Annotated in this window: 99 protein-coding genes, 5 tRNA genes and 1 pseudogene (1 of these 105 running past the window's edge); 33 read left to right on the top strand and 72 right to left on the bottom strand. The window is 71.6% G+C overall.

Features of this window, described 5'->3' with window-relative positions:
* Positions 1-85, bottom strand: partial view of a bifunctional hydroxymethylpyrimidine kinase/phosphomethylpyrimidine kinase gene (thiD, locus tag IE311_RS08150; protein WP_189830897.1) — the 5' end (the start) only. The gene continues 716 nt to the left of window position 1, outside the view; only the first 85 of its 801 coding nucleotides appear in the window; it begins with the start codon at positions 83-85; its stop codon lies beyond the left edge, outside the window.
* Complete coding sequence (locus IE311_RS08145; RefSeq protein ID WP_053644559.1) at positions 82-1,044, bottom strand: thiamine-phosphate kinase; 963 nt, start codon at positions 1,042-1,044, stop codon at positions 82-84. Before IE311_RS08145 ends, thiD begins: the two co-directional genes overlap by 4 nt.
* A 233-nt stretch (positions 1,045-1,277) precedes the next feature.
* On the opposite strand from IE311_RS08145, the gene IE311_RS08140 reads away from it, so the two are divergent.
* Positions 1,278-1,511, top strand: a complete 234-nt coding sequence (locus tag IE311_RS08140; RefSeq protein WP_073819077.1) for an Lrp/AsnC family transcriptional regulator — start codon at positions 1,278-1,280, stop codon at positions 1,509-1,511.
* 20 nt (positions 1,512-1,531) lie between these two features.
* Positions 1,532-2,014 (top strand): DUF3515 domain-containing protein, encoded by a 483-nt coding sequence (locus tag IE311_RS08135; protein ID WP_189830896.1) that lies wholly within the window; start codon positions 1,532-1,534, stop codon positions 2,012-2,014.
* 45 nt (positions 2,015-2,059) lie between these two features.
* Here IE311_RS08135 and IE311_RS08130 read toward each other — a convergent pair whose 3' ends face one another.
* From IE311_RS08130 to IE311_RS08120, 3 genes are all read right to left on the bottom strand, one after another.
* Positions 2,060-3,199, bottom strand: a complete 1,140-nt coding sequence (locus IE311_RS08130) for a D-alanine--D-alanine ligase family protein (RefSeq protein ID WP_189830895.1) — start codon at positions 3,197-3,199, stop codon at positions 2,060-2,062.
* Between the two features lie 100 nt (positions 3,200-3,299).
* Positions 3,300-4,301 (bottom strand): NAD(P)H-dependent glycerol-3-phosphate dehydrogenase, encoded by a 1,002-nt coding sequence (locus IE311_RS08125; RefSeq protein ID WP_189830894.1) that lies wholly within the window; start codon positions 4,299-4,301, stop codon positions 3,300-3,302.
* Positions 4,298-5,050, bottom strand: a complete 753-nt coding sequence (locus IE311_RS08120) for a lysophospholipid acyltransferase family protein (RefSeq protein ID WP_189830893.1) — start codon at positions 5,048-5,050, stop codon at positions 4,298-4,300. Before IE311_RS08120 ends, IE311_RS08125 begins: the two co-directional genes overlap by 4 nt.
* 127 nt (positions 5,051-5,177) lie before the next feature.
* On the opposite strand from IE311_RS08120, the gene cofC reads away from it, so the two are divergent.
* Both cofC and IE311_RS08110 read left to right on the top strand, forming a co-directional pair.
* Complete coding sequence (cofC, locus tag IE311_RS08115) at positions 5,178-5,843, top strand: 2-phospho-L-lactate guanylyltransferase (RefSeq protein WP_189830892.1); 666 nt, start codon at positions 5,178-5,180, stop codon at positions 5,841-5,843.
* A gap of 10 nt (positions 5,844-5,853) precedes the next feature.
* Positions 5,854-6,063 (top strand): hypothetical protein, encoded by a 210-nt coding sequence (locus IE311_RS08110; RefSeq protein WP_187623067.1) that lies wholly within the window; start codon positions 5,854-5,856, stop codon positions 6,061-6,063.
* A 136-nt stretch (positions 6,064-6,199) separates the two neighbouring features.
* Here the strand turns inward: IE311_RS08110 and IE311_RS08105 are convergent, their stop codons facing one another.
* From IE311_RS08105 to leuC, 4 genes are all read right to left on the bottom strand, one after another.
* The gene (locus IE311_RS08105) at positions 6,200-6,904 is read right to left on the bottom strand and encodes an HU family DNA-binding protein (protein WP_189830891.1); all 705 of its coding nucleotides are present in this window, start codon (positions 6,902-6,904) and stop codon (positions 6,200-6,202) included.
* A gap of 143 nt (positions 6,905-7,047) precedes the next feature.
* Complete coding sequence (locus IE311_RS08100) at positions 7,048-7,275, bottom strand: SCO5555 family protein (protein WP_030325570.1); 228 nt, start codon at positions 7,273-7,275, stop codon at positions 7,048-7,050.
* Between the two features lie 104 nt (positions 7,276-7,379).
* Positions 7,380-7,973 carry a 3-isopropylmalate dehydratase small subunit gene (gene leuD / locus IE311_RS08095; RefSeq protein ID WP_030206236.1) on the bottom strand — a complete coding sequence of 198 codons (594 nt, stop codon included), beginning with the start codon at positions 7,971-7,973 and terminating at the stop codon, positions 7,380-7,382.
* 6 nt (positions 7,974-7,979) lie between these two features.
* Positions 7,980-9,404, bottom strand: a complete 1,425-nt coding sequence (gene leuC / locus IE311_RS08090) for a 3-isopropylmalate dehydratase large subunit (RefSeq protein WP_189830890.1) — start codon at positions 9,402-9,404, stop codon at positions 7,980-7,982.
* A 140-nt stretch (positions 9,405-9,544) separates the two neighbouring features.
* Between leuC and ndgR the strand changes: the two genes are divergently transcribed.
* Positions 9,545-10,261 carry an IclR family transcriptional regulator NdgR gene (gene ndgR, locus IE311_RS08085; protein ID WP_015036427.1) on the top strand — a complete coding sequence of 239 codons (717 nt, stop codon included), beginning with the start codon at positions 9,545-9,547 and terminating at the stop codon, positions 10,259-10,261.
* Between the two features lie 125 nt (positions 10,262-10,386).
* Here ndgR and IE311_RS08080 read toward each other — a convergent pair.
* From IE311_RS08080 to IE311_RS08040, 9 genes are all read right to left on the bottom strand, one after another.
* A tRNA-Glu gene (locus tag IE311_RS08080) sits at positions 10,387-10,459 on the bottom strand.
* 40 nt (positions 10,460-10,499) lie between these two features.
* Positions 10,500-10,571: transfer RNA gene (locus IE311_RS08075), tRNA-Gln, on the bottom strand.
* 14 nt (positions 10,572-10,585) lie between these two features.
* A tRNA-Glu gene (locus tag IE311_RS08070) sits at positions 10,586-10,658 on the bottom strand.
* An 84-nt stretch (positions 10,659-10,742) separates the two neighbouring features.
* Positions 10,743-10,815 (bottom strand) — tRNA-Glu (locus IE311_RS08065).
* Between the two features lie 41 nt (positions 10,816-10,856).
* Positions 10,857-10,928: transfer RNA gene (locus tag IE311_RS08060), tRNA-Gln, on the bottom strand.
* Between the two features lie 93 nt (positions 10,929-11,021).
* A complete protein-coding gene (locus tag IE311_RS08055; protein ID WP_189830889.1) occupies positions 11,022-11,744 on the bottom strand; it encodes an HAD family hydrolase in 723 nt (240 codons plus the stop codon).
* A gap of 26 nt (positions 11,745-11,770) precedes the next feature.
* Entirely contained in the window at positions 11,771-13,285 is a 1,515-nt protein-coding gene (gene gltX / locus IE311_RS08050) for a glutamate--tRNA ligase (RefSeq protein WP_189830888.1), read from the bottom strand.
* Positions 13,278-14,072 carry a fumarylacetoacetate hydrolase family protein gene (locus IE311_RS08045; RefSeq protein ID WP_189830887.1) on the bottom strand — a complete coding sequence of 265 codons (795 nt, stop codon included), beginning with the start codon at positions 14,070-14,072 and terminating at the stop codon, positions 13,278-13,280. The genes gltX and IE311_RS08045 overlap by 8 nt, the downstream gene beginning before the upstream one ends.
* Before the next feature lie 129 nt (positions 14,073-14,201).
* Entirely contained in the window at positions 14,202-14,405 is a 204-nt protein-coding gene (locus IE311_RS08040) for a hypothetical protein (RefSeq protein ID WP_189830886.1), read from the bottom strand.
* A 571-nt stretch (positions 14,406-14,976) separates the two neighbouring features.
* Between IE311_RS08040 and IE311_RS08035 the strand changes: the two genes are divergently transcribed.
* The 14 genes from IE311_RS08035 to IE311_RS07970 all read left to right on the top strand — a co-directional run bounded on the left by IE311_RS08035 (position 14,977) and on the right by IE311_RS07970 (position 31,890).
* A complete protein-coding gene (locus IE311_RS08035; protein ID WP_189830885.1) occupies positions 14,977-18,819 on the top strand; it encodes a sensor histidine kinase in 3,843 nt (1,280 codons plus the stop codon).
* 9 nt (positions 18,820-18,828) lie between these two features.
* Complete coding sequence (locus IE311_RS08030) at positions 18,829-19,242, top strand: roadblock/LC7 domain-containing protein (RefSeq protein ID WP_015036421.1); 414 nt, start codon at positions 18,829-18,831, stop codon at positions 19,240-19,242.
* A 156-nt stretch (positions 19,243-19,398) separates the two neighbouring features.
* A complete protein-coding gene (locus tag IE311_RS08025) occupies positions 19,399-19,803 on the top strand; it encodes a DUF742 domain-containing protein (protein WP_030206207.1) in 405 nt (134 codons plus the stop codon).
* Positions 19,784-20,365 (top strand): GTP-binding protein, encoded by a 582-nt coding sequence (locus IE311_RS08020; protein WP_189830884.1) that lies wholly within the window; start codon positions 19,784-19,786, stop codon positions 20,363-20,365. Before IE311_RS08025 ends, IE311_RS08020 begins: the two co-directional genes overlap by 20 nt.
* A 441-nt stretch (positions 20,366-20,806) precedes the next feature.
* A complete protein-coding gene (locus tag IE311_RS08015; protein ID WP_373313783.1) occupies positions 20,807-24,019 on the top strand; it encodes a sensor histidine kinase in 3,213 nt (1,070 codons plus the stop codon).
* 7 nt (positions 24,020-24,026) lie between these two features.
* Positions 24,027-24,440 carry a roadblock/LC7 domain-containing protein gene (locus IE311_RS08010; RefSeq protein WP_056644956.1) on the top strand — a complete coding sequence of 138 codons (414 nt, stop codon included), beginning with the start codon at positions 24,027-24,029 and terminating at the stop codon, positions 24,438-24,440.
* Between the two features lie 92 nt (positions 24,441-24,532).
* Complete coding sequence (locus IE311_RS08005) at positions 24,533-25,084, top strand: DUF742 domain-containing protein (RefSeq protein WP_189830882.1); 552 nt, start codon at positions 24,533-24,535, stop codon at positions 25,082-25,084.
* Positions 25,065-25,646 (top strand): GTP-binding protein, encoded by a 582-nt coding sequence (locus IE311_RS08000; RefSeq protein WP_187623077.1) that lies wholly within the window; start codon positions 25,065-25,067, stop codon positions 25,644-25,646. Before IE311_RS08005 ends, IE311_RS08000 begins: the two co-directional genes overlap by 20 nt.
* Before the next feature lie 194 nt (positions 25,647-25,840).
* Positions 25,841-26,860 (top strand): serine/threonine-protein kinase, encoded by a 1,020-nt coding sequence (locus IE311_RS07995; RefSeq protein WP_189830881.1) that lies wholly within the window; start codon positions 25,841-25,843, stop codon positions 26,858-26,860.
* Entirely contained in the window at positions 26,850-27,407 is a 558-nt protein-coding gene (locus IE311_RS07990) for a YbjN domain-containing protein (RefSeq protein WP_229901784.1), read from the top strand. Before IE311_RS07995 ends, IE311_RS07990 begins: the two co-directional genes overlap by 11 nt.
* A gap of 595 nt (positions 27,408-28,002) precedes the next feature.
* On the top strand, positions 28,003-28,611 hold the full coding sequence (locus IE311_RS07985; RefSeq protein WP_189830880.1) for a hypothetical protein: 609 nt from the start codon (positions 28,003-28,005) through the stop codon (positions 28,609-28,611).
* Positions 28,612-28,691: 80 nt separating this feature from the next.
* The gene (locus IE311_RS07980; RefSeq protein ID WP_229901783.1) at positions 28,692-29,480 is read left to right on the top strand and encodes a vWA domain-containing protein; all 789 of its coding nucleotides are present in this window, start codon (positions 28,692-28,694) and stop codon (positions 29,478-29,480) included.
* A gap of 32 nt (positions 29,481-29,512) precedes the next feature.
* Positions 29,513-30,319, top strand: a complete 807-nt coding sequence (locus IE311_RS07975; RefSeq protein WP_229901782.1) for a PP2C family serine/threonine-protein phosphatase — start codon at positions 29,513-29,515, stop codon at positions 30,317-30,319.
* Entirely contained in the window at positions 30,316-31,890 is a 1,575-nt protein-coding gene (locus IE311_RS07970) for a hypothetical protein (protein WP_189830878.1), read from the top strand. Before IE311_RS07975 ends, IE311_RS07970 begins: the two co-directional genes overlap by 4 nt.
* Positions 31,891-31,960: 70 nt before the next feature.
* Here IE311_RS07970 and IE311_RS07965 read toward each other — a convergent pair whose 3' ends face one another.
* From IE311_RS07965 to IE311_RS07945, 5 genes are all read right to left on the bottom strand, one after another.
* Positions 31,961-32,164, bottom strand: a complete 204-nt coding sequence (locus IE311_RS07965; protein ID WP_189830877.1) for an acyl-CoA carboxylase subunit epsilon — start codon at positions 32,162-32,164, stop codon at positions 31,961-31,963.
* 14 nt (positions 32,165-32,178) lie between these two features.
* Positions 32,179-33,762 carry an acyl-CoA carboxylase subunit beta gene (locus tag IE311_RS07960; RefSeq protein ID WP_189830876.1) on the bottom strand — a complete coding sequence of 528 codons (1,584 nt, stop codon included), beginning with the start codon at positions 33,760-33,762 and terminating at the stop codon, positions 32,179-32,181.
* Positions 33,763-33,925: 163 nt separating this feature from the next.
* Positions 33,926-36,247, bottom strand: coding sequence for a polysaccharide lyase 8 family protein (locus IE311_RS07955; protein ID WP_189830875.1), 2,322 nt, complete (start codon positions 36,245-36,247; stop codon positions 33,926-33,928).
* 121 nt (positions 36,248-36,368) lie between these two features.
* The gene (locus IE311_RS07950; protein WP_189830874.1) at positions 36,369-40,256 is read right to left on the bottom strand and encodes an endo-alpha-N-acetylgalactosaminidase family protein; all 3,888 of its coding nucleotides are present in this window, start codon (positions 40,254-40,256) and stop codon (positions 36,369-36,371) included.
* A gap of 133 nt (positions 40,257-40,389) precedes the next feature.
* Positions 40,390-40,899, bottom strand: a complete 510-nt coding sequence (locus tag IE311_RS07945) for a hypothetical protein (protein ID WP_189830873.1) — start codon at positions 40,897-40,899, stop codon at positions 40,390-40,392.
* A 346-nt stretch (positions 40,900-41,245) separates the two neighbouring features.
* On the opposite strand from IE311_RS07945, the gene IE311_RS07940 reads away from it, so the two are divergent.
* Positions 41,246-41,857 carry a YceI family protein gene (locus tag IE311_RS07940; protein WP_189830872.1) on the top strand — a complete coding sequence of 204 codons (612 nt, stop codon included), beginning with the start codon at positions 41,246-41,248 and terminating at the stop codon, positions 41,855-41,857.
* Positions 41,858-41,985: 128 nt separating this feature from the next.
* Here IE311_RS07940 and IE311_RS07935 read toward each other — a convergent pair whose 3' ends face one another.
* Positions 41,986-43,149: a serine hydrolase domain-containing protein gene (locus tag IE311_RS07935; RefSeq protein WP_189830871.1), complete on the bottom strand. Its 1,164-nt coding sequence runs from the start codon at positions 43,147-43,149 to the stop codon at positions 41,986-41,988.
* Positions 43,150-43,402: 253 nt separating this feature from the next.
* Here IE311_RS07935 and dnaN point away from each other — a divergent pair, with 253 nt between their 5' ends.
* On the top strand, positions 43,403-44,503 hold the full coding sequence (gene dnaN / locus IE311_RS07930) for a DNA polymerase III subunit beta (RefSeq protein ID WP_189830870.1): 1,101 nt from the start codon (positions 43,403-43,405) through the stop codon (positions 44,501-44,503).
* Between the two features lie 95 nt (positions 44,504-44,598).
* On the opposite strand, the gene IE311_RS07925 is transcribed toward dnaN, so the two are convergent.
* From IE311_RS07925 to IE311_RS07895, 7 genes and pseudogenes are all read right to left on the bottom strand, one after another.
* On the bottom strand, positions 44,599-45,954 hold the full coding sequence (locus IE311_RS07925) for a hypothetical protein (RefSeq protein ID WP_189830869.1): 1,356 nt from the start codon (positions 45,952-45,954) through the stop codon (positions 44,599-44,601).
* A 42-nt stretch (positions 45,955-45,996) separates the two neighbouring features.
* Positions 45,997-47,613, bottom strand: a complete 1,617-nt coding sequence (gene cimA, locus IE311_RS07920) for a citramalate synthase (protein WP_189830868.1) — start codon at positions 47,611-47,613, stop codon at positions 45,997-45,999.
* A 282-nt stretch (positions 47,614-47,895) separates the two neighbouring features.
* On the bottom strand, positions 47,896-49,245 hold the full coding sequence (locus IE311_RS07915) for an MFS transporter (RefSeq protein ID WP_189830867.1): 1,350 nt from the start codon (positions 49,243-49,245) through the stop codon (positions 47,896-47,898).
* Between the two features lie 109 nt (positions 49,246-49,354).
* Positions 49,355-49,900 (bottom strand): TetR/AcrR family transcriptional regulator, encoded by a 546-nt coding sequence (locus IE311_RS07910; protein ID WP_229901796.1) that lies wholly within the window; start codon positions 49,898-49,900, stop codon positions 49,355-49,357.
* A gap of 93 nt (positions 49,901-49,993) precedes the next feature.
* A complete protein-coding gene (locus IE311_RS07905) occupies positions 49,994-50,527 on the bottom strand; it encodes a hypothetical protein (RefSeq protein WP_189830865.1) in 534 nt (177 codons plus the stop codon).
* Between the two features lie 106 nt (positions 50,528-50,633).
* Positions 50,634-51,650 (bottom strand): agmatine deiminase family protein, encoded by a 1,017-nt coding sequence (locus IE311_RS07900; protein ID WP_189830864.1) that lies wholly within the window; start codon positions 51,648-51,650, stop codon positions 50,634-50,636.
* A gap of 44 nt (positions 51,651-51,694) precedes the next feature.
* Positions 51,695-51,967, bottom strand: a pseudogene (locus IE311_RS07895) (urease subunit gamma); the annotation flags it as partial.
* A 137-nt stretch (positions 51,968-52,104) separates the two neighbouring features.
* Here IE311_RS07895 and IE311_RS07890 point away from each other — a divergent pair.
* A complete protein-coding gene (locus tag IE311_RS07890) occupies positions 52,105-53,526 on the top strand; it encodes a cytosine permease (protein ID WP_189830863.1) in 1,422 nt (473 codons plus the stop codon).
* 56 nt (positions 53,527-53,582) lie between these two features.
* Here the strand turns inward: IE311_RS07890 and IE311_RS07885 are convergent, their stop codons facing one another.
* From IE311_RS07885 to IE311_RS37060, 3 genes are all read right to left on the bottom strand, one after another.
* Entirely contained in the window at positions 53,583-54,671 is a 1,089-nt protein-coding gene (locus tag IE311_RS07885) for a branched-chain amino acid aminotransferase (RefSeq protein ID WP_189830862.1), read from the bottom strand.
* 258 nt (positions 54,672-54,929) lie between these two features.
* A complete protein-coding gene (locus IE311_RS07880) occupies positions 54,930-55,970 on the bottom strand; it encodes a 3-isopropylmalate dehydrogenase (RefSeq protein WP_189830861.1) in 1,041 nt (346 codons plus the stop codon).
* 80 nt (positions 55,971-56,050) lie between these two features.
* Positions 56,051-56,182, bottom strand: coding sequence for a hypothetical protein (locus IE311_RS37060; RefSeq protein WP_266897031.1), 132 nt, complete (start codon positions 56,180-56,182; stop codon positions 56,051-56,053).
* Positions 56,183-56,492: 310 nt separating this feature from the next.
* On the opposite strand from IE311_RS37060, the gene IE311_RS07875 reads away from it, so the two are divergent.
* Positions 56,493-56,831 carry a PadR family transcriptional regulator gene (locus tag IE311_RS07875; protein WP_189830860.1) on the top strand — a complete coding sequence of 113 codons (339 nt, stop codon included), beginning with the start codon at positions 56,493-56,495 and terminating at the stop codon, positions 56,829-56,831.
* On the top strand, positions 56,828-57,562 hold the full coding sequence (locus IE311_RS07870) for a hypothetical protein (protein WP_189830859.1): 735 nt from the start codon (positions 56,828-56,830) through the stop codon (positions 57,560-57,562). The genes IE311_RS07875 and IE311_RS07870 overlap by 4 nt, the downstream gene beginning before the upstream one ends.
* Positions 57,563-57,569: 7 nt before the next feature.
* Here the strand turns inward: IE311_RS07870 and IE311_RS07865 are convergent, their stop codons facing one another.
* Positions 57,570-58,106: a GNAT family N-acetyltransferase gene (locus IE311_RS07865; protein WP_189830858.1), complete on the bottom strand. Its 537-nt coding sequence runs from the start codon at positions 58,104-58,106 to the stop codon at positions 57,570-57,572.
* Positions 58,107-58,216: 110 nt separating this feature from the next.
* Between IE311_RS07865 and IE311_RS07860 the strand changes: the two genes are divergently transcribed.
* Positions 58,217-59,110, top strand: a complete 894-nt coding sequence (locus IE311_RS07860) for an alpha/beta fold hydrolase (RefSeq protein ID WP_189830857.1) — start codon at positions 58,217-58,219, stop codon at positions 59,108-59,110.
* Here the strand turns inward: IE311_RS07860 and IE311_RS07855 are convergent.
* From IE311_RS07855 to IE311_RS07845, 3 genes are all read right to left on the bottom strand, one after another.
* Complete coding sequence (locus IE311_RS07855; protein ID WP_189830856.1) at positions 59,100-59,336, bottom strand: hypothetical protein; 237 nt, start codon at positions 59,334-59,336, stop codon at positions 59,100-59,102. The genes IE311_RS07860 and IE311_RS07855 overlap by 11 nt on opposite strands.
* 143 nt (positions 59,337-59,479) lie before the next feature.
* Entirely contained in the window at positions 59,480-61,111 is a 1,632-nt protein-coding gene (pruA, locus tag IE311_RS07850; RefSeq protein ID WP_189830855.1) for an L-glutamate gamma-semialdehyde dehydrogenase, read from the bottom strand.
* Between the two features lie 30 nt (positions 61,112-61,141).
* Entirely contained in the window at positions 61,142-62,068 is a 927-nt protein-coding gene (locus IE311_RS07845) for a proline dehydrogenase family protein (protein WP_189830854.1), read from the bottom strand.
* 183 nt (positions 62,069-62,251) lie between these two features.
* Between IE311_RS07845 and IE311_RS07840 the strand changes: the two genes are divergently transcribed.
* From IE311_RS07840 to IE311_RS07830, 3 genes are all read left to right on the top strand, one after another.
* Positions 62,252-63,364: a PucR family transcriptional regulator gene (locus IE311_RS07840; protein ID WP_189830853.1), complete on the top strand. Its 1,113-nt coding sequence runs from the start codon at positions 62,252-62,254 to the stop codon at positions 63,362-63,364.
* A gap of 135 nt (positions 63,365-63,499) precedes the next feature.
* Complete coding sequence (locus IE311_RS07835) at positions 63,500-64,648, top strand: DUF1266 domain-containing protein (protein ID WP_189830852.1); 1,149 nt, start codon at positions 63,500-63,502, stop codon at positions 64,646-64,648.
* Entirely contained in the window at positions 64,645-65,817 is a 1,173-nt protein-coding gene (locus IE311_RS07830) for a DUF1266 domain-containing protein (RefSeq protein ID WP_189830851.1), read from the top strand. The genes IE311_RS07835 and IE311_RS07830 overlap by 4 nt, the downstream gene beginning before the upstream one ends.
* 104 nt (positions 65,818-65,921) lie before the next feature.
* On the opposite strand, the gene IE311_RS07825 is transcribed toward IE311_RS07830, so the two are convergent.
* From IE311_RS07825 to IE311_RS07795, 7 genes are all read right to left on the bottom strand, one after another.
* On the bottom strand, positions 65,922-66,500 hold the full coding sequence (locus IE311_RS07825) for a TetR/AcrR family transcriptional regulator (RefSeq protein WP_189830850.1): 579 nt from the start codon (positions 66,498-66,500) through the stop codon (positions 65,922-65,924).
* Between the two features lie 81 nt (positions 66,501-66,581).
* Complete coding sequence (gene serA / locus IE311_RS07820; protein ID WP_189830849.1) at positions 66,582-68,171, bottom strand: phosphoglycerate dehydrogenase; 1,590 nt, start codon at positions 68,169-68,171, stop codon at positions 66,582-66,584.
* Between the two features lie 238 nt (positions 68,172-68,409).
* A complete protein-coding gene (ilvC, locus tag IE311_RS07815; RefSeq protein ID WP_189830848.1) occupies positions 68,410-69,411 on the bottom strand; it encodes a ketol-acid reductoisomerase in 1,002 nt (333 codons plus the stop codon).
* A 133-nt stretch (positions 69,412-69,544) separates the two neighbouring features.
* Positions 69,545-70,072 (bottom strand): acetolactate synthase small subunit, encoded by a 528-nt coding sequence (gene ilvN, locus IE311_RS07810; protein ID WP_024756291.1) that lies wholly within the window; start codon positions 70,070-70,072, stop codon positions 69,545-69,547.
* Positions 70,073-70,113: 41 nt separating this feature from the next.
* Complete coding sequence (locus IE311_RS07805; RefSeq protein ID WP_189830847.1) at positions 70,114-71,964, bottom strand: acetolactate synthase large subunit; 1,851 nt, start codon at positions 71,962-71,964, stop codon at positions 70,114-70,116.
* Between the two features lie 228 nt (positions 71,965-72,192).
* Positions 72,193-75,042: a putative bifunctional diguanylate cyclase/phosphodiesterase gene (locus IE311_RS07800; RefSeq protein WP_373313782.1), complete on the bottom strand. Its 2,850-nt coding sequence runs from the start codon at positions 75,040-75,042 to the stop codon at positions 72,193-72,195.
* A gap of 796 nt (positions 75,043-75,838) precedes the next feature.
* Complete coding sequence (locus IE311_RS07795; RefSeq protein ID WP_189830846.1) at positions 75,839-76,804, bottom strand: 2-hydroxyacid dehydrogenase; 966 nt, start codon at positions 76,802-76,804, stop codon at positions 75,839-75,841.
* 75 nt (positions 76,805-76,879) lie between these two features.
* On the opposite strand from IE311_RS07795, the gene IE311_RS07790 reads away from it, so the two are divergent.
* From IE311_RS07790 to IE311_RS36590, 3 genes are all read left to right on the top strand, one after another.
* A complete protein-coding gene (locus tag IE311_RS07790; RefSeq protein WP_189830845.1) occupies positions 76,880-77,902 on the top strand; it encodes an aldo/keto reductase in 1,023 nt (340 codons plus the stop codon).
* A gap of 113 nt (positions 77,903-78,015) precedes the next feature.
* On the top strand, positions 78,016-79,170 hold the full coding sequence (locus IE311_RS07785; RefSeq protein WP_189830844.1) for a PQQ-dependent sugar dehydrogenase: 1,155 nt from the start codon (positions 78,016-78,018) through the stop codon (positions 79,168-79,170).
* 8 nt (positions 79,171-79,178) lie between these two features.
* Positions 79,179-79,493, top strand: a complete 315-nt coding sequence (locus IE311_RS36590) for a DUF6191 domain-containing protein (RefSeq protein WP_308439800.1) — start codon at positions 79,179-79,181, stop codon at positions 79,491-79,493.
* Here IE311_RS36590 and IE311_RS07780 read toward each other — a convergent pair.
* From IE311_RS07780 to IE311_RS07695, 18 genes are all read right to left on the bottom strand, one after another.
* Positions 79,377-82,433: a helix-turn-helix transcriptional regulator gene (locus tag IE311_RS07780; RefSeq protein WP_373313773.1), complete on the bottom strand. Its 3,057-nt coding sequence runs from the start codon at positions 82,431-82,433 to the stop codon at positions 79,377-79,379. The genes IE311_RS36590 and IE311_RS07780 overlap by 117 nt on opposite strands.
* A gap of 7 nt (positions 82,434-82,440) precedes the next feature.
* A complete protein-coding gene (locus IE311_RS07775) occupies positions 82,441-82,638 on the bottom strand; it encodes a hypothetical protein (protein WP_189830843.1) in 198 nt (65 codons plus the stop codon).
* A gap of 148 nt (positions 82,639-82,786) precedes the next feature.
* Positions 82,787-83,380: a hypothetical protein gene (locus IE311_RS07770; protein ID WP_373313772.1), complete on the bottom strand. Its 594-nt coding sequence runs from the start codon at positions 83,378-83,380 to the stop codon at positions 82,787-82,789.
* Between the two features lie 48 nt (positions 83,381-83,428).
* Entirely contained in the window at positions 83,429-83,986 is a 558-nt protein-coding gene (locus IE311_RS07765) for a GNAT family N-acetyltransferase (protein ID WP_189830841.1), read from the bottom strand.
* Positions 83,964-86,228 carry an MMPL family transporter gene (locus IE311_RS07760; protein ID WP_189830840.1) on the bottom strand — a complete coding sequence of 755 codons (2,265 nt, stop codon included), beginning with the start codon at positions 86,226-86,228 and terminating at the stop codon, positions 83,964-83,966. Before IE311_RS07760 ends, IE311_RS07765 begins: the two co-directional genes overlap by 23 nt.
* A 189-nt stretch (positions 86,229-86,417) precedes the next feature.
* Positions 86,418-88,508, bottom strand: coding sequence for a phosphocholine-specific phospholipase C (locus IE311_RS07755; RefSeq protein WP_189830839.1), 2,091 nt, complete (start codon positions 88,506-88,508; stop codon positions 86,418-86,420).
* A gap of 347 nt (positions 88,509-88,855) precedes the next feature.
* Positions 88,856-90,367, bottom strand: a complete 1,512-nt coding sequence (gene gatB / locus IE311_RS07750) for an Asp-tRNA(Asn)/Glu-tRNA(Gln) amidotransferase subunit GatB (protein ID WP_189830838.1) — start codon at positions 90,365-90,367, stop codon at positions 88,856-88,858.
* 26 nt (positions 90,368-90,393) lie between these two features.
* Positions 90,394-90,639, bottom strand: a complete 246-nt coding sequence (locus IE311_RS07745; RefSeq protein WP_189830837.1) for a hypothetical protein — start codon at positions 90,637-90,639, stop codon at positions 90,394-90,396.
* On the bottom strand, positions 90,636-92,135 hold the full coding sequence (gene gatA, locus IE311_RS07740; protein ID WP_189830836.1) for an Asp-tRNA(Asn)/Glu-tRNA(Gln) amidotransferase subunit GatA: 1,500 nt from the start codon (positions 92,133-92,135) through the stop codon (positions 90,636-90,638). The genes IE311_RS07745 and gatA overlap by 4 nt, the downstream gene beginning before the upstream one ends.
* Positions 92,136-92,140: 5 nt before the next feature.
* Positions 92,141-92,437 carry an Asp-tRNA(Asn)/Glu-tRNA(Gln) amidotransferase subunit GatC gene (gatC, locus tag IE311_RS07735; protein WP_015036350.1) on the bottom strand — a complete coding sequence of 99 codons (297 nt, stop codon included), beginning with the start codon at positions 92,435-92,437 and terminating at the stop codon, positions 92,141-92,143.
* Positions 92,438-92,543: 106 nt separating this feature from the next.
* A complete protein-coding gene (locus tag IE311_RS07730) occupies positions 92,544-94,658 on the bottom strand; it encodes a putative bifunctional diguanylate cyclase/phosphodiesterase (protein ID WP_189830835.1) in 2,115 nt (704 codons plus the stop codon).
* 307 nt (positions 94,659-94,965) lie between these two features.
* Positions 94,966-97,146 (bottom strand): NAD-dependent DNA ligase LigA, encoded by a 2,181-nt coding sequence (gene ligA, locus IE311_RS07725; protein WP_189830834.1) that lies wholly within the window; start codon positions 97,144-97,146, stop codon positions 94,966-94,968.
* 32 nt (positions 97,147-97,178) lie between these two features.
* On the bottom strand, positions 97,179-98,195 hold the full coding sequence (locus IE311_RS07720) for a methionine synthase (RefSeq protein ID WP_189830833.1): 1,017 nt from the start codon (positions 98,193-98,195) through the stop codon (positions 97,179-97,181).
* Positions 98,192-98,896, bottom strand: a complete 705-nt coding sequence (locus tag IE311_RS07715) for an SDR family oxidoreductase (RefSeq protein ID WP_189830832.1) — start codon at positions 98,894-98,896, stop codon at positions 98,192-98,194. The genes IE311_RS07720 and IE311_RS07715 overlap by 4 nt, the downstream gene beginning before the upstream one ends.
* 14 nt (positions 98,897-98,910) lie before the next feature.
* Positions 98,911-99,381 (bottom strand): hypothetical protein, encoded by a 471-nt coding sequence (locus IE311_RS07710; protein WP_189830831.1) that lies wholly within the window; start codon positions 99,379-99,381, stop codon positions 98,911-98,913.
* 101 nt (positions 99,382-99,482) lie between these two features.
* Positions 99,483-101,321 (bottom strand): alpha/beta hydrolase, encoded by a 1,839-nt coding sequence (locus IE311_RS07705; protein ID WP_189830830.1) that lies wholly within the window; start codon positions 101,319-101,321, stop codon positions 99,483-99,485.
* On the bottom strand, positions 101,318-101,749 hold the full coding sequence (locus tag IE311_RS07700) for a hypothetical protein (protein WP_189830829.1): 432 nt from the start codon (positions 101,747-101,749) through the stop codon (positions 101,318-101,320). The genes IE311_RS07705 and IE311_RS07700 overlap by 4 nt, the downstream gene beginning before the upstream one ends.
* A 183-nt stretch (positions 101,750-101,932) precedes the next feature.
* On the bottom strand, positions 101,933-102,466 hold the full coding sequence (locus IE311_RS07695; RefSeq protein WP_189830828.1) for an LOG family protein: 534 nt from the start codon (positions 102,464-102,466) through the stop codon (positions 101,933-101,935).
* Positions 102,467-102,574: 108 nt separating this feature from the next.
* Between IE311_RS07695 and IE311_RS07690 the strand changes: the two genes are divergently transcribed.
* On the top strand, positions 102,575-103,384 hold the full coding sequence (locus tag IE311_RS07690) for an alpha/beta fold hydrolase (RefSeq protein ID WP_189830827.1): 810 nt from the start codon (positions 102,575-102,577) through the stop codon (positions 103,382-103,384).
* Positions 103,385-103,435: 51 nt separating this feature from the next.
* Here the strand turns inward: IE311_RS07690 and mnmA are convergent, their stop codons facing one another.
* Positions 103,436-104,575 carry a tRNA 2-thiouridine(34) synthase MnmA gene (mnmA, locus tag IE311_RS07685; protein ID WP_189830826.1) on the bottom strand — a complete coding sequence of 380 codons (1,140 nt, stop codon included), beginning with the start codon at positions 104,573-104,575 and terminating at the stop codon, positions 103,436-103,438.
* A 61-nt stretch (positions 104,576-104,636) separates the two neighbouring features.
* Between mnmA and IE311_RS07680 the strand changes: the two genes are divergently transcribed.
* Positions 104,637-105,296, top strand: a complete 660-nt coding sequence (locus tag IE311_RS07680; protein WP_189830825.1) for an N-acetylmuramoyl-L-alanine amidase — start codon at positions 104,637-104,639, stop codon at positions 105,294-105,296.
* A 24-nt stretch (positions 105,297-105,320) separates the two neighbouring features.
* Here IE311_RS07680 and IE311_RS07675 read toward each other — a convergent pair whose 3' ends face one another.
* The 8 genes from IE311_RS07675 to IE311_RS07640 all read right to left on the bottom strand — a co-directional run bounded on the left by IE311_RS07675 (position 105,321) and on the right by IE311_RS07640 (position 114,763).
* Positions 105,321-106,484 (bottom strand): cysteine desulfurase family protein, encoded by a 1,164-nt coding sequence (locus IE311_RS07675; RefSeq protein WP_189830824.1) that lies wholly within the window; start codon positions 106,482-106,484, stop codon positions 105,321-105,323.
* Between the two features lie 336 nt (positions 106,485-106,820).
* Entirely contained in the window at positions 106,821-107,669 is an 849-nt protein-coding gene (locus IE311_RS07670; RefSeq protein WP_189830823.1) for a thioesterase family protein, read from the bottom strand.
* 23 nt (positions 107,670-107,692) lie between these two features.
* Positions 107,693-108,370 carry a trimeric intracellular cation channel family protein gene (locus IE311_RS07665; protein ID WP_189830822.1) on the bottom strand — a complete coding sequence of 226 codons (678 nt, stop codon included), beginning with the start codon at positions 108,368-108,370 and terminating at the stop codon, positions 107,693-107,695.
* A gap of 93 nt (positions 108,371-108,463) precedes the next feature.
* Positions 108,464-109,630 (bottom strand): ABC transporter ATP-binding protein, encoded by a 1,167-nt coding sequence (locus tag IE311_RS07660; RefSeq protein ID WP_189831030.1) that lies wholly within the window; start codon positions 109,628-109,630, stop codon positions 108,464-108,466.
* 8 nt (positions 109,631-109,638) lie between these two features.
* Positions 109,639-110,745, bottom strand: coding sequence for an ABC transporter ATP-binding protein (locus tag IE311_RS07655; RefSeq protein ID WP_189830821.1), 1,107 nt, complete (start codon positions 110,743-110,745; stop codon positions 109,639-109,641).
* Positions 110,742-111,740 carry an ABC transporter permease gene (locus IE311_RS07650; protein WP_189830820.1) on the bottom strand — a complete coding sequence of 333 codons (999 nt, stop codon included), beginning with the start codon at positions 111,738-111,740 and terminating at the stop codon, positions 110,742-110,744. The genes IE311_RS07655 and IE311_RS07650 overlap by 4 nt, the downstream gene beginning before the upstream one ends.
* Before the next feature lie 114 nt (positions 111,741-111,854).
* Positions 111,855-113,624: an ABC transporter substrate-binding protein gene (locus IE311_RS07645; RefSeq protein ID WP_189830819.1), complete on the bottom strand. Its 1,770-nt coding sequence runs from the start codon at positions 113,622-113,624 to the stop codon at positions 111,855-111,857.
* A 110-nt stretch (positions 113,625-113,734) separates the two neighbouring features.
* On the bottom strand, positions 113,735-114,763 hold the full coding sequence (locus tag IE311_RS07640) for an ABC transporter permease (protein ID WP_189830818.1): 1,029 nt from the start codon (positions 114,761-114,763) through the stop codon (positions 113,735-113,737).
* Positions 114,764-114,896: the final 133 nt, after the last annotated feature.

The following is a 114,896-nucleotide window of genomic DNA, read 5'->3' as shown; positions in this document are numbered from 1 at the left end:
TCGCCTTCAGGTCGGCCTGGATGCCGGCGCCGCCGCCGGAGTCCGATCCGGCGACGGTCAGCACCAGCGGGGGCCGGGAGGTCACTCGGTCTCCCCGAAGTGGTCCCAGCCGCCCACGGCGTGCCAGGGCGCCCCGTCCACGGTGACCTGCGGCAGCGCGGAGGGGTTGAGGACCTCGCCGATGACCTTCCAGCGGGCGGGGAGCTTCACGTCCGGCGGGAAGGTGGCCACGATGGCGTGGTCCTCTCCCCCGGTGAGCACCCACTGCATGGGGTCGACGCCGACGGCCTGACCGATGTCGTTCATCTGGGTCGGGATGTCGATGAGCCCGGAGCGCAGGTCGATGCGGACCTTGCTGGCCTCGGCGATGTGCCCGAGGTCGGCGATGAGGCCGTCGCTGACGTCGCACATGGCGGTGGCGCCGAGACCGGCGGCGGCGGGTCCCGCGTGGTACGGCGGTTCGGGCCTGCGGTGGGCCTCGACGAAGGCCCGGGGGGAGCGGAAGCCCCGGGAGAGGACCGCGTATCCGGCGGCGGACCAGCCGAGCCAGCCGGTGTAGGCGACGACGTCGCCGGGCTGGGCGCCGCCCCGGGTGACCGGGTCGTGGTTGCGGAGGTCGCCGAGGGCGGTGATGGAGACCATGATCGTGTCGCCGCGGACGACGTCGCCGCCGACCACCGCCGCGCCCGCGACCTGACATTCGTCGCGCAGGCCGTCCATGAGTTCGGTGGGCCAGGTGACGGGGAGTTCGGCGGGGACGACGAGGCCGAGGAGGAGCGCGGTGGGGACCGCGCCCATGGCGGCGATGTCGGCGAGGTTCTGTGCCGCGGCCTTGCGGCCGACGTCGTACGCCGTCGACCAGTCGCGGCGGAAGTGACGTCCTTCGAGGAGGATGTCCGTGCTGGCCACCACGCGCCGGTCGGGGGCGGAGACGACCGCGGCGTCGTCGCCCGGCCCGATCCGTACCGCCGGGGTGGAGGTGAGCCGGGACGTGAGCTCCCTGATGAGCCCGAACTCGCCGAGCTCTCCGACTGTGCCCTTCACCGCGCCTCACCTCGTGTCTTCGTGCCGGCCGGCGGGCGGGTGCGCGTCTGTGCGCGCCGCGGGTCGCGGGCCGTCACCGTGCTGGGTACCGTCAAGTAGACCGTCAACTTCTGTCCTGCGTACGCCACCCCGCGAGCGCCTCGGGACACGCAGGTCTCCCCGCGGCCCGCGGCGACGCGGTACCGTGGCGTCCCTTTCTCCCACAAGATCCTCGTGGTCGCCCTGGAGGTTCCGTGGTTCAGGCGTACATCCTCATTCAGACCGAGGTGGGCAAGGCGTCGATCGTCGCCGACACCATCTCCAAGATCCCGGGGGTGCTCCAGGCGGAAGACGTGACCGGCCCGTACGACGTCATCGTGCGCGCGCAGGCGGACACGGTCGACGAGCTCGGCCGCATGGTGGTCGCCAAGGTCCAGCAAGTGGACGGCATCACGCGCACCCTCACCTGCCCGGTCGTTCATCTGTAGCCCCCGTCTACGCTTGGCCGGTGAAGTCATCCCACCGGCCCTTCGGCCTGCCCGCCGCCGTGACGGCAGCCGTGTCGCTGCTGGCCGTCGCCGGCTGCTCCTCGCCGGACGCCGCGGCGTCCGTCGTGGTACCCAGCCCCCCGGCGGCGGAGGCCGCCTTCTGCCAGGCCCTGGCGAAGGAGCTTCCCGACACCGTGGCGGGGCTGGAGCGGAGTGACCCTGAGCCCGGCTCCGAGCTGACCGCCGGTTGGGGTGACGGTGCGATCGTACTGCGCTGCGGGGTGCCCCGGCCCGAAAAGATGAGCGATCCCAAAGCGCAGGGCATCGGGGCGAACGGCGTCGACTGGATGCTGGAGCGCCCCGAGGGCGGCGGGCCCCGTTTCACCACGACGTACCGGAAGACGTACGTCGAGGTCACGCTCGGCGAGCAGTACACGCACGACATGACGCCGCTCGCGGATCTCGCCGATCCCGTACGGAAGACCGTGCCGTCCAGCCTCTGAGGGCGGCGGCACGGTCTTCCGGGGTGCGGGGACGGGCCCCAGGGGTCAGCGCAGGCCCGTGGAGCGGGTCAGCGCGGCCTGGATGAGGCGGTCGACGAGCTCGGAGTAGTCGACGCCGCTCGCCTGCCACATGCGCGGGTACATGGAGATCGGGGTGAAGCCCGGCATGGTGTTGATCTCGTTGATCACGAACTCGCCGTCCTCGGTCAGGAAGAAGTCGGCGCGGACCAGGCCCTCGCAGGAGACGGCCTCGTAGGCGGCGACGGCGAGACGCTGGATCTCGGCGGTGGCCTCGTCCCCGATCGGGGCGGGCACGATGCCGGAGGCCGAGTCGATGTACTTGGCCTCGAAGTCGTAGAAGTCGTGGTCGGTGACCGGCGGGATCTCGGCCGGAACGCTGGCGCGCGGGCCGTCCTCGAACTCCAGGACGCCGCACTCGATCTCGCGGCCGCGCAGCAGCGACTCGACGAGGATCTTGGGGTCGTGGCGACGGGCCTCCTCGATGGCCTCGTCGAGGCCGGAGAGGTCGTCGACCTTGGTGATGCCCATGGAGGAGCCGCCGCGGGCCGGCTTCACGAAGAGCGGCCAGCCGTGGTCGGCGGCGAACTCGACGATCTTCTTGCGGGCGGCGGCCGGGTTCTGCTCCCACTCGCGGGGGCGGATGACCTCGTACGGTCCGACGGGCAGGCCGAAGGAGACGAAGACCCGCTTCATGTACTCCTTGTCCTGGCCGACGGCGGAGGCGAGGACGCCCGCGCCGACGTAGGGGACGCCGGAGAGTTCCAGGAGGCCCTGGAGGGTGCCGTCCTCGCCGTACGGGCCGTGGAGCATCGGGAAGACCACGTCGACCTCGCCGAGGGCCTTCGGCACGGCGCCGGGCTCGGTGAGCACGACCTCGCGGTTGGCGGGGTCGACGGAGAGGACGACGCCGCCCTCGCCGGACTCGGCCAGGTCGGCGACGTTCGGCAGGGCGCGGTCGGCGATGGCCATGCGCTCGGGGGCGTCGGCGGTGAGCGCCCAGCGCCCGTCCGTCGTGATGCCGATGGGCAGCACGTCGTACTTGTCCCGGTCGATGGCGCTCAGGACGGCGCCCGCCGTGACGACGGAGATGGCGTGCTCGGAGCTGCGTCCGCCGAAGACGACGGCCACGCGGGGCTTGCGGGGGCTCTGGGTGTTCTCGCTCATATCGCGATGAGCGTACCTTGCGACTCCCGAACGGCCTTGCGCCCCGCTCCCCCGCGCGTCCGGGTCGGCGGGGCGAGGGGGCGCGGGGCGGCTCCGGCGCTCAGCGGCGTTCGGCCTTGGCGCTGCGCGACATCAGTTCCTTCAGGGCGACGATCGGCGGCTTCCCGTCGTGGACGATGGAGACGACGGTCTCGGTGATGGGCATGTCGACGCCGTGGCGGCGGCCCAGATCGAGCACGGACTCGCAGGACTTGACGCCCTCGGCGGTCTGCTTGGTGGCCGCGATGGTCTCCTGGAGGGTCATCCCGCGGCCGAGGTTGGTGCCGAAGGTGTTGTTCCGGGAGAGCGGCGAGGAGCAGGTGGCGACGAGGTCGCCGAGGCCCGCGAGACCGGAGAAGGTCAGCGGGTCGGCGCCCATGGCGAGGCCGAGGCGGGTGGTCTCCGCGAGGCCGCGGGTGATGAGCGTGGCCTTGGAGTTGTCGCCGAGGCCCATGCCGTTGGCGATGCCGACGGCGAGGCCGATGACGTTCTTGACCGCGCCGCCGAGCTCGCAGCCCACCACGTCGGTGTTGGTGTACGGGCGGAAGTACGGGGTCATGCAGGCGGTCTGGATCCGCTGGGCGACCGTCTCGTCGACGCAGGCGACGACGGCGGCGGCGGGCTGCCGGGTGGCGATCTCCTTGGCCAGGTTGGGGCCGGTGAGGACGGCGACGCGCTCGGCGGGCACGTCGGCGACCTCGGTGATCACCTCGCTCATCCGCTTGGCGGTGCCGAGTTCGACGCCCTTCATGAGGGAGACGAGGACGGTGTCGGGCGCGAGCACCGGCGCCCAGGCGGCGAGGTTGCCGCGCAGGGTCTGGGAGGGCACGACGAGGACGGTGAAGTCGGCGTCGTGGGCGGCCTCCGCGGGGTCGGCGGTGGCCGTGATCGCCGCGGGGAGTTCGACGCCGGGCAGATAGTCGGGGTTGACCCGGGTGGCGTTGATCTCCTTGGCGAGTTCGGCGCGGCGGCCCCAGAGGCTCACCTCGCAGCCCGCGTCGGCGAGCACCATCGCGAACGCGGTGCCCCAGGATCCGTTGCCGAAGACGGCTGCCTTGGTCACTTGGTGCCCCCTTCTGCGGCCTTGCGCCGCTGCTCCAGGCGCGCCCTGCGGTGGTCGTACGGTTCGGCGGGCGCCTGCTCGCCGCGGATCTGCTCCAGGAGGGCGGTGACGGCGGCCATGATGACCTCGGTGGCCTCGCGGAGCACCTCGGGCGTGGGCTCGAGTCCGTAGAAGCGGGAGAGGTCGACGGGCGGACCCGCCTGCACGGTCAGCGTCTTGCGGGGGAACAGGCTGAGCTTGTTCTCCTTGGCGTACGGCGGCATCGCCAGGTTGGCGCCCCACTGGGCCACCGGGACGACGGGGGCACGGGTGAGCAGCGCGACGCGCGCGGCACCGGTCTTGCCCGCCATGGGCCACTGGTCGGGGTCCCGGGTCAGGGTGCCCTCGGGGTAGAAGGCGACGCACTCGCCGCGCTCGATGGCGTCGACGGCGGCGCGGAACGCGTCGAGCGCGTTGGTCGTCTCCCGGTAGACGGGGATCTGTCCGGTGCCGCGCAGCATCATGCCGACGAAGGGGGTCTTGAAGAGACCCGCCTTGGCGAGAAGGCGCGGGACCCGGCCGGTGTTGTACTGGTAGTGCGCGTAGGACAGCGGGTCCAGGTAGGAGTTGTGGTTGACCGCGGTGATGAATCCGCCGTCGGCCGGAATGTGCTCCATACCGCGCCAGTCCCGCTTGAACAGAACCACCAGGGGGGGTTTGGCGATGACCGCCGCGAGGCGGTACCAGAAGCCGATTCTGCGGCGGGGCACTCGGACACCTTTCTCCGGGGCTGGCTGGCAGGGGGTCAAGTGTCGCCCCATGCTCCTGCTCTGTCGAGTGACACCGTACGCCCCGGGCCCTTCGGCGGGGCTCGTGGGCGGGACAGAATGGGCCCCGATGAAGACACTGCACCCGATGCGCGCGGCTGCGGACGAGGGCTGGTCCCTGGTCGTCCCCCTGAAGCCCCTTGCCCTGGCGAAGAGCAGGCTGGCCGCGGCGGCCGGGCCCCGGCTGCGCCCCAGGCTCGCGCTGGCGTTCGCCGAGGACACCGTCGGGGCGGTGCTGAACTGCGCGCGGGTACGGGATGTGGCGGTCGTCACGGACGATCCCACCGCCTCGGAGGCGCTCGCCGCCCTGGGCGCGCGCATCGTGCCGGACACCCCGGCGGCGGGGCTCAACGCGGCGCTCGCGCACGGGGTCCGTGCCGTGCGGTCGCTGCGGCCGTGGGCGCGGGTGGCCGCGCTCAACGCGGATCTGCCGGCACTGCGTCCGGAGGAGCTGACCCGGGTCCTGGACACGGCCGGGAAATTTCCGAGGGCTTTTCTCGCGGATGCCGCCGAAATAGGTACGACATTCCTCTCGGCGGGTCCCGGGGTGGAATTGGAACCGGCATTCGGAGGTGCGTCGCGCCTCCGGCATTTGTCTTCCGGAGCGGTGGAAATCCGGCTGGCCGGAGTGGATTCCGTACGCCGGGACGTGGACACCGGTGAGGATCTGGCGGCGGCCCGGGAGCTGGGGCTCGGCCCCCGGACGGCCGCCCGTTGGCTGCCGGCGGCCGGATAGGCTGCGGTCCATGCAGGCGACCGCGTTCACGTACGACTCCGAGACCCGCAGCGGCAGTGTGCTGCTCGACGACGGCACCCCCGTGGAGTTCGGGGCGGAGGCCTTCGAGGCGGGTGGGCTGCGGCTGCTGCGGCCGGGGCAGCGGGTACGGATCGAGGCCGAGCCGGGCACGTCCGGGGCCGGCCTGCGGATCACCCTGGTGACGCTCCAGACCTTCTGATCCCCGGGCTCGCGGCCGGGATTTCCGGCCGTACCCGGCCGGTGTCCGGTCCGGCGCCGCCGCCTCGGGGTCCCGGACGCGCCGCGGGCCGGGCTCCCTGGGGGAAGCCCGGCCCGGCGGGTGTCTACCGCTCGTCCTACTTCTTGGCGGCGGTCTTCTTGGCGGTCGTCTTGCGCGCCGTCGTCTTCTTGGCGGGCGCCTTCGTCGCCGTGGCCTTCTTCGCGGCCGGCGCGGTCTTCTTGGCCGTGACCTTGGTCGCCTTCTTCGCGGCGGCCGTGGTGGTCTTCTTGGCGGCGGCGGAGGTCTTCTTCGCCGCGGCGGTGGTGGTCTTCTTGGCGGGGGTCGCCTTCTTCGCGGCCGCCGTGGTGGTCTTCTTGGCGGGGGTCGCCTTCTTCGCGGCCGCCGTGGTGACCTTCTTCGCCGGGGTCGCCTTCTTCGCGGCGGCCTTCTTGGCGGTGCTGGCCTTCTTGGCGGCGGCCTTCTTCACGGTCGCCGAGGCGGCGCCGCCGGTCAGGCTGCCCTTGGGCGCCTTCTTGACGGAGACCTCGCCTCCCTTGGGGAGCTTCTTCGAGCCGCTGACCAGGTCCTTGAAGCCCTGACCGGCACGGAAGCGCGGGACCGAGGTCTTCTTGACCCGCACCCGCTCACCCGTCTGCGGGTTGCGGGCGTAGCGGGCCGGACGGTCGACCTTCTCGAACGAGCCGAAACCCGTCACCGAGACCCGGTCGCCGGCGACCACGGCACGCACGATGGCGTCGAGCACGTGGTCGACGGCTTCGGCGGCCTGCTGACGACCGCCCATCTTGTCGGCAATCGCTTCTACGAGCTGCGCCTTGTTCACGTCTTCCCCTTCGGAGACATTGCCAGAACGAAAGTGTTCAAGCTTTTTCGCACGTTAGGCATGTATATACCGCAAATCAAACACGAAACGGGCTAATCACCCTAGTGCCGCAACGCGGAAGATCCGATGCGGAGTTCTTGGTGTCAGTCGTCCTCTGGGAATCGGCCCTCGTCGAGGTCCTTCATCAACCGGTCCAGACGCGTTGCCGCGTCCTTGAGATCGTGCTTCGCCGCGGCCGTCACGACCAGCAGCTTCCGGGACAGCGCCATCCTTACGCCCTCCGGGACTTGCAGTGAGCGCACTCTTGTGTGCGCTTCCTTCAATCGGGCGGCGACTGACTCGTAGAGCTCGAGTTGGCTGTCGCGTTCCATGCACCGATTGTGCCATCTAGGGCGAGTTGTCGCCCGACAGGGTCTCAACAAGCGACTGCGCCCCCCACCGGGCGGTGGGGGGCGCAGTCTGGGAAAAGCGCTGCTCAGACCGTAATTGTACGGGGCTTGTGGGCCGGTCGTGCCGCCTCGTAGGCCGCGATGTCGGCTTCGTTCTGAAGGGTGAGGCTGATGTCGTCGAGTCCGTTCAGGAGACGCCAGCGGGCGTTCTCGTCGAGCTCGAAGTCGGCGTCGATCCCGGCGGCCAGGACCTTCCGCTGCTCCAGGTCGACGGTGATCTCGGCGGTCGGGTCGGCCTCGGTCAGCTCCCAGAGCGCGTCGACCGTCTCCTGCGGCAGGACCACGGTGAGCAGGCCGTTCTTCAGCGAGTTGCCGCGGAAGATGTCGGCGAAGCGGGCGGAGATCACGGTCTGGAAGCCGTAGTTCTGGAGCGCCCAGACGGCGTGCTCACGGGAGGAGCCGGTGCCGAAGTCGGGGCCGGCCACCAGGACCGAGGCGCCCTGCCGCTCGGGGCGGTTGAGGATGAACTCGGAGTCCTTGCGCCAGGCCTCGAAGAGGCCGTCCTCGAAGCCGTCGCGGGTGACCTTCTTCAGCCAGTGCGCGGGGATGATCTGGTCGGTGTCGACGTTGCTGCGGCGCAGCGGGACGGCCCGGCCGGTGTGCGTGGTGAAAGCTTCCATGGTTCCTCAGACCCCCGCGGTGGTGGCGACGTCGGACAGATCGGCCGGGGAGGCCAGATGGCCCAGAACGGCGGTGGCGGCGGCGACCTGGGGGGAGACCAGGTGGGTCCGGCCGCCCTTGCCCTGCCGGCCCTCGAAGTTGCGGTTGGAGGTGGACGCGGAGCGCTCACCGGGAGCCAGTTGGTCGGGGTTCATGCCCAGGCACATCGAGCAGCCCGCGTGCCGCCATTCGGCGCCGGACTCCTTGAAGACCTTGTCCAGACCCTCCTCGACGGCCTGCAGGGCGACGCGCACCGAGCCGGGGACGACCAGCATGCGGACGCCGTCGGCGACCTTGCGGCCCTCCAGCAGGGCGGCGGCGTTGCGCAGGTCCTCGATGCGGCCGTTGGTGCAGGAGCCTACGAAGACGGTGTCGACCTTGATGTCGCGCAGCGGCTGCCCGGCGGTCAACCCCATGTACTCCAGGGCCTTTTCGGCGGCCAGGCGCTCCGAAGCGTCTTCGTACGAAGCCGGGTCGGGGACGTTCGCCGAAAGCGGCGCGCCCTGGCCGGGGTTGGTGCCCCAGGTGACGAACGGCGCGAGCGAGGCGGCGTCGATGACGACCTCGGCGTCGAAGACCGCGTCCTCGTCGGACTTGAGGGTCTTCCAGTACGCGACGGCCGCGTCCCAGTCCTCGCCCTCGGGGGCGTGGGCACGACCCTTCAGATAGGCGAAGGTGGTCTCGTCGGGGGCGATCATGCCCGCGCGGGCGCCGGCCTCGATCGACATGTTGCAGATGGTCATCCGGGACTCCATCGAGAGCTTCTCGATGGCGGAGCCGCGGTATTCCAGGATGTAGCCCTGGCCGCCGCCGGTGCCGATCTTGGTGATGATCGCCAGGATCAGGTCCTTGGCGGTGACGTCCTCGGGCAGCTCGCCGTCGATCGTGATGGCCATGGTCCTGGGGCGGGCCAGCGGCAGCGTCTGGGTGGCGAGCACGTGCTCGACCTGGCTGGTGCCGATGCCGAACGCCAGCGCGCCGAAGGCGCCGTGCGTGGAGGTGTGCGAGTCGCCGCAGACGACGGTGGTGCCGGGCTGGGTCAGGCCCAGCTGCGGTCCCACGACGTGGACGACGCCCTGCTCGACGTCGCCCAGCGGGTGCAGCCGGACGCCGAACTCGGCACAGTTCTTCCGGAGGGTCTCCAGCTGTGCGCGGGAGACCGGGTCGGCGATCGGCTTGTCGATGTCGAGGGTCGGGGTGTTGTGGTCCTCGGTGGCGATGGTGAGGTCGAGGCGCCGCACCTGCCGGCCGTTCTGGCGCAGGCCGTCGAAGGCCTGGGGGCTGGTCACCTCGTGCAGCAGGTGCAGATCGATGAAGAGGAGGTCGGGCTCGCCCTCGGCGCGCCGGACGACATGGTCGTCCCAGACCTTCTCCGCGAGTGTCCTACCCATCGCTTTCCCTCCGGCCGACGTCTACGCCGGCACAACTAGAGACCCGTTTCGCGGGCCGTTGTGCGGCCGCCTCACCAGAGTGACAAGTTCCGCAGGAAATTGAACTTGCGTTTCACAGAGTGAGACGCGAATATCGTTGCATGGACAACTCTAGCGGCGTAGGCGTTCTCGACAAGGCAGCCCTTGTCCTGAGCGCCCTGGAGTCCGGTCCGGCCACCCTCGCAGGACTGGTCGCGGCGACGGGACTCGCACGACCCACGGCACACCGACTGGCCGTGGCACTGGAACACCACCGGATGGTGGCGCGTGACATGCAGGGCCGGTTCATCCTCGGACCGCGCCTCGCGGAGCTCGCCGCCGCGGCCGGCGAGGACCGTCTGCTCGCGACCGCCGGCCCGGTGCTCACGCATCTGCGCGACGTCACCGGCGAGAGCGCCCAGCTCTACCGGCGCCAGGGCGACATGCGCATCTGCGTGGCGGCGGCCGAGCGTCTCTCGGGCCTCCGGGACACCGTCCCGGTCGGCTCGACGCTGACGATGAAGGCCGGCTCGTCGGCGCAGATCCTGATGGCCTGGGAGGAGCCCGAGCGGCTCCACCGCGGCCTCCAGGGCGCCCGTTTCACGGCGACGGCCCTGTCGGGCGTACGGCGCCGCGGCTGGGCCCAGTCGATCGGTGAGCGGGAGCCGGGCGTCGCGTCCGTCTCCGCGCCCGTACGCGGCCCGTCGAACCGCGTGGTGGCCGCCGTCTCGGTCTCCGGGCCGATCGAGCGTCTGACGCGCCACCCGGGCCGTATGCACGCCCAGGCGGTCATCGACGCCGCCGCCCGTCTCTCCGAGGCGCTCCGCCGCACCGGCTGACGCTCTCCCTGTCTTCTGTTCGTCCCGGCCCACCGCTTCAACGCCGCAGCGGTGGGCCGGACTTGTGCCCCCGGCACGGAACAGCGAAGAAGCCCTCCCCCGAAGGGAAGGGCTTCTTCGTCTTGTACCCCCGACCGGATTCGAACCGGCGCTACCGCCTTGAGAGGGCGGCGTGCTAGGCCGCTACACAACGGGGGCCTTGCGGATCAGATCCGCGGTGCAGATAAAGCTCTGCGAGCTGGCCTACCTGGACTCGAACCAAGAATGACGGTACCAGAAACCGTAGTGTTGCCAATTACACCATAGGCCATGGTGGTTACACCGTACCCCCGACCGGATTCGAACCGGCGCTACCGCCTTGAGAGGGCGGCGTGCTAGGCCGCTACACAACGGGGGCCCTAGCGATCCCACCCGGTCGAAACCGGGTGATGTCACCGTAGATCCACTGGGAGCTACCCAAGTGACCTACAGGATGGATCAGTACCCCCGACCGGATTCGAACCGGCGCTACCGCCTTGAGAGGGCGGCGTGCTAGGCCGCTACACAACGGGGGCTTGTGGATGCCATCCACGATTTGCAGATAAAGCTCTGCGAGCTGGCCTACCTGGACTCGAACCAAGACTAACGGAACCAGAAACCGTCGTGCTGCCAATTACACCATAGGCCACCGGGGCAATGTCCCCACCAGGGAGGATCTTGCTCGGCTTGCGCTTTCCGGGTTCTTGCCTTTCGGCTTGTTCCCCTCGGCGCAGGAAGAACATTACCCGAAGGTGGACGGTGCTCCAAAACGGGTATGCCCGCCGAGCAGGGCCGGGAGCTGGCGGAGGTCCGTGATGCGGTGCAGTTCGGGCCTGCCGCCGGTGTCCGCGCGGTCCAGCCAGATGCCCCGCAGCCCGGCCTCCACCGCGCCCCTGGCGTCGATGTCGGGCTGGTCCCCCACGTAGGCCACCTCGCCCGGACGCAGGTCAAGGGCGGTACAGGCCGCGTGGAAGGCCTCGGGGGCCGGTTTGGCCACCCCGAGCTCCGCGGCGCAGAGAACGGCCTCGAAGCGGTCGCGTACGCCGAGGACCCGGAGCTTGCGCTCCTGGTTGTGGAGGCTGGAGTTCGACAGGATCCCGTGGCGGTAGTCGTCGGCCAGCAGGTCCAGGACGGGGACGGTGTCGGGGAAGAGCTCCCAGGCCGCCTCGTAGTGGGAGACGTACCGCTCGAACCAGTCGTCGGCCTCGGCGGCGGTGAGGCCCGGCCGCGCCAGGAAGTCCCGGACGCGCTCCCGGCGCTGCTCCTGGAAGTCGACCCCGCCGGCCTCGAAGATGCGCCAGTGGATCGCCGTGAGCTCCCGCCAACGACGAAGGGCCTGGTCGACGGAGTCGAATCCGTCCACCAGGCCCTCGGCCGTCAGGTGCGCGCTCATGCCGACGTGGTCGGCGCGGGCGTAGTCGAAGATCGTGTCGTCGACGTCCCACAGCACCGCGCGGATGGTCATGGCTCGACCGTACCGCGCGGGAGGGGTCAGGAGGTGAGCTTCGCCAGAGCCGCGTCGACGCGGCTCAGGGTCTTCTCCTTGCCCAGGATCTCCAGGGACTCGAAGAGGGGCAGGCCGACCGTGCGGCCGGTGACGGCGACACGGACCGGGGCCTGGGCCTTGCCGAGCTTGAGGCCGTGGGCCTCGCCGGCGGCCAGCACCGCGTTCTTGAGGGACTCGGGGTCGCTCCAGTCGGCGGCCTCGAGCTTCTCGCGGGCGGTGGTGAGGAGGGCCGCGGGCTCGCCCTTCATCGCCTTGTCCCACGAGGGCTGGTCGAAGACCGGCTCGGACAGGAAGAGGAAGTCCACGTTGGCCGTGATGTCCGAGAGGACGGTCACCCGGGTCTGGGCGTGCGGCGCGATGGCCTCCCAGGCGGCGCGGTCGAAGTCCTCGGGCGCCCAGTTGGCGAACGGGGCCCGCAGCCAGGGCTCGCAGGCCGCGGCGAAGGCCTTCACGTCCAGCATCCGGATGTGGTCGGCGTTGATCGACTCGGCCTTCTTGAGGTCGAAGCGCGCCGGGTTGGCGTTGACCTCGGCGATGTCGAACTTCGCCACCATCTCGGGGATGGTGAAGATGTCCTGGTCGGCCGAGAAGGACCAGCCGAGGAGCGAGAGGTAGTTCAGCAGGCCCTCGGGGAGGAAGCCGCGCTCCCTGTAGAGGTTGAGGGAGGCCTCGGGGTCACGCTTGGAGAGCTTCTTGTTGCCCTCGCCCATGACGTACGGCAGGTGGCCGAAGGACGGGATCTCCTTGGCGACGCCCAGCTCGATCAGTGCCTTGTAGAGCGCGACCTGGCGGGGGGTGGAGGAGAGCAGGTCCTCGCCGCGCAGGACGTGGGTGATCTCCATCAGGGCGTCGTCGACCGGGTTGACCAGGGTGTACAGCGGGGCGCCGTTGGCCCGGAGGATGCCGTAGTCCGGCACGTTCTCCGGGGTGAAGGTGAGCTCGCCGCGGACCAGGTCGGTGAAGGTGATCGGCTCGTCGGGCATCCGGAAGCGGACGATCGACGCGCGGCCCTCGGCCTCGTACGCCGCCTTCTGCTCGGCGGTCAGGTCGCGGCAGTGGCCGTCGTAGCCGGAGGGGCGGCCGGCGGCGCGGGCGGCGGCGCGGCGCTCGTCGAGCTCCTCGGTGGTGCAGTAGCAGGGGTACGCGTATCCGCCCGCGAGCAGCTTGTCGGCGACGTCCTTGTAGATGTCCATCCGCTGCGACTGGCGGTAGGGCGCGTGCGGGCCGCCCACCTCCGGGCCCTCGTCCCAGTCGAGGCCGAGCCACTTCAGGGAGTCGAGCAGCTGGTCGTACGACTCCTCGGAGTCGCGCGCAGCGTCGGTGTCCTCGATGCGGAAGACCATGGTGCCCTCGTTGTGCCGGGCGAAGGCCCAGTTGAAGAGAGCGGTGCGGACCAGACCCACGTGGGGGTTGCCGGTCGGCGAGGGACAGAAACGGACGCGGGGGGGTGCCCCCTGCTCGAGCGAAGTCGAGAGCTTGGGGGAGTTCGCGTTAGCCACGCTTGATCACCTTATTGGTGAGAGTGCCGATGCCTTCGATGGTGACGGCGACCTCGTCGCCGACGTTGAGGGGGCCGACCCCGGCGGGTGTGCCGGTGAGGATGACGTCGCCGGGGAGCAGCGTCATGGCCTCGGTGATGTGGACGACCAGGTCCTCGATGGAGCGGATCATGTCGCTCGTCCGACCCAGCTGGCGCTGTTCGCCGTTGACCGTGGCCTGGATGGTCAGGTCGCTCGCGGCAGCGATGCTCATGCCCGTCTCCACCCAGGGCCCCAGGGGGCAGGAGGTGTCGAAGCCCTTGGCGCGGGCCCACTGCTTCTCGCGCTGCTGGGCGTCGCGGGCGGTGACGTCATTGGCGCAGGTGTAGCCGAAGACGACGTCCTTGACGCGCTCGCGGGGCACCTCTCGGCACATCCGGCCGATGACCACGGCCAGTTCGGCCTCGTGGTGCAGTTCGTTGGAGAAGGAGGGGTACTCGATGGCGTCGCCGGAGCCGATCACCGAGGTGGTGGGCTTGAAGAAGGCGACGGGGACGTCGGGGACCTCGTTGCCGAGTTCGGCGGCGTGCTCCGCGTAGTTGCGGCCGATGGCCACGACCTTGTTGGGGAGCACGGGCGGCAGGAGCCGTACCTTGCTCAGCGGGACCTTGGTGCCGCTGAGCTCGAAGTCGGTGTACGGGATGCCCTTGATGATGTCGAGGACGAGGCCGCCGGACTCGACGGTTCCCTCGCCCTCGACGGCGCCGAAGGCCACATTGCCGTCGATGGAGAATCTGGCGATGCGCACGAGTGCTGTCGCCCCTCACTTGGTGCTGGCTGGAGTCTGACGCTCCAGGCTAACGCGGCGCGGGGGCGGCCGACCGGCGATGTCACCGCGTCCGGCGACACGGATCACGCGGGTGGGGTCGGCGGTGGGTCAGCGGGTCGCGGAGGCGTACGGCTCGGGCTGGTACGGGGCCGGCGGCTGCATGAGGACGGTGCGGCGCGGGTTGGCCGTCTTCGCGGGCAGCTCGAGCGCGTACTCGGGCAGCGCGGGCCGGCCGAGGTCTGCGGCGTCCGTGAGGTGGACGAGGGTGGAACGGCGGGGGTTGGCCGTGGTGCCGGGCGTCGTCGTCTTCATCGCGGTGATCTGACCTTGTTCCGGAACGGGCGCCGCGTTCGGGCGCGAGGGGGTGTAAAGCGTCAGGCTAAACATGCGATTCCCTTCGAATGCATGGCTAAGACATCAATCGCCGTGTGAGTTTGCTCACCACTGGCGCCGCATTTCAGGCATTACGGACTGCCATCCGTGGTCACGGAAAGGGACATTCCGCCACTGAATGCTCTATTCCGCTCCTGATCATCGCGACTGGGACACACGGGTACGCGGGGCCATTGGAGGAGAAACGCCCGAATCCTCCCTGATCATCTTCTACATGCGGTGACGCTCTGCGCACGGGTTGTCATGACCCTCGCGGTGCGACACGAGGCCCTTGTTGGAGGTCCGGCACTGTGCTGGAATTCCACGCACCGCCGCGGGTTTCAAGCCGGCGCGCAGGGGGCGCAACGCAGCGCCGGCCTAGTGGCGGGGAAGGGGGAACTGCGCCGGTCACCGACGACCACCTGGAGTGCTCTCCACGCACTCCGATTGACACCGACACCGTCCTCTCCGTTCATCCGGAAGGACGCCTGGTCCAGAGGTTGCGACGCTAGTGCAGGGACGTTTCAAGAGGGATGGCTCGGGGTCTCCCCAGCCCCGCCAGGGCCGCGCGGATGCTCCGGCGGAGCAGGAACCGCGCGCCGGGACCGACCGCGGTCCCTCGGCCTCGCACACCCCGAACCAGGGTCAGGGTCCGTCCGGCGACGGCGGTGACGGCAGCAGGCGCACCAGCGCCTCGGCCGCGACCGCCGAGCCGTCCGACGCACCCCCCAAGGCCCGGGCCGAGAACGAGGTCGGGCCGCGAATAGCCCTGCGCAACTGGCGCATCTCCACGCGCCTGGTCGCGCTGCTCACCCTCCCCGTGGTGGCCGCGACCACCCTGGGCGGCATCCGCATCAGCGAGTCGCTCCAGGACATGGAGCAGCTCGACCACATGCAGCTGCTCACCAAGCTGACGCGAGAGGCGACCGACCTCGCGCAGGCCCTCCAGTCCGAGCGCGACCTGTCCGCGGGTCCGCTCGCCAACGGCCGCCCGGTCAGCGACTACCAGGTCGCCAACCCGCGCCGTAAGACGGACCGCGAGTACAAGGCCTTCCTCGAGGCGACGGAGGCCATCCCGGCCACCGAGGGCGACGAGGCGCTGCGCAGCATCCGGCAGAACGTCAGCCAGATCGCCTCGCAGGTCATCCAGCTCAACACGATCCGCGGCAACGCCTACGAGAAGGGCGTCTCCAACTCGGTGACGGTCGAGGCGTACAGCCGCCTCATCCGCTCGCTGCTCAGCCTGTCCCAGGACATGGCCCAGGCGACCAGCAACCCCGAGATGATCAAGCGGACCCGGGCGCTCGCCGCCTTCTCGTCCGCCAAGGAGTACGCCTCCATCCAGCAGGCGATCATCGCGGCGGCGCTGCCCGCGAGCGACAAGACCTCGGGCAAGGTCCAGCAGGGTGACCGCCTCTACGGCGAGGCCGCGCTCAACTCCGAGGGCGTCGAGCTCAAGTCCTTCCAGGCGATCTACGAGTCGACCGGTGGTGACGCCACCGACCGCACCGCCTCGCTCAACAACGGCAACCCGTCGATCACCGCCGCCGAGAAGTACGCCGAGCGCGTCCTCAACTCGGACGACGCCATGCAGAGCGGCCCCAAGCGCGGCCACCTGAACTTCACCGACGAGTACGGCACCAAGATCGCCGCCATGAACCGCATCGAGCGCGGTCTGCTCGGCGACATGGAGACGATGGCCCGTGAGCTGCGGCAGGAGTCGCAGCGCGAGGCCATCATCAACGGTGCGCTGATCCTCCTCGTCCTCGGCGTCTCGCTCATCGGCGCCTTCGTCGTGGCCCGGTCCATGATCCGCTCGCTGCGCCGGCTCCAGGACACCGCGACCAAGGTCGCCCAGGAACGTCTGCCCGAGCTCGTCAAGCAGCTCTCCGAGTCCGACCCGCAGGACGTCGACACCTCCGTCGAGTCCGTCGGTGTGCACTCCCGGGACGAGATCGGCCAGGTGGCCGCGGCCTTCGACGACGTGCACCGCGAGGCCGTCCGTCTCGCCGCCGAGCAGGCCCTCCTCCGGGGCAACGTCAACGCGATGTTCACCAACCTCTCGCGCCGTTCCCAGGGCCTCATCCAGCGTCAGCTCTCGCTCATCTCCGAGCTGGAGTCGCGCGAGGCCGACCCGGACCAGCTGTCCTCGCTCTTCAAGCTCGACCACCTCGCGACGCGTATGCGCCGTAACGGTGAGAACCTCCTCGTCCTCGCGGGTGAGGAGCCCGGCCGCCGCTGGACCCGCCCGGTCCCGCTGGTCGACGTGCTCCGTGCCGCCGCCTCCGAGGTGGAGCAGTACGAGCGCATCGAACTGGCCGCGGTCCCGGCGACCGAGGTCGCCGGCCGGGTCGTCAACGACCTCGTGCACCTCCTCGCCGAGCTGCTGGAGAACGCCACCTCGTTCTCCTCGCCGCAGACCAAGGTCCGGGTGACCGGTCACGCGCTGCCCGACGGCCGCGTCCTCGTCGAGATCCACGACACCGGCATCGGCCTCTCCCCCGAGGACCTCGCCGCGATCAACGAGCGGCTCGCCTCGCCGCCCACCGTGGACGTCTCCGTCTCCCGCCGCATGGGTCTGTTCGTGGTCGGCCGCCTGTCCCTGCGACACGGCATCCGCATCCAGCTGCGTCCCTCCGACTCGGGCGGCACCACCGCGCTCGTCATGCTCCCGGTCGACGTCGCCCAGGGCGGCAAGAAGCCTCCGATGCCCAAGCCGGGTGCCGGTGGCCAGGGCGCGATGCCGCAGGGTGCCTCCGCCCCCGGCGGCCGGCTCCCCGGCGGTCCCGGTGCGGCCGGTGGCCCCGGTGGACGTCCGGGCCAGGGCGGTGCGCCCTCGGGCGGCCTGCTCGGCGGCGGTGCTCCGCGCGGCCAGGTCGGAACGAGTGGTCCCCGGGCCGCGCTGCCCGCCCGCGACGGCGGCCCGCAGGGCGCCCCGCAGTCCCGCACCCCGCAGCCGCAGAACGCGCAGCTCGACCGGACCGGTCAGCTGCCGCAGGTCCCCCAGAACCCGCAGGCCCCGCAGGCCCCGCAGGCCCCGCAGGCCCCGCAGAGCAACGACCCGCTGCGCCCGGGTGGCGGCCTCATCGGCGGCGCCGCGAGCGCCATCCCGTCCCGTACGGACGTGTGGGGCAGCCAGGGCGCCCAGCAGACCGGATCCGGCACGCCGCAGCAGGGCCGGCAGGGCCAGGCCCCGGCGGCCGGCCAGACCGGCGGGTACGAGCTGCCGGGGGGCAACCCCCAGGCGCAGCGCCCGCAGGCCGCGAGCTGGGGCAACGACCAGGCGCAGCAGCCGGTCCGGCGTCCGCAGCAGGAGATGTCCCCGCTGGACGCTCCGCGCGGGCACGAGGACTCGGAGTCGACGGGCCGGTTCCCGGCTCAGGCGGCCCCGCAGGGCCCCGGTTCCACGGGCCAGTTCCCGCGTCCCGACTTCGGTGCCCCGCAGCAGCCGCAGCAGCCGCAGGTGTACCAGGGCGGATCGCAGGACCCGGCGTCCACGGCGCAGTTCCCGCGCCCGGACTTCGGTGCCCCCCAGGGTCCCGGTTCCACGGGCCAGTTCCCGCGGCCGGACCTCGGTGCCCCGCAGGGTCCCGGCTCCACCGGCCAGTTCCCGCGTCCCGACTTCGGTGCCCCGCAGCAGCCGCAGGGCCGTGCCCCGCAGCACGCCCCGCAGCCGCAGGCTCCCGCCCCGCAGGGGTACCAGGGCGGCCAGCAGCAGTACGGCCAGCAGCCCTTCGTGCCGCAGGCCCAGCAGCAGGCGCAGGCTCCGCAGCAGCAGGCCCCGCGTCAGCGCACCGGCGGCGACTTCGGCGCCCAGCGTCCGGGCGGCGAGCCGGGCCGGCAGCAGCCGCAGCTTCAGCAGCCCCGCCGTCCGGAGGCTCTGCCGCCGGCCGGTACGGGTGACGGTCGTACCCCGCTGTACGACAACCTGGAGACCAACTGGTTCCACCAGGAGCAGGCGCAGCAGCAGGCGCAGCAGCAGGCTCCGGCCGCGCAGCCGTCCGCTCCGGCGCCCCGTCCGGCCGCCGACCCGGCCGACGGCCGCCAGAACGGCGGGGCCGCCTGGCGGACCTCGCCCAACGACGAGCTGGTGCGCCAGGCCGAGCGGGTGCGCAAGCCCGCGGCCGGCGGTGTCACCACCTCAGGCCTCCCCCGGCGTGTGCCGAAGGCCAACCTCGTACCCGGGACCGCACAGGAGCAGGCCCACACGGCCGGCCCCCAGGTCTCGCGTGCACCCGACGACGTCCGCGGCCGGCTGACCAATCTGCGCCGCGGCATCCAGCAGGGCCGACAGGCGGGCAACTCGACCACGGGTAGCATCCACCTCGGTCCGAACCATCAGCAGGAGCGTTAGTTGAACGCGATGAGCCAGGCGGCGCAGAATCTGAACTGGTTGATCACCAACTTCGTGGACAACACCCCTGGGGTGTCGCACACGGTGGTGGTCTCCGCCGACGGACTCCTGCTGGCCATGTCCGAAGGATTCCCCCGCGACCGTGCCGACCAGCTGGCGGCGGTCGCGTCCGGACTGACCTCGCTGACCGCGGGTGCGTCCCGGATCTTCGAGGGGGGCCCCGTCGCGCAGACCGTGGTGGAGATGGAGCGCGGCTTCCTCTTCCTCATGCAGGTCTCCGACGGCTCCTCGCTGGCCGTGCTCGCCCACCCCGAGTGCGACATCGGCCTCGTGGGCTACGAGATGGCGCTGCTGGTCGACCGGGCCGGCAGCGTCCTCACCCCGGATCTCCGCGCGGAGCTCCAGGGCAGCCTGCTGCACTAGCCGGATCACCTTCCGGACAACCCCACGTACGACCGATCGACAGGGCGGTACGCCCCTCCGTACCGCCCTGGCACTGTTATCCGTCCGGCCGCCCCACCCGGCCCCCCACCGGCCCCATCAGACGGCAGAAGGTTTGCCGTCACGCCCGGAGGATTCATGACCCCGCCCCCCGCCTCTCACGATCCGTACGGCAATTCAGTCGACGAGTACGGACACGAGGGCGACCAGCCGCTGGTGCGTCCGTACGCGATGACCGGCGGCCGGACCCGGCCGCGCTACCAGCTCGCCATCGAGGCGCTGGTCAGCACCACGGCCGACCCGGCGCACCTCGCCACGCTCCTCCCGGAGCACCAGCGGATCTGCCACCTGTGCCGCGAGGTCAAGTCGGTTGCCGAGGTGTCGGCGCTGCTGTCGATGCCGCTCGGTGTCGCCCGGATCCTCGTCGCCGACCTGGCGGAGGCCGGCATGGTGGCGATCCACCAGCCGGGCAATGGAGAGACCGGCGGCACGCCGGACGTGACTCTGCTCGAAAGGGTGCTCAGTGGACTTCGCAAGCTCTGACGGTGGTGCGGCTCGTTCGACCACCAGCGCGAAGATCGTGGTGGCGGGTGGCTTCGGCGTGGGCAAGACCACGTTCGTCGGCGCCGTCTCCGAGATCAACCCGCTGCGCACAGAGGCCGTGATGACCTCCGCCTCGGCGGGGATCGACGACCTCACGCACACCGGTGGCAAGACGACGACGACCGTGGCCATGGACTTCGGCCGCATCACGCTGGACCAGGACCTGATCCTGTACCTGTTCGGTACGCCGGGCCAGGACCGCTTCTGGTTCATGTGGGACGACCTCGTCCGCGGCGCCATCGGTGCCGTCGTGCTGGTCGACACCCGCCGTCTCGCCGACTGTTTCCCCGCCGTCGACTATTTCGAGAACAGCGGCCTCCCCTTCGTCATCGCCCTCAACGGCTTCGACGGAAGCCAGCCGTACCAGCCGGAGGAAGTGCGGGAGGCCCTGCAGATCGGCCCCGACACCCCCATCATCACCACCGACGCCCGCCACCGCGCCGACGCCAAGAGCGCCCTCATCACGCTCGTCGAGCACGCGCTGATGGCCCGGCTGAAGTAGCCGGAACGCCAGGGCGCTTGTCATATGCCGTTGCCAGGGGCGGTCTGTGTCGTTCGACACGGCCGCCCGTGCGTTCATAACGTTTCGACAGAGAATTGGGGCGCCTCGGACACCCGATGCATCCGATCGGTGTCACTGCGCTCACATGAGCCCCGCCATTTGGCGGGGCTCGCTCTTTATGCCCGTTTTATGCGAGGCCTGGACCACTGAAAGAGGTCGTGTCCCACTGTTTGGAAGGGACACCCTTCACGTGCTGCAATTCATGAACTCCCGAGTAGTACGGCCCTGAACGAAACACCGGCACAACGTAGGTGCCGACGCCGAGAGGTTGTTGGTCGAGTGCGAAGCAAGGAACGCTCCGCGGAGCAGGAGACGCGGGGCAACTTCACGCCGCCGTCGCGCACAGTCGTGTCACCCGCGGACGTGCCCGTCACGCCGCCCGTGGCGCCGGCGGCGAGCAAGGGAAGCTCCAGCAAGCTGTCGCCCCGCAACTGGCGGGTGCCCACCCGTCTGAACGCGATCCTCCTCATACCCGTGCTGGTCGGCCTCGTCATGGGCGGCTTCCAGGTGAAGGGCGCGATCGACACCTGGCAGGAGGCGCAGGACGCCGAGAAGACGGCGCTCATCGTGCGCGCCGCCTCGGAGTACAGCACCGCCCTCCTCAACGAGCGCGACCTCACCGCGGGCCCCCTGCTCGCGGCCAAGACCGCCGAGGACCGCAAGAGCGACGAGGTCACGCGGGCGTACGCCGCGACCGACGCCGCCCGGATCAAGTTCGACGAGGCCGCCAAGAACCTGCCCTCGGGCCAGGGTCTCGAGCGTCGTCTCCGTCTCTTCCGGGACGAGGAGCCGAAGCTCGACGCGCTCCGCAAGGCCGCGTACACGCGCTCCCTCGACCCGGTGAACACCCAGCTCGGGTACACCGGCGTCCAGCACTACCTCACCGAGTTCTCCAACGAGCTCGGCCTCGGCACCGGCAACGTCACCGCCTACGGCCGTAGCGTCTACGCCGTCCAGCTGGCCAAGGGCGCCGAGTCCCTCCAGCGCTCCATCGGCACCCAGCTCCTCGTCCGGCCCAGCCGCACCGAGGCCGTCTTCGCCCAGCAGTCCGTGGCGTTCAACTCGTACAACTACCTGGAGCAGATCGCCCTCGGCGAGTTCGCCTCCGGTGGTATGCCAGAGGACGTCGAACTGCTGAAGAAGGTCATGGCCGGCAAGGCCACCGAGGGCGCCAAGCAGATGCAGGCCGCCGGCGTCGAGCTGCCCAAGGGCAAGGACGGCTCCGTCTACTCCGGCTCCGCCTCCGCGATCGGCACCGCCAAGAACCCCGAGGCGCTCGCGGCGCTCAAGTCCAAGGGCGTCACCGCCGAGACCTGGATGGCCGTGGCCACCGCCAAGTTCGACGGCTACTCCCAGGTCGAGAAGGCGCTCGTCGACAAGGCCGTGGCCGAGGCCGCGAAGATCTCGGACGAGGCCAAGACGGACGCCTGGGTCATCGGCGGCATCGTCGTCATCGCCCTGCTCGCCGCCTTCATCCTCGCCGGGGTGATGGCCCGCCAGATGAGCCGCTCGATGCAGCAGCTGCGCACCGCCGCCTTCGGCATCGCCGAGCAGCGCCTGCCCATGCTGGTCGACCAGCTGTCCCGTACCGAGCCGGGCCGTGTCGACACCCGCGTCCAGCCGATCCCGATCGACACGCAGGACGAGATCGGCGAGGTCGCCCGCGCCTTCGACCAGGTCCACCGCGAGGCCGTCCGGCTCGCCGCCGAGCAGGCCATGCTCCGGGGCAACGTCAACGCGATCTTCACCAACCTCTCGCGCCGCAACCAGTCGCTGATCGAGGGCCAGCTGACCCTCATCACCGACCTGGAGAACAACGAGGCCGACCCGGACCAGCTGGAGAACCTCTTCCGTCTGGACCACCTGGCGACCCGTATGCGCCGCAACGGCGAGAACCTCCTGGTCCTCGCCGGCGAGGAGCCCGGCCGCCGCTGGGACCAGCCGGTCCCGCTGGTCGACGTCATGCGCGCCGCCTCCTCCGAGGTGGAGCAGTACGAGCGCATCGAGCTCGCTGGCGTCCCGGAGGCCGAGATCCACGGCCAGGCCGTGACCGACCTCGTACACCTGCTCGCCGAGCTCCTGGAGAACGCCACCACGTTCTCCTCCCCGCAGACCAAGGTCCGTGTCACCGCGACCCGTCTCCCCGACGGCCGCGTGATGGTCGAGATCCACGACAAGGGCATCGGCCTCACCGCCGAGGACTTCGCGGACATCAACCACAAGCTGGCGAACCCGCCGACCGTGGACGCCGCCGTCTCGCAGCGCATGGGCCTGTTCGTGGTCGGCCGGCTCGCCGACCGCCACGGCATCCGGGTCCAGCTGCGCCCCTCGGGCGAGCAGGCCGGCACGACCTCCCTGGTCATGCTGCCGGACGCGATCACGCACGGTGGTGGCGGCGAGCAGCCGCTCCAGGACGACTTCACGGTCTCCCAGATCATTCCGCAGCAGCAGCAACAGCAGAGCGCCTTCGAGAGCGCACCGCCGCAGCAGCAGCCCATGCTGACCGCCGCCGACCTCGGCTTCGACGACTCGCGCTACGAGCAGCCGGCCGAGGAGGAGCGTCCGCTCGACCCGGTCGACCGCTCGCTGAAGCGCGACGGGCGGCGTGCCGCCCTGGAGGCCCAGACGACCGGCGACCGGCCGCTCTTCCGCGACGAGGCGGAGCAGTCGGAGGAGTACGGGCAGGGCCAGGAGTACGACCCGCAGGGCCAGGGCCAGGAGTACGCCCCGGCTCAGGAGTACGGGCAGCAGCAGGCCCAGGAGTACCCGGCGGAGCAGTACGCACCGGCTCAGGAGTACGGACAGCAGCAGCCCCAGCAGCCCCAGCAGGCGCAGGGATACGGCCAGGAGTACGGGGCCGGCTACCCGCAGCAGCAGGACGGTTACGCGTACCCGCAGCAGGGCTACGAGGCGTACCCCCAGCAGGGCTATGCGGAAGCTTCGTACGAGACCCCGGAAGTCGAACACCAGCAGTACGGCAACACGTTCGATCCCCAGTCCCACCAGGGCGAGTGGCAGGATCAGAGCGCGTACCAGGGCGGCTACCAGCAGCAGTACGGAGCTGAATCGGAATCTGCTCCGGGCGCTCCCGAACAGGCCGCCGACCGCGTAGGCTTCGACCGTCCGGGTCCGACCCCGAGTGCCGCCCCGGACGCCGGTCACGCGCTGACCGACGCCGGTCTGCCGCGCCGCGGCAGCGTCGCCCCGCCGAACCAGCAGGCGCCGCAGCAGCAGGCACCGCAGCAGGCGAAGCCCGCGCAGCCGGCGCAGGAGCAGCAGCAGAACGAAGCCGACGGTCCCGACGAATGGCGCTCGACCAACGACGAGCGCTGGCAGCGGGCCGGCAAGCTCAAGGACCCGAAGGCGGGCGGAGTCACCTCGTCCGGTCTCCCCCGCCGGGTCCCGAAGGCCAACCTGGTCGAGGGCACGGCTGAGCAGACCCCGCAGGGCGGCCCCCAGGTCTCCCGCGCACCCGAGGACGTACGGGGCAGGTTGAGCAACCTGCGCCGGGGCGTCCAGCAGGGGCGCAGCGCGGGAACGGACACGAACGGATCGGGCCTCGGCCCGGGCAGTACCTACAACCAGGAGCGTTAGTGTGAGCATGAGCCAGGCGGCGCAGAATCTGAACTGGTTGATCACCAACTTCGTGGACAACACCCCTGGGGTGTCGCACACGGTGGTGGTCTCCGCCGACGGACTCCTGCTGGCGATGTCCGAGGGATTCCCTCGCGACCGCGCCGACCAGCTGGCGGCCGTCGCCTCCGGACTGACCTCGCTGACCGCGGGCGCGTCCCGGATCTTCGAGGGTGGTGCGGTCAATCAGACCGTGGTGGAGATGGAGCGCGGCTTCCTCTTCATCATGTCGGTCTCCGACGGCTCCTCGCTGGCCGTGCTCGCGCACCCCGAGGCCGACATCGGTCTCGTGGGCTACGAGATGGCACTTCTCGTGGACCGCGCGGGCACCGTACTGACTCCTGACCTCCGGGCGGAGCTTCAGGGAAGTCTTCTCAACTAACAGACAGACAGTGCGTTTCGCGCCACCGCCCCGTAAGGTGCGGTGGCGCGGTTCCAAGGGACATGGACCGCGAGGCAGTCGGAGGAGGAGACGTGGGTACACCACCGGGCGCAAGCCCTTATCACGGTTATGACGCGCACCAGGCGCCGCTGGGCGACCCCGCGCAGAACCGGTACAACTTTCCCTCCACCCCGAGCAGACACGGTGCTTCGCAGCCGTATCGGCAGCCTCAGGCCCCGTCCGCGGGCGGGCACGGCACCTCGCGCGCCCAGTCCGCCGCCGGCTCCAGCAGCTCCGGCGGGCACAATCCGCTGGTGCGTCCGTACGCCATGACCGGCGGCCGGACCCGGCCGCGCTACCAGCTCGCCATCGAGGCACTGGTCAGCACTACGGCCGACCCCGCGCGACTGCAGGGTCAGTTGCCCGAGCACCAGCGGATCTGCCGGCTGTGCTTCGAGATCAAGTCGGTCGCGGAGATCTCGGCCCTTCTCTCCATTCCCCTCGGCGTCGCCCGAATCCTCGTCGCCGACCTGGCCGAGGCCGGACTTGTCGCCATCCACCAGCCGGGCGGCGACGAAGCCGCCGGCGGTCAGCCAGACGTGACACTGCTCGAAAGGGTGCTCAGTGGACTTCGCAAGCTCTAGCGGCGGCGCGGCCCGTTCAACCACCAGCGCGAAGATCGTGGTGGCGGGTGGCTTCGGCGTGGGCAAGACCACGTTCGTCGGCGCCGTCTCTGAGATCAACCCGCTGCGTACCGAAGCCGTCATGACCTCCGCCTCCGCGGGCATCGACGACCTCACGCACACCGGCGACAAGACGACGACGACCGTCGCCATGGACTTCGGCCGCATCACCCTGGACCAGGACCTGATCCTGTACCTGTTCGGTACGCCGGGCCAGGACCGCTTCTGGTTCATGTGGGACGACCTCGTCCGCGGCGCCATCGGCGCCGTGGTCCTCGTCGACACCCGCCGTCTCGCCGACTGCTTCCCCGCCGTCGACTACTTCGAGAACAGCGGCCTCCCCTTCGTCATCGCCCTCAACGGCTTCGACGGAAGCCAGCCGTACCAGCCCGAAGAAGTACGCGAGGCCCTGCAGATCGGCCCCGACACCCCCATCATCACCACCGACGCCCGCCACCGCGCCGACGCCAAGAGCGCCCTCATCACGCTCGTCGAGCACGCCCTCATGGCCCGACTGCGGTAGCTGTCCCCGGCGTTGCGTACCGAAGGCCGCGTTCCCTCCCCGGGAACGCGGCCTTCGGCGTACGGCGGACGCGGCGCTCCGCGTACGGACGTCGCGGCCCCCGGCGTACCCGGACGAACACTCTTCGCGACGAAACCGCCACCGGGACCGCGTGCGTCCACTACGTTGTCGGGGGGACCTCGGGGGAGGGAAGCATGAACTCGTACGACGGTGTGGACCGGATCGGTCCCTTCGACGTGGTGCGTGTCCTCGGCAACGGCGGGATGGGCAAGGTCTACCTCTGCCGGACACGCGCCGGGCAGCAGGTCGCGGTCAAGGTGATCCGCGGGGAGCTCGCCGGAATCCACGAGATCAGGGAGCGGTTCGCCCGCGAGGTGAACGCCCTGCGCGACGTCCACAGCCCCTACACCGTCCCGGTCTACTCCGCGGAGACGCTGACCCCGCCCCTCTGGCTCGCCACCCGCTACCTCGCGGGACCCACCCTGGACGTCCGGGTGGTCACGTCGGGCCCCCTGCCCGGGCGACAGGTGGCGGAGCTCGGCGCCATGCTCGCGGAGGCGCTCGCCGAGGTGCACGCGCGCGGGGTGATCCACCGTGACGTCAAGCCGAGCAACATCATCCTGGAGGGCGGCGAGCCCCGTCTCATCGACTTCGGGATCGCCCGCACGGCCGCGGGGACGAAGGGGCTCACCCTCCCCGGCACCGCGCTCGGTACCCACGGCTACATGGCGCCCGAACAGCTCCTGGGGCGCGAACCGTCCCCCGCCGTCGACATCTTCGCGCTCGGCGCCGTCCTCGCCTACGCGGCGACCGGCCGGCCGCCGTTCGGCACCGGGCAGCCCGCGAGCGTACGCATCCTCCGGGGCAGGTCGCCCCGGCTCGGCGGTGTACCGGCGCCGCTCGCCGAACTGATCACCGCGTGTCTGGCCACCGCTCCCACCGACCGGCCCCTGCCCTCCCAGCTCCTGGCGGCGCTCGGCGCCCGGCTCGGGAGCGCGTCCGCGTCCGGTGCCTCCGCCGCCGAGCAGCCCCGCCGGCCCCGCCGGCCCCGCCAGCCCACGGTGCCGGTCGCCGCTCCCCCGCACCGCTGCCATGTGCCGGCGGCGTCGGGAGCCGGTGACCCGTGTGCGTTACGCCCGTTCGCCGCCCGGCTCCTCGATGCGGGGCTGACTCGTTCCCTGGTCCGGAAGGCGGTTCTGCACGATGCCCACTGAGCCCACTGAGCCCCTCGCGCCCACCGCACACATCCCGTCCGCCCAGTCGGCCCAGTCGGCCCAGCGGATCGAGCACGCCGAGCGTGTCGTCGAACTGCGGAACGGCTGGGAGTCGCTGGTACGGGACTGGGCGCGGCGGCGCGGCGAACCCGTCGCCCGCGAGGACGGCGCCCTGTACCTGGAGACCACGGTGGGCGGCCCCACCGGCCCCCGGCTCACCGTGGACGTCAGCCGCGCGGCCGGTTCGCTCGTGGTGGCCGTCACCGACGGGACCCTGGTCTCCCCGGACCGGCTCGCGCCGACCGCGGCGGCCGCGACCGCCTGGAACTCCCGCGAGGTGACGCCCACCGCGATCCTCGGGGACGAGCGCAGCGAGACGCCGCTGTTGTCGGCCGTCCTCGCCCTGCCGCTGGCCGCCCATCTGTCGGCCGACGGCTTCGCCGCGACCCTGGACACACTGCTCGACGCGGCGCTGCGGCTGCTGCGCGAGTGCCACGATCTCGGATTCGTCCTGCGGAGCACCGATGACCTCACGACGCGGGAGTGACCGGATGGAATGGGCCGCCGTCCTGCTGACGGTCACGGTGATACCCATGGCGGCGGCACTCGCCATCATGTGGGGCAGTACGGGGTCCTGGCGGCCCGGCGGGGGCCGCGGGCCCGATCCTGAGCGGGCACGTGAGTCGGAACGCAAGCCCGAAGGGCCAAGCGCACCGGAGCCGGGCCGTGGAACCGACCGGGACTCCGACCGGGGCCGTGGGGCCGACCGGGGTCGCGGGTCCGGCCAGGGACGCGGCCCCGAGCAGGGACGCAGGCCCGAGCAGGGCCGTGTGCCCGAGCAGGGCCGCGGGACCGGCCAAGGGCGCGGTCCCGACCGGAACCGCGGGATCGACCAGGGGCGCGGGATCGACCAGAACCGCGGACCCGAGCAAGGACGTGTGCCCGACCAGGGCCGCGGAACCGGCCAACGCCGCGGGTCCGGCTCTCGGCGGGACCGGGACAGGGATCGGGACCGGGATTCCGGGCGTACGGCTCCGGGCACGGTGCACCCGGAGCACCACCACCGGTCCGGCGGCCGGGACGGCGAGCCGGGGCCGCAGCTCCCTCCGCCTCCGCAGCCCCCGACTCTGCGGGACCACCTGGTGCGGCTGACCGACACCGGGCGGGCGATCCTGGGCAGCGCCGCCTTCCTGCTGCCGCACGGCACCGGGAGGGAGCCCGGCGAGGCGGACCCGTCCGCGCCCGGCCCCACGGAGACGGCGCACCCCGCCCGCGGGTCCGACGGCTCCGTGGCTCCCTCCGTTCCGTCCTCGGAGCCCCCTCACCCGCGGCATGCCCTCCCGCCGCACGGCGAGCCGCCGCGCTCCGAACCCCACCACACGCTCCCCGCCGGACCCACCGGGAGCACCGGCACCGGGGGCGGGCCCGACGAGGTGCCGCACCGCGCCGTACCCCTCCCCCGGCCCCACGAGAAACCCTCCGCCGCACCTCCGGCCGGCGAGCTCCCTCGGCACGCTCTCCCCGCCACCGCACCGGATCTCGACACCGTGGCGATCGGCGGGCGGCAGCGCTTCGTCGTGCCCGCCGCGACCTGGCTCCGCCCCGACGGCTACGTCGAGTGGGAGGGCGCCCTGTGCCGCGCCCACTGGCAGGGCCCGGCGTCGGCGTACCCGCGCCCCGGTGACCTGGTCCGCGTGACGGTGACACCGGACTCGGAACCCCCGCTGCTCCAGGCCCGCCCGCTCCACTGAACCTCCCTCACACCCGTAGCGCTCGCGCCACCCCTCCCCCCACGCCTGCCCATCCGTCCCCGTCGTTCCACGGAGTAGCCGTGTCTCCCACGCCTCAGCCCGACGAAGCCCCGCTCCCCGTGCCGTACATGGGCTTCGAGTTCGACAGCGCCCAGCGGCTGCCGCTCCTGCTCTGCCTCGACACCTCCAGCTCCCTGAGCCAGCACAACGCCATCGGATCGCTCAACTCCGCCCTCACCGGCTGGGCGACGAGCCTCGCCGACGACATGGCGCTCAGCGCCGCCGTCGACGTCGCCGTCATCACCTTCGGCGGGAAGGAGGGCATCACCGTCTGGCAGGGGAACACCCCGCTCGGCGCCACCGCGCCCGAGTGGCCGCACAGTCCGTTCGTCCCGGCCCACGAGTTCCGGCCGCCGGTGCTGCGCGCGGAGGGGGTGACCCTGCTCGACCGGGCGCTGCGCCTGGCGATGGACGTCGTCGCCGACTACAAGGCGGGGCTCCGCGCCGAGGGTCTCACCTACTACCGCCCGCAGATCTGCGTGGTCACGGACGGGGTGCCCAGCGACGAGAAGGGCCGCTTCTCGTACGCGTACCGCGATCTCCTGCCCGACCTGCGCAAGGCGGAGGAGGAGCGTCGCTTCCGGCTGTTCACGGTGGGGGTCGGCGAGCGGCACGCGGGCGCGGAGGGGGTGCTCCAGGAGCTGGCGCCGCACTACCACGCCTGGCTCGACGGATTCCCTTTCGCGGAGCTGCTCACGGCGATGTCGCACAGTGCCAAGGCCACGCAGGGCGGTGCGGCGGAGGCCGAGTTCCAGGAGATCTTCGCCCGGCTGAAGCGCCGGCGCGGAGGCGGGCAGGTGCCGGCATGAGGGCGCCGGACGGGCCTCCCACGGGATGGCGGGTGCACGGTACGAGTGCGACGGGCTACCGGCATCTGCGGGAGCGGACGCTCTGTCAGGACGCGTACGCGTACGAGGAGACCGCCTCGGGGCTCGTCCTCGCGGTGGCGGACGGCGCCGGGAGCGCGCCGGACTCCCGGGAGGGGGCCCGCCAGGCCGTCCGGCTCGCGATGGCTGCCTTCCTGCCGACGGTCACCGCGTGGGAGCGGCTGCCGGACGCCCGGGCGCGCAAGGAGCAACTGACCGAGGCGTTCCGTGACGTACGGGCCGAGTTCCTGCGGTGGTGCCAGGGCCCACCGGGCCGGTACGCCACCACGCTGACCGTGGTGGTCCTCGCCCGGGGCTGGCTCGGGCAGCTGTCGATCGGCGACGGTCTCGTCCTCGTCCGTGCCGAGACGGGCGGGGGAGCGGGCGGGAACGCGGGTGCGGGCGGGAGCGGCGGCGCCGGAGCGGCCACCTCCTACCATCTGCTGCCCCGCGCGCACACCGGAAGCGAGTACGCGAACGAGACCGTGTTCGTGGGCTCGCCCAGCGCCCTCGCCCACCTCCGGGTCGACTGTGTCCGTGACGAGGGCATCGACGGGGTCCTGCTGTCCACGGACGGTCTGACGCACGCCCTGCTCCGGCGGGCCCCCGCCGGGCCCCCGCTGCCGCACGACGCCTTCCTCGGACATCTCTTCGACCGGCTCGCCCGGCCCGACTACGACCCCGCCGAGGAGGACCGGCGGCTCAAGGACTTCCTCGGATCCGACCAGATCACCCGGGTGACCGGGGACGACAAGACTCTCCTGTGGGCGATACGGACATGACTGAGGCTGACTCGAACGACGGCACCGGCGGCGCCGGTCACGCGCACGACCCCGTCCTCACACTCGGGGACGGCACCCGCGTCACCCGTGGGCCCAAGCCCCTGGGGACCGGCGGGCAGGGCAGTGTGTGGGCGCTCGACGAACGCGCCGACCTCGCCGCCAAGATCTACAACAGCGCTCCCGACGCCGCCCAGGTGCGCCGGCTCGCGGCCATGCTCCGGGCCGACCCGCTCGCCGGGGAGCCGCTCGCGCCCGGCCAGCCCCCGATGCTGGTGTGGCCGGTCGACGTGGTCGAGGCCGGCGGGCGGCCGGTGGGCTACGGGATGCCGTTCCTGGACCCGGCGGAGCACACCCCGCTGAACGGACTGTTCCAGAAACGTGTGCGGCTGGACAGGTTCGAGGGCCGGGCGCACTGGAAGTTCCTCCTCGGGGTGGCCTCGAACCTCGCGTACATGACGGCGGAGCTGCATCAGCAGCGCTTCGTCGTGGGCGACCTGTCGAGTTCCAACGCGGTCGTGGACACCAACGGGTACGTCACCTTCCTGGACTGCGACTCGTTCGCCTTCACCGACGCGCTGACCGGGGAGTCCTTCGGCAGCGAGGTGTTCATCGACGACTACGCGGGCCCCGAGCGGCACACCGGGGAGCCGCCGACCCGGCATTCGGACGACTTCGCCCTGGCCGTACTCGTCTACCAGCTGCTCACGGCCGGGAACCATCCGTTCGACGGGGCTCCGCTGCACGGCCCCGTCGAGGCGACCCGCAAGGACAACATCCAGGCCGGTACGTCCTTCCTCGTCCACCCGAACCGGGTGCGGACACCGGCGCAGCTGCTCCCCAGCGAGGTGCTGCCGCCCCGGGTGGTGGAGCTCGCGCGGCGGGCGTTCGGCCCGGGGATCCGTGATCCCCGGCGGCGGCCCTCGTCGGCGGCCTGGCTGGAGGCGCTGGACGAGGCACGGTCGACCGCCGTGCAGTGCGCCGAGGTGGCGAACCACCACCACAGCGGCCATCTGAGCTCCTGCCCGTGGTGCGGGCGCCGGGCGGCCGGACAGGCGGACCCGTTCGTCGCGGGTCCGGGGCGGCAGTCGGCGACCGGCCGGGCGGCCGGGGCGTCGGCGGGTGCGAGCAGGTCGAGCACGCGTGCGTCGACGGGCGCCGGGGGTACGGCGAGCGCGTCGGCGCCCCGGTCCGGAGCGTCCGGCCCGTCGTCGCGGTCCGGTCCCGCCGCGTCGGCCCCGCCGTCCGGCTCGTCCGGACCGGCCTCCTCCACAGGCGCGACTGTCCCGCCGCCGAAGCCCGCCACTCCCCCGCCGAGCAAGCCCCCCACGTGGACGCCGACCGGCACCCCGGGCACGACGGGCACCACGGGCACGACCGGCACCACCGGCACCACGGGCACGACCGGCACGTCGGGTCCGGCCAAGCCCGACGACAAGGCGGCCCCCACCCCACCGGCCCCCCTCACCAAGGGCGAGATCGCGCTCGGCTGCACGGCCGTCCTGATCCTCGTCGGCATCGTGGGCGCCGTGGTCTGGGGCATCGTCGTGCTCGTCCAGGCGATCCTGGCCTAGGGCGCACGGCGGGCCAGGACATGAAGGAGGGCCGGAACCCGTGTCACGGGTTCCGGCCCTCCTCCGGAGCTCAGCGCCAGCTGTGCGGGGCGCGGAAGCCGTGCTCGCGCTCCAGGCGGCGCCAGCCGGCGGCGGTGCGGCCGGTGTGGCCCGTCGCCGGGTCCTCGTCGGACCGGGAGGCGGCGCGGGCGAGGAGCACCGCGGTGATGGCGGCGAGTTCCTCGGGGTCGGCGAGGCCCTTCTCGACACGGAGAAGATTGGCAGGCGTGGTCACGTGGATGACTCCTCTTACTGAGGCGGGTTGCCGTGCTTGCGGGACGGCAGGTCGGCGTGCTTGGTGCGGAGCATCGCGAGGGACCGGATGAGCACCTGGCGGGTGTCGGCGGGGTCGATGACGTCGTCGACCAGGCCACGCTCCGCGGCGTAGTACGGGTGCATCAGCTCGGCCTTGTACTCCTTGACCATGCGGGCCCGCATGGCCTCCGAGTCCTCTGCCTCCGCGATCTGCTTGCGGAAGATCACGTTGGCGGCGCCTTCGGCGCCCATGACCGCGATTTCGTTGGTGGGCCAGGCGTACGTCAGGTCGGCGCCGATGGACTGGGAGTCCATGACGATGTACGCGCCGCCGTAGGCCTTGCGCAGGATCAGGGAGATCCGGGGCACGGTCGCGTTGCAGTACGCGTAGAGCAGCTTCGCGCCGTGCCGAATGATTCCACCGTGCTCCTGGTCGACGCCCGGGAGGAAGCCGGGTACGTCCAGAAGAGTGATGATCGGGATGTTGAAGGCGTCGCACATCTGCACGAAGCGGGCGGCCTTCTCGGAGGCCTCGATGTCGAGGACACCGGCCAGCGTCTGGGGCTGGTTGGCGACGATGCCGACGACCTGGCCGTCGAGACGGGCGAGGGCGCAGATGATGTTGCGGGCCCAGCGCTCGTGGATCTCCAGGTAGTCGCCGTCGTCGACGAGCTCCTCGATGACCTTGTGCATGTCGTACGGGCGGTTGCCGTCGGCCGGCACCAGGTCGAGCAGGACCTCGGAGCGGCGGTCGGCCGGGTCCTCGGACGCGACGGTCGGCGGGTTCTCGCGGTTGTTCTGCGGGAGCATCGAGAGGAGGTACCGGACCTCCGCGATGCAGGTCTCCTCGTCGTCGTACGCGAAGTGGGAGACACCGGAGACACCCGCGTGGACGTCGGCGCCGCCCAGGCCGTTCTGGGTGATCTCCTCGCCGGTGACCGCCTTGACGACGTCCGGGCCGGTGATGAACATCTGCGAGGTCTCGCGGACCATGAACACGAAGTCGGTGAGGGCCGGCGAGTAGGCCGCGCCACCGGCGCACGGGCCGAGCATCACCGAGATCTGCGGGATGACGCCCGAGGCGCGGGTGTTGCGCTGGAAGATGCCGCCGTAGCCGGCGAGCGCCGAGACGCCCTCCTGGATGCGGGCGCCCGCGCCGTCGTTCAGGGAGACCAGCGGAGCACCGGCCGCGATGGCCATGTCCATGATCTTGTGGATCTTCGTCGCGTGCGCCTCGCCGAGGGCGCCGCCGAAGATCCGGAAGTCGTGTGCGTAGACGAAGACGGTCCGGCCCTCGACCGTGCCCCATCCGGTGATCACACCGTCGGTGTACGGCTTCTTCGCCTCGAGGCCGAAGCCCTGGGCGCGGTGCCGGCGCAGCTGCTCGACCTCACTGAAGGAACCAGGGTCGAGCAGCAGCTCGATGCGCTCGCGTGCCGTCAGCTTGCCCTTGGCGTGCTGGGCCTCGGTCGCGCGCTCACTCGGGCCACGGAGCGCCTGCTCGCGCAGGACGTGCAGCTCGGCCACTCGGCCACGGGCGTCAGCGGGCTCGCTCGGGATCTGGTCCACAACGGTCATGTACCGACCCTACGAAGTCGGACAAGAAAACCCCGCCGTCGACTCCGTACAGTCTCGCGTGTCGATTCCTGGTGGGGCCGGACAGAACTCCTCCCTGCCCGGCCCGAGTCAACAGCCAGACACCCCTCGTGTTTGTAGGGGTTCGACATAGACCTGGATGGATCTAGACGAGGACCTCACAACGGTGGGTCGCGCCCGCCGTTCCGGGCGTGATCCGCAGGCGCAGCGAACGGCCGGTGGCGAGGACCTCCACCGAGGGGTCGTGGGAGAGCACCCGGCGGACCGGGCCGTCCCAGACCAGCTCCAGGGGCTGCCCCGTGCGGGGCGGTTCGGAGACCCTCAGGTCGAGGACGGAGCGGCGGCGCCGGACGAGGACGCTCGCGGGGGCGGTGGTGGTGAGGCGTCCCACCGTACCGGCCTGCCAGAGGTTCGCGGCGGTCAGCCCGAGGGACGGGACGGCGATGCCCTGCCGCTCGGCCGTGTTGTCGAGAACGCGCAGCCGGCCGGGGTCGGCGGCGCGCGCGGCGAGCGTCCGCGGGGAGGCACCGGGCATGAGGAGGTACACGTACGCGGCGGCGACCGGGTCCGTGCCGTGGTCCAGCAGGAGGGTCTGGTAGCGGCGGCTGCGGCGCTCGGTGGAGCTGGTGGTGTTGATGTCGCTCCAGGCCCCGGTGCGGTCCTCGCGCAGGGTGCGGAGGTTCCCGGCGCCCTGGGGGAAGACCCAGCCGCCGTGTCCCTCGAGGTGCGCCCAGCGGGCCCCGGTGGTGAGCGCCTGGGTGCCGGCCTCGCCGAGGAGGCGGTTGTCCACGACCGTCTCGACGGGCACGCCGTCGGTCGCGGTGATCCCGGCGCCGAGACAGATGACCGCGTCCGCCGCGCAGAACCAGGACTTGCGGGCCTCCAGGGTGGAGCCGAGGCCCTTCAGGTGCTGGCCGACGGCCGCGTACTCGCCGTCGGTGGCACCGCCGACCCAGCGCACGGCGGGCTTGGGGGCGCCCCACTCGCCGCCCGCCCGGTCGGCGAGGCGCTTGGTGGAGACGGTGGTGCCGGGCAGGCGGTAGGGGTCGACGGTGGGCCAGAACCAGTCGGTGTACTGGTCGCCGAGGTCCGGGGTCCACCAGGAGAGCATTCCGGCGCCGGTGTGCCAGCCGCGCGGGTTCTCGCCGTTGCCGCACTCGTAGTACGAGATCCGGTCCGAGGCCATGGCGATGTTGGCGGCCCAGCCGGGGCGGCGGTGGACGGCCCGGTCCATGGCGGTGAAGAGGCGGTGCCCGGTGGGTTCGGGGGCGGCCGGGACGGGGGCCGCGGCCACGGCGTGCAGCCGGGCGAGGTCGGCGACGCCGAACTGGCGGGCGGCCAGGATCGGGGAGACGGTGTCGCGCCGGATCCACCCCTTCAGGCGCGCGTGCCAGCGGTCGCGCTCGGCGGCGGAGGCTCCTCCGGCGAGGAGGGCCATGGCCGCGATGACGCCCTGGCCGTGGAAGTGGTCGGAGCGCATGACCTTGCGGTCGTCGTTCTTGAGGTGGCCGCGGCTGATGGCCCGCCCGTTGACGCTGTCCATCATCAGGCCGTCGTAGATGAGCGGCGCGTAGGCCTTCTCGACGCTGTCGAGGACGATCTGCCGGTTGGGGTCGGTGACGGCCCAGCTGGATCCGGCGAGGAGGGTGAAGAGCCGGCCGAGGCCGTCGAGCATGACCTGTCCGTAGGTGCCGGAGTAGGCGACCCAGGTGTGCTGGACGAAGGAGCCGTCGGCGTAGAGGCCGTCGCCCCGGGTGACGTACGGGAAGACGGGTGAGAGGGCGTCGCGGGCGAGGGCGATCTTGGCGGGGTCGGCGCCGAGGACTCCGCGCAGGGCGACCGACCGGCACAGGTCGACGCGGTTGGCGCCGGTGGAGGTGCCGGTGTAGTCCCCGAGCACCGAGTCGGGGACGAAGTGGTCGACGGCGGCGCAGGCGGCGGCGATCCGTTCGGCGCCGAGGTGCGGGTGGAGGGCGGCCACGATGTCCATGAGGAGGCGGGGGCTGCCGATCTGCCATTCCCACCAGTTGCCGTAGCGGGGTGCGCCCGCCCGGTAGACGGTGGCGGAGAGGTGGTCGAGGCCGCGCAGGACGTCGGCGAGCAGCGTCCGGTCGCCGGTGAGGCCGGTGCCGGGCTGGGCGTACGCCTGGGTCATGGTCCACAGGCGGCTGTAGCTCTGGGTGATGCCGGCCGGCGGGTCGAAGGGGGCGTCGGGCCAGAGGGAGGTGGGGGTGGGGGCCAGGGCGGCGCGGAAGGCGCGCGCGAGCGTGCCCGTCTCGGCGAGGCGGGAGGCGTAGGGCTCGGTCGCGGCGTCGAAGCCGGTGCCGAGCTGGAGGTCGAGCCAGCGGAGCCGCAGCGTCTCGAACTCCCCCTCCGCCGCGTGGGCGGCGGAGGGGAGCGCGAGGGCCGCGGCCGCGGCGGAGGTGGTGATCAGAAAGGTGCGGCGGGACCAGGCGGGGACGGGCACGGGAGCCTCCCGGGGGAAGTGGTGGAGACCGTTCGGCGCCTGGTCTAGCACCGGGTTTCCGACGCAATCAATGAGCACCGCACGGGCCCGGCGAAAGCGCTTTCCGCCGGGCCCGGCGCGATCAGCCTCCGCAGTGGAAGCGGGCGCCGCCCCAGTCCGCGTGATCGTTGCCGTTGCCGTCGCCGCCGTCGTCGACCACCAGGTCGACGTAGGAGGCGCCGGTGACGTCGGCGGCGAGGGACCAGGCCGCGTCCGTGGCCCCGAGGACCGGGGACTTCACCTTCTCGGCGCCGTCCGCGAGAACGCTGAACCGGACACTGCCCCGGCTGGTCTGGACGTCGTCCACACCGACCTCGGCGGTGAGGGAGGTGCAGCGGCCGCCCAGGTAGTAGCGGACCTTCGCGGGTGCGTGGCTGCCCAGGCCCTTGGCGTAGGTCACTCCGCCGATCCGCAGCGGGGAGCCGTCGCCGGTACCGGTCTCGCCGTTGGAGAGGTCGCGCTCGACGGGTCCCCAGCCGTTGGTGGCCGAGGTCCAGTCCAGGTCGCTGGCCCAGCTGTCGGCGGTGGGCGGCGGGGGCAGGGTCCGGACGGTGGTGGCGGCGGTGAGCTTCCGCTCCCCTCCCCCGAGGGTGTAGGTGACGGAGGCGTCGAGGGTGTACGGCCGGTAGGCCGCGTCCACCGGGGGTGTCACCTGCCAGGTGGCGGTGGTCCTCCCGCCCGCCGCGACCGTGCCGAGGGCGACGGGCGCGGCCGGTTCGGCGGTCCACCCCGCGGGGAGGGCGAGGGCGGCCAGGGCGCCGGTGACGTCACCGGCCTCGTCGTTGCCGAAGGTGGCCGTGACCCGGTTCGGGCGGCCGGGCTCCAGGGTCTCGGGCGCGGTGAGCGTCAGCGTGCCGCAGGCGGCGCGTTCGGCGGCCGGGCCGAGGTCGGTGACGGTGAAGGCGTCGAGGACGAAGTCGGCGCCGTCCGGGGCGTCGCCGCGCTTGCGCAGGCCCGTCCAGGTGTCGCCGCAGCCGGCGGTGACGGTCTCCGAGAAGTGTCCGTCGGTCCGCTGCTGCCCGATCGGGGTGCGACGGGTCTCCACGGACGTCCCGTCCGTGCGGTCGTAGCCGGTGATCCACTCGTACGCGCCCGCGTGGCTGGACCGGTAGTCGTACTCGACGCGGTAGCTGTGGCCGTCCTTCATCGGGACGGTCCAGGGAGCGGTCCGGTAGACGAGTCCGCTGTTCTCGTCGTGGGACTTGAGGGACTCGGCGCCGCCGATGACGTCGTCGATCGGCTTCCCGTTCCAGCCGGCCTGCGTGTAGGGGGCGTGGAGCTGGGCGATGTGGGTGCGCGGGTCGGTCGTGCCGCCCGCGTCGCCCTTGAGGAAGGGGCCCCAGCCCTGGTCGACGGCCTCGAAGTCCTCGTACACCACGGTCCCGGCCTTGGTGGCGGGGGCGTTGGCGACGATCCGGACGTCGTCGATCCGGACGGTGGCGGTGCTGCCGGCGGCGGCCTCGATCTTCAGGGTCGTGCCGTCGCGCGGCGCGGTGAAGGTGACCTTGGCGCGCTGGAAGCGGGTGCCGTTCCAGTCGGAGGCGGCGACCCGGTCCTGGAGGGAGGACCGCTCGACGGTGACGGCCCGCCCGCCGACGGAGAGGGTGGTGGGGCGGGTGGCGCCGGGCTCGACCTCGATCAGGGCGGAGGCGGTGTACCGCTCTCCGGGGGTGAGCCCGGTGATCCGCTGGCGGACCGAGGCGGTGGCGGTGCCGGAGAGCTTCGCGCTGTTGCGGCCCCGGGCGTCGGTGTCACGGGCGACGGTGCCGGTCCTGGTCCAGCCGGAGAGCCCCGTGTCGTTGAAGCCGGGGTCCTTGACCGGAGTGCCCTGGCCCCATCGGGGGGCGGGGCTTTCGGGCGCGCGGTCGGGGTACAGCACGTAGGGCTGTCCGGCGACGGCGTCGAGGGTGATCCTCCCGCCGGTGGGCCGGACGGTGCCGGTCTTCACCCGCCCGCTGTCGGTGAGCCTGTACACGGAGTACGAGCGGACACCGGCCGGCACGGCCCAAGCGGTCGTCCCACCGGCCTTGTTGTAGTGATAGAGCTTCTTGCCGCCGTCCCACGGAAGCAGGTACGTCTCGCCGTCGAGGACCTTGCGGCCGTCGTCGTAGAAGGTGCGCGCGCCGTTCTCGACGGTGCCGCGGACCCCGCCGGTGAAGGTGAGGTCGTTGCCGTCCCAGCGGGTGATGCTCTCCTGCTGGAGGAACTTGGCGGGCAGGTTCCGCTGCCAGATGTTGGCGGTGAAGTCGTTCCAGTCGGTCTCGCCGGTCCAGCCCTCGAAGTCGACGAGGGCGGTCTGGCCGAGGACCGGGTGGTTGTTCCAGACGTCCTTCTCGCCGTTGCGGATGAAGCGGACGATCTGCGAGTTGAGGCCCTTGTTGGTGGCGCCGCCGTAGTCGAGGTCGTTGGCCCAGTGGGACCAGAGGGAGGCCCGCTCGAACTTCTCGGACCACTCGGTGGCGACGTTCCAGCCCTGCTTCTGGACGGCCCTCATCGTCTCGTCGGCGATCCAGCCGTGGGTGTAGTAGACGTCGATGTAGAGGGTGGAGAGGTTGCGGTCGGTCTCGTCGCGGAGCTGCTGGAAGCGGCGGGCGAGGTCACCGCTGTTGATGTCCCGGCGCTGGTCGATGTAGTAGCTCTGGTTCAGCCAGTTCCAGCCGGGCTTGGTCTTGTCGACCAGGGTCTCGCTGAAGTTCTTCGCCTCGGGGTACGACTCGGTGGCGTTGACGTGGACGCCGAAGTCCGCGCCCCACTTCCGGCCCTCCTTCAGCAGGACGTTGAGGTCGGCGAGGCCGCCGGCCCGCTTGTTGTAGTTGCCGCCGTAGTCGGGGTGGGCGGAGTCGTGGCCCTCGGAGCCGTATCCCTTGAGCAGCGCGAACTGGCCGAGTCCGTCGGTGGAGAGCGAGATCCGCTTGACGTCGTCGAGGGTGCGCAGGAAGGGGTGGGTGGCCTGGGAGGCGAAGTTGAACGGGATGTGGGCGACGACCCGGTCGGGGGTGTCCTCGGCGCCCGGGGCCTTGATCCCGATCGTACGGAAGGCGACGGCGCCGTCCTGCCAGTCGGTGGCCCCGTCGGCGTTGGCGTCGGGGGTGACGACGACCTTGGCCCAGGGCAGGCCGTCGCCGCTCGCGGGCTCGGGGGCGCCCTCGCCGCGGTAGGTCCACTGGCCGGACCAGACACCGACCCGGGTCTCGGTGCCGGTGCCGGTGGCCTGCTTGCGGGCCTGGTGCCAGAAGCGGGCGCCGTCGCGGGCCGACGCCCCGGAGGGTTTGTCGTAGCTGGAGTTGGACTCGACGGCGGCGGCGAGCTGCCCGGTGTTGACGAGGGCGTAGCTCGCGCCCACCGGGTTCGCCTCGGCGGCGGTCGCGTCGGTGACGTGGGCGAAGACGTCGGCGGTACGGGTGGAGTCCGGGTCGAGCCGGGTGAAGGCGGTCGCGGCACCGGTGTCCGAGGACCCCACGGAGACCAGGTCGTGGCCGGGTATGTCGAGGGTTCCGACCCGGAAGGCCTCGGTGTCGCGGACGGCGGTCACCTTGAAGGTGGTGGTCCGTCCGTCGACGCTCAGGCGCGCGTCGATCTCGACGCCGGGCAGCTCGGGGAAGGCGAGGGTGTACGCGGCGGTGGAGGCGGTCAGGACGGGGGCGCCCTTGGCCCGGACGGTACGGGCGGTTCCGTTGAGGACGACCTGGGTGACCGGGGCCGTACTGCCGAGGAGACGGGCGCCGGTCGTGCGGTCGGTGTACGAGAGGACGCGGGGGAAGTCCTCGGCGACGGCGACCGAGAGCCGGGCGGAGGTGAGGACGGGGGAGGCGGCGGTCGCGGCTCCGGCTCCGGCAAGAGGGGCTCCGGTGGCGGGGGTCCGACTCTCGGCGCCCTCGGCCAGGGCGGGCCCGGCCAGGGCGAACACGGCGGAGGAAGCGACGGCGAGCGCACAGGCCGCACGGACTCTTCGCGAAGGGGGGAGGGACATGCGCACTAGTTGGCCCCCGCCCCGGTGGCACCGTCAACGAGATCGCGCCGTGCGGGCCCCTCCAGTCCAAGAACCCCCTTCGGTTAGTCCAAGTGACCACCGAAGAGGGCTCCCGGGGACGGGAATTGCCGGGTCAGCAGCCGCCGCAGTTGTAGAAGGTCACGTCCCAGTGGTTGCCCTCGTCGGCGTAGACGTTGCCCGCGCCGGACTTCCACTGCGGGGCTCCGTCACCGCGTACCCCGATGTAGGTGAAGGTGTTCTTCACGTAGTTGGTGACACAGGTGGCCTTGCCGAAGTCGAGCTTGTAGCCGTTCCAGTGCGAGTACGTGCCGCTCGCGTGGCCCGTCTCGGTGCCGCCGGTGATGTTGAGGGCACAGCCGCTGGCGCTCTTGAGGGTCTGGGCGCCCTGGGCGGTGGCCAGGTTGAGCTGGTCGAAGGACGTGCAGGTGGAGACGTTGCGGTTGGAGCAGCCTCCGGAGGAGGACCAGGTGATCCCGGAGGACCGGAACATCGAGGTCGCGGTGGCATGGCTGATCTTGGTGACCGCGTGGGCCTCGCCCGCGGCGGTGAGGACGCCGACGCCGGGCGCGAAGAGCGCGCCGAGGACGAGGGCGAGGGCGGTGAGGACGGAGCGGAGCTTCATCGGGAGTGCCTCCTGCTGGTGACCGTGACGGTTGGGGACGGCGGTGCAGGTGGTGCCGGTGGTGCGACCCGGCTCGCATGGAACCGGTGGAGCCCGTGGAATCGCCGGGAGCCATGGAACCCCTGGAACCGGTGGGAGCCATGGAACCCGTGGAACCGGTGGTTCAGGGAGATGGTGCCGTAGTTCTACGCGCGTCCGGAAGAGGGCCTCGGTGCCGGAGTGGCGCCGTCCGGGTGAACATCTTCCATAGATGTTGAAAGTTGAACGGAATACGTCTACAGTCGTTCTCGTTGAAGGTTCAACAAGTACCGATCAACACCACACCCCGATCAAGGAGCTGTCAGTCATGGGTCTCTTCAACCGCAAGAACAACGAGTCCGCCGTCGCCGTCGCCACCCTGCCCGTGGACCCGGCCCTGGCTGCCCTGACCGGCGACTACGCCATCGACCCCGCCCACAGCAGCATCGGCTTCACCGTCCGTCACGCCATGGTCACCAACGTCCGCGGCACCTTCGGCGAGCACGAGGGCGCGCTGAAGCTGGACGGCGCGAACCCCGGCGCCTCCTCCGCCTCGATCGACGTGAAGATCGCCTCCATCGACACGGGCATCGGCGACCGCGACGGTCACCTGCGCAGCGGCGACTTCTTCGACGCCGAGCAGTTCCCGCTGATGAGCTTCCGCTCGACGGCGGCCGAGCAGCTGGGCGGCGACAAGTACCGGATCACCGGCGAACTGACCATCAAGGACGTCACCAAGCCGCTCGCCATCGACCTGGAGTTCAACGGCGCCGCGACGGACGTCTACGGCAACGAGCGCGTCGGCTTCGAGGGCTCCGCCGAGATCCTGCGCTCCGCGTGGGGCCTGACCTGGAACGCGGCCCTGGAGACGGGCGGCGTGATGGTCAGCGACAAGGTCAAGCTGAACTTCGACATCTCCGCGATCAAGAACGCCGCCTGACCCGACACCCGGCCCGACAACCGGACCGGCCCCCTCCGGACACACGAGCGCGCCCGCCCTCCGCAGCAGCGGAAGGCGGGCGCTCGGCGTCTCGGCGTCTCGGCGTCTCGGCGTCTCGGCCGGGAGCGCTAGCTCCGACGCGCGGCCGCCGCGACCACCGCCGGGATCAGGCGGTCGTTCTCGGCGGCGCCCGGGCCACCGCCGAAGGCGAAGCGGCGGCGGGTGTAGCTGTAGGCGAGGCCGGTCGCCGGATCGGCGAAGGCCTGGGAGCCGGGGGCGCCGCTGTGGCCGACGGCGGCCGGCGTGAGGGCCGGGTAGCGGGCGGCCGACAGGACGAAGCCGAGGCCGAACGCGTTCTCCTCACCCGTCACGAGGTCCGTGCCCGAGGAGTGGACGCGGGCGACCTCGGCCAGGGTGTCCGGCTTCAGGAGCGGGGCCCTGCCGTCGAGCTCACCGGCGATCGCCGCGTACATCCGGGAGAGGCCGCGCGCGGAGCCGATGCCGCCGCCGGAGAGCGGTGCCCGCTCCCGTACCGCCCGGGAGTTGGCGTACCCGGCGATGTCGAACGGCGGGTCCGCGTGGAAGTTGAACGCGACCGCCATCAGGCTGTCCGGAGCGATCGGGTTCTCCGCGAGGATCGCCTGCTCGGCGGGGGTGGGCAGCATCGGCAGCGCCGTACGGAAGCGGGGCTCCAGCTCCTCGGGCAGACCCAGGTAGTAGTCGAGCGCGTACGGGGCGCGGACCCGCTCCTCGAACAGCTCCCGGATCGTCCGGCCGGTGGCCCGCAGGACCACCTCGCCGACGAGGGCGCCGATCACGAGGGCGTGGTAGCCGTGGGTGGTGTTCGGCTCCCAGAAGGGGCGCTGCCCGGCGAGCCGCGCGGCGATCGCCCGGTCGTCGGTGAGCTCTTCGGGGCTCAGGCCGCCGTCGGCGCCGATCACGCCGGAGCGGTGGGCGAGGAGCTGGCGCAGGGTGAGCTCCCCCTTGCCCTCGGCGGCGAACTCGGGCCACCAGAAGGCGACTTCGCGATCCAGGTCGAGCACACCGTCCTGGACGAGGAGGGCGGTGACCAGCGCCATGGCGCCCTTGGAGGAGGAGTAGAGCCCGAGGAGCGAGTCCCCGTCGACGCCGTCACCTCCCCAGAGATCGACGACGAGGCTGCCGCGGTGGTGGACGGCGAGCTGGGCTCCGCCGTCGCGCGCCTCGTTCGCCACGACGGTGGCGAACTCCTCCCGCACGGACTCGAATCCGGGCTCCACCGTGCCGTGGACGTGCCCGTGGTCGTCGTTCATCGCGCTACTCCCCCTGAAAGTCCTCGACTTGTTCCGAGACTGGAACGCGCGAGGGGGCGGTTCCCTTCCCGGGCGGCATCCTCCGGGCTCGTCGTGGAGACGAGCCCGGCGACAAGACGGACCACTTCGCCGGTCTCGGCAACGGCCGTATCTCGCCTGGCGAGAGTGCGGCCGGCTCCGGAGGATCTCGCCGAAAGGCCGGCGAACCCGCTGGTCGACGGCATTGTCAGTGGCGGTCGCTAGCTTCGGCGGCATGGAATTCCGTATCGACAGCACCGTGTTGACCGATGCCGTGGCCTGGGCCGCCCGCGTCCTGCCGGCCCGCTCCCCGCTGCCCGTCCTCGGCGGCCTGCTCCTGGAGGCCGCCGACGGCCGGCTGCGGGTCTCCGGACTCGACCACGAGGCCTCGGCCCGGGTCGAGGTGGAGGCCGACACGGACGTCGAAGGACGGGCCCTGGTCCTGGGGCGGCGCCTGCTCGACATCTGCAAGGTGCTCCCCCGCGGACACACGGACATCGCCGTGGAGGGCGCCCGTCTCTCGGTGACCTCGGGCGACGCCCGGTTCGGCCTCTCCCTGCTGCCGCTGGACGACTACCCCGCCCCGCCCGAGCTGCCCGAGGTCCGCGGCCTGGTGGACGGGGACGCCTTCGCGGCGGCGGTCGGCCAGGTGGCGGTGGCGGCGGGCCGCGACGACTCCCTGCCGGTGCTGACCGGGATACGGCTCGCGCTGGACGGCACGACCATGACGCTCGCGGCCACCGACCGCTACCGCTACGCGGTCCGCACCCTGGAGTGGAAGCCCGGTGGCGACGCCGAGGAACCCGCCGACGTGGTCGTCCCGGCCCGGCGCCTCACCGAGATAGCCCGCTCCCTCGCGGGCACCGGCCCGGCCCTGCTCGCCCTGGACGGCGGCTCGATCGGTTTCGAGAGCGGCGGTCTGCGCACCACCACCCGACTGCTCGACGGTCGCCTCCCCCGCCACGACAAGCTCTTCGCACTCGGCGACCACGCCCGGGCGGCCACCGACCGGGCCTCGCTGACCGAGGCCGTGAAGCGGGTCGCGGTCGTCGCCGAGGGCGACAGCCCGGTCCAGCTGTCCTTCACCCCCACCGCGATCCAGCTCCAGGCGGGATACGAGGACGACATCGCCTCCCAGCGACTCCCGGCCGTCCTCACGGGCCCGGACACCCTGACGGTCGCCTTCAACCCCGGCTACCTCCTGGACGCCCTGACCACCCTGGACACCCGGGAGGTCCACTTCCACCTCCTGGGCCCCGGCCAGCGAGCCCTCCTCACCGACGGCCCCGAAGGAACCCACCGCCATCTCCTGATGTCGGTGAAGCCGCTGGTCTGAGAGAAGGAGCCGGTCCGGGAGAAGCAGCTGGTCCGAGACGGCGAAAGGCGCTCGCCCGAGGGCCGGTGCGAGCCCGCCGCCGTGCTCGGGGCGGGTCAGAACCCGCCGCCGCCGAAGTCGCCGCCGCCCCCGAAGTCACCGCCTCCGAAGCCGCCTCCGTCGCCTCCGCCGAAGCCTCCGCCGCCGAAGTCGCCGGAGTCGAAGTCGGCGCCGGAGAAGTCGCCGCCCTGGAAGTCGCCGCCGCCGTATTCGGCCGCGTAGGCCGGGGTGGCGAGCATCGAGCCGAGGACGGTGCCCATCAGGAGACCGGGGAGCATGCCGCCGCCGAAGTAGCCGCCCGCCCACGGGCCGTAGGCGGGGCCCGCCTCCCAGTAGGGGCGGCGGACACCGTCCGCGTCGACCGTGCGGGCCATCGGGTCGAGGCCGTCGTCGAGGCGGGACGCGTCGGCGGCGCAGACCGGGACCTGGCGGGCGGTGCCGCCTCCCGGGGTCCAGGTGCGGTCCTCGACGGAGGGGCCGTGGCGCGGGTCGAAGAAGCAGGGGGCGCGGCGTTCGGGGAGCGGGCGGGACTCGCGGCGGGCGGCGAGGACGGCGAGCGCGTAGCGGCCGTCCTCCAGGGCCTCGGTGACCGGGCGGACGTCGTGGGGCCGGCCGGCGGAGGCCATCCGGGACTTGGCCGTGTCGTACGAGTCGAGGGCGCGTTCGTAGTCGCCGCGCATGGCGTCGTCCGCGCCGGCCTCGGCGGGGTGGAAGTCGAGGCGTTCGAGTTCTTCGCCGAAGGCGGTGATGTCCTCGTCGACGACGACCCTGAGCTTGTCGAGGGCGGCGCGTTCCTCGGCCTCCTTGCGGAGCCGGTTGCGGCGGACGACCGCGTAGGCGCCCGCACCTCCGGCGACGACGACGGCACCGAGGGTCACGAGTCCGGCGACGGGGACGCCGGAGTCGGAGCCGACGGAGCCCCAGCTCGCGGGGGCGGAGCCGCGGAGGGTGGGCAGGGCCTGGTCGACGAAGTTGTTGAGTTCGGTGGCCGCGTCGACGCCCGGCTGGCGTACGGAGGTGACGAGGTTCTGGACGGCCCGCTCGGACATCACGGAGGCGTCCGCCTTGGCGTCGAAGCCGTTGCCGAGACGGATCGCGTACAGGCCGGTGATCCCGGTCTGGGTGCGCAGGTTCGGGAAGAGGTCCTCCGGCGGGAACTGCGCGTTCGCGGGCAGGACGGCCACGAAGAGCGGCTTGTCCGCGTCCTTGATCTTCTGGGCGAGGGCGTCGGCGTCGGCCTGGGAGAGCTGGCCGGCGGCGCCGGGGTCGACGTAGACCGGGCCCTGCTTCAGGGCGGCGGCCGCGTCGGGGATCCCCGTGGCCCTGGCGCCCGCGGAGGGGGCCAGGACCAGGAGCAGCAGCAGTATCAGCCCGCCGAGGGCCGACAGAAGGGTGAGCGGCCTGGTCCTCATGATTCGACGCTACCCGAACCAGGCCGAACAAGACATAGAGGATTATTCTGCGGGTTCGATCCCGGCCCGCAGCACCCCGTAGGTGAAGGCGTCCTCGAGGGCCTGCCAGGAGGCGGCGATGACGTTCTCGCCGACGCCGACGGTGGACCATTCGCCGTTGCCGTCGCTGGTGGTGATCAGGACGCGGGTGGTGGACTCGGTGCCGTGGCGTCCTTCCAGGATGCGGACCTTGTAGTCGACGAGCTCGAACTTGGCGAGCTGGGGGTAGATCCGTTCCAGGGCGAGGCGCATGGCGCGGTCGAGGGCGTTGACGGGGCCGTTGCCCTCGGCGGTGGCGACGATCCGCTCGCCCTTGGCCCACAGTTTGACGGTGGCCTCGTTGGCGTGGGTGCCGTCGGGGCGGTCCTCGACGATCGCCCGCCAGGACTCGGTGCGGAAGTAGCGGCGGGCCCGGCCCTCGGCCTCCTCCCGCAGCAGCAGCTCGAAGGAGGCGTCGGCGGCCTCGTAGGTGTAGCCCCGCAGCTCACGCTCCTTGACCCGTTCCACGACCCGGGCCACCAGCTCCCGGTCCCCGCCCAGGTCGACGCCGAGCTCCTTGCCCTTCAGCTCGATCGAGGCGCGGCCGGCCATGTCGGAGACCAGCATCCGCATGGTGTTGCCGACCAGCTCGGGGTCGATGTGCTGGTAGAGGTCGGGGTCGACCTTGATCGCCGAGGCGTGCAGCCCGGCCTTGTGCGCGAAGGCGGAGACGCCGACGTAGGGCTGGTGGGTGGAGGGGGTGAGGTTGACGACCTCGGCGATGGCGTGCGAGATCCGGGTCATCTCGGCGAGGGCGCCGTCGGGCAGCACCTTCTTGCCGTACTTCAGCTCCAGGGCCGCGACGACGGGGAAGAGGTTGGCGTTGCCGACCCGCTCGCCGTAGCCGTTGGCGGTGCACTGGACGTGGGTGGCGCCGGCGTCGACGGCGGCCAGCGTGTTGGCGACGGCGCAGCCGGTGTCGTCCTGCGCGTGGATGCCGAGGCGGGCGCCGGTGTCGGCGAGGACGGTGGCGACGACGGCCTGGATCTGGGCGGGAAGCATGCCGCCGTTGGTGTCGCAGAGGATGACGACATCGGCGCCGGCCCCGTGCGCGGCACGCACCACGGCCTTGGCGTAGTCGGGGTTGGCCTTGTAGCCGTCGAAGAAGTGCTCGCAGTCGACGAAGACGCGGCGGCCCCGGGAGACCAGGTGGGAGACGGTGTCGCGGACCATCTCCAGGTTCTCGTCGAGGGTGGTGCGCAGGGCGAGCTCGACGTGCCGGTCGTGCGACTTGGCGACGAGCGTGATGACCGGGGCGCCGGAGTCGAGGAGGGCCTTGACCTGCGGGTCGGCGGCGGCGTCGCCGCCCGGTCTGCGGGTGGCGCCGAAGGCGACGAGCTCCGCGTTCTTGAACTCGATCTCCTGGCGGGCCCGGGCGAAGAACTCCGTGTCCCGCGGATTCGCCCCCGGCCAGCCACCCTCGATGAAACCCACACCGAACTCGTCCAGATGCCGCGCGATCGTCAGCTTGTCCGCGACGGTGAGGTTGATGCCTTCACGCTGCGCACCGTCGCGCAGCGTCGTGTCGAAGACATGGAAGCTGTCGTCGAGGCGCTGGCTCTCGGCGTTCTCCGTGGTCATGACTGTGATGGCTCCTGTCGGATGTGGCTCCGGAAGGTCTGGATCCACTTGCCCCCATTCTCACGCGACGTCCGCTTCCGGCGTGGGTGGGGCCGGAAAACGAAAAAACCCCTCGCGGGTGCGAGAGGTCTGCGCGCGGGTCTGAGGCACGGTGTCCACTGCCGCGGGGGTCGTGCCGCGATTCAGTGGCCACTGCGGACCGGCGCGCTGCTGCCGATAATCATCGTGGTAGCAAGCACGCCGGAAGTCTGACACAGGTGGCGGCCCCGCGGGACGGGGGTCTCACGATACGGGCAGCCGCTCCGGAGACCCGCCCGCCTGCCCGCGCTTCTGCCCAAGGAGCGCGGCGCCGTCCGTCCCGACCCGGGCCAGGTCGATGTCGCGGGTCTCGCGCATCGTGAGGTAGACGACCAGGGAGACGGCCGCGCAGCCCGCCACGTACCAGTAGAAGCCCGACTCGATCCCGGCGTCCTTGAACCAGAGGGCCACGTACTCGGCGGTGCCGCCGAAGAGGGCGTTGGCGACGGCGTACGGCAGGGCGACACCGAGGGCGCGGATACCGGTGGGGAAGAGCTCGGCCTTCACACAGGCGTTGATGGAGGTGTAGCCGGTGACGACCAGGAGCGCGAGCAGGGAGAGCCCGAGAGCCGGCCAGAAGGAGCCCGCGTGCTTGAGCATCGTCAGGATCGGGACGGTGAGGAGCGTGGAGCCCACCGCGAAGGTGATGAGCAGCGGGCGGCGGCCGATCCGGTCGGAGAGGCGGCCGGCGAGCGGCTGGAGGCAGGCGAAGACGATGAGGGCGCAGAAGGAGACCAGGGTCGCGGTCCGCTTGGGCAGGCCCGCGGAGTTGGAGAGGTACTTGGTGAGGTAGGTCGTGTACGTGTAGTAGGCCACCGTCCCGCCCATGGTGAGGGCGACGACGAGGAAGGCCTCTCGGCGGTGCGCCCACAGGGCCTTGAGGGTGCCCTTCTGCTCGCTCGCGACTCCGTCGTCCGCGGTGGTCTCGTACACCTCCGTCTCCAGCATGGTGCGGCGCAGATAGAAGACGACCGCCGCGCCGAGGGCGCCGATGACGAACGGGACGCGCCAGCCCCAGCTGTGCAGGGCCTCGCTGGACAGGGTGGACTGCAGGACGAGCAGCAGGCCGAGGCCCAGGACCTGGCCGGCGGTCATCGAGACGTACTGGAAGCTGGAGGCGAACCCTCGGTGCTCCGGGGCGGACGCCTCGGTGAGGTAGGTGGCGCTGGCGGCGTACTCGCCGCCGACCGACAGCCCCTGGAGGAGACGGGCGACCAGGAGGACGGCGGCGCCGCCGTACCCGGCGACGGAGTAGGTGGGCGCGACCGCGATGAGCAGGGCGGAGGCGGACATCAGGGTGACGGTGAGGGTGAGGGCGGCCTTGCGTCCCTTGCGGTCGCCCACCCGGCCGAGGAGCCAGCCGCCGACGGGCCGCATGAAGAAGCCGACGGCGAAGATGCCGGCGGTGTTCATGAGCTTGGCGGTGTCGTTGCCCTCGGGGAAGAAGGCCCCCGCGAAGTAGGTGGCGAAGCTCGCGTACACGAACCAGTCGAACCACTCGACCATGTTGCCCGCGGAGCCGACCCAGATCTTCTTCCAGTGCTCTCGTCCCATGGGCAGGAACCGTGCCGGACGCGGCCCGCGGGCAACAAGGCCGCAGCGGGCAACGATCCCGTGTACTTACGTGCGTTGTGGTCGCGGCGGCGGGTTCCCGCCGGTGCCTTCACGGTCGCGGCAGCAGGTCCTGCTCGATGAACTCGCTTACGTGCCGCAGGACTTGCTCCCGGTCCGTGCCGGGCACGCCTACGGCGACGTGCACGCTGAAGCCGTCCAGAAGAGCCCTCGTCCGGGTGGCGAAGCGGTCCGGGTCGACCGTCCGGAACTCGCCACGCGAGACTCCTTCGGCCAGGATCGCGACGAGGTCCCGGTGCCAGGCGCCCTCGATGGCGGCCTGACGGGCGCGGGCCTCGGCGTCGGCGTTCTGGGACCGGTTCCAGACCTCCAGCCACAGGATCCAGTGCGGATCGCGGGGTCCGTCGGGCACGTACACGTCGACATAGCCGTCGAGCCGCTCGCGCGCGGTCCCCGGCCGGGACAGCAGCGCGCTCCGCTCGGCGCCGAGGCGCCCCTCGCTCCACTCCAGGGTCTGGAGCAGCAGCTCGTCCTTGGTGCGGAAGTAGTAGAGCAGGTGCCCGCTGCTCATCCCGACCTGGCGCCCGAGCCCGGCCATGGTGAGCCCGTCGAGCCCGCGCTCGGCGATCGTGTCCATGGCCGCGGCGAGGACGTCCTCGCGCGGCGGGGCGGCCTGGTTGCGCCGGCGGGGGTGGGGCGATGGGCTGTTGCTCTGACTCACTCGTACGTTCTACAGGACGTGGCCGTCGGGCCCTCCACCGAAGGCCTCCCCGACCGGTACGACACGGACGGCGGCGGGCGGGGAGAGGGTCTCGTACGGCGTGACGCAGTCGGCGTAGGCGGTGGCGACCTCTGCGCCGCAGGCGCAGACCCGGTTCGCGCCGTCGTCTCCCCCGGGGCCGCAGCAGCCGTGGCTCCGCTCGAGTTCCGGGTGGAGGGCGAGCGGCAGGACGTCCCCCGGGTGCAGTACGTACTGGTTCCGGGGGCCGCCCGCGAGGAGCCACCCCCGCTCGTCGGACCGCCAGGGCCCGTCCGGGTACATCCCGTCGTACACGGCCTGCTCCTCCGCCGTGCAGACGACCAGGGGCCCGCCCCTGCGGTGCGGCTCGACCGCGTACCGCCCGCGCGGCATCGTCGCCGCCGCGCGCCGCCGCCCGTCGGGGTCGGGCAGTCCGTCGTGGCCGGGCCTCTCGGGCACGGCGTCCATGAGCCCCACAGGCTCGGTGAGGCGTCGCGCGCACACGGCGCAGATCAGGATGTCCACCGGAGCGATCCTGCTACGGACACCCCCGGGTGGACACCGGTTTTCCGGGGCACGCCCCGGCGCCCCGGAAACCGTAGGACCGGAGCGCCGGAGCAGGTACCCGTGATCAGACCTTCGGCTGCTGCTGCGTGATGCAGTGGATGCCGCCGCCGCCCGCGAAGATCGTGCGCGCGTCGACCAGGACGACCTCGCGGTCCGGGAAGAGACGGCGGAAGATCTCGGCGGCGAGTTCGTCGTGCGGGTCGTCGAAGGCGCAGAGGACCACGCCGCCGTTGCACAGGTAGTGGTTGATGTACGAGTAGTCGACCCACTCCCCCTCCTCGTCCTTGAGGACGGTCGGGGCGGGGATCTCGACGACCTCCAGGGGGCGGCCCTGGGCGTCGGTCTGGCCGCGCAGGATGTTCACGTACATCCGGGAGCGCTCGTAGTCGGGGTGGGCCGGGTCCTGCTGGCTGTGGACGAGGACCGTGCCGGGCCGGGCGAAGGCGGCGACGATGTCGACGTGGCCCTGGGTGCCGTAGAGGCCGTAGTCACCGGCGAGGCCGTTGGGGAGCCAGATCGCCTTCGTCGTGCCGAGCCTGGCGTGGATCTCGCTCTCGACCTGCTCGCGGGTCCACCCGGGGTTGCGGCCGGCGCCGAGCTGGACGGTGTCGGTCAGCAGGACGGTGCCCTCGCCGTCGACATGGATCGCACCGCCCTCGTTCACGAGGGGGGAGGACAGGACGGGGACGTCCGCCGCGTCCGCGACATGGCGGGCGATCTTCGAGTCGTGCTCCCAGCGGGCCCAGTCCTGGCCGCCCCAGCCGTTGAACACCCAGTCCACGGCGGCGAGTTCGGTCCCGTTGGTGACGAAGGTCGGGCCGATGTCCCGCATCCAGGCGTCGTCGAGGTCACGCTCGACCAGGTCGACGTCGGTGCCGACGAGGGCGCGGGCGGACTCGGCGTCGCCGGGCGCGACGACCATCGTGACCGGCTCGAAGCGGCGTACGGCGCGGGCCACCGACGCCCAGGCCTCGCGGGCCTCGGCGAGCTCGGCCTCGTTGGTGAAGGTGGGGTTGGGGCTCGGCCAGGCCATCCAGGTGCGCTCGTGCGGCATCCACTCGGCGGGCATGCGGTAGCTCATGGGGAAGTCCTAGGAGGGTTCGGAGGAAGTAGAGGCGGTTGAGGGTGCGAGGTGACGCCGACGGGGACTGTCGCCGTGTTCCGTACGGGGAGGCGGCGACGCCGAGGGGGGACGCCGTCGGGGCCGAGGACCGGACGGGCGGCCTCGATCGCCTCGGCGAGTCGCTTGCCATCGCGGGCCGCCTCGCAGACCGTGTCCGCGATGAGCGCGGTCGCCTCGGGGACATGGAGCCGCACGCCCCGGGCCCGGCGGGCGCGGGCGAGGTCGGCGGCGCCGAAGAGCAGCCGCCGGTCGCGTTCCGCGGGGGTCAGTCGCACGTCCGAAACACCTCCTGTTTGAGCGACACTCTAAATGTTGAGACCCTGCGTTCCAAGCATTGACGTGGGGTATCGACAGGGGTCACATTGAGCGCCACTCTAAATGTGCCCGCCGCTCCCGTCCCCCAGGAGTTCCCATGCCGATAGAACAACGCGGAGTCGACACCGTCCCGGAGGCCGAACGCACCAGCGGCCCCCGGGACCTCGTCGCGATCCTGCTCGGGTCCAACCTCTGCCTGGGGGTGATCGTCTTCGGCTGGCTCCCCGTCTCGTTCGGCCTCGGCCTCTGGGCCTCGGTGACCTCCGTCGTCACCGGCACGCTCGTCGGCGTCGCCGTCACCGCGCCCCTGGCGCTCGTGTCGCTGCGCACCGCGACCAACCTCTCCACCTCCTCCGGCGCCTTCTTCGGCGTACGGGGCCGGCTCGTCGGCTCGGTGGTCGGTCTGCTGCTCTCGCTCGGCTACACCGCGCTGACCCTCTGGATCGGCGGCGACGTGATGGTGGGGACGCTCGCCAGGCTGACCGGCCTGCCGACCGGCGGCGCCTCGCACGCCGTCGTCTACGCGGTGCTCGCCGCCTGCACGGCGGTCGCCGCGGTGTACGGCTACCGGCTGCTCCTCAGACTGAGCAAGGCCCTCGCCGTCGGCATGACCCTGCTCCTGGCCCTCGGACTCGTCGCCTACTCGGGGGACTTCACGACGGCGGCGGTGCCGGACACCCCGTACCTCCTCGGCTCCTTCTGGCCGACCTGGCTGTTCTCGGCCGTGGCCGCCGGCCTCAGCGGACCGGTCGCCTTCATCACCCTGCTCGGCGACTACACCCGGTACGTATCCCCCGAGCGGCACAGCTCCCGGACCGTCTGGCGGGCCACCTGTCTCGGCCTGGTGGTCGGACTGCTGGTCCCCCAGCTCTTCGGCACGTTCACGGCGCTCGCCGCCCGCGGGGGACTCGACTACGCGGGGCCGCTCGTCGCCGCCTCGCCCGCCTGGTACCTGGTCCCGCTGCTGATCGCGGCCACCGCCGGCTCCGCGGGCAACGCCGGACTGATGCTGTACTCGATGGGGCTGGACCTCGACGCGATCCTGCCCAGGGCCACCCGGGCGCGCGCCACTCTGGTGGTCGCGGCGGTGGCGACGGCCTTCGTCTTCCTCGGTCACTTCGCCTCGGACGCGCAGTCGGCGATGACCTCGTTCGTCCTGCTGCTCACCGCGATCGGCACACCCTGGGCGGTGATCACCCTGATCGGCCATGTGCGCTGCGGAGGTTCGTACGACCCGGAGGCGCTCCAGGTCTACAACCGGCGCTCGCGCGGCGGGATCTACTGGTTCTCGGCGGGCTGGCACCCGCGCGCCACCGCCTCCTGGGCGATCGGCGCGGTGGTCGGCCTGGCCTCGGTGTCGACGCCGCTCTACGAGGGGCCGCTGCTCGCGCTGACGGGCGGGATCGACTGCAGCTTCGTGCTGTCGGGGATCGTGGGCGGGACGCTGTACGCCGTCCTGACGCCGAAAAGGGCTCCCGGGACCGTGGTGGTCCCGGAAGCCCTGGCGCAGGCGGAGTAGGTACTGGGTCGTCTCTTTCGGATCTTGCGGGCCAGGCAAGATCCGGAAGAGACGGCCTAGCCCAGCTCGTGCATCCAGCCGTGGACGTCCTCGGCCTTGCCGGTCTGGACGGCCAGCAGCGCGTCGCGCAGCTTCATCGTGGTCTCACCGGGCTCGCCGCCCGACTGCTTCCACTCGCCCCGCTCGGACTTGACCGTGCCGACCGGGGTGATGACGGCGGCGGTGCCGCAGGCGAAGACCTCGGTGAGGGTGCCGTTCGCGCTGTCGGCCTGCCACTGGTCGATGGAGACGCGGCCCTCCTCGGGCTCGAGGCCGAGGTCGGCGGCGAGCTTGAGCAGGGAGTCACGGGTGATGCCGGCGAGCAGCGAACCGGTGAGGGTGGGGGTGATCAGCTTGTTCCCGTACACGAAGTACAGGTTCATGCCGCCGAGCTCCTCGACCCACTTGTGCTCCACGGCGTCGAGGTAGGCGACCTGGTCGCAGCCCTTGGCGGCGGCCTCGGCCTGCGCGAGCAGGGAGGCCGCGTAGTTGCCGCCGGTCTTGGCGTCGCCGACGCCGCCGGGGACGGCGCGGACGCGGTTCTCCGAGAGCCAGATGGAGACGGGCTTCACGCCACCGGGGAAGTACGGGCCGGCCGGGGAGGCGATGACGACGAAGAGGTACTCGTTCGCCGGGCGGACGCCCAGACCGACCTCGGTCGCGATCATGAACGGGCGCAGGTAGAGCGAGGCCTCGCCGCCGTGCTCGGGGACCCACGCCTTGTCGTGCTGGACCAGGACGTCGCAGGCCTCGACGAAGGTCTCGACGGGCAGCTCGGGCATGGCGAGCCGACGGGCCGAGGCCTGGAAACGGCGCGCGTTGGCGTCCGGGCGGAAGCTGGCGACCGAGCCGTCGGGACGGCGGTAGGCCTTCAGGCCCTCGAAGATCTCCTGCGCGTAGTGCAGGACGTTGGTGGCCGGGTCGAGCGCGAGCGGGCCGTACGGCACCAGCTGGGCGTCGTGCCACCCGCGTCCCTCGGTCCACCGGATGGTGACCATGTGGTCGGTGAAGTGGCGGCCGAATCCGGGGTTGGCCAGGATCGCCTCGCGCTCCGCGGCGGACAGCGGGCTGGAGGAGGGCTTGAGCTCGATCGTGGGCGTCGTCATGAGTGCGTGTCCTTCACCGGTTGTGTGGGCAGGACCGCGCGCGCACGTCGCCGTCGGAGACTGCTGTCCCCGAAGAGGCGGACGTCCGAGCATGCCCGCATGCCGCGGCCCCACGTTCGATTATCGCTCGCGGGGACCGGTGCGGGAAACGGGTGGGCGCGGTCCAGGGTTCGATGGGGCGCACCCGGGGCCGCGCAGCAGACAGCCGCCGGGCGCTGTGCGACCCGGCGGCTGCTGTCGAATGTCAGTCGGCGCGGGTCAGCTCGCTACTCGCGCGGCGAGCGCGTCGCCGATCTCGTCCGTGGTACGGACGCTGTCGCCGCGCTCGACGAGGTCGGCGGCGACGGCCTCCTCGACCCGCACGGCCTCGGCCTCGTGGCCGAGGTGGCGGAGCAGGAGGGCGACGGAGAGGACGGTGGCCGACGGGTCGGCCTTGCCCTGGCCCGCGATGTCCGGCGCGGAGCCGTGGACCGGCTCGAACATGGACGGGAACTCGCCGCTCGGGTTGATGTTGCCGGAGGCGGCGACGCCGATGCCGCCGGAGACGGCCGCGGCGAGGTCGGTGATGATGTCGCCGAAGAGGTTGTCGGTGACGATCACGTCGAAGCGGGCCGGGTCGGTGACGAGGAAGATCGTCGCGGCGTCGACGTGCAGGTAGTCGGTGGTGACCTCGGGGTACTCCGCGGCGACCTTGGCGAAGATGTTCGTCCACAGGTGGCCGGCGAAGGTCAGCACGTTGTTCTTGTGGACCAGCGTGAGCTTCTTGCGCGGGCGGGCCTGGGCGCGGGCGAAGGCGTCCCGGACGACTCGCTCGACGCCGAAGGCGGTGTTGACCGAGACCTCGGTGGCGACCTCGTGCGGGGTGCCCTTGCGGATGGTGCCGCCGTTGCCCGTGTAGGGGCCCTCGGTGCCCTCGCGGACCACGACGAAGTCGATCTCGGGCTGCCCGGCGAGCGGGGTGGCCACGCCGGGGAGCAGCTTCGAGGGACGCAGGTTCACGTGGTGGTCGAAGGCGAAGCGGAGCTTCAGCAGGAAGCCGCGCTCCAGGACGCCGGACGGCACCGACGGGTCGCCGATGGCGCCGAGCAGGATGGCGTCGTGCTTCTTGAGGGAGTCGAGGTCGGCGTCGGTGAGGGTCTCACCGGTGGCGTGGTAGCGCTTGGCGCCGAAGTCGTACTCCTCGGTCTCCAGCTTCACGTCCTGGGGAAGGACGGCCGCGAGGATCTTGAGGCCTTGGGCCACGACCTCCTGGCCGATGCCGTCGCCGGGAATGACTGCGAGATTGATGCTGTGAGACATGTCGGCACCCTACTCTTCGTCCCACCGTCTGACACGTCTCGTCCATCATGTGGACGAAGCGCCATTCGGGTGAAGGTGTGTCAGTGGCCGGTGGACCCGCCGTTGTCACGGCGGTCGAGGGCGCGCTGGAGGGCTGCGGCGGCGTTCTGCCGGGCCTCGTCGCTGGGACGGTTGGCGGAGTGGCGGACGCGGGGGGCGGTCTGAGTGGCCATGAGGGATCGACTCCTTGAGATCAGTGGTGATCCGAAGTGCGGAGATCAGTGGTGATCGAAGGTGCCGGCAGGGGCGGGGAGCGTCGCCGCAGGGGTTGCCTGCACAGGGGCGTCGCGCTCTCGACCGCCATTCGCTGATGAAGCGAGACGTTCGGCTTCTACAAAGCTAGGGCAGGCCACCGCATCTGTCTCCACAATTACTCGGACTTCCTACTATCTGAGACGGCCCGGAACCGCGCGTCACCCCGCGGCGACCTTCGACTCCCCTATCTAGTTTGCATTCCTACCTAGCTGGTGATCCAATGCACCCATGGCAGACCGCAGATCCAGCTGGCTCAAGGGAGTCCTCGACCTGCTCGTCCTCTCCCGCCTGACCGACGGCGAGAGCTACGGGTACGAGATCGCCAAGGCGCTCGCCGAGGCGGGACTCGGCGAGATCAAGGGCGGGACGCTCTATCCCGTACTGAACCGCCTGGAGGAAGCCGGTCTGGTGGAGGCCGAGTTCCGTGCCGCCGAGCGCGGCCCGGGCCGCCGCTACTACCGGCTCACCGGGCCCGGCCGCGAGCTGCTGGCCGCCGAGAGCGACGCCTGGCTGGACTTCCACCACGCCGTACGGACCATGCTCAGCCCAGGGGGGACGACACCATGACCACCGACACCTACTTCAGCGAGCTCTCCGGCGCACTGCGCGCCGCCGGCGTACCGGACGAGCAGATCGCCGCCACCGTCGAGGACCTGCGCGGGCATCTCGCGGAGACCGGGGCGGCCCCCGAGGAGGAGTTCGGACCCGCCGCCGGGTTCGCCGCACGGCTCGGCGGGCTCGCCCCGGTGCCCGGGGAGCCGGACGGACGGGCGGAGTCCTGGACCTGGACGGCCGACCTCTTCAACGACCGCCGGATGCTCACCCTCCACGGCGACCAGGGCTGGGAGGTGGAGTCCCTGGACTCCCTCGGCCGGTTCGTCTGCCGCCGCTCCACGACGGCGACGCTGCGCTGGGAGTACCGCCGCGAGGTCATCGGCGCCCGTCGCCGCGCGAAGGTCCTGGCCGAGCTGGAGCCCGAGGGCTGGGAGCTGTGCGGCGAGTGGCTCGTGTACGGCTACTTCAAGCGGCCGCGCGCGGCGACGGCGGGCCCGGCGGGCGCCCTGGAAGGACGGCCGGACGCCCCGCACCGGTGGCTGTTCCTGAGCCGTCGCGGCAAGGTGGCCCTCGCGGTCTGGCTCGTCCTGGTCGGCGGCGCGGCGGCGGCGTGCTTCATCGGGACGCTCGGCATGGGCGGGCTCGCGATCACCATCGCCCTCGCCTCCATGTTCTCCGCCCTCTTCACCTCCCACCTGGAGACCACGAAGGGGCGGGTGGATCAGCGCCGCTCCGGATCCTGAGCCCCGCTCACATCACGTCGCCGTCCCGCCAGTCGAAGGTCAGCGGGGCGGTGGCGTCGGGCAGCGCGCTCCCGGCCGCCGGGCGCACGAAGGTGGAGCCCTCCTCGTCCGCGAGCCGGACGACCCCCTCGGGCCCGAGCACCTCGATCGCCCCCTCCCAGGTCCGCCAGCCGCGCGCCCGGTAGAGCGCGGCCCCGTCGTCGGACGCGGACAGGGCCGCGAAGGCGTACGTGCCGTCGGCCGCGCGTTCCAGCGCGTCCATCACCAGCCCGCCGAGCCCCTGCCGTCTGCGGTCGGCCCGGACGGCGACGGCCTCGACGTAGCCGACGCGGTACGAGCGTCCGCGGTGCAGCACCCGGCGCATGACGAGAGCCCCATGGGCGGCGATGCCGCGCTCGTCCTCGATCCAGGCGTGGACGCCACCGAGGGCGTGGTCCCAGTCCTCGTCGGAGAAGTCGCCGTCGAAGGCGGCGTCGAGCAGCTCGCGGGCGGAGCGGAGCCGGTCGGCCCCGAGTTCATGGGTGGGTGCGGTCCTCACGGTCATGACCTCAGGCTCCCACAGCTCCACCTAACCCCCATTGAATTATTGACAGGTTAGCCAACCCCTGGTTGAGTCATACCCATAACCGGTCATGCGAATTTGAGGGGTTAGAAATGACGACGACCGTGCTGCCGATCCACCACCGCACCGTCCAGGTCCGCGGCCACGAGATCGCCTACCGCGAGGCCGGCCCGGCCGACGCCCCCGTCCTCCTGCTGCTGCACGGCTTCCCCACCAGCTCGCACATGTTCCGCGACCTGATCCCACTGCTCGCCGGCGACTACCGGCTGATCGCCCCCGACCACCTGGGCTTCGGCCGCAGCGCCGCCCCGTCGGCCGCCGACGTCGACTACACCTTCGCCGAGCTGGCCGGACTCACCTCCGCGTTCACCGAGGCCCTGGGCCTGGACCGGTTCGCGCTCTACATCCAGGACTACGGCTCCCCCATCGGCCTGCGCCTCGCCCTCGCCCACCCCGAGCGGATCACCGCGATCATCAGCCAGAACGGCAACGCCTACGAGGAGGGCCTCGGCGCCGAGGCCTGGGCGCCGGTCCTCGCCCTCATCGCCGAGCGCACCCCCGAGACCGAGGAGCCGGTCCGTGCGATCCGCTCCCTCGACGGCATCCGCTGGCAGTACGAGACGGGCGTCCCGCCCGAGTACCGCGACCTGCTCAGCCCCGACGCCTGGCACCACGACGCCGCACTGATGGCACGCGAGGGCCAGGACGACATCCAGCTCGGCCTGATCGCCGACTACGGCAGCAACTTCGACCTCTACCCGGCCTTCCAGGAGTACTTCCGCACCAGCCGGGTCCCGCTCCTCGCCGTCTGGGGCGAAGGGGACCAGGTCTTCGTCCCGGCGGGCGCCGAAGCCTTCCGCCGCGACCTCCCGGACGCCGAGATCCACCTCCTCCCGACGGGCCACTTCGCCCTGGAGACCCACGCGCCGCGGATCGCCTCGCTGATCGGCGACTTCCTCGCGCGGCGCGTTCCGCTCAGGCCGTAGCCTTCTCCAGGTCGCGGACGACGCGCTCCACCCAGTCGGTGAAGTCCTCCCGACGGCCGGCCTCGCCGCCGCACAGGGCCGCGACCTGCGCGTCGGTCATCCGGTCGGGTCCCGTCGCCCTGAGCAGCCGGCTCAGCTCCTTCATCAGGGACGTCATCCGCAGCGCGTCGAGGTGCTCGACCGCGTCGACCCCGTGCCCGGGGCCGAGTGTCGTCGAACCGGGCATGTCGCGCCTCCTCACCGAACCCCCTCCCAGCAGCGTAAGCCCGCGGCATGAGAACCGCCCCCGTCCTCGGTTGGGGGACCGAGAAGGGGGGCGGTGATCGGGGGCCGCTCGCGCGGCGGGCCTCCGGTGGAGGCGGGTGGGCGTCAGCCCATGTGCGGGTAGCCGTACTCGGTCGGCGGAACCAGCGTCTCCTTGATGGCGCGGGTCAGCGTCCAGCGCATCAGGTTCTGCGGGGCGCCGGCCTTGTCGTTCGTACCCGAGGCGCGGCCGCCGCCGAAGGGCTGCTGGCCGACGACGGCGCCGGTCGACTTGTCGTTGATGTAGAAGTTGCCCGCGGCGAAGCGGAGCTTCTCCATCGTGTACGCGGCCGCCGCGCGGTCGCCGGAGATGACCGAGCCGGTGAGGGCGTAGTCCGAGACCGACTCCATCTGGGTCAGCATCGCGTCGTACTGGTCGTCCTCGTAGACGTGGATCGCCAGGATCGGGCCGAAGTACTCGGCCTTGAAGACCTCGTTCTCCGGGTCGGTGCAGGCGATGACCGTCGGACGGACGAAGTAGCCGACCGAGTCGTCGTACGTGCCACCGGCGACGATCGTGCAGGTCGGGTCGGCCGCGGCACGGTCGATCGCGGCCTTGTTCTTGGCGAACGAGCGCTCGTCGATGACGGCGCCGATGAAGTTCGACAGGTCGGTGACGTCACCCATGGTGATGCCGTCGACCTCGGCCGCGAACTCCTCCTTGAAGCCGTCGTTCCAGATGGAGGCCGGGACGTAGGCGCGCGAGGACGCGGAGCACTTCTGGCCCTGGAACTCGAAGGAGCCACGGGTCAGCGCGGTCTTCAGGATGGCGCGGTCGGCGCTGGGGTGCGCGACGACGAAGTCCTTGCCACCGGTCTCGCCGACGATCCGGGGGTACGAGCGGTACTTCTCGATGTTGGTGCCGACCGTCTTCCACAGGTGCTGGAAGGTCCTGGTCGAACCGGTGAAGTGGATACCGGCCAGGTCGGGGTGGTTCAGGGCCACCTCGGAGACGGCGATGCCGTCGCCGGTCACCAGGTTGATGACGCCCTTCGGCAGGCCGGCCTCCTCCAGGAGCTCCATGAGGAGCACGGCGGAGTGGGTCTGCGTCGGGGACGGCTTCCAGACCACCACGTTGCCCATGAGGGCCGGGGCGGTGGGCAGGTTGCCCGCGATGGCCGTGAAGTTGAACGGCGTGATCGCGTAGACGAAGCCCTCCAGCGGGCGGTGGTCCAGACGGTTCCACACACCCGGGGAGTTCGCCGGCGGCTGCTCGGCCAGGATCTGGCGGGCGTACGCCACGTTGAAGCGCCAGAAGTCGACGAGCTCGCACGGGGTGTCGATCTCGGCCTGCTGGGCGGTCTTCGACTGGCCGAGCATCGTCGACGCGGCCAGCGTCTCGCGCCACGGGCCGGCGAGCAGCTCGGCGGCGCGCAGGATGATCGCGGCACGGTCGTCGAAGGCCATCGCGCGCCAGGCCGGGGCCGCGGCCAGGGCCGCGTCGACCGCGTCCTGGGCGTCCTGCTCGGTGGCGCCGCGGAAGGTGCCGATGACGGCCTTGTGGTTGTGCGGCTGGACGACCTTGAACTCCTCGCCGCCGCCGAGGCGCTTCACGCCGCCGATGGTCATCGGCAGCTCGCGCGGGTTCTCGGCCAGCTCCTTGAGCTTGGTCTCCAGACGGAGGCGCTCGGGGGAACCGGGGGCGTAGCTGTGCACCGGCTCGTTGACCGGAGCGGGGACCTGGGTGACAGCGTCCATGAGTCTCGATACTCCTTGTGAGAGGTGGGCTCAGCCCTTGGTGAGGATGGAGCGGACGAAGAAGAGGAGGTTGGCCGGCTTCTCCGCGAGGCGGCGCATGAAGTAGCCGTACCAGTCGGTGCCGTACGCGGTGTAGACACGCATGCGGTGACCTTCGGCGGCGAGCCGGTTCTGCTCCTCGCTGCGGATGCCGTACAGCATCTGGAACTCGTACTCGTCCAGCTTGCGCCCCGCACGGCGGGCGAGCTCCTGGCCGACGGAGATCAGGCGCGGGTCGTGGGACCCGATCATCGGGTAGCCCTCGCCGTCCATGAGGATCTTCATGATCCGGACGTAGGCCTTGTCGATCTCGGGCTTGTCCTGGATGGCGACGGAGGCGGGCTCCTTGTAGGCGCCCTTCACGATCCGGACGCGGGAGCCGTTCGCGGCGAGGCGACGGGCGTCGTCCTCGGTGCGGAAGAGGTAGGCCTGGATGACACAGCCGGTCTGCGGGTGGGTCTTCCGCAGCTCCTCGTGGATGGCGAACATCGAGTCGAGGGTGGTGTGGTCCTCGGCGTCCAGGGTGACCGTGGTGCCGATCTCGGCCGCGGCCTCGACGACCGGGCGGACGTTGGCGAGGGCCAGCTCGTGGCCGTTCTCCAGGGACTGGCCGAACATGGAGAGCTTCACGGACATCTCGGCGCGCTCGCCGAGGCCCAGCTCCTTGAGACGGCCGATGAGCTCCAGGTAGGCGTCCCGGGCGGCGTACGACTGCTCGACGGTGGTGATGTCCTCACCGACCACGTCGAGGGTGACCTCCAGGCCGCGCTCGCTCAGCTCCCGGACGATCGGGACGACGTCGTCGACCGACTCACCGGCGATGAAGCGGGCGACGACCTGCTTGGTCCCGGGGGCGGCCGACACGAAACGGCGCATCTTGTCGCTGCGCGACGCGGCGAGGATCACGGGACCCAGCACGGGGACCTCCAGAAGGACAGGGTGACGAAGGGTGCCGTACCCGATCTTCCGTAAGAAAACGGGAACAGCACGAGGAACCACCGTGAAACCTAAGGATCGCTCCGATCGTCCGCCATCTACACCTGTCACGCATCCGTGCGCGGCATCTCATACATATGTCTGAGAGGGTGCGAGAATGGCGCTGTGAAGGGCGATTACCAAGACCTGGTCGACGAGATCTCCGCGCTGCTCGGCGCGCCGGCGACGTTGGAGAACCGCGATTTCGGCCTGATCGCCTTCGGCGCCCACGACAGCGACGACGACACCGCGATGGACCCCGTCCGGACCCGGTCGATCCTGACCCGGAAGTCGACCCCGGCGGTCCGCGCCTGGTTCGAGGGCTTCGGCATCACCCGGGCGACGGGCCCGGTCCGCATCCCGGCCGCGCCGGACGCCGGGGTGTTCCGGGACCGCCTCTGTCTGCCCGTACGCCATCGGGGGGTCGTCCTCGGCTACGTCTGGCTGCTCGACGCCGAGCCCGGCCCCACGCCCGGGCAGCTGACGGCCGCGATGGAGGTCGCCACCCGGATCGGCGGCCTGCTGGCCGACGAGGAGCGCGCGGACACCGACCTCTCGCGCGAGTTCGCCGCGGTCCTGACCGCCGGACGCGGCTGGCAGAGCGACATGGCCGTCGCGGCGCTCCGGGTGGCCCTGGGCCCCAGCGCGGACGGTCTGCACACCGTGGTCTGCGTGACCCCCTGGCAGGGCGACCCCCCTTCGATCCGGTCGGTCCCCGGCGGGGCGGCGGCCGCCACGCTCCCCGAGAGCGGCTCCCTCGCCGTCCTCGTACGGCTGCGCACGGCCGAGGACCTCTCCCCCGCGCACACGGCCGCCGCCCGGCTGCGGGGCGCCGCCCCGGCCGGCATCGCGACCCCTCGCCGGGGCCTCACGGAGCTCCCGGCGGCCTGGCGCGAGGCCAACACGGCGGCCCGCGCGGCCACGGCCCAGCCGACCCTCGGCCCGGTCGCCGAGTGGGCCGGGATCGGCCCGTACCGCCTGCTCGCGGCGCTCTACCACCCCGAGATCGACCCCGCCGTCGCCCCGCTCCTCGCACCCGCGCACACCGAACTGGCCCGCACCGCCGAAGTGTTCCTCGACAACGCGGGCCAGGCGGGCCGCACGGCGGCAGCCCTGGGCATCCACCGCCAGACCCTCTACTACCGGCTGTCCCGGGTCGAACAGCTCACGGGCCTGGACCTGGACGACGGCGAGGACCGCCTGCTGCTCCACATGTCCCTGAAGTCGGCGCGGCTCTGAGCACGGACTCCCCCGCGGGGCGCCCCGGCGCCGGAAGGTCCGAAGGCTCCGAAGGCTCCGAAGGCTCCGAAGGCTCCGAAGGCTCCGAACGACCGCTCCCCCGGGCCGGTTTGGCCGGTTTGTAGGATCTCCCCCATGACCACGGGGAACTGGGCACCGCCGACACGGACCGAGCGGCTGCTGTACGAGGCGGGCGCCCGCGAGGACCGGGCGGCCGTCCTGGACGCCCTCGGAAGGACACGTCTCTACGTCCTGCAGGCCCGGGTGCACGCGGACGCGCCCGGCTACACCCCACGACTCCCCTCCCAGCGCGACAAGACCGCCCGGCGCACCGTCGTACCGGTGCTGACCGAGGGGATGCTGCCGGAGTGGCACCCCGACTGGGTGTTCAAGCAGACCACCCTCGCCCGGCTCGCCGCGGCCTGGCCGAACGACCGGTGGTGGCTCGCCGTCAACCCGGACACCCCGTTCCAGGCCGCGCTCCCCGCCCGGGCCGCCGACCGGCGGGCCTGGGAGGAGGCGGGCACCCGGGGCGGCGGACCGGCGCGGCTCCGCCTGCTCACCCACGCCGGCGGGCCGCTGCACGGGCCGGTCGCACACGCCCTCGCGCTCGGCGCGCACCTCGCCGTCCTCAACGGCCTGGTGTGGAACGGGCTCGGCGCCCAGTACGAGGACTACCCCACCGACGTCTCCCGGCTGCGCCGCCCCTGGGCCGTCCACCACCGGGCGGACTTCCGGGACAAGCTGCGGACCCTGATCGCCACCCGGCTGGTCGGCCGGGTCCCCGAGTCCGTCCTCGGGATGCGGCGCCGCCTCACCGCACGCCTCGGCCACCCGCCGAGCGACGAGCAGTGGGCCTCGATGGTCACCGTGACCTTCGAGCGGGACGACCCCTACGGCGAGGACCGGGCCGAGGCCGCGGAGTTCCTGCGACGGATCACCCACTACGAGGCGCGGTTCCGCGCCGACGGCCTCCTCCCGCCGGACGGCCGGGTCGACACCCTCGCCGCCTTCGACCACGGCCGCGCCGTGAACGTCGTACGCCTCGCGCTCGGCGCCCGGTACTGCGAGCCGCGGGAGGCCGAGGAGTCCGTCCTGAAGGTCCTCGAATCCGCCCGCGGGGAGTACGGCTCCTGGGAGGAGTTCTCCCTCGGCTATCTGCTCGCCCGGCTGATCCACTTCGACGAGGGCGACCCCGAGCCGATGTACCAGGAGTCCGTGGCCGTCCACCGGACTCTCACGCAGGACCCTTCGAGCCCCTACCGGAACATCCCTTGGTCATGAGCCCCCGCCGACGCCCCGCATCCCCCGACACCTCGTGGCTGCCGCCGTCCGAGACCGAACAGCTGCTGCACGAGGCGGGGCTGCGCGGCGACTTCCCGGCCCAGGTCCGAGTCCTCGCCGACGCCGAGCTCTTCATCCCCGCCCCCAGGGCCGAGGTGGACGCCGCCCCGGACAACGTCCACTGGCCGCCGCGGCAGACGGCGAAGGGGCTCCTCGTCCGGCAGATCCTCACCCGCGGGATGCTGCCGCCCTGGCACCCGGACTGGGTGTTCCACGCGGTCACCCTCCGCTGGGTCGCCGAGTTCAGCTGGCGGGACCCGCGGCTGTTCCTCGCCGTCAACGGCGGCACCCCCGCCGAGCTGCTGCTGCCCACCACACCCGAGCACCGGGCGGGATGGCTGCGCGCGTACAGCGAACGGGAACGGGGATCGGGCGACCGTTTCACCGCCCTGCGCCACGGCGCCCTGCACGGCCCGCTGGCCTTCGGCCTCGCGTGCGGCGCCCATCTGGCCTTCGCCAACGGCGTCCCGTGGAACGACGTCGGCTCCGTCTACATGGGATACACCCATGAACTCGACACGCTCCGCGACGGCTGGGACGTCACCGACCGGGAGGGCTGGCGGAAGGAGCTGGACGCGCTCCTCGACGGCCGCAACAGCCCGCCGGAGCCGGACTTCGCCCTCAAGGTCCGCGAGGAGCTGCGGATCGCGCGCGGTGCGGTCCCGTCGCCCGACGAGTGGCGCGAGACGGCCGCGGGCCACGCCCAGGACCTGGGCGCGCACCCGTCGTCGGTGCGGCACATCGAGGAACTGGTCCGCCGCATCGTGCGCTACGAGGCCCGGTTCCGTGCCGAAGGGCTGCTGCCGCCGGACGGCCGGGTGCGCAGGACGGTCGCGTACGACTACGGCCGGGCGGTGAACCTGACCCGCTGGGGCCTGACGGCCCGCTTCTGCGCGCCTCCGGAGGCCGAGCAGGCGATCGTCCACGCGGGGGCGCTGGCCCGCTCGGCCTACGGGTCGTGGCAGGACTACTCGACGGGGTACGCGCTGGGGCGGGTGCTGCGTTTCGACGGGGAGGAGTACGGCCCGTACCACGAGCAGAACGTGGCGGCCCATCGCGTCCTGACGGAGCACGAGGGCAGCCCCTGGCGCAATCTCCCCTGGCGCTGAGCCGCGGGCGCTCGCCCCCGCCCGCCGTCACGCGCCGACGGGTTCCGCCCCGTTCGCGGCGACCGTGCACCCATCGGGCACGACGACTCCGCCCGTGTCCGGCGCTATTGCTCACCCATCAGGACCTTGAGTCCCGCCGTGAGGTCGTCCGCCGTCGGCGCCGTGTCCGGGTCGACCATCCACTGGATCATGACGCCGGTGGCGAGGGCCTGGCAGAGCAGTCCGGCCACCCGGGCCTTCTCCGGGTCCGCCTCCGGGTCGATGCCGAGGAAGCCCTCGGCCATGCCGAGCCGCCCCTCGCGCTGCGGCTCCTTGATCGCCTCGCGCAGCTTCTCGTCGTCGTCCAGCCGGGTGACGATCTCGGTCTGGAGCTTCCAGACGGGCCTGCTGGCCCCGGCGGCGGCGATGACCTGCTCCCACACGGCGTGGAAGCGCTGGTAGGGGTCGGCCGGCAGCTCCCGCTTCTCCTCGCCGCTGCCCGCGGGTCCGACCGCCTCGCCCCACTCCTCCGTGACGGCGAGGAAGGCCTGCTGGAGCAGGGCGTCCTTGGAGCCGTAGTGGTAGCCGATGGAGGCGAGGTTGGTGCCGGAGGCGGCGACGATGTCACGGGCCGTGGTGCGCCCGTACCCCTTCTCCAGGAGGCAGCGCTTGGCGCCTTCGAGCAGGTCTTCCTTGTGTCCCATGACAGCACTGTACCCGGTCGCTAGACACTTGTGTAAGACGAGCGTCTAGCGACCGGGTACGAGGCCGTACGGGGTCGGGCGTCAGATCAGGTTGACCGAACGGGCCGAGGTGGCGCCGATCTCCGCCGCGATCTCCGCGAGCACCGGGGCCGGGAGCGTGTCGTCCACGGTGAGCACGACGAGGGCCTCGCCGCCCTCCTCCGCGCGGGAGACCTGCATGCCGGCGATGTTCAGACCGGCCTCGCCGAGGATCCGGCCGACGGTGCCGACGACACCCGGGCGGTCCTCGTAGCGCAGCACGACCATGTGGTCGGCGAGCGCCAGGTCCACGTCGTAGTCGCCGACCGCGACGATCTTCTGAAGGTGCTTGGGGCCGGCGAGCGTGCCGGAGACCGCGACCTCCTCGCCGCTCGACAGCGTGCCGCGCACGGTCACCACGTTGCGGTGGTCGGGCGACTCGGAGCTCGTGGTCAGCCGCACCTCGACGCCGCGCTCCTGCGCGAACAGCGGGGCGTTGACGTACGACACGGTCTCGTCGACGACGTCCTCGAACACGCCCTTGAGCGCGGAGAGTTCCAGCACCTTCACATCGTGCTGGGTGATCTCGCCGTACACCTCGACGTCGAGACGGGCCGCGACCTCGCCCGCGAGGGCGGTGAAGATGCGGCCGAGCTTCTCGGCGAGCGGCAGACCGGGCTTGACGTCCTCCGCGATGACACCGCCCTGGACGTTGACCGCGTCCGGGACGAGCTCGCCGGCGAGCGCCAGACGCACCGAGCGGGCGACCGCGATACCGGCCTTCTCCTGGGCCTCGTCCGTGGACGCGCCGAGGTGCGGGGTGCAGACGACCTGGTCGAGCTCGAAGAGCGGGGAGTCCGTGCAGGGCTCCTTCGCGTACACGTCGAGACCCGCGCCGGCGACCCGGCCCTCCTTGAGGGCGGTGAAGAGCGCCGCCTCGTCCACGATCCCGCCGCGCGCGGCGTTGACGATGCGGACCGAGGGCTTGACCTTGTGCAGCGCCTCGTCACCGATGAGACCGAGGGTCTCCGGGGTCTTCGGCAGGTGGACGGTGATGAAGTCCGCGACCTCCAGGAGCTCGTCCAGGGCCAGCAGCTTCACCCCCATCTGGGCGGCGCGGGCGGGCTGCACGTAGGGGTCGTACGCGACGATCTTCATGCCGAACGCGGACATGCGCTGGGCGACCAGGACACCGATGCGGCCGAGGCCGACGACGCCGAGGGTCTTCTCGCTCAGCTCGACACCCGTGTACCGGGACCGCTGCCACTCGCCGTTCTTCAGCGCCGTGTTGGCCTGCGGGATGTTCCGCGCGGTGGCGACGAGCAGACCGCACGCGAGCTCGGCGGCGGTGACGATGTTCGACGTCGGGGCGTTGACGACCATGACGCCGGCCTTGGTGGCGGCGGAGACGTCCACGTTGTCCAGACCGACACCGGCACGGGCGACGACCCGCAGCTTGCCGGCGGCCGCGATGGCCTCGGCGTCGACCTTGGTCGCGGAACGGACCAGGATCGCGTCCACGTCGGCGATGGCGGGCAGCAGTTCGGCGCGGTCCGCGCCGTTGCAGTGCCGGATCTCGAAGTCCGGGCCCAGTGCGTCGACGGTGGCGGGCGACAGCTCTTCAGCGATGAGTACGACGGGTTTCGAGCTCACGTGAGTCCTCACAGATCCAGTGCGGACGGCCGTCCCGACGGCCGCAGGCGGTGGAGGGGGCTTGCCGCGTGAAAGCGCACGACGCTGTGGGCCTGAACGCGAATGTTGTTGAGCAGTGTAGTGGTGCGTCGGCGCCGATCATGCGCCTCGTTGGAAGGATCACCCGTCCGTGGTTGGACGGGGTGTCCAACGATGTGGACAGGGGCCGGACGCACCGTCCGGCCCCTGCCCCGAAGGCTTACGCCTCCTCGTCGTTCACCCAGCTCATGAGCTTGCGCAGCTCCTTGCCGGTGGTCTCCAGGAGGTGGTTCTCGTCCTGGGTCTTGTACTCGTTGTACTTCTTCAGACCGCCGTGGTACTCGGCCATCCACTCCTTGGCGAAGGTGCCGTCCTGGATCTCCGCGAGGACCTTCTTCATCTCCGCCTTGGTGGCGTCGGTGATGATCCGCGGGCCGGTGACGTAGTCGCCCCACTCGGCGGTCTCGGAGACCGACCAGCGCATCTTCTCCAGGCCGCCCTCGTACATGAGGTCGACGATGAGCTTCAGCTCGTGGAGGCACTCGAAGTACGCGATCTCCGGCTGGTAGCCGGCCTCGGTCAGGGTCTCGAAGCCCGCCTTGACCAGCGCCGCGGTGCCACCGCAGAGCACGGCCTGCTCGCCGAAGAGGTCGGTCTCGGTCTCCTCGGTGAAGGTCGTCTTGATGACGCCGGCGCGGGTGCCGCCGATGCCCTTGGCGTACGAGAGCGCCAGCGCGAAGGCGTTGCCCGTCGCGTCCTGCTCGACGGCCGCGATGCACGGAACGCCGCGGCCCTCCTCGTACTGACGACGGACCAGGTGGCCCGGGCCCTTCGGGGCGACCAGGGCGACGTCGACGCCCTCGGGCACCTTGATGAAGCCGTAACGGACGTTCAGACCGTGACCGAAGAAGAGCGCGTCGCCCTCCTTCAGGTTGTCCTTGATGGACTCCTCGAAGACCTGCGCCTGGATCGGGTCCGGGGTCAGGATCATGATGAGGTCGGCCTCGGCCGCCGCCTCGGCGACGGAGACGACGCGCAGGCCCTGCTCCTCGGCCTTGGCCTTGGACTTCGAACCCTCCTGCAGACCGACGCGGACGTCGACACCGGAGTCACGGAGCGACAGCGCGTGGGCGTGGCCCTGGCTGCCGTAACCGATCACCGCGACCTTGCGGCCCTGGATGATGGACAGGTCGGCGTCGTCGTCGTAGAACAGCTCGGCCACTGGGAATCTCCTTGAGGTGCTGGTGTTGCGTCCCACCGTACGGCGGGGAGCGGGAGGAACGTTTTCGGGTCTCGTCAGTCGGACCGGCGGATGGACCGCCGGTTGACCTTCGATGACTCTGGGGCGATGACTCTCAGGCGCTGCGGTCGAGGGCCCGGAGGGACCGGTCCGTGATGGACCGGGAGCCACGCCCTATGGCGATCGTGCCGGACTGCACGAGCTCCTTGACGCCGAACTGCTCCAGCATCTTGAGCATCGCGTCGAGCTTGTCACTCGAACCGGTGGCCTCGATGGTGACCGCCTCGGGCGAGACGTCCACGGTCTTGGCACGGAACAGCTGCACGATCTCGACGATCTGGGAGCGGGTCTCGTTGTCGGCGCGGACCTTCACCAGGACGAGCTCGCGCTGGATCGCAGCGCTGGGCTCGAGTTCGACGATCTTCAGGACGTTGACCAGCTTGTTGAGCTGCTTGGTCACCTGCTCGAGGGGCAGGTCCTCGACATTGACCACGATGGTGATGCGGGAGATGTCGGGGTGCTCGGTGACACCCACGGCGAGGGAGTCGATGTTGAAGCCGCGGCGCGAGAACAGGGCCGCGATCCGGGCGAGGATGCCGGGCGTGTTCTCGACGAGAACGGAGAGCGTGTGCTTGGTGGACATGATCTGGGTCTCTTCCTTTTCGCTCTGCTTCGTTCCGCGCTTCAGTCGTCTTCGCCGTCGCCGAAGTCGGGGCGGACACCCCGGGCGGCCATGACCTCGTCGTTCGAGGTGCCGGCGGCGACCATCGGCCAGACCTGGGCGTCCTCGTGGACGATGAAGTCGATCACGACCGGGCGGTCGTTGATGGCATTGGCCTCGGCGATGACCTTGTCCAGGTCGGCCGGGTCCTCACAGCGCAGGGCGACACAGCCCATGGCCTCGGAGAGCTTGACGAAGTCGGGGACGCGGGTGCCCTTGTTCGCCTGGACGTCGTCCGGGCCGGAGTGCAGGACGGTGTTGGAGTAGCGCTGGTTGTAGAAGAGGGTCTGCCACTGGCGGACCATCCCGAGGGCGCCGTTGTTGATGATGGCGACCTTGATCGGGATGTTGTTCAGGGCGCAGGTGGTGAGCTCCTGATTGGTCATCTGGAAACAGCCGTCGCCGTCGATCGCCCAGACCGGGCGGTCGGGCTGACCGGCCTTGGCGCCCATCGCGGCGGGGACCGCGTACCCCATCGTCCCGAGACCGCCGGAGTTCAGCCAGGTGGCCGGGCGCTCGTAGTCGATGAAGTGGGCGGCCCACATCTGGTGCTGGCCGACACCGGCGGCGAAGATCGTGTCGTCGGGGGCGAGCTGGCCGATGCGCTGGATGACCTGCTGCGGCGAGAGGCTGCCGTCCGCCGGCAGGTCGTAGCCGAGCGGGTAGGTCTCGCGCCAGCGGCTCAGGTCGCTCCACCAGGCGGTGTAGTCGCCCTTGTTGCCCTCGCTGTGCTCGGCCTGGACGGCCTGGACCAGGTCGGCGATGACCTCGCGGGCGTCACCGACGATCGGGACGTCGGCGGCGCGGTTCTTGCCGATCTCGGCCGGGTCGATGTCCGCGTGGACGATCTTGGCGTACGGGGCGAAGCTGTCGAGCTTGCCGGTGACGCGGTCGTCGAAGCGGGCGCCGAGGGCGACGATCAGGTCGGCCTTCTGCAGTGCGGTGACGGCGGTGACGGCACCGTGCATGCCGGGCATGCCCACGTGCAGCGGGTGGCTGTCGGGGAAGGCGCCGAGGGCCATCAGGGTGGTGGTGACCGGGGCGCCGGTGAGCTCGGCGAGGATCTTCAGCTCGGCCGTCGCACCGGCCTTGATGACGCCGCCGCCGACGTACAGCACGGGGCGCTTGGCCGCGTTGATCAGCTTGGCGGCCTCGCGGATCTGCTTGGCGTGGGGCTTGGTCACCGGGCGGTAACCCGGCAGGTCGGTCTGCGGCGGCCAGCTGAAGGTGGTCTTCGCCTGCAGGGCGTCCTTGGAGATGTCGACCAGGACCGGGCCGGGGCGGCCGGTGGAGGCGATGTGGAAGGCCTCGGCGATCGTCCGCGGGATGTCCTCGGCCTTGGTGACCAGGAAGTTGTGCTTGGTGATCGGCATCGTGATGCCGCAGATGTCCGCCTCCTGGAAGGCGTCCGTACCGATGGCCTTCGAGGCGACCTGGCCGGTGATCGCGACGAGCGGGACCGAGTCCATGTGCGCGTCGGCGATCGGGGTGACCAGGTTGGTGGCGCCCGGTCCCGAGGTGGCCATACAGACGCCGACCCTGCCGGTCGCCTGGGCGTAGCCGGTGGCCGCGTGCCCCGCGCCCTGCTCGTGGCGGACCAGGATGTGGCGGACCCGCTGCGAGTCCATCATCGGGTCGTAGGCGGGAAGGATCGCGCCGCCGGGGATGCCGAAGACGGTGTCGGCGCCCACTTCCTCGAGAGAACGGATGAGGGACTGCGCACCCGTGACGTGCTCGACGGTGGTGGCGGGCTGCGCGCCGCTACGGGGCCGCGGCTGCGGATGGTGCCCGGTGGCCTGGTCGGTCATCAGCATCTCTTCTCGAAGCAGAGGGTTTTTGCGAGGTGTTTTGCAGGGGTTTGCGGCGACTTTGGAATGAGTCGGTGCAACAAAAAACCCCTCGTGCCGTGAGGCAAGCGAGGGGAGCGCGTCGGGTGCGTATCAAGCGAGGCCTACGGTGGCCCTGCTTCAGCCGACGCGCTTTCCAAGTACGAGAATTCGGGTGCGCATGGCACTGACCCTCCCTCTCAGCCCTCACCACTGTCAAGTGGGTGGGACGGGCGTCTCATTATTTGAGCGGAACGGGGGACGGTTTCCGACACGGACGGGGACCGTCCCGGGCAGCGGGTACTCGTCCCGCACCAGGGCCCTGCGCAGCCGGTACTCGTCGAGCGGGCCCGAGAAGGCCATGCCCTGGGCATGGCTGCAGCCCATGGCCCGCAGCGCGACGACCTGCTCCGGTACGTCGACGCCCTCGGCGACGGTCTGCATCCCGAGCTCGGCGGCGATACGGAGCACCCCGCGGGTGATCTTGCGGAGCCTGGCCGACTCGACCACGCCCTCGACGAGTCCGCGGTCCAGCTTCAGTATGTCGACGGGAAGCCTCCGGAGCGCGTTGATCGCCATATGTCCGCTGCCGAATCCGTCGAGCGCGATCCGCACCCCGAGACGGCGCAGGGTGACCAGGCGCTGTTCCAGCTCGTCGAGCGAGATCCGGGGATCGCTGTCGGCGAGTTCGACGATCAGCGAGCCGGACGGCAGACCGTGCCGGGTGAGCAGCGACTCGACCGAGCCGAGCGGCAGCGAGCGGTCCAGGAGGCGTCCGGCGGAGATCCGGATGGACACCGGCGTACGGTGGCCGATTCCCGCCCGTTCGGCGGCCTGCTCCACGGCCTCCTCCAGGAGCCAGCGGCCGAGCTCCGCGGTCCGCTCGGAGTCGTCGGTGACCCGGAGGTACTCGGCGGGGGTGAAGAGGATGCCCTGGGCGGAGCGCCAGCGCGCCTGGGCGCTGACGGCGGAGATCCGGCCGGTGGCGAGGTCGACGACCGGCTGGTGGAGCAGCGCGAACTCGCCGTCGTGGAGTGCGGTGCGCAGCCGGGCGGCCAGCTCGGTCCGTCGGACCACCTCGGCCTGCATCTGGGGCGCGTAGAGCTCGACCCGGTCCTTGCCGGCCGCCTTGGCGCGGTACATGGCGAGGTCGGCGTTGCGCAGGAGGTCGCCCGCCTCGATGCCCGGCTCGGCGAAGGCCACTCCGATGGAGGCGGCGACCCGCACCTCCTGACCGCCGTCGACGCGGTACGGCCGGGAGAGGGTGAGCCGGAGCCGGTCGGCGATCTCCTGGACCTGCTTCCGGCGGGCGGCCTGGTCGCGGCAGCCGTCACCGAGGATGAGGGCGGCGAACTCGTCGCCGCCGAGCCGGGCGGCCGTGTCCCCGGCCCGCACGGAGTCGTGGAGGCGGCGGGCGGCCTGGACGAGGAGGTCGTCCCCGGCCTGGTGGCCGAGGCGGTCGTTGACGCCCTTGAAGCCGTCGAGGTCGATGAAGAGCACGGCGGTGCCGGGGTCGGAGGCGCGACGGCCGCCGAGCGCCTGCCGGACCCGTCGGGTGAAGAGCGCCCGGTTGGGCAGGTCGGTGAGCGGGTCGTGCTCGGCGTTGTGCTGCAACTGGGCCTGGAGCCGCACGCGTTCGGTGACGTCCCGGCTGTTGAAGATCAGGCCGCCCTGGTGACGGTTGACCGTCGACTCGACGTTGAGCCAGTCGCCGCGACCGGAGCGGAAGCGGCACTCGATCCGGGTGGTCGGCTCCTCGGCGGGCGAGACGGCCAGGAAGCGCCGTACCTCGTGGACGACGCCACCGAGGTCCTCGGGATGGATGAGCGAGGCGAGTTCGGAGCCGATCAGCTCCTCGGCGTCGCGTCCGTAGACCCCGGAGGCGGCCGGGCTGACGTAGCGGAGCACCCCGGTGGGCGCGGCGATCATGATGACGTCGCTGGAACCCTGCACGAGCGACCTGAAGTGGTTCTCCTTCTGGGCCAGTTCGTGGGTCAGGGCGATGTTGTCGAGGAGCATGATGCCCTGCCGTACGACGAGGGCCAGGACCACCGTGCAGCCGGTGAGGACGACGACGCGGTCGACCCTGCGCCCCTCGACGACGTTGTAGAGGATGCCGAGGGTGCAGACGGCGGCGGCGAGGTACGGGGTGAGTGCGGCGAGCGAACCGGCCACCGGACGGCTGTGCAGCCACGGCCCGCGCGCGGTGGCGGCGCTGTCCGGAAGACGGCGCACACCCCACGGCGCGTAGGCGAGCAGCAGGGAGCCGGCGAACCACCCGGCGTCGAGCAGCTGGCCCGAGGCGTAGTTCTCGCGGAGCAGCGGCGAGGTGAACAGGGCGTCGCACAGGACGGTCAGGGCGAGCGCGGCGATCGCGGTGTTGGTCGCCGAGCGGTTGGCCTGGGAACGCCGGAAGTGCAGGACGAGGACCATGCTCACGAGGACGATGTCGAGCAGCGGGTACGCGAGGGACAGGGCCGCCTGCGCGACGGGCTCGTCCTGGAAATGGGCCGTGCGCGCGAGGGCGAGGCTCCAGGAGAGCGTGAGCAGGGAGCCGCCGATGAGCCAGGCGTCGAGTCCCAGGCAGACCCAGCCGGCCCGGGTCACGGGCTTCTTGGCCAGGACGAGGAGCCCGACGATGGCGGGCGGTGCGAAGAGTAAGAAGAAGAGGTCGGCGACGGAGGAGTCCGGCACCTCCGTACGGAGCACGACCTCGTACCAGCCCCACACCGCGTTGCCCGCGGAGGCCATGAACGAGGAGAAGGCGAAGAGCAGCCAGGCGGGGCGGGCGCTGCCGCGGTGGGCCCGGGCGTAGAGGAAGCAGGAGACCGCGGCGGTGAGGGCGGCGGCGCTGAGTCCGAAGTCGCCCATGAAGAGGGCGAGTTCGGGTGAGCCCCAGCCGAGCGAGGCGCCGGTCGTGTAGCCCGCGCAGATCAGCCCCAGGGCGATCTGGGAGAGGATCGCGCCGATGCCGGGGCGTCCGGGGTCCGGATGGCCGGGTTCCACGCCGGCGCCGCCGGGGCCGCCGGCGGTTCGGCGCGCGAGGACCGCCCCGGGCGCCGTCACCGGACCCTCCGGCGCCGCGCCACCGCAGCCGGCCGCGTCGTGCGGGCGCGCCGACGGCTCGTCGGGGCCCCCGGGCGCGTGCCCGTCGCAGTCGTGGGGGCCGGCCGGGTCCCGTACGACAGGGACGACCGACTCCGGCACGGCGCCACCACAGGCCTCACAGGCACCGTGGGACGCGGGTGCGCCGTGCGGCGCGGGGCCGCCGTGGGACGCGGGGGCTCGGGTGACCGGGGCGGCAGCGCTCGGGCCCGGTGGTTCGGCACCGTGACCCCCGTCTCCGCGACCCGGTCCCGGGTCCGGCCCCCAGTCCGGTTCGGTGTGCGGTCCGGAGCCCGGCCCCGAGTCCCGACCGGCCGGTGGTCCGCAGGCCGGTCCGGCGTCCGGTCCGCGGTCCGGTCCGGCGACCGGCCCGCCCTGCGGCCGGCCGGCCGGTCCGGTGTCCGTCGGTTCGGCGGCGGCGTGGGGCGCGCGGTGCTGCGCGGCCTGGTCCGGCACGGATGGTGCGAGACCTGCGGCCAGGCCCGGAAGGCTCGCCGACGGCGGCGTCGCCGCGTCGGATCGTCGGTCCTCCGGCCGTGCTTCACCCGTCGCCCCCCTCGAAATCTGATGACCCGTCACTTCGCTCCCCAGCGTCAGCCCGTACTCGACGCAGTCCCCCGCTCCGGGACGATACACCAGGACCGTCACTCAGGGACAGGGTCGCAGTACTCTCCGTGACGGTGAGGGGCTCGTGCACGGCGCGTGTCGGGGCGCGCGCCACCCGACCGGCCCATCCCGGCCTCACCCGGACGGCGGCTCAGGTGGTGGTGAGAAGGACGTTGGCCAGCCCCTCGCCCGCCGCGAACCGCCGCAGCTGCCCCGCGACCAACCGCTTCGCACGGGGCATGAAGGCCGAAGTGGAACCTCCCACATGCGGACTGATCAGGACACCGGGAGCGTGCCACAGGGGGTGCCCGGCCGGCAGCGGTTCCGGGTCTGTGACATCGAGCGCCGCCGTGATCCTGCCGCTCTCGACCTCCTTGAGCAGGGCCGTCGTGTCGACGACCGGCCCCCGGGCGACGTTCACGAGCAGCGCCCCGTCCTTCATCCGGCCCAGGAACCCGGCGTCGGCGAGATGCCTGGTCGCGGGCGTGAGCGGAGTCGAGAGGACGACCACGTCCGCATCCGGAAGCAGCCCGGGCAGCTCCGTCAGTGCGTGGACCGGGCCGCGCGCTGTGGTGCGCGCGGAGCGTGCGACGCGCGCCACCCGCGCGCACTCGAAGGGCGCGAGCCGGTCCTCGATGGCGGCGCCGATCGACCCGTACCCGACGATCAGGACCGACCTGTCGGCGAGGGCCGGGTAGAAGCCGGCCCGCCATTCCTCGGCGTCCTGGCCGCGGACGAAGCCGGGGATGCCGCGCAGCGAGGCCAGGATCAGGGCGAGCGTGAGCTCGGCGGTGCTGGCCTCGTGGACGCCCTTCGCGTTGCAGACGTCGACGCCCGGGGGCAGCGAGCCGATGCCGGGCGTGACGTGGTCGATGCCCGCCGAAAGGGTCTGCACGGCCCGGAGCGAGGTCATCGCGGCCAGCGGCCGGACGGCGATCTCGGAGCCCTTCATGTACGGGACGACGTAGAAGGCGCAGCGCGCCGGATCGGCCGGGAACTCCGGCCCGCCGTCCCAGAAGCGGTAGTTCAGGCCCGACGCTCCCGCTTCGGGGAGATCGTCGATCTCGTCCGCGGGAATCGGAAGCCACACGTCAGCGGTCGTGTTCTCGAATCTCATGAGCGGGAGGCTATGCGAAGAATCCCGTGCGCCATTGGTTACTTTGGGGGACGGCACAGGGAGGGGTACCGGCAGGTGGAGCGCAGGACTATCGGGGCGACGGCGCTCGACGTGGGTGCGATCGGCCTGGGGTGCATGCCGATGAACTGGGCGTACAGCCGTTCGGAACAGCGGGGGGACCGCTCGCTGCGGACCGTGCACGCGGCACTGGACGCCGGGGTGAGCCTGCTCGACACCGCCGACATGTACGGGCCGTTCACCAACGAGCTACTGCTGGGGCGGGTGTTGAAGGAGCGGCGGGCGGACGCCTTCGTCTCGACGAAGTGCGGACTGCTCGTCGGCGACGGCGGCGGGCGTCGGCACGTGGTCGCCGACGGCAGGCCGGGGTATGTGCGCCGGGCCTGCGACGCCTCGCTCCGCCGGCTGCGGACCGATGTGATCGACCTGTACCAACTGCACCGGGCGGACCCCGAGGTGCCGGTCGAGGAGACCTGGGGCGCGATGGCCGAACTGGTCTCGGCGGGGAAGGTACGGGCGCTCGGGCTGTGCGCCGTCGGCGCCCGGTCGGCCCAGAGGGGGACCACCGGCGTCGGCCGTGACGGGTACGAGGGAACGATCCGCCAACTGGAGCGGATCCAGCAGGTCTTCCCGGTGGCCGCGGTGCAGGCCGAGTTGTCGGTGTGGTCCCAGGAGGCACTGGCGCGGCTGCTGCCCTGGTGCGCGGCGCGGGGCGTCGGCTTCCTGGCGGCGATGCCGCTGGGGAACGGTTTCCTGACCGGCACGCTGACCCCGGGCGGCGGCTTCGAACCGGAGGATCCGCGGGCCCGGCACCCCCGCTTCACCGCGGAGATGATGGCGGCGAACCAGCCGCTGGTGGCGGGGCTGCGGCGGGTGGCCGCCCGGCACGGGGCGGAGGTCACCCCGGCCCAGGTGGCGCTCGCGTGGGTGCTCGGCCGGGGGCCGCACGTCGTACCGGTGCCGGGGGCGAAGCGGGAGCGATGGGCCGTGGAGAACGCCCGGGCGGCGGGGCTGCGGCTGACGGCCGGGGATCTGGCGGAGATCCGGGCGCTTCCGGCGCCCCGGGGGTCCTGGGACTGAGGGGGCGCGGGACGGGCGGCAGGCTCGTGGCCGGGGTGATCGGGAACCTGATCGGGTCGGGCGGTGTATCAAGGGTGAAGGGATGCCGCTCGACTCGCGAAGGGGACCGTGCCATGAGCCGTCCTGCTGTTGTGAAGGCCCTCTGGGGCGCCGCCGTGCTGGTCCTGGTGGCGGGCTGTTCCTCGGGAGGTACCGAGGATCGGCCGGGCACCGCTCCCCCGACGTCGGCGACCGCGACCGGGTCCGCCTCGTCGTCGGCCGCCTCGTCGGCCGCCTCGTCCGCCGCCGCGCCCTCGGGCGGCCGGGTGGCGGTGACGGGCACGCTCGCCGAGGGGCTGAAGTCGCCCTGGGGACTCGCCGAGCTGCCCGGCGGGGATCTGCTGGTCTCCTCGCGGGACGAGCGGACGATCACCCGGGTCGACGGGCGGACCGGGGCGAAGACCTCGCTGGGCGAGGTGCCCGGGGTGGTCCCCGGCGGTGAGGGCGGGCTGATGGGCCTCGCGGTGCGGGACGGCTGGGTGTACGCGTATCTGACGGCGGAGTCGGACAACCGCATCGTGCGCATGCGGTACGGGGGCGCGGACGGCGACCGGCTCGGCGTCCCGCAGCCGGTCCTGACCGGCATCCCGAAGGGGATCGTGCACAACGGCGGCCGGATCGCGTTCGGGCCGGACGGGATGCTGTACGCGGGGACGGGCGAGACGGGCCGGACCGGTCTGGCCCAGGACCGGGACTCGCTCGGCGGGAAGATCCTGCGGATGACGCCCGAGGGGAAGCCCGCACCGGGCAATCCCGTCGCCGGTTCGGTGGTCTATTCGTACGGGCACCGCAATGTGCAGGGCATCGCCTGGGACGCGGAGGGCCGTCTGTGGGCGGCCGAGTTCGGGCAGAACACCTGGGACGAGCTGAATCTGGTCGAGCGCGGGAAGAACTACGGCTGGCCGGAGGTCGAGGGCCGGGCCGGCGAGGCCCGATTCGTGGATCCGGTGGCCCAGTGGCCGACCTCGGAGGCATCTCCCAGCGGCATCGCGTACGCGCGGGGCGCGATCTGGATGGCCGGGCTGAGAGGCGAGCGGCTGTGGCGGGTTGGGCTCTCCGGTGCGGAACGGTCCGGGGACCCCGAGGCGTTCCTGACACAGGAGTACGGACGCCTGCGCACGGTCCTCGCGGGGGGCGGCGGGCGGCTCTGGCTGGTGACCAGCGAAACCGACACCCGGGGCACCCCCGGGCCAGGGGACGACAGGATCCTCCGGCTGGAGGTGAGCTGAAGGAGCTGGTGACCGTGTTCGACCCGTTGGCGGAACTGTTCGCCCCAGGCCGCAGGCACACCGAGGAGGAGCTGCGCAGGCAGGCCCTGACCAGGGAGGATCCGGGCGACGCCGACCCCTCGCGCGGCCCGATAGATCTCACCTCCGGCCGGGTGACGATACGGGCCCCCCGCGGCGCGGCGGGGGATCCCGGGGAGGCCGGTCGGTCAGAGGGCCGTGTCGAGGAGGTGGAGGCGGTGGGCCAGGGCCGCGGCCTCGCCACGGCCGGCGACGCCGAGCTTGGCGAGGATGTTGGAGACGTGGACGCTGGCCGTCTTGGGTGAGATGAAGAGCTCCTCGGCGATCTGACGGTTGGTGCGGCCGGCCGCGACCAGGCCGAGGACGTCCTGCTCCCGGGGGGTCAGACCGAAGGTGTCGTCCCCGGGATCCGGCGGCGTCGGGACCCGCTTCTCCGGGGCGAGGGAGAGGCGGGCTCGGGCGGCGAGGAGTTCCACGTCCTCGCGGAGCGGGCGGGCGCCGAGACGGATGGCGGTGGTGTGGGCCTCGCGGAGCAGGGCCGCGGCCTCCTCGCGGCGGCCGCCCTCGACGAGCAGGGCGTCGGCGAGGCGGTGCTGGGCGCGGGCCAGCTGGGCGGGGCGTTCCAGCGGTGCGTAGGCGGCGACGACCTCGGCCCAGCGGGCGGCGGTCTCGCGGCCCTCGGCGCGGGCGAGCTCCTCGGAGACCTGTCGGCCGTAGGCGATCCAGACGGGGGCCGGGGCGGCGAGGCTCCGGACGCTGCGGCGGATCGCTTCGAGCGCCTCCGCGCGGCCCTCGTCGGCGGCGGGCAGCCCACGGCTTTCGGCCTCGGCGGTGACGGCGGTGAGGACGAGCGGCCAGCCGTAGCGGTGGGTGCCGGGCGGGAAGCCGCCCCGTTCGGCGGCGGCGAGCTGGGTCCGGACGTCCGCGACGCGCCCCTCGGCGGCGGCCACGGCGATCTCCACCTGGGCCATGGGCAGGGTGTACTGCGGGATCGGGTCGCGGGTGCCGTAGACGGAGCGGGCGTCGGCGAGGTGGCGGCCGGCCGCGTCGAGTTCGCCGCGGGCGGCGGCGAGCTGGGCGAGACGGAGGGAGGCCGAGCCGCGGGGCTTGGTGCTGGTCGCCGAGCGGAGCAGTCGTTCGGCGGCCTCCCGGGTCTCGTCCCAGTGGCCGAGGGAGAGGAGGGATTCGGCCCGGTTGGCCTCGACCCAGCCGACGCTGTCGACGAGACCGTAGGTGCGGGCGAGGCGGATGCCGGTGTCGGTGAGTTCGACGGCCTCGCGGGAGCGGCCGAGGGACTCCAGGGCGGAGGAGATGTTGATGTGGGCGCGGGCGGCTTCGGTGAACTGGCCGAGGGCCGTGGTCCGTTCCCGTACCTCGTGCATCTCGGCGAGCCCCGTCTCCACGTCGCCCGCGGCGACCATGAGGGTGCCGAGGGTGAGGCGGGCGTTGAGTTCGATCGACTCGGCCTTGACGTGCCGGGCGTACTCGACGGCGCGTTCGGCGGCGGCGAGGGCGTCGGGGCCGGGGTTGCGGAGCATGCCCCAGCCGGCGGCGCCGACGAGGACCACGGCGTGGACGGCGGAGGGCGGGAGGCCCTTGACGAGTTCCTGGGCCCGGGCTATCTCCGCCCGGCCGTCGCCGCGGCCGAGGTTGGACTGGAGACGGGCCTTCTCGGTCCAGAACCAGGCGGCCCGCAGGGGGTCCTGGGCGTCGCCGCCGTCGAGGAGACCCAGCGCCATCTTGCCGATCTTCAGGGCGCGGTCGCGGTCTCCGCTGAGCCGGGCGGCGACGGCGGCCTCGGCGAGCAGGTCGAGATAGGTGAGTGCGGCGGTCTCGGGGTCGCAGCCGCAGGGCGGGTAGGCCTCGGCGTAGTCCATGGGCCGGAGCGAGCCGCGGATCTCCGCGGGGACCTCGTCCCAGAGTTCCATGGCCCGTTCGAGGAGCCGGAGCTGCTCGGCGTAGGCATGGCGCTTGCGGGTGGCGACGGAGGCGCGGAGGACGGCGGGCAGGGCCTTGGCCGGGTCGTGCGCGTGGTACCAGTAGGTGGCGAGCCGGTTGGCGCGCTCGTCGGCGCGGACGAGCGAGGGGTCGGACTCCAGGGCTTCGGCGTAGCGCCGGTTGAGGCGGGAGCGTTCGCCCGGCAGCAGGTCGTCGCTGACGGCCTCGCGGACCAGGGAGTGGCGGAAGCGGTAGCCGTCGCCGTCGGGGACGGCGAGCAGCAGGTTGGCGCCCACGGCGGCCCGCAGCGCCTCGATGAGTTCGTCCTCGCCGAGCCGGGCGACGGCGGCGAGCAGGCCGTACTCGACGGTGGATCCGCCCTCGGCGACGATCCGGGCGACCCGCTGGGCGTCCTCGGAGAGCGTCTCGACCCGGACCAGCAGGAGGTCGCGCAGGGAGTCGCTGAGCTGGCCGGCGGCGCAGCCGGCCTCGTGGGAGACGACGAGTTCCTCGACGAAGAAGGCGTTGCCGTCGGAGCGTTCGAAGACTTCCTCGACGAGGGCGGGGTCGGGTTCGGCGGCGAGGATGCCGGTGAGCTGGCGGTGGACCTCGGTGCGGGTGAAGCGGGCGAGTTCGATGCGGCGGATGGTGCGGAGCCGGTCGAGTTCGGCGAGGAGGGGGCGCAGCGGGTGGCGCCGGTGGATGTCGTCGGCGCGGTAGCTGGCGACGATCACGATCCGGCCCCGGCGGAGGGTGCGGAGGAGGTAGGTGAGGAGGTGCCGGGTGGAGGCGTCGGCCCAGTGGAGGTCTTCCAGGACGAGCACGATCGTGCGGTCGGCGGCGAGGCGTTCCAGGAGCCGCAGCGTCAGTTCGAAGAGGCGGGCGGTGGAGTCCTCGTCGGCGGATTCGTGGCCGCCGGGGTCGCCCAGTTCGGGCAGCAGGCGGGCGAGCTCGGCCTCCTGACCGTCGGCGGCGGCGGTGAGTTCGTCGGGGAGCCGGCGGCGGAGGGAGCGCAGTGCGGTGGCGAAGGGGGCGAACGGGAGGCCGTCGGCGCCGAGCTCGACGCAACCGCCGAGGGCGACGACGGCGCCCTGCTCGCAGGCCGTGTCGAGGAACTCCTCGATGAGCCGGGTCTTGCCGACCCCCGCCTCGCCGCCGATGAGCAGCGCCTGGGGCTCTCCCGCGGTCGCGCGGGAGAGCGCCTCGGTGAGGGCGGTGAGTTCGCCGGCGCGGCCGACGAAGACGGGACTGACTGACCTGGTCTCCACGGCGCCGAGCATCGCACAGGCGTCCATGCCGTGGCTCATACGGGTGTCACGCGGCCCGGACGAAGCGCCCGCGTGAGCCGTCGCTCACCCGCCCCTCCGCGTCCTGGCCGGCGCTCCGGCGGCCGAGGCGGCGCAGCCCCCTGGCGGAGCCGGCCGACTCGGCGGCCTCGTGGGACAGTCGCTCGGCGGCGGCCTCACGGACGAGCTGGGCGTGGTTCATGCGGTGGAGTTCGTACTCGAACATCGGGATGCTCCCTGGGTTTCTCGGTTTCGGTATCGCTCCTTGCGATGCCTCTACTTTCGTTTCCCAGGGGGTGCGGCCACATCGGGCGAGTGCCGCATGTTCGGGGTACGGGGGTCCTTAGGCGGGTCCCGGGGGTGCCTTAGGCGGTTCAGGACCCGGCGGTCGGGAGACTCAGGAACAGGTCGAAGTAGGTACCGGCCGACAGGAGCAGCCCGAGGCCGCCGAGGACGGCGCCGGCGACGGCGACCGAGCGGACCCAGGTGGGGCGCCCGGGGAGGATCAGCACGAGGACGGCGACGAAGAGGGCGACGAGCGAGAAGACGCCGTTCACCAGGGCGGTGCTGTGCCAGGCGTCGCCGTAGATCTCGGAGATCTGCTGGGCCGGGGTGCCGGACCCGGAGGTCTTGATCTGCCCGAGGAGGGTCTCGCGCTCGGAGACGACCTTGCCGGTCCAGGTGCCGGTGAGCGCGACGGCTCCGAGAGCGGCGGAGACCACGGCCGCGGCGGCGCCGCCGATGCCGGAGGAGGCGGGGGCCGCTTCCTCGGACAGCAGGTCGTCCTCGTCGTCCTCGTCGTCGGCCAGGGCGTCGGCCGCGTCGTCGGTCAGGTCGTCGGCCTGCTTGTCCAGCACGACCACGGCCGTGTCCTCGGCGGGCGCGGCCTCGGCGGTCTTCGCGCTCTCGGCGCCTTCGGCGCTCTCCGCGCTCTCGCCGGTCTTCTCTGTCGTCGTCTTGGTGTCCATGCGGCGCACGCTAGGCGCCCCGTATGAGAACCGTATGAGGAAACCGGGTTACGAGGCCTTCGCCGCGCGCCACTCCGGGGCCAGCACGGCCCAGACCTCGGTGTCCGTGCGGGTGCCGCGGTGCGGGTAGTTCTCCCGCAGCACGCCCTCGCGCGTCATGCCGAGGCGGCGGGCGACCGCGGTGCTCGCCGTGTTCTCGGTGGAGGCGTGCCATTCGACGCGGTGGATGCCGCGCTCCTCGACCGCCCAGTCGACGATGACCCGGCAGGCCCGGGTGATGAGCCCCTTGCCGACGGCGGAGGGCTCCAGCCAGCAGCCCGCCTCGGCGGTCCCGTACGCCACGTCCATGGTCCGGAAGAGGACGCCGCCGACGAGCGTGCCGCCGGTCCAGATGCCGTAGATGCGTCCGGCGTCGTTCGCGGCCTTCTCCGCGTAGGAGCGGAGGAAGGCGCGGGCGGAGTCGAGGTCCGCGACGAAGTCCGGAAGGGCGATGTGCTCGCCGATGAACTCGCGTCCCCGGTCCATGTGGGCGAGGAACTCCTCCGCCTGCCAGGGCTCCAGGGGCCTCAGCTCGGCACCGTCGTCACCCAGCGATATCGCGAACATCGTCGTTCCTCTTCTCCCTGGCCGCGGGCAGGGCCGCTGCCCCGGCCGTCACACGCTGAGCAGGTATTTTCCCACGCGCGTCGGCGGCCTCGCGGCACTCGGGAGGTTCGATGCTGATCCGGGGCAGCAGGCGGTCGAGCCACTTCGGCAGCCACCAGTTCGCCCCGCCGAGCATGTGCATGAGGGCGGGGACGAGGAGCGTCCGCAGGACGAAGGCGTCGAGGGCGACGGCCGCGGCGAGCGCGATGCCGAACATCGCGATGACCCGGTCGCCGGAGAGGACGAAGGCCAGGAAGACCGCGATCATGATCACGGCGGCGGAGTTGATGACACGGCTGGTCTCGGCGAGGCCGACCCGGACCGCCCGCCGGTTGTCGCCGGTCTCCAGCCACTCCTCGTACATCCGGCTGACCAGGAAGACCTGGTAGTCCATGGAGAGTCCGAAGAGGACGGAGACCATGATCACGGGGAGGAAGGGCTCGATCGGCCCGGCGCTGCCGAGGCCGAGGAGTTCGCTCCCCCAGCCCCACTGGAAGATCGCCACGACGACGCCGAAGGCGCCGGCGACGGCCGCGACGTTCATGACGGCCGCCTTGAGCGGGATGCCGATCGAGCGGAAGGCGAGGAGGAGGAGCAGACAGCCGAGGGCGATGACGACACCGACGAAGAGCGGCAGCTTGCCGATGATGATCTCGGCGAAGTCGTCGTACGAGGCGGTGACGCCGCCCACGTGCACCTGCAGGGAACTTCCGGCCTCGGCCTCCGGGAGGACGTCCGCGCGGAGCCGGTCGACGAGCTCACTGGTGGCCTTGGACTGGGGCGAGGAGTCGGGGACGACGGTGAGGACGGCGGTGTCGCCGGAGCTGTTGTACGTGACCGGGGAGACCGACGCGACGCCCTTGGTGGCGGACAGTGCGGCCGGCAGCGCGTCGAGGGCGACCCGGTCGTCGGCGCCGTCGAGCCCGGCGACCAGGGTGAGGGGGCCGTTCGTGCCGGGGCCGAAGCCGTCGGCGATCAGGTCGTAGGCCTTCCGCGTGGTCGCGGTGGCGGGGCCGTTGCCCTGGTCGGAGGTGCCCAGGTGGAGCGAGAGGGTGGGCAGCGCGAGGACGCCCATGACGACGGCGGCGACGATGCCGAGGAGCTTGGGGTGCCGCTCGACGAAGGCGGACCAGCGGGCGGCGAAGCCGGTGGGCAGCTCGGGCTGCGGGCCGCGCTCGGCGAGGGCCCGGCGTTCGCGCCGGGAAAGTGCCCGCATGCCGATGAACGAGAGCAGCGCCGGAAGGAGGGTGACCGAGGCGGCGACCGTGAGGACGACGGTGAGGGAGGCGGCGATGGCGACGCCGTTGAGGAAGCTGAGCCGCAGGATCAGCATGCCGAGCAGGGCGATGCAGACGGTGGCCCCGGCGAAGACGACGGCGCGGCCGGTGGTGGCGACGGCGGTCTCGGCCGCCTCGGCGACGGACAGGCCGCGTTTCAGGCCTCTGCGGTGCCGGGTGACGATGAAGAGGGCGTAGTCGATGCCGACGCCGAGGCCGACGAGCATGCCGAGCATCGGGGCGAAGTCGGCGACGGTCATCAGATGCCCGAGGAGCACGATCCCGGAGTACGCGATGCCGACGCTGACGAGCGCGGTCGCGATGGGGAGTACGGAGGCGGCGAGGGAGCCGAAGGCGAGGAAGAGCACGACGGCCGCGACGGCGACGCCGACGACCTCGGCGATGTGTCCGCCGGGGGCCTCGGTGAGGGCGACGGCGCTGCCGCCGAGCTCGACCTGAAGACCCTCGGCGTCGTTCGCCGCCGCCTTCGCCGTGTCGACGACGGCGCGGGCCTGGGCCTCGGGGATGTCGTCGGCCTGCTCTCGGAAGGTGACGGTGGCGTAGGCGGTGTGTCCGTCCTCGCTGACCTGACCCCGGGTGTCGCCGTACGGCGAGGTGACGGCGGCGACGCCGGGCAGGTCGGCGACCTTGCCGAGCATCACGGTCATGCGCTGCTCCACGGCGTCGGCGCGGACGCTGCCCTTGTCGGTGTGCCAGACGATGGTGTCGCTGTCGCCGCCGAGGCCCTGGAAGCCGCGCTCCAGGAGGGCGGTGGCACGGCCGGACTCGGTGCCGGGGACCTCGTAGTCGTTCGAGTACGCGCTGCCCGCGACGACCGCGGCGGTGCCGACCCCTCCGAGGGCGACGAGCCACAGCAGGACGGCGACGAGGCGGTGCTTGATGCACCACCGTGCGATGGCTGCCAAAGGACGTGCTCCCTGGGTGGTTCGAGGATCTTCACCGGGAACAGCCCGAAAAAGAACGCTTGACCTACGTGCGCCCACTGTGGCAGTCAAACGTGATCGTTTGTCCCTTTCGTGTCGATGCTCACAGGGGTGCCCGGGGGTTCGGGACCTCGGTCCCCGACCCCGGGCACAACGGCTCACCGTGGATGCTCAGCCGGAGACGCTGGCGCGGCCGTTCTCGATGTGGCCCATGAGCCGGCGGCGGAAGCCACCGGGTGCGGTCACCTCGACGTCGTACCAGCCGTGCGCGTCCGCGGCCGAGTGGACGACGGTACGGGTCCTGCCGGGCTTCACCGTGACGGTGCGGGTCCAGTCGACGAGGTCGTCCTCGTCGACGTACCCCAGCGGCCCGACGGTGAAGGAGACGGGGGCCGATCCGGTGTTGCGCACGGTGAGGTGCAGGTCGCGGTCGTGATGATCGATCCGGGAGACGAGCTCGGCGCCGCCCGCCGCGGGGCCCTCGAACTCGCGGCGGAAGCCGTTGGGGCCGGTGATCGTGAAGCGGTAGTGATCACCCGGGACGGGGACGGTCCACTCCCCCGTCCCCCTGACGTCCTGGTGCTGCGGGACGTCGAACTCACCCGCGTACGGGTAGAGGGCGAAGTGCGCGCTCGCCTTCCCCTGGTTGCCGAGGGCCACGCGGACCGAGCCGGTCCCGACGGTCGCGGAGGCGTCCGGCTGGTACGGCAGGGGGCGGGCGCGACGGACGCCGGGCTCCTGGACGGGCATCCGCTGGACGGCCGGGGGCTGCGGCCGCCAGCGGCCGCTGAAGGGCGGGATCGGGCCCGGCGGCTCGACGTCGGGCTGCCGACGGCCCCGCTTGAAGTCGAAGGCGGAGGTGAGGTCGCCGGTGACGGCCCGGCGCCAGGGGGTGATGTTGGGCTCCCGGACGCCCGTGAGCTTCTCCAGGAACCGGATCACCGAGGTGTGGTCGAAGGTCTCCGAGCAGACGTAGCCGCCGACCGACCACGGGGAGACGACGAGCAGCGGGACCCGGATGCCGAGGCCGGTGGGCAGGCCCTTCCAGCGCTCGTCCGTGTCGTCCGTCGGCGGGACCGGCGGCGGCACATGATCGAAGAAGCCGTCGTTCTCGTCGTAGTTGATCAGGACGACGGTGTGGCGCCAGACGTCCGGGTGCGCGCCGAGGGCGTCCAGCACCTTGTAGACGAGGGTCGCGGAGGCGATCGGCGAGGACGAGCCGGGGTGCTCGGAGTCGATCGCGGAGGGCACGAGGTAGGAGACCTCGGGGAGGGTGCCGGCGGAGACGTCGGCGCGGAAGGCGTCGGCGAGGGTGCCGCTCTCGACGCGGCGCAGTCCGCGCTCGAAGAGGGAGCGCTCGGCCTTCGTGAGCCCGGCGACACCCTGCTCCAGGAGATCGAGGAGCCGGGCGCGCTCGGCGGGGTCCTTCGTACCGCGGACGGCGGCGTAGAAGGACTCCATGAAGGTGTGGCCGCCGGTGTGGGTGAGCGCCTTGCGGGCGATCTTCTTGAAGCTGGTGAAGAACTCGATGTTGTTGTCGGTGAAGTTCTCCCACTCGGTGTACGTCTTCCAGCTGCGTCCGGCGGCCTCGAGGCGCTCGGCGTAGGTGGACCAGCCGTAGCCGGGGTGGGTGCCCTCGGCGTACGCGGCGTTGGTGACGGCCCTGCTGCCGTCGGCCTCGAAGCCGGTCCAGCCGGACCAGAGGTGGTTGCGGTTGGGGCTCGTCGAGGTGTGGACGGAGGAGTGGTAGGCGTCGCAGACGGTGAAGGTGTCGGCGAGCTCGTAGTGCAGGGGGATGTCCCGCCGGTCGTAGTACGCCATGGTGGCGGCGGTCTTGGCCGAGACCCAACCGTCCATCCAGCCCTGGCGCCAGGCCTTGCCGCCTCCGCTCCAGGAGTGGTCGAGGTCTCCGATGTACTGGAGGTCCTTCTGCTGGGTCTCGGCGGCGCCGCGGATCGGGAAGGGGAGCACGGTCCGGTCGGGTCCGGCGGGCTGCTCGAACACCGGCCTGCCGGTGGGCAGTTCAATGGCATTGCGGTCGCCGAATCCGCGGACGCCGCGAAGGGTGCCGAAGTAGTGGTCGAAGGAACGGTTCTCCTGCATCAGGATCACTACGTGCCGGACGGCCGACATCCCCCCGGCCGGGGGCTCCGCGGCCATCGCGGCCTGCAACGACGGCGGCAGCAGCGAACCGGCGGCGGCGACACCGAGGGCGCCGCCGCCCAGTGCGAGGAGCCTTCTGCGGGACATCTCGGATGACAAGACCGACCTCCAGTCGACGGCCCAATGGTTCGCCTTCGAGCCATTGGGTGGTACGTCGGGGACGGTAGTGAGCCGGGGTGACGCCGAGAAGACCCGGCGGGGGCGCGGTGGTGAACGTCCAAGGGGACGTGACGGGAGTCCAAGCGATTTCCGGCCACGAACGCCCGCCCGGCACCGCGCCGTACAGGCGCACCGAGGACGAGGCCGACCGCACACCGACCTGCGCCGTGCTCGCCCGACCGCGGCAGCTCACGCACGAGGGGCGGTGCGGCCGCTCCTCACGCACGAGGGGCGGTGCGGCCGTCTCACGACAGCCGCACCGCCCCTCGTCACGGGTCCCCCGGGAATCAGCCCTCGCTGACGCCCAGCTTCTCCAGGATCAGGTCCTTCACCTTCGCCGCGTCGGCCTGGCCACGCGTGGCCTTCATGACCGCGCCGACCAGGGCGCCGACCGCCGCGACCTTGCCGCCGCGGATCTTGTCGGCGATGGCCGCGTTGCCCGCGATGGCCTCCTCGACCGCCGCGCCGAGCGCGCCGTCGTCGGAGACGACCTTCAGACCGCGCTTCTCGACGACCTCGTCAGGGGTGCCCTCGCCGGCGAGAACGCCCTCGATGACCTGACGGGCCAGCTTGTCGTTGAGGTCACCGGCGGCGACCAGGGCGGAGACCCGGGCCACGTCCGCCGGGGTGATCGCCAGCTCCTCCAGCGACACGCCCTGCTCGTTGGCGTTGCGGGCAAGCTCGCCCATCCACCACTTGCGGGCCGAGGCCGCGTCCGCGCCCGCCTCGATCGTGGCGACGATCGCCTCGACCGCGCCGGCGTTGAGGATGGACTGCATGTCCAGCTCGGACACGCCCCACTCCTCGCGCAGCCGGTTGCGGCGCACCCGCGGCGGCTCGGGCAGCGTGGCCCGCAGCTCCTCGACCCAGGCGCGGGCCGGGGCGACGGGGACGAGGTCGGGCTCCGGGAAGTACCGGTAGTCCTCGGCGTTGTCCTTGATACGGCCCGAGGTGGTGGAGCCGTCGTCCTCGTGGAAGTGACGGGTCTCCTGCACGATCGAGCCGCCGGAGGACAGCACCGCGGCGTGGCGCTGGATCTCGAAACGGGCCGCGCGCTCCACCGAACGGAGCGAGTTGACGTTCTTCGTCTCCGAGCGGGTGCCGAACTTCTCGGTGCCGTGCGGGCGCAGCGACAGGTTCACGTCGCAGCGCATCTGGCCCTTGTCCATGCGCGCGTCGGAGACGCCGAGGGCACGGATCAGCTCGCGCAGCTCGGCGACGTACGCCTTGGCGACCTCGGGGGCCCGCTCGCCCGCGCCCTCGATCGGCTTGGTGACGATCTCGATGAGCGGGATGCCGGCCCGGTTGTAGTCGAGCAGGGAGTGGGACGCGCCGTGGATACGGCCGGTGGCGCCGCCGACGTGCAGCGACTTGCCGGTGTCCTCCTCCATGTGGGCGCGCTCGATCTCCACGCGGAAGACCTCGCCGTCCTCCAGCTGGACGTCCAGGTAGCCGTTGAAGGCGATCGGCTCGTCGTACTGGGAGGTCTGGAAGTTCTTCGGCATGTCCGGATAGAAGTAGTTCTTCCGGGCGAAGCGGCACCACTCGGCGATCTCGCAGTGCAGCGCGAGGCCGATCTTGATGGCGGACTCGACGCCGATCGCGTTGACGACCGGGAGCGAGCCGGGCAGGCCGAGACAGGTCGGGCAGGTCTGCGAGTTGGGCTCGGCGCCCAGCTCGGTCGAGCAGCCGCAGAACATCTTCGTCCTGGTGCCGAGCTCGACATGGACCTCCAGGCCCATGACGGGGTCGTACTCGGCGAGCGCCGCTTCGTACGACAGCAGTTCAGTGACAGTCACGAGAATTCCCTCTGATGCCTTCGGCCTCAGCCGAACAGGACGTCGTCGTCACCGATGCGCTTCAGCTCGCGGACGAGGAGAGCGACACCGGTGGCGATGGCGGCGGCGGAGACGACGGCGTCGATCAGCTTGAGCGTGTCGTGCTCGCTGCGGGCCGTACGGGCGCGCTTGACGACACCCATCAGGCCGAACGCGGTGGTGCCGATGGACAGGTACGTGCCGGTCTTGGACTTCTTGAAGCCCTTGGCCTTCTGCAGTGCACTGGTACTCACAGCGACGGAGCCTCCTCGAGCAGCGGGTGCCCCCACTTTTCCACGAAGGCGGCCTCGACGGCGGCTCCGACCTTGTAAAGGCGGTCGTCCTTCATGGCGGGAGCGATGATCTGCAGACCGACCGGCAGACCGTCCTCGGGCGCCAGGCCGCAGGGCAGCGACATGGCGGCGTTGCCGGCCAGGTTGGTCGGGATGGTGCACAGGTCCGCGAGGTACATGGCCATCGGGTCGTCGGCACGCTCGCCGATCGGGAAGGCGGTGGTGGGGGTCGTCGGGGAGACGATCACGTCCACCTCCTCGAAGGCCTTCTCGAACTCGCGGGTGATCAGGGTCCGGACCTTCTGGGCCGAGCCGTAGTACGCGTCGTAGTAGCCGGAGCTGAGCGCGTACGTACCGAGGATGATGCGGCGCTTGACCTCGTCGCCGAAGCCGGCCTCACGGGTGAGGGCGGTGACGTCCTCGGCCGAACGGGTGCCGTCGTCGCCGACCCGGAGGCCGTAGCGCATGGCGTCGAAGCGGGCCAGGTTCGAGGAGCACTCGGACGGCGCGATCAGGTAGTACGCCGAGAGGGCGAGGTCGAAGGTCGGGCAGTCCAGCTCGACGATCTCGGCACCGAGCGACTTCAGCAGCTCGACGGACTCGTCGAAGCGCTGCACGACACCGGCCTGGTAGCCCTCGCCGCGGAACTGCTTGACGACACCGACGCGCATACCGGCGACGGAGCCGTTGCGGGCGGCCTCGACGACCGGCGGGACCGGGGCGTCGATGGAGGTCGAGTCGAGCGGGTCGTGCCCGGCGATCGCCTCGTGGAGCAGGGCCGCGTCCAGGACCGTACGGGCGCAGGGGCCGCCCTGGTCGAGGGAGGAGGAGAAGGCCACCATGCCGTAGCGGGAGACACCGCCGTACGTGGGCTTGACGCCGACGGTGCCGGTGACGGCGGCGGGCTGGCGGATGGAACCGCCGGTGTCCGTGCCGATCGCGAGCGGCGCCTCGTACGCGGCGAGGGCGGCGGACGAGCCGCCGCCGGAGCCGCCGGGGATCCGGGTCAGGTCCCAGGGGTTGCCGGTCGGGCCGTACGCGCTGTTCTCCGTCGAGGAGCCCATCGCGAACTCGTCCATGTTGGTCTTGCCGAGGATGACGACGTCGGCGGCCTTCAGGTTCTTGACCAGGGTCGCGTCGTACGGCGGGATCCAGCCCTCGAGGATCTTCGAGCCCACGGTCGTCGGCATGCCGGCGGTGGTGAAGATGTCCTTGAGCGCGAGCGGCACACCGGCGAGCGGGCCGAGCTTCTCGCCCCGGGCGCGCTTCTCGTCGACGGCGCGGGCCTGGGCGAGCGCGCCCTCACGGTCGACGTGCAGGAAGGCGTGGACCTTCTCGTCGACGGCCTCGATGCGGGCGAGGTGCGCCTCGGTGACCTCGACGGCGGTCAGCTCGCCGGCGGCGATCTTCCCGGCGATCTCGGCCGCGGTGAGCTTGATGATGATGTTGTCCGTCATGACTGTTAGTCCTCCCCCAGGATCTGCGGCACCTTGAAACGCTGCTGCTCCTGGGCCGGGGCGCCGGAGAGCGCCTGCTCGGGGGTGAGCGACGGACGGACCTCGTCCGCGCGCATGACATTGGTCAGCGGCAGCGGGTGGGAGGTCGGCGGTACGTCTTGGTCGGCGACCTCGGAGACGCGGGCGACCGCGCCGATGATGTCGTCGAGCTGGCCGGCGAAGTGATCGAGTTCTTCGCCCTTCAGCTCCAGACGCGCCAGCCGTGCGAGGTGGGCGACCTCCTCGCGCGTGATGCCAGGCATGCGGATCCTCACGGGGTGAGCTTGATGGTGTGGGCCCATCCTATGGGGCCGGTGCCGCTGCCCGTGAAACGGTTTGCCCGGGGTCGCCGTCCCGGGTGGACGGGCCCTACGGAACGACCTGGCCGGAGGGCTGGTCGAGCTCCACCTGGGCGGCGATGTCGGCGGGTCGGCGCCAGCCGTGCTCGCCGCGCGCCAGCAGCCAGGCGGTCGCCTCGCCGGGCGGCATCGCGGCGGCGACCAGCCAGCCCTGGACGGCGTCGCAGCCCAGGTCGCGCAGGCGCTCCCAGGTCTCGTCGTCCTCGACGCCCTCGGCGACGACGAGGAGTCCGAGGGAGTGGGCGAGGTCGACGGTGCAGCGGACGATCTCGGCGTCCTCGGTGTCGACGGCCAGCCGGGCGACGAAGGAGCGGTCGATCTTCAGTTCGCTGACGGGGAGGCGGCGCAGATGGACGAGGGAGGAGTAGCCGGTGCCGAAGTCGTCGAGGGACATCTTGACGCCGTGGCCGGTGAGGCCGTTGAGCGTGTCGGCGGCCCGCTGGGGGTCCTCCAGGAGGACGTGTTCCGTTATCTCCAGCTGGAGCGCTCCGGCCGGCACGCCGTGGCGGGCAAGCCGGGCGGCGACGGCGCCCGCGAAGCCGGGGGTGTGGACGTCGCGGGGCGAGACGTTGACGGCGACCGGGACGTTGAGGCCCTGGGTGCGCCAGCGGGCGACCTGGGCGAGGGCGGTCTCCAGGACGTACTCGGTGAGGTGGGGCATCAGGCCGGAGGACTCGGCGATGGCGATGAACTCGTCCGGCGGGACCTTGCCGCGCTCGGGGTGGACCCAGCGGACCAGGGCTTCGAGGCCCGCCACCTGGCCGTCGAACCGGACCTTGGGCTGGTAGTGCAGTTCGACCTCGCCGGCGTCGAGGGCGCGGCGCAGGTCGCCGAGGAGGCCGAGCCGGTCGGGTGTGTTGGAGTCGCGCTTGGACTCGTAGACCTCGACGCCGGTGCGGTCCCGCTTGGCCTGGTACATGGCGACGTCGGCGCGGCGCAGCAGGCCCTCGGCGTCGAGGGCGTGGTCGGGGAAGACGGCGACGCCGGCGCTGGCCTCCAGGACGAGGGTGAGTCCGTCGAGGTCGAGCGGGGAGGAGAGCTCGGCGACGAGGTGGCGGGCGACGCGCTGGGCGCTGGTGGTGGAGTCGGCGGTGGGCAGCAGGACGGCGAACTCGTCGCCGCCGAGGCGGGCGGCCTCGGCGCCGCGGGGCAGGGCGAGGCGGAGCCGTTCGGCGATCTGGAGGAGGAGCCGGTCGCCCGCGAGGTGTCCGAGGGTGTCGTTGACCGATCGGAAGCGGTCGAGGTCGATCAGGACGAGGGCGGCGCGGGCTCCTTCGCCCTCGGCCTCCTCCAGGGCCGTCCAGGCCCGTTCGAGGAGCCACTGGCGGTTGGGGAGCCCGGTCAGCGGGTCGCGGAGCTGTTCCTCGGCGCGGGCGCGGGCGATCCACAGGGTGGAGTCGAGGGCGATGAGGGGGACGGCGAAGAGCGGCAGCAGGACGGGCATGCTGGCGGCGACGACGCAGATCAGCGGGGCGATGCCGAGCAGGGCGACGGCGACGAGGCCCTGCCGCAGGAGGGCGGTGCGGGCGACGGTGGGCAGGCCGCGGCCCTGGGGGGCGAGCGTGTACCACAGGAGGAGCCGGGTCGCCACGAGGTAGGCGGCGGCGGCGAGCACGACCTCCGGGAGGTCCCCGATGGTCCAGTCGAGGGGCTGCCAGGGCTGTTCGACCGTGGGCACGTCTCCGAAGAGGGCGAGGACGAGGGCGGCCGCGCCGACCCCGAGGACGTCGGCGGCGCCGTGCAGCAGGCCCTGCCGCCAGCGGTGCCGGCGGGCGGCGCCGACCAGGGCGACGACGGTCATCGAGACGAGCCCTGCGGGCACCCAGCCGTAGAGCAGGAGGACGGCGAGGGTGAGGGCGGCGCCCGAACCGGTGCCGCCCCACCAGCGGTCGCGGCCGAGGGCGACCAGATGGCCGACGATGAGGCCGGTGAGGACGGCGAGGGACCAGCCGGCGACCTCGCCGGGGAAGAGTCCGTGGCCGGTGCTCAGGGCTCGCTGGAGCCCGACGACGAGTACGACGGCGGCGATGCCCACCACGACTGCGGGCAGCCGGGAGGTGAAGCCCAGGGGGGCCGCACGGCCCTGCGGCCGTGGGACCGGGGCGGCGCTCTCGGTCGGTTCCATTCCCGTCCCTCTCACAGGCGGCGGTGCCGTCGGTGTGCCATGGGCCGCGTGCCCGCGGCCGTCCGTCATGCGGCCGCCGTAGGGCGGCCGTTACACGTGCCACGGGGGCCGATGTCCTGACGCCACGACGGGCAGAACCCCCGCGCGGCCGTGCAGGACAAGACGCACTGTCACCACACTAGGCCGCCGAGGGCTCCGACGGGCAGCGCTCTCCCTCTCTTGCCCGAATGCGACCAGGCCACCCGTAACGATCTGGTATGCGCCGAACGGGTGAGCCACGCGGGGTCCGCGAGAGGGGCGGCGGGACCTACTCGACGACGGGTACGGCGGCCTCCCGAGCGGCCTCGGGCCCCTGTTCGAGCAGGACCGTGAAGCCCTCCTCGTCCAGAACCGGAACCTTCAGCTGCATCGCCTTGTCGTACTTCGAACCAGGGTTTTCACCCACCACGACGAAGGCGGTCTTCTTCGAAACGGAACCGGTCACCTTCGCTCCGAGGCTCTGGAGCGACTCTTTTGCGCCATCCCTGGTGAACTTCTCCAGGGTGCCGGTCACCACGACCGTGAGCCCCTCCAGCGGACGCGGCCCCACGTCCTCCCCGGCGCCCTCGTCCTCCAGAACGACCCCGGCCGCGCGCCACTTGCGCACGATCTCGCGGTGCCACTCCTCGGAGAACCACTGCTTCACCGCGGTCGCGATGATCCCGCCGACCCCGTCGACGGCCGCCAGCTCTTCCTCGCTCGCCTGCTCGATCCGGTCCAGCGAGCGGAACTCACGGGCCAGCGCCTCGGCCGCGACCGGCCCCACGTGCCGGATGGAGAGCCCGTTGATGAAGCGGGCCAGCGGGCGGGTCTTCGCCGCCGCGATGTTCTCCAGCATCGCCAGCGCGTTCTTCTTCGGCTCGCCCTTCTGGTTGGCGAAGACCGTGACGATCTTCTCCTCGCCGGTCTTCGGGTCCCGCTTGGGCAGTCCGCTGTCCGGGTCGAGGACGTACGCCTTGATCGGCAGCAACTGCTCGATGGTGAGGTCGAAGAGGTCGCCCTCGTCCACCAGCGGCGGTTCGGCCGGCTCCAGCGGGCGGGTGAGCGCCGCCGCGGCCACCGCGCCGAAGTTCTCGATGTCCAGGCACTGCCGCCCGGCGAGGAAGAACAGCCGCTCGCGCAGCTGGGCCGGGCAGGTCCGGGCGTTCGGGCAGCGGAGGTCGATGTCGCCCTCCTTCATCGGCTTCAGTGCCGTCCCGCACTCCGGGCACTCGGCGGGCATCACGAACTCCCGCTCGCTGCCGTCCCGCAGGTCGGCCACCGGCCCGAGGATCTCCGGGATGACATCGCCCGCCTTGCGCAGCACGACCGTGTCGCCGATCAGCACGCCCTTGGTCTTCACCACCTCCTGGTTGTGGAGGGTGGCGAACTCGACCTCGGAGCCGGCCACGGTCACCGGCTCCACCTGCGCGTACGGAGTGACCCGCCCGGTCCTGCCGACGCCGACCTTGATGTCGATCAGCTTGGTGTTGACCTCCTCCGGCGCGTACTTCCAGGCGATCGCCCAGCGCGGGGCGCGCGCCGTGGAGCCCAGCCGGCCCTGGAGCGGGATCTCGTCGAGCTTGACGACGACGCCGTCGATCTCGTGCTCCACGGAGTGGCGGTTCTCCCCGAAGTACGCGATGAACTCCCGCACCTCGCCGAGCGAGCCGACCACCTTGTTGTGCCGGGCGGTGGGCAGGCCCCACTCGCGCAGCAGCTCGTACGCGTGGGAGAGACAGTCGATGTCGAAGCCCTCGCGGGCGCCGATGCCGTGGACCACCATGTGGAGCGGCCGGGAGGCGGTGACCTTGGGGTCCTTCTGACGGAGCGAACCCGCCGCCGCGTTCCGCGGATTGGCGAAGGGCTTGTCACCGGCCTCCACCAGGCGGGCGTTGAGCCCCTCGAAGGCCTCCATCGGGAAGTAGACCTCGCCGCGGATCTCCACGAGCTCCGGGATCCGCTCGCCGTGCAGCCGCTCCGGGATGTCGGCGATCGTCCGCACGTTGGGCGTGATGTCCTCGCCGGTGCGGCCGTCGCCGCGGGTGGCGGCCCGGGTCAGCCGCCCGTGCTCGTACGTGAGGTTGACCGCGAGGCCGTCGACCTTGAGCTCGCACAGGTAGTGGAAGTCGGGGGTGCCGACGTCCCGCGCGACCCGCTCGGCCCAGGTGGCCAGCTCCTCGTCGTCGAAGGCGTTGTCGAGGGAGAGCATCCGCTCGCGGTGCTCGACGGAGGTGAACTCGGTCTCGTACTGCCCCGCGACCTTCTGGGTCGGCGAGTCCGGCGTGCGCAGCTCCGGGTACTCCTCCTCCAGCGCCTCCAGGGCGCGCAGGAGCTTGTCGAAGTCGCCGTCGCTGATGACCGGCTGGTCCTTCACGTAGTACCGGAAGCGGTGCGCCTCGACCTGCTCGGCCAGGTCGGCGTGCTTCTCCCGTGCCTCGGCGGGCAGGGCCCCCTGTTCGACTGCCACCTTCGTCCGTCCTCCCGTGCCTCGAAACCCGGTCACTCTGGGTTGTCCGCCAGCGATGTCGCCGCCCGGACGCAGTGGGCGAGCGCCGCACGGGCGTAGGCGGGCGAAGCGCCCGCGAGCCCGCAGGTGGGGGTGACCACCACGGACTCCGCGAGAGTCCCCGGATTCAGCCCCAGCCTGCGCCACAACGTCCTGACACCCATGACGCTACCGCCCGGGTCCGACAACGGGCCGTCAGTGGACGCCACCACACCGGCGAAGAGCTTGGTGCCCGCCTCCACGGCCTCACCGATCGACTCCTCGTCACGCTCGGTGAGCAGGGAGAAGTCGAACGAGACGCCCGCGACACCGGCCCGGCGAAGCAGTGCGAACGGGACGTCGGGGGCGCAGGAGTGCACGATCACCGGTCCGTCGTGGACCGCGATCACCTCGCGCAGGGCGCTCTCCACCACCTGCCGGTCGACGGCCCGGTAGGTGCGGTAGCCGCTGGCGGTACGGACGTGGCCGCGCAGGACCGCGGTGAGCGAGGGCTCGTCGAGCTGGAGGACGGTCTTCGCCCCCGGGATCCGCTTGCGCAGCTCCGCGAGGTGTTCGTGGAGCCCCTCGGCGAGCGAGCCGACCAGGTCGCGACAGGCTCCCGCGTCCCCGAGGGCCGCCTCGCCGCCGCGCAGTTCCAGGGCGGCGGCGAGCGTCCACGGACCCACGGCCTGCACCTTGAGCGGTCCCTCGTACCCCTGGGTGAACTCCTCCAGGGCGTCCAGGTCCTCGCCCATCCAGGAGCGGGCCCGCTTGGTGTCCCGGCCGGGCCGGTCGCTGATCCGCCAGCCGCTCGGCTCCACGTGCGCGTAGAAGTCGACGAGCATCCCGATGGTCCGGCCGATCATGTCGGCGCCGGGGCCCCGGGCGGGCAGCTCCGCGAGGAACGGGAAGTCCTCGAAGGACCCGGTGACGGCCTTGGCGGTCTCCCGGGCGTCACCGCCCGGCATGGAGCCGACGCCGGTGGCGGACCCCCAGAGGCCGCGGTCGCCCTCTTCCCGAGACTCGCTCATGCCTGGCGTCCCGGACGCACGGTGAGGTCGTTGATCTCCGCGTCGCGCGGGAGGTCGACGGCGGTGAGGATCGCCGTGGCCACCGACTCGGGGTCGATCCACTTCGACGGGTCGTACTCCTTGCCCTCCTGGGCGTGGACCTTGGCCTGCATGGGGCTCGCGGTGCGGCCCGGGTAGACCGAGGTCACCCGCACCCCGTTGGCGTGCTCCTCGTGGCGCAGGGCGTCGGCAAGGGCCTTGAGTCCGTGCTTGGAGGCGGCGTACGCGCCCCACTCGGCGTGCGCGTTGAGGCCGGCGCCCGAGTTCACGAAGACGACGTGACCCTGGGAGACCCGCAGCTGGGGCAGGAGGTGCCGGGTCAGCTCGGCCGGGGCGACGAGGTTGACGTTGAGCTGGTGGTGCCAGGTCTTCGGGGTGAGGTCCCCGACCGGCCCGAGGTCGACGACACCCGCGATGTGCAGCAGGGTGTCCACCTGCTCGGGCATGCTCTGGTGCGAGAACGCCCAGGACAGCCGGTCCGGGTCGGCGAGGTCCCCGACGAGCGTCCGGGCCCCGGGGAACTGCGCGGCGAGTTCCTTGGCGCGCCCCGCGTCGCGCGCGTGCAGCACGAGCTGGTCCCCGCGCGCGTGAAGGCGGCGCGCGACGGCCGCGCCGATGCCCGAGCCGGCTCCGGTGATCACATGTGTAGCCATGGGAGCCATGCTCCCATCCATGCTCAGGAGGAGGGGGCGGGGGCGGGCGCCGTGGCGGACCAGAAGTCGGAGCGGACGTTGGGCGTGGGGATCTTGCCGAGGGGGTAGGCGGGGCCGTTGGGCCGGGAGGTGGGCTCGGCGACCTCGGAGCGCTCGACGCACGGCGTGATGACGTCGAAGAACGCCTGGCCCTTGTAGCCCACGTTCAGCGCCAGCTGAAAGCCGTCGGGCGTACGCGCGTGGACGGCCGGCATCTCCCGGCTCTGGTTCACTCCGGTGATCACGTAGCCGGACTTCTTCCAGAACCGCTCGATCACTCCGAGGAAGTTGCCCCGCCTCTGCTCGGAGATGATGGTGGTCACCGCGCGGCGTCGCGTCAGATGGCAACTGCCGCTCGTGGTCGTGCCGTGGTCCCACTGGACCTCCGGTGCGACGGCACCCATCGTCGCGTCCAGCATCGCGTCCGCGCGCTCCGCCGACTCCTGCATGTTCATGTCCGCCGTGCCTCCTTCACCACTCGGAGCTCCACACCCCGCGAGAACCGCACCCGCCGTGATGACGGGGAGAGCGATCCGTGCCGCCCGTCCCAGTCCCTTCATCGATGCTCCTCCGTACTGATCTCGCCGGGCCTGCCGCCGACGATCCTGGCGATGTTGCCCGCCGAATTCGAGTCGAGGGTCGGCGTGAAGTACTGCGAGTGGGCGTCCATGAGTCCCAGGTCACCTACGGGGTGGGGCCCGTCGTCGACCAGGAAGCGCCGACCGCCGAAGGCCTCGCTCGCAGGGTCCTTGCCGAAGCGCAGGTCGTCGTCGCCCTGGTCCGCCACGTCGCCGGCGATGTACGCGCCCGCGGCCATGCCGAGCGGGCCGAGGGGCGCTCCGACGAGGCCACCGGCGAAGCCGGCCCCGGTCTGCTGGTTCGACGGCATCTTGGTGACCAGGTCGTTGTCGGCGGAACCGACGAAGACATGGTCGCGCCCCACTCCCAGGTCCTCTGCCCTGTCGACACCGACACCGGGGCTGCCGACCAGAATGATGTCGTCGACGCCCGGGATCCCGCCCGACTGCTCGGCCGCCGATCCCACGGTGAGCGAACCGTAGGAGTGGCCGATCGCCGTCAGGTGGGGATCCTTGTTCTCGTTGGTCGTCGCGAGCCCCGACATGAACTGGTTGTACGCCCGGCCGCCCCGCTCCGCGTCACCGGTGGTCGCCACGTCCGCGAGCTGTGGTGCGTCGTAGCCCAGCCAAATGATGGACGCACTGGAAGGATCGACACTGCGCGCCCCCAGGGCCGTGTCCTGGGCGCGCGTCATCGTGTCGTCGACGAACTCGTCGTTCAGCTTGGTGCGGAAGCCCGGCACGTATGCCGAGACGTTCCTCGAGGTGTCGGGGTTGCCGTACGAGACGATCGCGCGTCCGTTGCCCTCGTCCCCGATGCCCAGCAGGTACATCGGCGGGTCGCTGGGCTTGTTCAGCTTGTCCTGGATCATCCGGAGCGCGTTGAGTTTGGTCTCGGAGTCGCCGTCGTCCCTGCGCGCCAGCTCCTCGATGAGGAGCGGCAGGTAGGTGCGGTTCGCCTCGTCCCGCGCGGCCGCCGGGATGCCGTCCAGGCCGCCGACCAGATCGGGGGCGATCTCCAGGTACTCCTGCCGCTGCTCGTCCGTCAGGCCGTCCCACCACTTCTTGCGCTCGGCGGGCGACTTGTCCTCCGGAACGCCGGCGCCGAGGTGCGTTCCGGCGGTGGAGCGGACGTCGGCGGTGTCCCGGGCGATGTCCTTCAGCGTGGCCGCGGTGACGTCGAGCCCCTTTTCCGCCCTGAGGCCGCTGAGGGTGCTCGCGTACCGGGCGTCGATCTCGGCCGCCGAGCGGACGGCTCGGGCGACCCGGTCGGCGATGTCCTGCGCCTTGGCCGCGTTCGGGTTGAGCGGCTTGACGAAACTGTGGCCGGGGTACAGCGGCGACGACCCCTGGGCGCCGAAGCCCGGAGGTTCCAGGGGAAGGCGGGAGCTGCCCCGGACGCTACTGCCCGGGGCCTCCTTCGTCGCCCCGGTGAGGTCCGCGACCTCGGTGGCCGGGAAGGTGACGGAGCCATCGGCGTTGACGGTGAACTTCAGCGCCGCGGCCTCCGCGAGGGCCTGCTTCAACTGGTTCTGCGGTTCTGCGAGGTCGGCGGCGAGGCCGTTGAGGGCCGTGCGGACGAGCCCGCACTCGCTGTGCAGGTAATGGAAGTTGCGGCTGAGTCGCTGGAGCCTGCCGAGGGCCGCCTCCGCCGACTCGCTCTCCTGGGTCTCGCGGAGCTTCGCGGACATCGCGCGGTCGACCCGTACGCGGTCGGAGTCCGAGCGGTTGGAGACCTCGTGCCAGGTGTCGCCGGCCTCCGTGAACTCGGAGGTCTTGAGGTCGCGCAGCAGCTGCCAGGTGAGGGTTCCGGTCATCGCCTCTCACCGGCCTTGCCGCCGCCGTCGGCTCCCTTGAATGAGTTTCCGATCGCGGTCTCGGTCTCGCCCATCTCCTCGGCGACCGCGCGGAGCGGCCCCTTGAGCTGCTCGCACTCGTCCCGTACCGCCTGGAGGCGTTCCTCCCAGGATGTCAGCACGCCCTTGAGGGCCGCGACGGAGGTGAGGCCCGCGGCCCCGGCCTCGACGCCCTCGTGCCCCGGGCCGAGCGCCGAGCGGCTCGTCTCGGTGCTGGTGCGGAGCTCGCCCGCGGTACCGGAGGCGCTGGTCCAGGGGCCGCCGCTGTGCTTGAGGCTCCCGGTACCGCCCCCGCCGTTCCCCGGTCCCGGGGCCGTCGAGGCGAGTGTCATCGTCGCCCCGCCGTCGGTCGGCCCGAACAGCTCCTGCCAGCGCTCCGAGTAGGACACGGCTCCCCCGTCTACGTCTGCGTTCCGTTTCCGCGCCTCGAGACGCTAACGCAGTTCGCTCCCGTATACGCGATCGGGAACGGGATCCGCAGGAGGAAAGAGCCCGCTGCCGTAGCAGGGTGGAATCACCGTGACAAGAGCATCCGTGCGCACATTGCGAAAGCAGACGGTACGTCAGCGCACTCAGAGTACGGACGACTCCAGATATGCCAGGGCCGTCGGGGCGTCGTCGGCGAACAGGACGAGGTCGGCGAGGGGGATCGGGAGGAAGCCCTCCTCGTCCATGCGGCGGAACTGGGTCTTCAGGCCGTCGTAGAAGCCCGCCGTGTTGAGGAGGACCACCGGCTTGGTGTGCTTCCCGTGCTTCTTCAGCTCCAGGATCTCGGTGGCCTCGTCGAGGGTGCCGGCGCCGCCGACCATGATCACCACGGCGTCGGACTTGGCGAGGAGGAGGGCCTTGCGCTCGGCCAGGTCCTTCGCGACGACCATCTGGTCGGCGTTCGGACGGGCCTTGTGGGCGAGGAAGTCGACGGAGACGCCCACGAGTCGGCCGCCGGCCTCCTCGACGCCGTCCGCGACGACCTTCATCAGACCGGTGTCGGAGCCGCCCCAGACCAGGGTGTGGCCCGCCTTGCCGAGGAGCCGGGCGAAGTCGCGGGCGGGGGCCGTGTAGCGCTCGTCGAGGTCGGCCGCGGAGAGGAAGACACAGATGTTCATGACCCCACCGTAGGCCCTGACCAGGGGCTTCCGTCCCGCCCGGAGTTCTCTCCGGGAAATCCCGCCGTGCGGCGATGAGTTCCGGCGGCGGGTCCGGTCTCACCTGCCATGGATGAGGTGAGCAACACGCCGGGCAGGGTCGGGGGACGCGTCACGTCGCGGGACGGGACGCCGATCGCGTACGAGCGGTACGGGGAGGGGCCGCCGCTCGTCCTGGTGAGCGGCGCCCTGGGAACGGCCGCGGGCGGGCGGGCGCTGGGCGGGCTGCTCGCCCGCCGCTTCTCGGTCGTGGCGTACGACCGGAGGGGGCGCGGCGGAAGCGGCGACACCGGGCCGTACGCGGTGGAGCGGGAGATCGAGGACCTGGCCGCGGTGGTCGGGGAGGCGGGGGCCGGGTCGGCCCTGTACGGGGAGGGGACGGGGGGTGCGCTCGCGCTGGCCGCGGTGGCGGCCGGGCTGGAGGCGGGGGCGGTGGCGGCGTACGAGCCGCCCTACTCGGCGGAGGCCGCGGAACGGCGGCGGCAGGTGGGGGTCCTGCTCGGCGAGGGGCGTCCGCTCGCGGCGCTCGATCTGTTCCTCGCGGACCCGACGGCGGCCTCGGGGCCGCGGCCCGGGGCCACGGAACTGCGGCCCGGGGTCGCGGAGCTGGCGCACACCCTCGCGTACGACCTCGCGGTCCTCGGCGACGGGACGGTGCCGGAGCGGCTGCTCGCCCGGGTCCACGCGCGCGTGCTGGTGGTCGACGGGGGCGCGAGCCCGGCGTGGACCCGGCGGGCGGCGCTCGCCCTGACGGCGGCCCTCCCCCGGGCCCGGCACCGCACCCTCACGGGTCAGACGCACGAGGTGGCCCCCCACGTCCTGGCCCCGGTCCTGGAGGACTTCCTCACGGAGGACCGGGAGACCGCGGAGGCGGCCTGAGGGGCGGGGGCGGGGCCGGCGGGGCCGGGGCCTGAAGGACCGGCCGGGTGGTTACGCCGTCGCCGTCGCGCGGCGGGACGTCGTCGCGATCGTGGCCGAGCCCACCACGCGCGTGCCGTCGTACAGCACGATCGCCTGGCCGGGGGCGACTCCGCGGACCGGTTCGGCGAAGGAGACCGTGAGCTCTCCGTCCGTCAGGGAGGCGGTCACCTCGGTCTCCCCGCCGTGGGCGCGGAGCTGCGCCGTGTAGCGGCCCTCGCCCTCCGGGGCGGTTCCGCACCAGCGGGGCTTGATCGCGGTGAGACCGGTGACGTCGAGCGCCTCGACGGGGCCGACCGTGACCGTGTTGTTCACCGGCGAGATGTCCAGGACGTAGCGGGGCTTGCCGTCCGCGGCCGGGTGGCCGATCCGCAGGCCCTTGCGCTGGCCGATGGTGAAGCCGTACGCGCCCTCGTGGGTGCCGACCTTCGTCCCCGCCTCGTCGACGATGTCGCCCTCCGCCTTGCCCAGCCGGGAGGCGAGGAAGCCCTGGGTGTCGCCGTCGGCGATGAAGCAGATGTCGTGGCTGTCGGGCTTCTTCGCGACCGCGAGCCCGCGGCGCTCGGCCTCCGCCCGGATCTCGTCCTTGGTGGTGAGCGTGTCGCCCAGCGGGAACATCGCGTGCGCGAGCTGCTTCTCGTCGAGCACACCGAGCACGTACGACTGGTCCTTGGCCATGTCCGAGGCGCGGTGCAGCTCGCGGGTGCCGTCCTCGTTCAGGACGACCGTCGCGTAGTGGCCCGTGCAGACCGCGTCGAAGCCGAGGGCGAGCGCCTTGTCGAGCAGCGCCGCGAACTTGATCTTCTCGTTGCAGCGCAGGCACGGGTTGGGGGTGCGGCCGGCCTCGTACTCCGCGACGAAGTCGTCCACGACGTCCTCGCGGAACCGCTCGGCGAGGTCCCACACGTAGAACGGGATGCCGATGACGTCGGCCGCCCGGCGTGCGTCACGGGAGTCCTCGATCGTGCAGCAGCCGCGTGCTCCCGTACGGAAGGACTGCGGGTTCGCGGAGAGGGCGAGGTGCACGCCCGTGACGTCGTGACCCGCCTCGGCGGCACGGGCGGCGGCGACGGCGGAGTCCACTCCGCCGGACATGGCGGCGAGAACCCGGAGGGGACGCGTGAGGGGGCGCTGGGGCGGAGTCTGAGTCATAGCCCTACCAGGGTACGGGGCGCCGGGAACCACAGTCGCGGTACCGAGCGTTCTGGGGGGCATGGGGAGCAGGTCGAAGGGTTCGGACAGGCGGGTGGGGCGGCGCGCGGTGCTGCTGGGCGGCGGGGTCGCCGTCCTGGGCACGGCCGCGTTGGCCAGGGACGAGCTGGCGCGCGCCTGGTGGCGGCTGCCGGGGATGGAGAAGAAACGGGTCGAGGGTGAGCTCGACCACCGGGCCGCCGAGTGGACCTCGGCGTCGCGGGCGAACTGGCGGCGTGCCGACCGGCCCGACGACTACCGGATCGACCGGGTCGTGATCCATGTCGTCCAGGGCAGCTACGCGACCGCGCTGAAGGTCTTCAAGGACCCGGGGCACGGGGCCGCGGCGCACTACGTGGTCCGCAAGGACGGGCATGTGGCGCAGATGATCAGGGAGCTCGACGTCGCCTTCCACGCCGGGAGCCGCGACATGAACGAGCGGAGCATCGGCATCGAGCACGAGGGCTTCGTCGACCGGCCGCAGGACTTCACGGCGGCGATGTACGCGGGGTCGGCGCGGCTGACGGCCGACATATGCGCCCGGTACGGGATACCCGTGGACCGGGAGCACATCATCGGGCACGTGGAGGTCGAGGGGACCGACCACACCGATCCCGGTCCGCACTGGGACTGGGACCGCTATCTGAAGCTGGTGCGGGAGGTGCCGAAGGCACTCGCCTGAGTGCCCTCGGGCGGGCGGCGGGCGTCAGCTGAGGCCCGCGGTCCTCGCCCGTTCCACCGCCGGGCCGATCGCCTCCGCGACCGCCGCGACGTCCTCCTTGGTGGACGTGTGGCCCAGCGAGAAGCGGAGGGTGCCCCGGGCCAGGTCCGGATCGGTGCCGGTGGCCAGCAGCACATGGCTGGGCTGGGCGATGCCGGCGGTGCAGGCGGAACCGGTGGAGCAGGCGATACCGGCGGCGTCGAGCAGCAGGAGCAGGGAGTCGCCCTCGCAGCCGGGGAAGGTGAAGTGGGCGTTGGCGGGGAGCCGCTCGACGGGGTCGCCGCCGAGGATCGCGTCGGGGACGAGCGCCCGGACGGTGGTCACGAGCTCGTCGCGCAGCGCGCCGATCTCGCGGGCGAACTCCTCGCGCCGTTCGGTGGCGAGCCGGGCGGCGACCGCGAAGGCGGCGACGGCCGGCACGTCGAGGGTGCCGGAGCGGACGTGCCGCTCCTGGCCGCCGCCGTGCAGGACGGGTACGGGGGTGTGCTCGCGGCCCAGGAGCAGGGCGCCGATGCCGTAGGGGCCGCCGATCTTGTGGCCGGAGACGGTCATCGCGGCGAGCCCGGAGGCGGCGAAGTCCACGGGGACCTGGCCGACGGCCTGGACGGCGTCGGCGTGCAGCGGGACGCCGAACTCGGCTGCCACGTCGGCGAGTTCACGGATCGGCAGGACGGTGCCGATCTCGTTGTTCGCCCACATGACGGTGGCGAGGGCGACGGACTCGGGGTCCCGTGCGATCGCCTCGCGCAGGGTCTCGGGGTGCACCCGGCCGTAGCGGTCGACCGGGAGGTACTCGACGTCGGCGCCCTCGTGGCTCGCGAGCCAGTCCACGGCGTCGAGCACCGCGTGGTGCTCGACGGGACTGGCCAGGACACGGGTGCGGCGGGGGTCGGCGTCGCGGCGGGCCCAGTAGAGGCCCTTCACGGCGAGGTTGTCGGCCTCGGTGCCGCCGGAGGTGAAGACGACCTCGCTCGGCCGCGCGCCGAGCGCGGCGGCGAGCGTCTCGCGCCCTTCCTCGACGGTCCGCCGGGCCCGCCGTCCGGCGGCGTGCAGGGAGGAGGCGTTGCCCGTGACGGCGAGGTGGGCGGTCATCGCCTCGATCGCCTCGGGCAGCATGGGCGTGGTCGCGGCGTGGTCGAGGTAAGCCATGGTGGGTCGATTCTACGAGCCCGTGGCGGCTGCCCCGGCGGGTGGCCGGATTACGCGCCCGGCGACGCTGTGCCGGGGGCTGCCGCGGCCCGGGGCCGGGCCGTGCGGAGTACCGGGACCGGACCGCGTGCGGAGACCCGGGACCGGGTGGCGCGGGACCCGGGGCCAGACCGCGCCGAGACCCGGGACCGGGCCGTGCGGAGACTCGGGGCCGATTCGTACGGAACCCGGGACCGGGCCCGGATCGGGAGCCGGGTCGCGCGGAGAACCTCGCCCGGTCGCCCGCATCGGGAGCCGGGCGGCCGGGCCCCGTCCCGGGACCCGGTCCTCGGAGGGTCAGCCCCGGGGTGCGCGGGCCAGCTGGCGGGACTGGGCCACCAGGCGGTCGGCGCTGTCCCAGACCTCCGCGTCCTCCTCCAGGAAGCCGCCGGCCAGGTTGCGGGTGGTGATGGAGACCCGCAGCGGGCCGGGGGCCGGACGGCAGCGGATGTGGGTGGTGAGCTCGACGGTCGGGGTCCAGCCCTTGAGGCCCAGCTCGAAGGAGGTCGGCGGCAGGGCGTCGACCGTCAGGAGCAGCGACAGCGCGTCGGGCTCACGGCCGTCCGCGAGGCCGAACCAGGCCCGCATCTCGCCCTTCCCCGACGGCGCGCCGATCGCCCAGCCGACACAGGCCGGGTCGAGCCGGAGGTCGAGCCGGTCGGCGATGGCGGAGGAGCCGGGGATCTGCGGGGTCGGGCCGTCCGCAGCGGAGAAGCAGTTCTCGATGGCGGCCATCGCCGGGGGCGTCGCGGTCGTGCGGACGTCGTCGGGGAGCGCGTCGAGGCTGCCGTACGAGGCGAGGACCCGGATCCGCTCGACCTCGGTGCCGTCCTCCGCGTACTGGAAGAGGGAGGCCTGGCCGGTGGAGAGCGTCCGGCCGGTGCGGACGGTCTCCGTCCTGATCACCGCGGGGCCCGGCACGGACGGCGTGAGGTAGTGCGCCGAGATCGTGAACGGGTCGGGGTGCGGCAGGTGGTCGCCGAGCGCGCGGCCGAGGAGAGCGAGGAGGTAGCCGCCGTTGACCGCCTGGATGATGGTCCACCCGGCGGAGAGGTCGGCGTCGTAGACACCGGGCTCCCGGAGGGTCACGGCGGTGTCGCGGTCGAACTCGCTCGTCGCGAGCCTGGTCTCGATGCTCGTGCTCATGCTTCCGACGGTACCCCAGAAACCTACTGAGCGGTAGCTTTTTCGGGCGCCTCGCGGGCGGACGACCGCCGGTTCCAGGCGCGCGGCGCGCGCCAGTGGTAGCGCATCGCGAACAGCCGGAGCACGAAGGCGGTGAGGACGGCGGTGCCGCTGGTCCACGCGTTGAGCATGTCGAAGCGGATGCAGAGGGCGACCATCGCGGCGCCGACGATCGCCGGGACGGCGTACAGGTCCCGGTCCCAGCGCAGCAGCGACGGCACCTCGTTCGCGAGCACGTCCCGCAGGACACCACCACCGACGGCCGTCGCGAGACCCAGCGCGGCGGAGGAGGTGAGGCCGAGGCCGTAGTCGTACGCCTTCGTCGTACCGGTCACACAGAAGAGGCCCAGGCCGGCGGCGTCGAAGACGTTGACCGCGGTCTGGGTGCGCTCGACCTCGGGGTGGAGGAAGAAGACGAGCCCCGCGGCGATCAGCGGCATCAGGAAGTAGCCGAGGTCGGTGAAGGCGGCGGGAGGAACGGCGCCGATGACCAGGTCGCGGAAGAGACCCCCGCCGAGGGCGGTGACCTCGGCGAGGACGGCGATGCCGAAGACGTCGAAGTTCTTGCGGACGGCGAGGAGTGCGCCGGAGATGGCGAAGACGAAGATGCCGACGAGGTCGAGGGCGTGTTGGACGGAGGGGGTGAACAGGTCGTGGAGCACCGACCCATTGTCCCGGTAGTTCCGGCGGCGGCCGCGCGGGCTCCCCGCACGACGAGGCCCCCGGTGCCCTTGGGCACCGGGGGCCTCCCCGCGTCACGCCTTCGGCGCGTCGTCCTCGGCGGCGGCCGGCCCGGACGCCTCCGGCTCGGCCGGAGTCTCCTTCTCGGCCGGCGTCTGTGGTGCGGCCGGAGTCTCCTTCTCGGAGGCGGTCTCCTTCGCCAGGGGCTCCGGCGCCTTCGTGATCTCCACCGACTGCCTCGCGGCGGGGATCGTCAGGGACTCCGCGTTCTCCGGGTGGTGGCAGGCCACCCGCTGGCCGGGCCGGAGTTCCACGAGTGGGGGCTCGTCGGTCCTGCAGACGTCCGTGGCCTTCCAGCAGCGGGTGTTGAAGCGGCAGCCCGGCGGCGGGGCGATCGGGGACGGGACGTCGCCCGTCAGAAGGATGCGGTCGCTCTTCGCGCCCCGCCGGCGGGGGTCCGGGATCGGGACCGCCGACATGAGGGCGCGGGTGTACGGGTGCATCGGGTTCTCGTACAGGGACTTGCGGTCCGCGAGCTCCACGATCTTGCCCAGGTACATGACCGCGATGCGGTCCGAGACGTGCCGGATGACCGACAGGTCGTGGGCGATGATCACGTACGTGAGGCCGAGCTCCTGCTGGAGGTCGTCCAGGAGGTTGACCACCTGGGCCTGGATGGAGACGTCCAGGGCCGAGACCGGCTCGTCCGCCACCACGAGCTTCGGCTTCAGGGCCAGCGCGCGGGCGATGCCGATGCGCTGGCGCTGACCGCCGGAGAACTCGTGCGGGTAGCGGTTGTAGTGCTCCGGGTTGAGGCCGACCAGGCCGAGCAGGCGCTGGACCTCCTTCTTGACGCCGCCCTCGGGCTCCACGCCCTGGAGCTTGAAGGGCGCCGAGACGATCGTGCCGACCGTGTGGCGCGGGTTCAGCGAGCCGTACGGGTCCTGGAAGATCATCTGGATGTCCCGGCGGAACGGACGCATCCCGCCCACACCGAGGTGGGAGATGTCCGTGCCCTGGAACTCGACCGTGCCGCCGGTCGGTTCGAGCAGCCGGGTGATGAGCCGGCCCATCGTGGACTTGCCGCAGCCGGACTCGCCGACGACGCCGAGGGTCTCACCGGGCAGGACCTCGAAGTCGATCCCGTCGACCGCCTTGACGGCGCCGGTCTGGCGCTGGAGAAGCCCCTTCTTGATGGGGAAGTGCTTCTTCAGGCCGGTGACCTTGAGGAGGGGTTCCATGGTCTCGCTCACAGTTTCGGCGCAATCTCTTCGGTCCAGATACGGGTCCGCTCCTCCTGCGGCATGTGGCACGCCGAGAAGTGGCGGTCCCCGGCCGGCGCCAGCTCCGGTCGCTGGGTGCGCGTGATGCCGCCCTTGGGGACGTCCGCGTACGGGCAGCGGGGGTTGAAGGCGCAGCCGCTCGGGATGTTGATGAGGCTGGGCGGGTTGCCCTTGACCGGGATGAGCCGCTCGGTCTGGTCGCGGTCGATCCTCGGCATCGAGCCGAGCAGGCCCCAGGTGTAGGGGTGCTGCGGCTCGTAGAAGACGGACTCGGCCGGTCCGCGTTCGACGCAGCGCCCGCCGTACATGACGAGGATGTCGTCGGCGAGCTCGGCGACGACGCCGAGGTCGTGGGTGATGATGACGACCGCGGAGCCGAACTCCTTCTGGAGGTCCCGCATCAGGTCGAGGATCTGGGCCTGCACGGTCACGTCGAGCGCGGTGGTCGGCTCGTCGGCGATGAGCAGCGACGGGTTGTTGACGAGCGCCATGGCGATCATCGCGCGCTGGCGCATACCGCCGGAGAACTCGTGCGGGTAGTTGTCGAACCGCTTGGCGGGCTCGGGGATCCCGACCCGGTCGAGGAGTTCGACGGCCCGCTTGCGCGCCGTCTTCTTGTCGACGGGGTGGTGGACGCGGTACGCCTCCACGATCTGGTGGCCGACCGTGTAGTACGGGTGCATCGCGGACAGCGGATCCTGGAAGATCATGGCCATCTCCTGGCCACGCATCTTCCGGACCTCGTCCGGGTCGGCCGAGAGCAGCTCGCGCCCGTTCAGCCAGATCTCGCCGGAGATGCGGGCCTTCTGCCGGCCGTACTGGCCGACGGTGTGCAGGCCCATGATGCCGAGCGAGGTCACCGACTTGCCGGAGCCGGACTCGCCCACGATGCCGAGGGTCTTGCCCTTCTCCAGCTGGAAGCTGAGCCCGTCGACCGACTTGACCAGACCGTCGTCGGTCGGGAAGTGGATCTTCAGGTCGCGGACGTCGAGGAAGGCGTCGGACGGCGCGTTCTTCCCGGACTCGACCGGCTCCGCCACGGCGGCGCCGGTCTTCGTCAGCTTGTCCGTCATGCGAGCCTCACTCGGGGGTCGATCACCGCGTACAGCAGGTCCACCACGAGGTTCGCGATGACGACGCACGCGGCGGTGATGAGCGTGACGGCCAGGATGAGCGGCAGGTCGCGCTCGTTCACGCCCCGGATGGCCAGGGCGCCCAGGCCGTGGAGGCTGAACGCGGTCTCGGTCAGGATCGCGCCGCCGACGAGGGCGCCGAGGTCCATGCCGAAGATGGTCAGGATGGGGGTCATGGTGGAGCGCATGGCGTGCTTGCCCAGCACGACGGACTCCGGAAGGCCCTTGGCCCGCGCGGTGCGGATGTAGTCCTCGCCGAGGACCTCCAGCATGGTGGCGCGGGTGAGCCGCGCGTACATCGCCGCGTACAGGAAGGCGAGCGTCACCCAGGGCAGCAGCAGGCCGCCGAACCAGCCGCCGAAGGATTCGGAGAGCGGCACGTACGTGGCGTCGACCCAGTCCAGTTGGGTGCGGAAGACGAGCATCGCCAGCATGGCGGTGAAGAAGATGGGGAGCGAGACGCCGGAGAGGGCCGTGATCATCGCCACGCGGTCGACGATCGTGCCCCGCTTGAGCGCGGAGACGACACCCGTGGAGACGCCCAGGACCAGCCACAGCACGGCGGCGCCGACCACCATGGAGAGAGTGACGGGGAAGGCCTCGACCAGCATCGACCAGACGTCCTGCTCACTGCGGAACGAGTAGCCGAAGCAGGGCGCCGCGCAGTGGATGGAGTCGCCACCGCCGGTGTAGTCACGACCGACGAAGATGCCGGACACGAAGTGCCAGAACTGCACCAGGATCGGCTCGTCCAGACCCAGCTTCTGCCGGACGGCCTCGATGGCAGCCGGATCCGCCTGCTTGCCGACGAACATCGCGGCAGGGTCACTGCCGGTCATCTTGGGGATGAGGAAGAAGATGCTGAGCGTCACGAGGGTGACGACGAGCAGCATCGCGACGACTGCGAAGAGCCGTCGGACTATGTATGCAAGCATGCGGTCGGCCGGTCGGCGGCCGGGGGACCCGATCGGGTCCCCCGGCCGCCGCCCTCGGCCATCACCTGCCCTTCGGACCTGGCGGCGGGTGGTGCGCCGGTGAAGCGGAGCGGATTACTTGATGACGCCGAGCGACGCGTAGTCGTAGCGGCCGTTGTAGGCGTCCGCCGTGTACACGTTGGTCAGGCGGGAGCTGCGCCAGATGATGTTCTTCTCGTGGGTGAAGGGCAGGTAGACCGCGGCCTCGGAGACCTTGGTGTTGATCTGCTTGTAGAGCTCGCCGGCCTTGGTCGGGTCGGTCTCCTTCAGCGCCTGGTCGAACAGGCCGTTGACGGCCGGGTCGTTCAGCTCGGAGAAGTTGTTGTTACCGCTCTGGAGGATGAAGCGGCCGTCGACCAGCGGCTGGAGGAAGCCCTGTCCGGTCGGGAAGTCGGCGCCCCAGCCCATGATGATGATGCCGTAGCCCTTGTCCTTGACGACCTTCGGCGAACCGATGATGCCGGAGGTCTGGGCGCCGTCGAACTGGTCGATCTGGGCCTCGATGCCGACGGCCTTCAGCGACTGCTGGAGGGACTCGGCGGTCGCGATCTCGATCTTCTTGTTGTTGCGGACCGCGATGGTGGTCTTGAAGCCGTCCGGCTTACCGCACTTCTTCAGGGCCTCCTTCGCCTTGGCGAGGTCCGGCGCGCCACCGAGCTTGCCGTACGGGTCGGCCTTGGCGTCGGCACCCTTGAGCGCCGGCGGCAGCATGTTGGAGGCGATGTCGCCACCGGCCTGCGGGCCACCACGGGCGGTCTGCAGGGACTTGGAGTCGGCCGCGTAGATGATGGCCTTGCGGCACTCGATGTTGGGGATGACCGTCTGCGGGAAGACCGCGTAACGGATGAAGCCCGTCTGCGGGTTGTCGACGTTGCCCTTGTGCTGCTGGAGCACCTTCTGGCGGGCGGCGGCGCCGACACCCGTCGCGTTGATGTCGAGGTCGTACTCGCCCTCGACCAGACGGTTGTCCATGTCGTCGGCGTTCGTGGTGAACGTGACGCTGATCTTGTCCGGGAGCGCCTTGCGAACGGTGTCGCTCTTGGCGTCCCACTTGTCGTTGCGGACAAGCTTGAGGGACTTGTTGGGAGTGTAGGACTCCCACTTGTACGGGCCGGACGAGAACGGCTTCAGGGTGTACTTGGCCTTGGTGTCCTTGTCCTGGCGGACCGGGGACGCGGCGGGCATGGCCAGCATCTGCAGGAAGTCACCGTTGGCGACCGGCAGCTTGAAGACGATGGTCTTGTCGTCCGGGGTCTCGATCGCCTTGAGGCCGAGCTTGTCCGCGGAGGTGTCCTTGTAGGGACCCTTGTACTCGTTCTTGGGGTCGAGGACCTGCTGGAGGTAGATCGGGCCGCCGGAGAGGACGTCCTGGGCCCAGATGCGCTCGATGCCGTACTTGATGTCCTTGGAGGTGATCGGCTTGCCGTCCTCCCAGGTCACCCCGTCCTTCAGCGTGAAGGTGTAGGTGAGGCCGTCGGCCGAGACCTTGCCGGTGTCGGTGGCGAGGTCGGAGACGAGCTCCGTGGAGGCCGCGCCGGGCTCCGCCTTGAAGGTCACCAGCTGGCGCGTGTAGTAGCGGGCGAAGTCCCACACGAAGCCGTAGTAGCCGCGCTGCGGGTCCCAGAAGTCCGCGTCCTGCGAGCCGATGAACTTCAGCTCGCCGCCCTTCTTGTCGGAGGCGTTGGCGACCTTGTTCACACCGGCGTTGAAGCCGGCCGCACCGCCCTTGCCCTTGTCGCCGCCACTCTCGCCGCCGCCGCCGCAGGCGGTGGTGACGACCATCGTGGCCGCCGCGAGCAGCGCGCCCGCGGCGATTCTGCGCCTCTGAGAGCTCATCAGAGTCATGGGTCTCGCAACCTCCGGGATAGTGGCGGCCGATATGGCGGTCCGCCATGTGGGGATGAGCCTCCTGTCGACAGCGGCAGGGGCGGGTCTATCGGGTCGTCGGCGAACGGTCAGCGGGAGCCCTTCGGGTCGAGCGCGTCACGCACGCCGTCGCCGAAGAGGTTGAACGCCAGAACGGTGATGAAGATCGCGAGGCCGGGGATCACCATGAAGAGGGGATCCGCCTCGTAGGTGGTGATGGCCGTCGACAGCATCTGTCCCCAGGAAGCCGTGGGCGGCTTCACACCCGCGCCGAGGAAGCTGAGCGCCGCTTCGGTGAGGATGTTGGTGGGGATCATGAGGGTCGCGTAGACCGTGATCGGGGCGATCAGGTTGGGCAGCAGCTCGCGGCGCAGGATGTAGAGGCGGCCGGCGCCGAGGCTCTGGGCGGCCTCGACGTACTCGCGGTTGCGCAGCGAGAGGGTCTGGCCGCGGACGATGCGGCCCACGTACGGCCAGCCGAAGAAGCCGATCACGACCACCAGGGCGGCGATGCGGACGCCGGAGCCGTCGAGGCCGAGGAGTTCGTTCGGCAGGACGGAGACCAGGGCGATCGTGAAGAGCAGCTGCGGGAAGGCGAGCATCACGTCCATGACCCGGCTGAGCACCGCGTCGATCCAGCCGCCGAAGTAGCCGGCGATGATGCCGAGGACCGTGCCGAGGACGACGGCGAAGACCGCCGCCAGGAAGGCCACGAGCAGCGAGATCCGGGCGCCGTAGACGATGCGGCTGAAGACGTCGCGTCCGTTGACGGGCTCGACTCCGAAGAGGAAGTCGGAGCTGACGCCGCCCCAGGAGCCGATCGGGGTGCCGAAGAGCGGGTCGATCTGGTCCTCGTGGAACTCGTCCGGCGGGTGGCCGAGGAGTCCGACGATGAGGGGCGCGAAGAGCGCGACCAGGACGAGGAAGACGACGACGAAGGCGCCCGCGAGGGCCAGTTTGTCGCGCTTGAGCCGGGTCCAGGCGATCTGCCAGGGCGAGCGGCCCTCGATCGCCTTGGCCGGGGCGCCGGAGTTCTCCGGGGTGCCCGGTGCGTCGGGAGCGGTGTCAGCGGTGGCGGTCGACTCGCCCGCACTCGTTTCGTGCAGTGGTGCCGTCATCGTGGTGAGGACCCCTCTCGGCCGCGGGTAGCCGGCCCTTGCCCGCCGCGGGTAGCGGCTCGGTGGAACAACCTGCTGGGCACCTGCTCGAAAGGAGCCGAACACCCGGTGTTCCGGGGAGTCTTCAATGCGC

This window comes from Streptomyces zaomyceticus (assembly GCF_014656215.1).
GTDB classification, from domain to species: Bacteria; Actinomycetota; Actinomycetes; order Streptomycetales; family Streptomycetaceae; genus Streptomyces; species Streptomyces zaomyceticus.
The sequence above is the reverse complement of the archived record's forward strand: the minus strand, read 5'-3'. Positions and strand labels throughout refer to the sequence as shown.

Bases quoted from the DNA above. Each gene is read 5' to 3' on its own strand.
- IE311_RS07915 (WP_189830867.1), bottom strand. From the start codon at position 49,245: ATGGGACGAGAGCACTGGAAGAAGATCTGGGTCGGCTCCGCGGGCAAC.
- IE311_RS07830 (WP_189830851.1), top strand. From the start codon at position 64,645: ATGAGCCCCCGCCGACGCCCCGCATCCCCCGACACCTCGTGGCTGCCG.
- IE311_RS08010 (WP_056644956.1), top strand. From the start codon at position 24,027: ATGAGCCAGGCGGCGCAGAATCTGAACTGGTTGATCACCAACTTCGTG.
- dnaN (WP_189830870.1), top strand. From the start codon at position 43,403: ATGGAATTCCGTATCGACAGCACCGTGTTGACCGATGCCGTGGCCTGG.
- IE311_RS07960 (WP_189830876.1), bottom strand. From the start codon at position 33,762: ATGACCGTTGTGGACCAGATCCCGAGCGAGCCCGCTGACGCCCGTGGC.
- IE311_RS07645 (WP_189830819.1), bottom strand. From the start codon at position 113,624: ATGACTCTGATGAGCTCTCAGAGGCGCAGAATCGCCGCGGGCGCGCTG.
- IE311_RS07940 (WP_189830872.1), top strand. From the start codon at position 41,246: ATGGGTCTCTTCAACCGCAAGAACAACGAGTCCGCCGTCGCCGTCGCC.
- IE311_RS07910 (WP_229901796.1), bottom strand. From the start codon at position 49,900: ATGGACACGATCGCCGAGCGCGGGCTCGACGGGCTCACCATGGCCGGG.
- IE311_RS07640 (WP_189830818.1), bottom strand. From the start codon at position 114,763: ATGACGGCACCACTGCACGAAACGAGTGCGGGCGAGTCGACCGCCACC.
- IE311_RS07995 (WP_189830881.1), top strand. From the start codon at position 25,841: ATGAACTCGTACGACGGTGTGGACCGGATCGGTCCCTTCGACGTGGTG.
- IE311_RS08030 (WP_015036421.1), top strand. From the start codon at position 18,829: ATGAGCCAGGCGGCGCAGAATCTGAACTGGTTGATCACCAACTTCGTG.
- cofC (WP_189830892.1), top strand. From the start codon at position 5,178: ATGAAGACACTGCACCCGATGCGCGCGGCTGCGGACGAGGGCTGGTCC.
- gatA (WP_189830836.1), bottom strand. From the start codon at position 92,135: ATGACGGACAACATCATCATCAAGCTCACCGCGGCCGAGATCGCCGGG.
- IE311_RS07835 (WP_189830852.1), top strand. From the start codon at position 63,500: ATGACCACGGGGAACTGGGCACCGCCGACACGGACCGAGCGGCTGCTG.
- IE311_RS07855 (WP_189830856.1), bottom strand. From the start codon at position 59,336: ATGCCCGGTTCGACGACACTCGGCCCCGGGCACGGGGTCGACGCGGTC.
- IE311_RS07875 (WP_189830860.1), top strand. From the start codon at position 56,493: ATGGCAGACCGCAGATCCAGCTGGCTCAAGGGAGTCCTCGACCTGCTC.
- mnmA (WP_189830826.1), bottom strand. From the start codon at position 104,575: ATGACTCAGACTCCGCCCCAGCGCCCCCTCACGCGTCCCCTCCGGGTT.
- IE311_RS07860 (WP_189830857.1), top strand. From the start codon at position 58,217: ATGACGACGACCGTGCTGCCGATCCACCACCGCACCGTCCAGGTCCGC.
- leuD (WP_030206236.1), bottom strand. From the start codon at position 7,973: ATGGAAGCTTTCACCACGCACACCGGCCGGGCCGTCCCGCTGCGCCGC.
- IE311_RS07950 (WP_189830874.1), bottom strand. From the start codon at position 40,256: ATGTCCCTCCCCCCTTCGCGAAGAGTCCGTGCGGCCTGTGCGCTCGCC.
- IE311_RS37060 (WP_266897031.1), bottom strand. From the start codon at position 56,182: ATGGCCACTCAGACCGCCCCCCGCGTCCGCCACTCCGCCAACCGTCCC.
- IE311_RS07925 (WP_189830869.1), bottom strand. From the start codon at position 45,954: ATGAGGACCAGGCCGCTCACCCTTCTGTCGGCCCTCGGCGGGCTGATA.
- IE311_RS07660 (WP_189831030.1), bottom strand. From the start codon at position 109,630: ATGGAACCCCTCCTCAAGGTCACCGGCCTGAAGAAGCACTTCCCCATC.
- IE311_RS07730 (WP_189830835.1), bottom strand. From the start codon at position 94,658: ATGGAACCGACCGAGAGCGCCGCCCCGGTCCCACGGCCGCAGGGCCGT.
- IE311_RS07650 (WP_189830820.1), bottom strand. From the start codon at position 111,740: ATGCTTGCATACATAGTCCGACGGCTCTTCGCAGTCGTCGCGATGCTG.
- IE311_RS07900 (WP_189830864.1), bottom strand. From the start codon at position 51,650: ATGAGCTACCGCATGCCCGCCGAGTGGATGCCGCACGAGCGCACCTGG.
- IE311_RS07795 (WP_189830846.1), bottom strand. From the start codon at position 76,804: ATGAGATTCGAGAACACGACCGCTGACGTGTGGCTTCCGATTCCCGCG.
- IE311_RS07775 (WP_189830843.1), bottom strand. From the start codon at position 82,638: ATGTTCGAGTACGAACTCCACCGCATGAACCACGCCCAGCTCGTCCGT.
- IE311_RS07710 (WP_189830831.1), bottom strand. From the start codon at position 99,381: ATGAACATGCAGGAGTCGGCGGAGCGCGCGGACGCGATGCTGGACGCG.
- IE311_RS07675 (WP_189830824.1), bottom strand. From the start codon at position 106,484: ATGGCTTACCTCGACCACGCCGCGACCACGCCCATGCTGCCCGAGGCG.
- IE311_RS07880 (WP_189830861.1), bottom strand. From the start codon at position 55,970: ATGTCTCACAGCATCAATCTCGCAGTCATTCCCGGCGACGGCATCGGC.
- IE311_RS08055 (WP_189830889.1), bottom strand. From the start codon at position 11,744: ATGACCATCCGCGCGGTGCTGTGGGACGTCGACGACACGATCTTCGAC.
- IE311_RS07785 (WP_189830844.1), top strand. From the start codon at position 78,016: ATGAGCCGTCCTGCTGTTGTGAAGGCCCTCTGGGGCGCCGCCGTGCTG.
- IE311_RS07655 (WP_189830821.1), bottom strand. From the start codon at position 110,745: ATGACGGACAAGCTGACGAAGACCGGCGCCGCCGTGGCGGAGCCGGTC.
- IE311_RS07670 (WP_189830823.1), bottom strand. From the start codon at position 107,669: ATGAGCACGAGCATCGAGACCAGGCTCGCGACGAGCGAGTTCGACCGC.
- ndgR (WP_015036427.1), top strand. From the start codon at position 9,545: ATGGACAACTCTAGCGGCGTAGGCGTTCTCGACAAGGCAGCCCTTGTC.
- IE311_RS07690 (WP_189830827.1), top strand. From the start codon at position 102,575: ATGGATGAGGTGAGCAACACGCCGGGCAGGGTCGGGGGACGCGTCACG.
- IE311_RS08025 (WP_030206207.1), top strand. From the start codon at position 19,399: ATGACCCCGCCCCCCGCCTCTCACGATCCGTACGGCAATTCAGTCGAC.
- IE311_RS07945 (WP_189830873.1), bottom strand. From the start codon at position 40,899: ATGAAGCTCCGCTCCGTCCTCACCGCCCTCGCCCTCGTCCTCGGCGCG.
- IE311_RS07765 (WP_189830841.1), bottom strand. From the start codon at position 83,986: ATGTTCGCGATATCGCTGGGTGACGACGGTGCCGAGCTGAGGCCCCTG.
- IE311_RS07695 (WP_189830828.1), bottom strand. From the start codon at position 102,466: ATGAACATCTGTGTCTTCCTCTCCGCGGCCGACCTCGACGAGCGCTAC.
- pruA (WP_189830855.1), bottom strand. From the start codon at position 61,111: ATGGACGCTGTCACCCAGGTCCCCGCTCCGGTCAACGAGCCGGTGCAC.
- IE311_RS07705 (WP_189830830.1), bottom strand. From the start codon at position 101,321: ATGACCGGAACCCTCACCTGGCAGCTGCTGCGCGACCTCAAGACCTCC.
- IE311_RS07770 (WP_373313772.1), bottom strand. From the start codon at position 83,380: ATGGACACCAAGACGACGACAGAGAAGACCGGCGAGAGCGCGGAGAGC.
- IE311_RS08040 (WP_189830886.1), bottom strand. From the start codon at position 14,405: ATGAAGACGACGACGCCCGGCACCACGGCCAACCCCCGCCGTTCCACC.
- IE311_RS07935 (WP_189830871.1), bottom strand. From the start codon at position 43,149: ATGAACGACGACCACGGGCACGTCCACGGCACGGTGGAGCCCGGATTC.
- IE311_RS08130 (WP_189830895.1), bottom strand. From the start codon at position 3,199: ATGAGCGAGAACACCCAGAGCCCCCGCAAGCCCCGCGTGGCCGTCGTC.
- IE311_RS07870 (WP_189830859.1), top strand. From the start codon at position 56,828: ATGACCACCGACACCTACTTCAGCGAGCTCTCCGGCGCACTGCGCGCC.
- gatC (WP_015036350.1), bottom strand. From the start codon at position 92,437: ATGCCTGGCATCACGCGCGAGGAGGTCGCCCACCTCGCACGGCTGGCG.
- IE311_RS07720 (WP_189830833.1), bottom strand. From the start codon at position 98,195: ATGAGCGAGTCTCGGGAAGAGGGCGACCGCGGCCTCTGGGGGTCCGCC.
- IE311_RS07990 (WP_229901784.1), top strand. From the start codon at position 26,850: ATGCCCACTGAGCCCACTGAGCCCCTCGCGCCCACCGCACACATCCCG.
- IE311_RS08100 (WP_030325570.1), bottom strand. From the start codon at position 7,275: ATGGAACGCGACAGCCAACTCGAGCTCTACGAGTCAGTCGCCGCCCGA.
- IE311_RS07825 (WP_189830850.1), bottom strand. From the start codon at position 66,500: ATGGGACACAAGGAAGACCTGCTCGAAGGCGCCAAGCGCTGCCTCCTG.
- IE311_RS07890 (WP_189830863.1), top strand. From the start codon at position 52,105: ATGCCGATAGAACAACGCGGAGTCGACACCGTCCCGGAGGCCGAACGC.
- IE311_RS07780 (WP_373313773.1), bottom strand. From the start codon at position 82,433: ATGAGCCACGGCATGGACGCCTGTGCGATGCTCGGCGCCGTGGAGACC.
- ilvN (WP_024756291.1), bottom strand. From the start codon at position 70,072: ATGTCCACCAAGCACACGCTCTCCGTTCTCGTCGAGAACACGCCCGGC.
- IE311_RS07680 (WP_189830825.1), top strand. From the start codon at position 104,637: ATGGGGAGCAGGTCGAAGGGTTCGGACAGGCGGGTGGGGCGGCGCGCG.
- IE311_RS07970 (WP_189830878.1), top strand. From the start codon at position 30,316: ATGACTGAGGCTGACTCGAACGACGGCACCGGCGGCGCCGGTCACGCG.
- cimA (WP_189830868.1), bottom strand. From the start codon at position 47,613: ATGACCACGGAGAACGCCGAGAGCCAGCGCCTCGACGACAGCTTCCAT.
- leuC (WP_189830890.1), bottom strand. From the start codon at position 9,404: ATGGGTAGGACACTCGCGGAGAAGGTCTGGGACGACCATGTCGTCCGG.
- IE311_RS07715 (WP_189830832.1), bottom strand. From the start codon at position 98,896: ATGGCTCCCATGGCTACACATGTGATCACCGGAGCCGGCTCGGGCATC.
- IE311_RS08110 (WP_187623067.1), top strand. From the start codon at position 5,854: ATGCAGGCGACCGCGTTCACGTACGACTCCGAGACCCGCAGCGGCAGT.
- IE311_RS07865 (WP_189830858.1), bottom strand. From the start codon at position 58,106: ATGACCGTGAGGACCGCACCCACCCATGAACTCGGGGCCGACCGGCTC.
- IE311_RS07885 (WP_189830862.1), bottom strand. From the start codon at position 54,671: ATGACGACGCCCACGATCGAGCTCAAGCCCTCCTCCAGCCCGCTGTCC.
- IE311_RS07805 (WP_189830847.1), bottom strand. From the start codon at position 71,964: ATGCTGATGACCGACCAGGCCACCGGGCACCATCCGCAGCCGCGGCCC.